The organism is Thermoanaerobacterium aotearoense (assembly GCF_009905255.1).
Classification (GTDB): domain Bacteria; phylum Bacillota; class Thermoanaerobacteria; order Thermoanaerobacterales; family Thermoanaerobacteraceae; genus Thermoanaerobacterium; species Thermoanaerobacterium aotearoense.
This window is the reverse complement of record NZ_CP047602.1, coordinates 1,998,874-2,114,216: the sequence shown is the minus strand read 5'-3', so window position 1 is coordinate 2,114,216 and position 115,343 is coordinate 1,998,874. Positions and strand designations below refer to the sequence as shown.

The 115,343-nt window shown below is 36.4% G+C and carries 101 protein-coding genes, 1 tRNA gene and 1 riboswitch (2 of these 103 only partly in view); of the genes, 76 read left to right on the top strand and 26 right to left on the bottom strand.

From position 1 onward, the window contains the following. The 15 genes from GSH73_RS10475 to hisIE all read left to right on the top strand — a co-directional run. On the top strand, positions 1–96 hold the end of the coding sequence (locus GSH73_RS10475; RefSeq protein ID WP_038070048.1) for an RsmF rRNA methyltransferase first C-terminal domain-containing protein. Its footprint begins 1,266 nt before the window's first position; the window shows 96 of its 1,362 coding nt (coding positions 1,267–1,362); the start codon falls outside the window, past its left edge; the stop codon is at positions 94–96. Positions 97–284: 188 nt separating this feature from the next. After that, on the top strand, positions 285–8,885 hold the full coding sequence (locus tag GSH73_RS10470; RefSeq protein WP_432416195.1) for a glycoside hydrolase family 94 protein: 8,601 nt from the start codon (positions 285–287) through the stop codon (positions 8,883–8,885). A gap of 123 nt (positions 8,886–9,008) precedes the next feature. Next, on the top strand, positions 9,009–9,389 hold the full coding sequence (locus GSH73_RS10465) for a GntR family transcriptional regulator (RefSeq protein ID WP_014758064.1): 381 nt from the start codon (positions 9,009–9,011) through the stop codon (positions 9,387–9,389). A 12-nt stretch (positions 9,390–9,401) separates the two neighbouring features. After that, positions 9,402–10,490 (top strand): DUF1648 domain-containing protein, encoded by a 1,089-nt coding sequence (locus GSH73_RS10460; protein WP_014758065.1) that lies wholly within the window; start codon positions 9,402–9,404, stop codon positions 10,488–10,490. A 138-nt stretch (positions 10,491–10,628) separates the two neighbouring features. Further along, the gene (locus GSH73_RS10455) at positions 10,629–11,588 is read left to right on the top strand and encodes a slipin family protein (protein ID WP_014758066.1); all 960 of its coding nucleotides are present in this window, start codon (positions 10,629–10,631) and stop codon (positions 11,586–11,588) included. Between the two features lie 99 nt (positions 11,589–11,687). Continuing rightward, positions 11,688–12,383: an endonuclease/exonuclease/phosphatase family protein gene (locus tag GSH73_RS10450; protein WP_014758067.1), complete on the top strand. Its 696-nt coding sequence runs from the start codon at positions 11,688–11,690 to the stop codon at positions 12,381–12,383. 103 nt (positions 12,384–12,486) lie between these two features. After that, a complete protein-coding gene (hisZ, locus tag GSH73_RS10445) occupies positions 12,487–13,647 on the top strand; it encodes an ATP phosphoribosyltransferase regulatory subunit (protein ID WP_014758068.1) in 1,161 nt (386 codons plus the stop codon). After that, entirely contained in the window at positions 13,640–14,284 is a 645-nt protein-coding gene (hisG, locus tag GSH73_RS10440) for an ATP phosphoribosyltransferase (RefSeq protein WP_038070044.1), read from the top strand. Before hisZ ends, hisG begins: the two co-directional genes overlap by 8 nt. Positions 14,285–14,309: 25 nt before the next feature. Beyond that, on the top strand, positions 14,310–15,593 hold the full coding sequence (gene hisD, locus GSH73_RS10435) for a histidinol dehydrogenase (protein ID WP_014758069.1): 1,284 nt from the start codon (positions 14,310–14,312) through the stop codon (positions 15,591–15,593). Continuing rightward, positions 15,593–16,648: a histidinol-phosphate transaminase gene (gene hisC / locus GSH73_RS10430; protein ID WP_014758070.1), complete on the top strand. Its 1,056-nt coding sequence runs from the start codon at positions 15,593–15,595 to the stop codon at positions 16,646–16,648. The genes hisD and hisC overlap by 1 nt, the downstream gene beginning before the upstream one ends. After that, positions 16,645–17,229: an imidazoleglycerol-phosphate dehydratase HisB gene (hisB, locus tag GSH73_RS10425; RefSeq protein ID WP_014758071.1), complete on the top strand. Its 585-nt coding sequence runs from the start codon at positions 16,645–16,647 to the stop codon at positions 17,227–17,229. The genes hisC and hisB overlap by 4 nt, the downstream gene beginning before the upstream one ends. A 16-nt stretch (positions 17,230–17,245) precedes the next feature. Beyond that, entirely contained in the window at positions 17,246–17,848 is a 603-nt protein-coding gene (gene hisH / locus GSH73_RS10420) for an imidazole glycerol phosphate synthase subunit HisH (protein ID WP_014758072.1), read from the top strand. Between the two features lie 23 nt (positions 17,849–17,871). Continuing rightward, positions 17,872–18,579 (top strand): 1-(5-phosphoribosyl)-5-[(5-phosphoribosylamino)methylideneamino]imidazole-4-carboxamide isomerase, encoded by a 708-nt coding sequence (hisA, locus tag GSH73_RS10415; RefSeq protein ID WP_014758073.1) that lies wholly within the window; start codon positions 17,872–17,874, stop codon positions 18,577–18,579. After that, complete coding sequence (hisF, locus tag GSH73_RS10410; RefSeq protein WP_014758074.1) at positions 18,579–19,343, top strand: imidazole glycerol phosphate synthase subunit HisF; 765 nt, start codon at positions 18,579–18,581, stop codon at positions 19,341–19,343. Before hisA ends, hisF begins: the two co-directional genes overlap by 1 nt. Continuing rightward, positions 19,343–20,023 (top strand): bifunctional phosphoribosyl-AMP cyclohydrolase/phosphoribosyl-ATP diphosphatase HisIE, encoded by a 681-nt coding sequence (gene hisIE / locus GSH73_RS10405; protein ID WP_014758075.1) that lies wholly within the window; start codon positions 19,343–19,345, stop codon positions 20,021–20,023. The genes hisF and hisIE overlap by 1 nt, the downstream gene beginning before the upstream one ends. Before the next feature lie 20 nt (positions 20,024–20,043). On the opposite strand, the gene GSH73_RS10400 is transcribed toward hisIE, so the two are convergent. Continuing rightward, the gene (locus tag GSH73_RS10400; RefSeq protein WP_014758076.1) at positions 20,044–21,468 is read right to left on the bottom strand and encodes a PIG-L deacetylase family protein; all 1,425 of its coding nucleotides are present in this window, start codon (positions 21,466–21,468) and stop codon (positions 20,044–20,046) included. Positions 21,469–21,617: 149 nt separating this feature from the next. On the opposite strand from GSH73_RS10400, the gene GSH73_RS10395 reads away from it, so the two are divergent. Both GSH73_RS10395 and glyA read left to right on the top strand, forming a co-directional pair. Beyond that, positions 21,618–22,553, top strand: a complete 936-nt coding sequence (locus GSH73_RS10395; protein WP_014758077.1) for a dipeptidase — start codon at positions 21,618–21,620, stop codon at positions 22,551–22,553. A 292-nt stretch (positions 22,554–22,845) separates the two neighbouring features. Beyond that, positions 22,846–24,078 (top strand): serine hydroxymethyltransferase, encoded by a 1,233-nt coding sequence (glyA, locus tag GSH73_RS10390; RefSeq protein ID WP_014758078.1) that lies wholly within the window; start codon positions 22,846–22,848, stop codon positions 24,076–24,078. A gap of 14 nt (positions 24,079–24,092) precedes the next feature. Here glyA and GSH73_RS10385 read toward each other — a convergent pair whose 3' ends face one another. Together GSH73_RS10385 and GSH73_RS10380 are read right to left on the bottom strand one after the other, a co-directional pair. Beyond that, the gene (locus tag GSH73_RS10385; RefSeq protein ID WP_014758079.1) at positions 24,093–25,187 is read right to left on the bottom strand and encodes a GerAB/ArcD/ProY family transporter; all 1,095 of its coding nucleotides are present in this window, start codon (positions 25,185–25,187) and stop codon (positions 24,093–24,095) included. 62 nt (positions 25,188–25,249) lie between these two features. Then, the gene (locus GSH73_RS10380; protein ID WP_014758080.1) at positions 25,250–26,182 is read right to left on the bottom strand and encodes a Na/Pi cotransporter family protein; all 933 of its coding nucleotides are present in this window, start codon (positions 26,180–26,182) and stop codon (positions 25,250–25,252) included. A gap of 129 nt (positions 26,183–26,311) precedes the next feature. Here GSH73_RS10380 and GSH73_RS10375 point away from each other — a divergent pair, with 129 nt between their 5' ends. The 10 genes from GSH73_RS10375 (at position 26,312) to GSH73_RS10330 (ending at position 35,028) form a co-directional block, all read left to right on the top strand. Then, the gene (locus tag GSH73_RS10375; protein WP_014758081.1) at positions 26,312–28,657 is read left to right on the top strand and encodes a sugar phosphate nucleotidyltransferase; all 2,346 of its coding nucleotides are present in this window, start codon (positions 26,312–26,314) and stop codon (positions 28,655–28,657) included. Between the two features lie 104 nt (positions 28,658–28,761). Then, complete coding sequence (locus tag GSH73_RS10370; protein WP_160175248.1) at positions 28,762–29,031, top strand: hypothetical protein; 270 nt, start codon at positions 28,762–28,764, stop codon at positions 29,029–29,031. Further along, positions 29,028–29,600 (top strand): CRISPR-associated protein Cas4, encoded by a 573-nt coding sequence (gene cas4 / locus GSH73_RS10365; RefSeq protein WP_014758083.1) that lies wholly within the window; start codon positions 29,028–29,030, stop codon positions 29,598–29,600. Before GSH73_RS10370 ends, cas4 begins: the two co-directional genes overlap by 4 nt. Before the next feature lie 66 nt (positions 29,601–29,666). Beyond that, positions 29,667–30,629, top strand: coding sequence for a delta-lactam-biosynthetic de-N-acetylase (gene pdaA, locus GSH73_RS10360; RefSeq protein WP_014758084.1), 963 nt, complete (start codon positions 29,667–29,669; stop codon positions 30,627–30,629). Positions 30,630–30,644: 15 nt separating this feature from the next. Further along, a complete protein-coding gene (locus GSH73_RS10355) occupies positions 30,645–31,679 on the top strand; it encodes a lysylphosphatidylglycerol synthase transmembrane domain-containing protein (protein WP_014758085.1) in 1,035 nt (344 codons plus the stop codon). A 92-nt stretch (positions 31,680–31,771) separates the two neighbouring features. Continuing rightward, positions 31,772–32,056: an ArsR/SmtB family transcription factor gene (locus GSH73_RS10350; protein ID WP_038070059.1), complete on the top strand. Its 285-nt coding sequence runs from the start codon at positions 31,772–31,774 to the stop codon at positions 32,054–32,056. 283 nt (positions 32,057–32,339) lie between these two features. After that, the gene (locus GSH73_RS10345) at positions 32,340–32,546 is read left to right on the top strand and encodes a 4Fe-4S dicluster domain-containing protein (RefSeq protein WP_014758088.1); all 207 of its coding nucleotides are present in this window, start codon (positions 32,340–32,342) and stop codon (positions 32,544–32,546) included. Positions 32,547–32,612: 66 nt separating this feature from the next. Beyond that, positions 32,613–32,984 carry a hypothetical protein gene (locus GSH73_RS10340; protein WP_014758089.1) on the top strand — a complete coding sequence of 124 codons (372 nt, stop codon included), beginning with the start codon at positions 32,613–32,615 and terminating at the stop codon, positions 32,982–32,984. A gap of 309 nt (positions 32,985–33,293) precedes the next feature. After that, a complete protein-coding gene (locus GSH73_RS10335) occupies positions 33,294–34,379 on the top strand; it encodes a glycosyltransferase family 2 protein (RefSeq protein ID WP_014758090.1) in 1,086 nt (361 codons plus the stop codon). A 19-nt stretch (positions 34,380–34,398) separates the two neighbouring features. Continuing rightward, positions 34,399–35,028 carry a glycerol-3-phosphate acyltransferase gene (locus tag GSH73_RS10330; protein WP_432416194.1) on the top strand — a complete coding sequence of 210 codons (630 nt, stop codon included), beginning with the start codon at positions 34,399–34,401 and terminating at the stop codon, positions 35,026–35,028. Positions 35,029–35,077: 49 nt separating this feature from the next. Here GSH73_RS10330 and GSH73_RS10325 read toward each other — a convergent pair whose 3' ends face one another. The 3 genes from GSH73_RS10325 to GSH73_RS10315 are packed head-to-tail and all read right to left on the bottom strand — an operon-like array spanning position 35,078 to position 36,943. Further along, positions 35,078–35,488 (bottom strand): arsenate reductase ArsC, encoded by a 411-nt coding sequence (locus tag GSH73_RS10325; protein WP_014758092.1) that lies wholly within the window; start codon positions 35,486–35,488, stop codon positions 35,078–35,080. 16 nt (positions 35,489–35,504) lie between these two features. After that, positions 35,505–36,581, bottom strand: a complete 1,077-nt coding sequence (arsB, locus tag GSH73_RS10320) for an ACR3 family arsenite efflux transporter (protein ID WP_014758093.1) — start codon at positions 36,579–36,581, stop codon at positions 35,505–35,507. Then, a complete protein-coding gene (locus GSH73_RS10315) occupies positions 36,578–36,943 on the bottom strand; it encodes an ArsR/SmtB family transcription factor (protein ID WP_014758094.1) in 366 nt (121 codons plus the stop codon). The genes arsB and GSH73_RS10315 overlap by 4 nt, the downstream gene beginning before the upstream one ends. Positions 36,944–37,141: 198 nt before the next feature. Between GSH73_RS10315 and GSH73_RS10310 the strand changes: the two genes are divergently transcribed. The 16 genes from GSH73_RS10310 to GSH73_RS10235 all read left to right on the top strand — a co-directional run bounded on the left by GSH73_RS10310 (position 37,142) and on the right by GSH73_RS10235 (position 55,671). Next, positions 37,142–37,711 carry a glycerol-3-phosphate responsive antiterminator gene (locus GSH73_RS10310; protein ID WP_014758095.1) on the top strand — a complete coding sequence of 190 codons (570 nt, stop codon included), beginning with the start codon at positions 37,142–37,144 and terminating at the stop codon, positions 37,709–37,711. A 73-nt stretch (positions 37,712–37,784) separates the two neighbouring features. Further along, a complete protein-coding gene (locus GSH73_RS10305) occupies positions 37,785–38,519 on the top strand; it encodes an MIP/aquaporin family protein (RefSeq protein WP_014758096.1) in 735 nt (244 codons plus the stop codon). Between the two features lie 46 nt (positions 38,520–38,565). After that, entirely contained in the window at positions 38,566–40,056 is a 1,491-nt protein-coding gene (gene glpK / locus GSH73_RS10300; protein ID WP_014758097.1) for a glycerol kinase GlpK, read from the top strand. Positions 40,057–40,201: 145 nt separating this feature from the next. Beyond that, entirely contained in the window at positions 40,202–41,683 is a 1,482-nt protein-coding gene (locus GSH73_RS10295) for an NAD(P)/FAD-dependent oxidoreductase (RefSeq protein ID WP_014758098.1), read from the top strand. Between the two features lie 3 nt (positions 41,684–41,686). Next, a complete protein-coding gene (locus tag GSH73_RS10290) occupies positions 41,687–42,952 on the top strand; it encodes an NAD(P)/FAD-dependent oxidoreductase (protein WP_014758099.1) in 1,266 nt (421 codons plus the stop codon). A 1-nt stretch (position 42,953) separates the two neighbouring features. After that, positions 42,954–43,319, top strand: a complete 366-nt coding sequence (locus tag GSH73_RS10285) for a DUF1667 domain-containing protein (protein WP_014758100.1) — start codon at positions 42,954–42,956, stop codon at positions 43,317–43,319. 53 nt (positions 43,320–43,372) lie between these two features. After that, positions 43,373–45,004, top strand: coding sequence for a sigma 54-interacting transcriptional regulator (locus tag GSH73_RS10280; RefSeq protein WP_014758101.1), 1,632 nt, complete (start codon positions 43,373–43,375; stop codon positions 45,002–45,004). A 160-nt stretch (positions 45,005–45,164) separates the two neighbouring features. Next, entirely contained in the window at positions 45,165–46,163 is a 999-nt protein-coding gene (gene dhaK, locus GSH73_RS10275) for a dihydroxyacetone kinase subunit DhaK (RefSeq protein WP_014758102.1), read from the top strand. A gap of 26 nt (positions 46,164–46,189) precedes the next feature. Continuing rightward, a complete protein-coding gene (dhaL, locus tag GSH73_RS10270) occupies positions 46,190–46,831 on the top strand; it encodes a dihydroxyacetone kinase subunit DhaL (RefSeq protein WP_038070019.1) in 642 nt (213 codons plus the stop codon). A gap of 17 nt (positions 46,832–46,848) precedes the next feature. Next, positions 46,849–47,241 carry a dihydroxyacetone kinase phosphoryl donor subunit DhaM gene (dhaM, locus tag GSH73_RS10265; RefSeq protein WP_014758104.1) on the top strand — a complete coding sequence of 131 codons (393 nt, stop codon included), beginning with the start codon at positions 46,849–46,851 and terminating at the stop codon, positions 47,239–47,241. 80 nt (positions 47,242–47,321) lie between these two features. Next, positions 47,322–49,265, top strand: a complete 1,944-nt coding sequence (locus GSH73_RS10260) for an MBL fold metallo-hydrolase (protein WP_014758105.1) — start codon at positions 47,322–47,324, stop codon at positions 49,263–49,265. Positions 49,266–49,308: 43 nt separating this feature from the next. After that, entirely contained in the window at positions 49,309–50,928 is a 1,620-nt protein-coding gene (locus tag GSH73_RS10255) for an Hsp70 family protein (RefSeq protein ID WP_014758106.1), read from the top strand. Then, positions 50,915–52,495, top strand: coding sequence for a HEAT repeat domain-containing protein (locus GSH73_RS10250; RefSeq protein WP_038069982.1), 1,581 nt, complete (start codon positions 50,915–50,917; stop codon positions 52,493–52,495). The genes GSH73_RS10255 and GSH73_RS10250 overlap by 14 nt, the downstream gene beginning before the upstream one ends. A gap of 14 nt (positions 52,496–52,509) precedes the next feature. Further along, positions 52,510–53,481, top strand: coding sequence for a coiled-coil domain-containing protein (locus GSH73_RS10245; protein ID WP_233432538.1), 972 nt, complete (start codon positions 52,510–52,512; stop codon positions 53,479–53,481). A 15-nt stretch (positions 53,482–53,496) separates the two neighbouring features. After that, positions 53,497–54,987: a hypothetical protein gene (locus GSH73_RS10240; protein ID WP_014758109.1), complete on the top strand. Its 1,491-nt coding sequence runs from the start codon at positions 53,497–53,499 to the stop codon at positions 54,985–54,987. Between the two features lie 3 nt (positions 54,988–54,990). Further along, complete coding sequence (locus GSH73_RS10235; protein WP_014758110.1) at positions 54,991–55,671, top strand: TIGR01906 family membrane protein; 681 nt, start codon at positions 54,991–54,993, stop codon at positions 55,669–55,671. A 12-nt stretch (positions 55,672–55,683) separates the two neighbouring features. Here the strand turns inward: GSH73_RS10235 and GSH73_RS10230 are convergent, their stop codons facing one another. After that, positions 55,684–57,204 carry an ATP-dependent metallopeptidase FtsH/Yme1/Tma family protein gene (locus GSH73_RS10230; RefSeq protein WP_014758111.1) on the bottom strand — a complete coding sequence of 507 codons (1,521 nt, stop codon included), beginning with the start codon at positions 57,202–57,204 and terminating at the stop codon, positions 55,684–55,686. Positions 57,205–57,333: 129 nt separating this feature from the next. Here GSH73_RS10230 and GSH73_RS10225 point away from each other — a divergent pair, with 129 nt between their 5' ends. Next, a complete protein-coding gene (locus GSH73_RS10225) occupies positions 57,334–58,320 on the top strand; it encodes an acyl-CoA dehydratase activase (RefSeq protein WP_014758112.1) in 987 nt (328 codons plus the stop codon). A 36-nt stretch (positions 58,321–58,356) separates the two neighbouring features. Here GSH73_RS10225 and GSH73_RS10220 read toward each other — a convergent pair whose 3' ends face one another. The 8 genes from GSH73_RS10220 to GSH73_RS10185 all read right to left on the bottom strand — a co-directional run bounded on the left by GSH73_RS10220 (position 58,357) and on the right by GSH73_RS10185 (position 65,464). Beyond that, complete coding sequence (locus GSH73_RS10220) at positions 58,357–60,108, bottom strand: cell division FtsA domain-containing protein (RefSeq protein WP_014758113.1); 1,752 nt, start codon at positions 60,106–60,108, stop codon at positions 58,357–58,359. Between the two features lie 194 nt (positions 60,109–60,302). Beyond that, complete coding sequence (locus GSH73_RS10215; RefSeq protein ID WP_014758114.1) at positions 60,303–61,196, bottom strand: DUF4340 domain-containing protein; 894 nt, start codon at positions 61,194–61,196, stop codon at positions 60,303–60,305. Beyond that, positions 61,193–62,575, bottom strand: a complete 1,383-nt coding sequence (locus GSH73_RS10210; protein ID WP_014758115.1) for a GldG family protein — start codon at positions 62,573–62,575, stop codon at positions 61,193–61,195. Before GSH73_RS10210 ends, GSH73_RS10215 begins: the two co-directional genes overlap by 4 nt. A gap of 12 nt (positions 62,576–62,587) precedes the next feature. Beyond that, positions 62,588–63,295, bottom strand: coding sequence for an ABC transporter permease (locus tag GSH73_RS10205; RefSeq protein ID WP_014758116.1), 708 nt, complete (start codon positions 63,293–63,295; stop codon positions 62,588–62,590). Then, positions 63,261–64,244 (bottom strand): ABC transporter ATP-binding protein, encoded by a 984-nt coding sequence (locus tag GSH73_RS10200; protein WP_014758117.1) that lies wholly within the window; start codon positions 64,242–64,244, stop codon positions 63,261–63,263. The genes GSH73_RS10205 and GSH73_RS10200 overlap by 35 nt, the downstream gene beginning before the upstream one ends. A 118-nt stretch (positions 64,245–64,362) precedes the next feature. After that, entirely contained in the window at positions 64,363–64,719 is a 357-nt protein-coding gene (locus GSH73_RS10195; RefSeq protein WP_014758118.1) for a hypothetical protein, read from the bottom strand. Positions 64,720–64,815: 96 nt separating this feature from the next. Further along, positions 64,816–65,205: a YmaF family protein gene (locus GSH73_RS10190; RefSeq protein ID WP_014758119.1), complete on the bottom strand. Its 390-nt coding sequence runs from the start codon at positions 65,203–65,205 to the stop codon at positions 64,816–64,818. Between the two features lie 183 nt (positions 65,206–65,388). Then, positions 65,389–65,464: transfer RNA gene (locus GSH73_RS10185), tRNA-Arg, on the bottom strand. Positions 65,465–65,601: 137 nt separating this feature from the next. Between GSH73_RS10185 and GSH73_RS10180 the strand changes: the two genes are divergently transcribed. Further along, a complete protein-coding gene (locus tag GSH73_RS10180; RefSeq protein ID WP_014758120.1) occupies positions 65,602–66,201 on the top strand; it encodes a 50S ribosomal protein L25/general stress protein Ctc in 600 nt (199 codons plus the stop codon). A 47-nt stretch (positions 66,202–66,248) separates the two neighbouring features. On the opposite strand, the gene lysA is transcribed toward GSH73_RS10180, so the two are convergent. Further along, positions 66,249–67,571 (bottom strand): diaminopimelate decarboxylase, encoded by a 1,323-nt coding sequence (lysA, locus tag GSH73_RS10175; RefSeq protein WP_200866696.1) that lies wholly within the window; start codon positions 67,569–67,571, stop codon positions 66,249–66,251. Positions 67,572–67,702: 131 nt separating this feature from the next. Continuing rightward, positions 67,703–67,895: riboswitch (Lysine riboswitch) on the bottom strand. 123 nt (positions 67,896–68,018) lie between these two features. Between lysA and GSH73_RS10170 the strand changes: the two genes are divergently transcribed. Together GSH73_RS10170 and GSH73_RS10165 are read left to right on the top strand one after the other, a co-directional pair. Beyond that, entirely contained in the window at positions 68,019–68,474 is a 456-nt protein-coding gene (locus GSH73_RS10170) for a CBO0543 family protein (protein WP_014758122.1), read from the top strand. A 224-nt stretch (positions 68,475–68,698) separates the two neighbouring features. Then, positions 68,699–69,814, top strand: coding sequence for an ABC transporter ATP-binding protein (locus GSH73_RS10165; protein WP_013787311.1), 1,116 nt, complete (start codon positions 68,699–68,701; stop codon positions 69,812–69,814). A gap of 45 nt (positions 69,815–69,859) precedes the next feature. On the opposite strand, the gene GSH73_RS10160 is transcribed toward GSH73_RS10165, so the two are convergent. The 5 genes from GSH73_RS10160 to GSH73_RS10140 form a co-directional block, all read right to left on the bottom strand. After that, positions 69,860–70,591, bottom strand: a complete 732-nt coding sequence (locus GSH73_RS10160; RefSeq protein WP_014758123.1) for a GltB/FmdC/FwdC-like GXGXG domain-containing protein — start codon at positions 70,589–70,591, stop codon at positions 69,860–69,862. Between the two features lies 1 nt (position 70,592). After that, on the bottom strand, positions 70,593–71,858 hold the full coding sequence (locus tag GSH73_RS10155) for an NAD(P)/FAD-dependent oxidoreductase (RefSeq protein ID WP_014758124.1): 1,266 nt from the start codon (positions 71,856–71,858) through the stop codon (positions 70,593–70,595). Next, complete coding sequence (locus GSH73_RS10150) at positions 71,859–72,299, bottom strand: 4Fe-4S dicluster domain-containing protein (protein ID WP_014758125.1); 441 nt, start codon at positions 72,297–72,299, stop codon at positions 71,859–71,861. It lies immediately after the preceding gene. A gap of 63 nt (positions 72,300–72,362) precedes the next feature. Further along, positions 72,363–73,868 (bottom strand): glutamate synthase-related protein, encoded by a 1,506-nt coding sequence (locus tag GSH73_RS10145; protein WP_014758126.1) that lies wholly within the window; start codon positions 73,866–73,868, stop codon positions 72,363–72,365. Next, positions 73,865–74,989 carry a class II glutamine amidotransferase gene (locus GSH73_RS10140; RefSeq protein ID WP_014758127.1) on the bottom strand — a complete coding sequence of 375 codons (1,125 nt, stop codon included), beginning with the start codon at positions 74,987–74,989 and terminating at the stop codon, positions 73,865–73,867. The genes GSH73_RS10145 and GSH73_RS10140 overlap by 4 nt, the downstream gene beginning before the upstream one ends. Before the next feature lie 312 nt (positions 74,990–75,301). Here GSH73_RS10140 and GSH73_RS10135 point away from each other — a divergent pair, with 312 nt between their 5' ends. The 13 genes from GSH73_RS10135 to uvrC all read left to right on the top strand — a co-directional run bounded on the left by GSH73_RS10135 (position 75,302) and on the right by uvrC (position 92,257). Beyond that, the gene (locus GSH73_RS10135) at positions 75,302–76,351 is read left to right on the top strand and encodes a PucR family transcriptional regulator (RefSeq protein ID WP_014758128.1); all 1,050 of its coding nucleotides are present in this window, start codon (positions 75,302–75,304) and stop codon (positions 76,349–76,351) included. Between the two features lie 32 nt (positions 76,352–76,383). Beyond that, entirely contained in the window at positions 76,384–77,070 is a 687-nt protein-coding gene (gene ftsE, locus GSH73_RS10130) for a cell division ATP-binding protein FtsE (RefSeq protein ID WP_013787318.1), read from the top strand. Then, positions 77,060–77,947 (top strand): permease-like cell division protein FtsX, encoded by an 888-nt coding sequence (ftsX, locus tag GSH73_RS10125; protein ID WP_014758129.1) that lies wholly within the window; start codon positions 77,060–77,062, stop codon positions 77,945–77,947. The genes ftsE and ftsX overlap by 11 nt, the downstream gene beginning before the upstream one ends. Positions 77,948–77,959: 12 nt before the next feature. Then, positions 77,960–79,099: a murein hydrolase activator EnvC family protein gene (locus GSH73_RS10120; protein ID WP_014758130.1), complete on the top strand. Its 1,140-nt coding sequence runs from the start codon at positions 77,960–77,962 to the stop codon at positions 79,097–79,099. A gap of 123 nt (positions 79,100–79,222) precedes the next feature. Then, positions 79,223–80,422, top strand: a complete 1,200-nt coding sequence (locus GSH73_RS10115) for a S41 family peptidase (protein ID WP_014758131.1) — start codon at positions 79,223–79,225, stop codon at positions 80,420–80,422. Positions 80,423–80,431: 9 nt separating this feature from the next. Beyond that, the gene (locus tag GSH73_RS10110; RefSeq protein WP_014758132.1) at positions 80,432–81,664 is read left to right on the top strand and encodes a PDZ domain-containing protein; all 1,233 of its coding nucleotides are present in this window, start codon (positions 80,432–80,434) and stop codon (positions 81,662–81,664) included. Positions 81,665–81,676: 12 nt separating this feature from the next. Further along, positions 81,677–82,393 (top strand): 2-phosphosulfolactate phosphatase family protein, encoded by a 717-nt coding sequence (locus GSH73_RS10105; protein WP_014758133.1) that lies wholly within the window; start codon positions 81,677–81,679, stop codon positions 82,391–82,393. Positions 82,394–82,493: 100 nt separating this feature from the next. Then, positions 82,494–84,479 (top strand): excinuclease ABC subunit UvrB, encoded by a 1,986-nt coding sequence (gene uvrB, locus GSH73_RS10100; protein ID WP_014758134.1) that lies wholly within the window; start codon positions 82,494–82,496, stop codon positions 84,477–84,479. A gap of 42 nt (positions 84,480–84,521) precedes the next feature. Beyond that, positions 84,522–87,302, top strand: a complete 2,781-nt coding sequence (uvrA, locus tag GSH73_RS10095) for an excinuclease ABC subunit UvrA (protein WP_014758135.1) — start codon at positions 84,522–84,524, stop codon at positions 87,300–87,302. A 12-nt stretch (positions 87,303–87,314) separates the two neighbouring features. Then, positions 87,315–87,716 (top strand): FHA domain-containing protein, encoded by a 402-nt coding sequence (locus tag GSH73_RS10090; protein ID WP_014758136.1) that lies wholly within the window; start codon positions 87,315–87,317, stop codon positions 87,714–87,716. Positions 87,717–87,727: 11 nt separating this feature from the next. Next, complete coding sequence (locus tag GSH73_RS10085) at positions 87,728–88,972, top strand: FtsW/RodA/SpoVE family cell cycle protein (protein ID WP_014758137.1); 1,245 nt, start codon at positions 87,728–87,730, stop codon at positions 88,970–88,972. Further along, the gene (locus GSH73_RS10080; RefSeq protein WP_014758138.1) at positions 88,944–90,371 is read left to right on the top strand and encodes a peptidoglycan D,D-transpeptidase FtsI family protein; all 1,428 of its coding nucleotides are present in this window, start codon (positions 88,944–88,946) and stop codon (positions 90,369–90,371) included. The genes GSH73_RS10085 and GSH73_RS10080 overlap by 29 nt, the downstream gene beginning before the upstream one ends. Positions 90,372–90,406: 35 nt before the next feature. Continuing rightward, positions 90,407–92,257 carry an excinuclease ABC subunit UvrC gene (gene uvrC, locus GSH73_RS10075; protein WP_038070010.1) on the top strand — a complete coding sequence of 617 codons (1,851 nt, stop codon included), beginning with the start codon at positions 90,407–90,409 and terminating at the stop codon, positions 92,255–92,257. A 39-nt stretch (positions 92,258–92,296) separates the two neighbouring features. Here uvrC and GSH73_RS10070 read toward each other — a convergent pair whose 3' ends face one another. The 4 genes from GSH73_RS10070 to GSH73_RS10055 form a co-directional block, all read right to left on the bottom strand. Continuing rightward, complete coding sequence (locus GSH73_RS10070; protein WP_014758140.1) at positions 92,297–93,067, bottom strand: ABC transporter ATP-binding protein; 771 nt, start codon at positions 93,065–93,067, stop codon at positions 92,297–92,299. 37 nt (positions 93,068–93,104) lie between these two features. Then, on the bottom strand, positions 93,105–93,947 hold the full coding sequence (locus GSH73_RS10065; RefSeq protein ID WP_235062589.1) for an ABC transporter permease: 843 nt from the start codon (positions 93,945–93,947) through the stop codon (positions 93,105–93,107). A gap of 13 nt (positions 93,948–93,960) precedes the next feature. Then, the gene (locus GSH73_RS10060; RefSeq protein WP_014758142.1) at positions 93,961–94,998 is read right to left on the bottom strand and encodes an ABC transporter substrate-binding protein; all 1,038 of its coding nucleotides are present in this window, start codon (positions 94,996–94,998) and stop codon (positions 93,961–93,963) included. Positions 94,999–95,140: 142 nt separating this feature from the next. Continuing rightward, positions 95,141–96,121, bottom strand: a complete 981-nt coding sequence (locus GSH73_RS10055; protein WP_038070008.1) for a biotin--[acetyl-CoA-carboxylase] ligase — start codon at positions 96,119–96,121, stop codon at positions 95,141–95,143. A 154-nt stretch (positions 96,122–96,275) separates the two neighbouring features. Between GSH73_RS10055 and hprK the strand changes: the two genes are divergently transcribed. From hprK to GSH73_RS10005, 10 genes are all read left to right on the top strand, one after another. Beyond that, positions 96,276–97,190, top strand: a complete 915-nt coding sequence (hprK, locus tag GSH73_RS10050; protein WP_014758144.1) for an HPr(Ser) kinase/phosphatase — start codon at positions 96,276–96,278, stop codon at positions 97,188–97,190. 59 nt (positions 97,191–97,249) lie between these two features. Beyond that, positions 97,250–97,972: a phosphatase gene (locus GSH73_RS10045; protein ID WP_014758145.1), complete on the top strand. Its 723-nt coding sequence runs from the start codon at positions 97,250–97,252 to the stop codon at positions 97,970–97,972. 21 nt (positions 97,973–97,993) lie between these two features. Beyond that, positions 97,994–98,929, top strand: coding sequence for an ROK family protein (locus tag GSH73_RS10040; RefSeq protein WP_038069971.1), 936 nt, complete (start codon positions 97,994–97,996; stop codon positions 98,927–98,929). Between the two features lie 16 nt (positions 98,930–98,945). Next, a complete protein-coding gene (locus tag GSH73_RS10035) occupies positions 98,946–100,418 on the top strand; it encodes a long-chain-fatty-acid--CoA ligase (RefSeq protein ID WP_038069968.1) in 1,473 nt (490 codons plus the stop codon). 267 nt (positions 100,419–100,685) lie between these two features. After that, a complete protein-coding gene (locus tag GSH73_RS10030) occupies positions 100,686–101,678 on the top strand; it encodes a LacI family DNA-binding transcriptional regulator (protein ID WP_014758148.1) in 993 nt (330 codons plus the stop codon). Between the two features lie 14 nt (positions 101,679–101,692). Continuing rightward, positions 101,693–102,784 (top strand): Gfo/Idh/MocA family protein, encoded by a 1,092-nt coding sequence (locus GSH73_RS10025; RefSeq protein ID WP_014758149.1) that lies wholly within the window; start codon positions 101,693–101,695, stop codon positions 102,782–102,784. Positions 102,785–102,789: 5 nt separating this feature from the next. After that, entirely contained in the window at positions 102,790–103,524 is a 735-nt protein-coding gene (locus GSH73_RS10020) for a sugar phosphate isomerase/epimerase family protein (RefSeq protein WP_038069964.1), read from the top strand. A 13-nt stretch (positions 103,525–103,537) separates the two neighbouring features. After that, entirely contained in the window at positions 103,538–104,458 is a 921-nt protein-coding gene (locus tag GSH73_RS10015) for a sugar phosphate isomerase/epimerase family protein (protein WP_014758151.1), read from the top strand. A gap of 76 nt (positions 104,459–104,534) precedes the next feature. Continuing rightward, positions 104,535–105,578, top strand: coding sequence for a Gfo/Idh/MocA family protein (locus GSH73_RS10010; protein ID WP_014758152.1), 1,044 nt, complete (start codon positions 104,535–104,537; stop codon positions 105,576–105,578). 75 nt (positions 105,579–105,653) lie between these two features. Continuing rightward, entirely contained in the window at positions 105,654–108,119 is a 2,466-nt protein-coding gene (locus GSH73_RS10005) for a beta-mannosidase (RefSeq protein WP_014758153.1), read from the top strand. A gap of 50 nt (positions 108,120–108,169) precedes the next feature. Here the strand turns inward: GSH73_RS10005 and GSH73_RS10000 are convergent, their stop codons facing one another. Next, positions 108,170–110,869 carry a sigma-54-dependent transcriptional regulator gene (locus tag GSH73_RS10000; RefSeq protein ID WP_038069957.1) on the bottom strand — a complete coding sequence of 900 codons (2,700 nt, stop codon included), beginning with the start codon at positions 110,867–110,869 and terminating at the stop codon, positions 108,170–108,172. A gap of 299 nt (positions 110,870–111,168) precedes the next feature. Here GSH73_RS10000 and GSH73_RS09995 point away from each other — a divergent pair, with 299 nt between their 5' ends. The 6 genes from GSH73_RS09995 to GSH73_RS09970 form a co-directional block, all read left to right on the top strand. After that, positions 111,169–111,501, top strand: coding sequence for a PTS lactose/cellobiose transporter subunit IIA (locus GSH73_RS09995; protein ID WP_013787345.1), 333 nt, complete (start codon positions 111,169–111,171; stop codon positions 111,499–111,501). 28 nt (positions 111,502–111,529) lie between these two features. Beyond that, positions 111,530–112,060 (top strand): glycine/betaine/sarcosine/D-proline family reductase selenoprotein B, encoded by a 531-nt coding sequence (locus tag GSH73_RS09990; RefSeq protein ID WP_014758155.1) that lies wholly within the window; start codon positions 111,530–111,532, stop codon positions 112,058–112,060. Positions 112,061–112,228: 168 nt separating this feature from the next. Then, a complete protein-coding gene (locus tag GSH73_RS09985) occupies positions 112,229–112,537 on the top strand; it encodes a PTS sugar transporter subunit IIB (protein WP_014758156.1) in 309 nt (102 codons plus the stop codon). A gap of 59 nt (positions 112,538–112,596) precedes the next feature. Beyond that, entirely contained in the window at positions 112,597–113,922 is a 1,326-nt protein-coding gene (gene celB / locus GSH73_RS09980) for a PTS cellobiose transporter subunit IIC (RefSeq protein WP_014758157.1), read from the top strand. Positions 113,923–114,001: 79 nt separating this feature from the next. Further along, the gene (locus tag GSH73_RS09975) at positions 114,002–114,511 is read left to right on the top strand and encodes a hypothetical protein (protein ID WP_014758158.1); all 510 of its coding nucleotides are present in this window, start codon (positions 114,002–114,004) and stop codon (positions 114,509–114,511) included. Further along, positions 114,495–115,343: the 5' portion of a glycoside hydrolase family 1 protein gene (locus tag GSH73_RS09970; RefSeq protein WP_014758159.1), read on the top strand. The gene runs 546 nt beyond the window's last position; 849 of the gene's 1,395 nt are visible here — the first part of the coding sequence; the start codon lies at positions 114,495–114,497; its stop codon lies beyond the right edge, outside the window. Before GSH73_RS09975 ends, GSH73_RS09970 begins: the two co-directional genes overlap by 17 nt.

Here is a 115,343-nt window from a genome sequence, read left to right as displayed (position 1 = left end):
TGGGTACTTTTAACGATAGATGGTTATTCGATAGGCTGGGGAAAAGCTGTAAAAGGAGTGATAAAGAATTTTTATCCCAAATCTTTAAGAAAATAAAAAAATTATTTTGGTATAAGGTGATGCATATAACTTTGCATCATCTTTTTTTGTGAATATGATTGTCTGTGATTTTGAGTTTTTTATTTTTGATGAGAAAAAATAATGCGAAATTGGGAATAATAATTTTGTAAGTATTTTGGGATAAAGGAGATGTGTTTTTCTTGGAGTTGACTACTTTTTTACACATGCTAATTGGAGCATTGTTTACGCTTTTCCTGCTTATGATTTATGATAAATTAAAAAGTAAAAATAATTATTATGAAGAAGCTAATTTACATGATATTTTATTAAACCACGATGAGCTCAAAAAACACGCCCAAGAATTAGCACAAAACCACTATATAATAAAAGACACTAAGCTAAATTACATGCTTATACCTCGCATGAATAAAAGCTATAGTTACATAAAATCAGTTTACAAAAATATCAACATGGCAGAAAGGACGCAGTCGATATCGCAAGATGCAGAATGGCTTTTAGACAATTTTTACATAATCGAAGAACAAGTTAAAGAAATCAGGAAGAGCCTATCAAAAGGTTATTATTCGGGGCTTCCTGGACTTAAAAATAGCATATTGAAAGGCTATCCGAGAGTATATGCTATTGCCATGGAGTTAGTATCACATACGGATGGCAGAATTGATGAAGACACAATTATAGATTTCATCAATGCATATCAATCGAAGTCACTTCTGTCAAGTGGGGAATTATGGGCGCTTGGGTTAATGATAAGAATTGCTTTAATAGAAAATATAAAAAGGAGTTCTGAAAAAATAACTATAACGCAGAAGCAGTGGAGCAAAGCAGATGAGGTCGCAAATATAATATTTTCAAACAAAAATATGACATTTGATGATATTAAAAAATTAATACATGACAAAGTTTTGACTGTTGGGAAGATTCCTACGTCTTTTTTTGAAAGGTTGCTTCAAAGGATAAGGATGGAAGGCGATGACACAACAGTAATTGTGCAGTACATTGATAGAATCCTCCAAGAATACGATACTAATATTGCAGATATTGTTGAACTAGATCATCAGATATTAGCTGCGAGACAAGTTTCAATTGGTAACGCAATAACAAGCCTTAAATATGTCTCAACGTTAGATTGGTCGCAAGTTTTTGAGAAGCTTAGCAATGTAGAACAGATTTTGCGGCAGGATCCTGATGGTACGTATGAAATGATGGATTTTGAATCTAGAGATTATTACAGACATCAAATTGAGGAAATAGCCAAAAGGTATAAAACATCGGAGACGTTTGTTGCAAGAAAGGCCTTGGAGTGTGCAAGGGAAGTTTTAAATGATAATAATAAACCGGAATACATAAATCATGTAGGATTTTATATAATAGGCAAAGGCAGAAGCATACTGGAAAGCAAGATAGGGCATAAGAAAAATTCTGTAAAAGTAAGTCGTGTTGTAAAAAGACACATGGCAATCTTTTATATAACATCTATTGTGGCCTTGACGTTTTTTGCGTCCGCTGCTTTATGGGCTTTGCTAATACTAAATGGCTTGATGATTGTATACGCATTTATCTTGGCAGCTATTTCGATAATTCCTATAAGTGAGTTTGTTGTTCAGGCAGTAAATTGGACTATAATACATGTAAAGAAGCCTACGGTAATACCAAAAATTGAGTTAAAAAATGGTATACCTAAAGAAGCTGCTACAATGGTTATAGTTCCTGTACTTTTGACAAGTGTAAAAAGAGTTAAGGAACTTTTAGCGCAATTAGAAGTAACATATATTTCAAATAAAGAGGACAATCTTTATTTTGCTATTGTAGGAGATTTTAAAGATACAAACAAAGAAAAATTGGAAGATGACGAAGAAATAGTGAATACTGCTCTTCGTGGTATAAGAGAACTTAATGAAAAATATGGTGGAGGAAAAGACATATTTTTCTACTTTCACAGAAAACGCGTGTATTGTCAGACACAAAATGCTTATATGGGCTGGGAGAGAAAAAGAGGTGCTATAGTAGAGCTTAATGAACTATTAATGGGTTCAAAAGATACCAGCTTCTACATAAAAAGTGCCAATATTGAGGACCTGCCAACAATCAAATACGTTATAACACTTGATGCAGACACGAATTTGATAATGGATACTGCAAAACGGCTTATCGGAACAATGATGCATCCATTAAACAAAGCAGTTGTCGATGGTGAGAAAAATGTGGTAGTTGAAGGATATGGGCTTTTGCAACCGAGAATAGGAGTGGATATTTTGTCTTCGTCATCCACCGTATTTTCTTCTGTTTTTGCAGGCAATGGTGGCATTGACCCATACACAACTGCTGTATCTGATGTTTACCAAGATCTATTTGGGGAAGGTATTTTTACTGGAAAAGGTATTTACGATGTAGAAGTATTTAGAACTATACTTAAAGATTTAATACCTGATAATTCTGTCTTAAGCCATGACCTTTTAGAAGGTTCTTTCGTCAGGACAGGACTTGTGACGGACATACTGCTTATCGACGGTTTTCCGTCAAAGTACAATTCATATATGATGAGGATGCACAGGTGGGTTAGAGGTGATTGGCAGCTTTTGCCGTATCTTTCAAGAAAAATTAAGACGAGACAAGGCAACTATGTTGAAAATCCTCTTTCAACCATCTCCAAGTGGAAGATAATAGATAATTTAAGGAGGAGCCTTGTTGCTCCATTTGCTTTGGTTTTGCTACTTGCAAGCAACCTTATGCCTTCTAAAAGCATCATCATGTACGGGGTGGTGATTTTAGCCTTATTTGAACCATTTATAGCGGCGGCAATTGATGCAATGCTGGGCAAAGCGAAAGAAATGAATAGCCGCAGCAGTTCGTTTGCAAACAGCTTAAAAACCACATTTTACGCAAGTTTATTGCAGTTTGCGTTTTTGCCTTATCAAGGCTATTTAATGGTAGATGCAGTAGTTAGGACTGTTTATAGAGTTTATGTATCAAGGAAAAATCTATTAGAATGGGTTACTGCAGCTGACATGGAAAGGCAGCTTAAAAATGATTTTACCAGTTTCTTAAAAAGAATGTGGGTATCTATTCCTGTTGGTGCCATTTTAATTTTGATGAGTCTGTACTTTAAACTGGATATGTTGCCTTACTCCATTTTAATTTCTCTAATATGGTTTGCATCACCGTACATTGCTTATCGAATAAGCAGTCCTATCGTTGAGCATGAATTTGTTATGGAAGAAAATGATGTTAAAGAGTTAAGGAAACTGTCCAGAAAAATTTGGAGGTATTTTGAGGATTTTGTGACAGAAAATGATAATTATCTGCCTCCTGATAATTTTCAGATAGATCCGTATGCAGGTATTGCCAGAAGGACTTCGCCTACTAACATAGGCTTATACTTGGCTTCGACAATATCAGCGAGAGACTTTGGGTATATCACTACTACAGAAATGGTTGATAGAATCGGAAATACGGTTAGCACTATTGAAAAAATGGAGAAGTGGCACGGTCATCTTTACAACTGGTACAAGACAGACGATTTAGAGCCATTAAAGCCGTACTATATCTCTACGGTGGATAGCGGAAATCTTGTTGGATACATGATAGCACTTAAAGAAGGGCTTAAAAAAGTGCCGGATATGCCATTGATTGAAAAATTGTCATCAGGTTTGTCAGATTTAATTGAGATCGTAAATGATGAATTAAAAAGTAAAAAGATAAAATATGAGATGATTGAAGGAGATTACACCATTAAAGACTGGCATAGAAGCTTGGACCAACTTAGAGATAGTTTAAGCAATATCAAATTTAATGATGATGATGGATGGTATATGAAAATTGTTGAAACCATTGATTCGTTTATAAAAGAATTGGATGAGCTTGTGCCAATTTATGATTACGACGAATATGAACAAATATTTAAATCAAACAAAGATATTACGCTAGATAATTTGAAGGCAATGTATGAAAAAATCTTAGAAATGCCGTCATCTAATAGAGAAAAGTTTATAAAGCCTTATGAAAATGTCAAGCATTTGATAGGAAAAGTAGAGAATTTGATAAATAGATTAAATAGTCTCATAGAGAAAACAGAGTTTAGACCGTTATTTGATGAGAAAAGACAGCTTTTTTCAATAGGTTACAATATTGAAGATGAAAAATTGACCAAATCATATTACGATTTATTTGCTTCTGAAGCAAGACAAGCTAGTTTTATAGCCATAGCAAAGAAGGAAGTTGATGCAAAGCATTGGTTTAGAATGGGAAGGATGGTGACAGGGGAAAATGCCCACAGAGGGTTAATTTCGTGGTCCGGTACAATGTTTGAATATTTTATGCCGCTTTTGGTAATGAAAAATTTCAAAAATACTATTTTGGACCAAACATACAAGTTTGTTGTAATGATGCAAAAAAAGTATGCAAAGAAATACGATATTCCATGGGGAATATCTGAGTCAGGTTTTTACTCATTTGATATTAAACTTAATTATCAGTACAAAGCCTTTGGTGTTCCTTGGCTTGGACTTAAGAGAGGATTGTCCCGGGATGTTGTCATAGCGCCTTATGGTACGATTCTGGCTCTTAGGATAGATCCGAAATCTGTTGTTGAAAATATTAAAAGGTTGAAAGAGCTTGGCGTGGAAGGTAAGTATGGGCTTTATGAGGCTGTTGACTTTACTCCAGAGAGAATTCCTTACGGGAAAAAATATGCTATAGTCAAAAGCTTTATGTCTCACCATTTAGGCATGAGCATGCTTGCTCTAAACAATTTTATGAATAAGAATGTGATGCAAGAAAGATTTCATTCAGATCCATATATAAAATCTGTTGAAATATTGTTGCAGGAGAAAGTACCGAACGGTCCAATGCTTCTTAAGGAAGAAGTAGAAGCTCAAAAGGAATTTGATGAGCAGAAGAAAGAAGAAGTTAAGGCTGTAAGGGTTATAGAAAAGATAGATGGTATCCTTCCTCAGGTGCATATTTTATCAAACGGAGATTATTCTGTTGTTTTGACAGATAGAGGGACAGGCTACAGCAAAAAAGAAGGAATAAACATAACCAGGTGGAAAAACATCTTAGATGAAATTCATGGGACATTTATATTTATCCAAAATGTAAACTCTAATACCACTTGGTCTACAACTTATGCTCCGTTTTTTACAAAAGATGAAAAATATAGGGTTGTGTTTAAGCAGGATATGGCTAAATTTATTAAGAAAGTTGGGAACATAGATACAGAAACGGAGGTCATTGTATCACCTGAAGATGATGTTGAGATAAGGCGCGTGACATTAAAAAATCACAGTGAGCATCATAGGGTGTTAGAAGTTACAAGCTATTTTGAGCCGGTCTTAAGTGACATTAATGCAGATATTGCACATCCTGCTTTTAACAAACTATTTATTAAAACGGAGATTTTATTTGACAGCGATATGATAATTGCTAATAGAAGGCCTAGAGATTTAAAGAAGCCGTATTTATGGGTTGCTCATGCTGTATACGTCGATGGCGGTGAGATAGTAGGCGACACCCAATTTGAGACAGACAGGGCTAAATTCATTGGCAGAGGACGGACATTGAGGAATCCTGCCGCTTTAGAGACAGATAGACCATTGTCAAATTCAGATGGTTCTGTTCTGGATCCTATCATGTCATTGCGAAAAAGGATTAAGTTAGACCCAAATCAGGCTGCGAAAGTTGTATACATCACGGCTGTAGCAGAGTCAAAGGCAGAAGCTGTGAAATTGGCAAACAAGTACAAAAATGCCGGTGCAACGGAAAGAGCATTTGAAATGTCAGTATCCAGAGGCAAAGTTGAATTAGATTACTTGAACCTTAAATCAGACGAGTTAGGGCTTTTCCAAAAGATGCTTCCGCATATATTGTTTTCAAGTCCGGTAAGGATGGTAAAAAAAGATACAATATTGAAAAACCAAAAAGGACAATCTGGGCTGTGGGCATACGGAATATCCGGAGATATACCGATAGTCCTTTTAGAAATATGCAAAAAAGAGGAATTGCCCGTATTAAAGCAGCTTCTTAAGGCGCATGAGTATTGGAGGATGAAAGGATTATATGTAGATTTAGTGATTTTAAATAATGACAAAGGTGGATATATTGATGCATTAGGGGACAAAATCAAAGACGTAATAAATGGAAGTTTTGCATACAACATAATGGGGCAGTTCGGCGGAGTATTTTTAGTTAACAGAGGTAATTTAAAGGAAGAAGATTACATCTTGTTAAATACAGTTGCAAAATTATCTCTTACTGCTGATATGCCTATTGAAAAGCAACTTGAATATGATGAGGTGGAGAACAATAAAAAAGCCAAATTGCCACATATAGATAAAAACAATATGAAAAAAGCATATCCGGTTCCACTTAGAGAGAATCTGCAATTGCATTACAGCAATGGATATGGTGGATTTTCTTTAGATGGACATAAATACGTTATAAATTTAGATGACGACAAGGTGACCCCTATGCCTTGGATAAATGTTGTATCTAACTATAAATTTGGATTTCAAGTTTCAGAATCAGGAAGTGGTTTTACATGGGCAGAGAACAGCAGAGAATATAAAATTACGCCATGGTCAAACGACCCTGTTCTGGACGAAGGTGGGGAAATTCTGTACTTAAGAGATGATTTAACAGGTGAATATTGGACAATAACACCAAAGCCATTAAGAGACAAAGGGCAATATATAGTTGAGCATGGATTTGGATATTCTTTGTTTAAACATGGATGTTCAGGGATTAACCATGAAATGTTAGAGTTTGTGCCTATGAACGATACCGTTAAGATATCGCTTGTAAAATTAAAAAACATAAGTGGCGAGAAAAGAAGGTTAAGTTTGTATTACTTTATAAAACCTGTATTAGGCGTTTCAGAAAGCATAACATCCCCTTATGTGGTTACAGAGATGAATGAAGAAATCGATGGGCTCTTAATAAAAAATGTGTACAACGAAGATTTTAAGGACAGGATTTCATTTGTAAGCTCATCTGTCAGAGTTCAATCGTACACTGGGAACTTGTCGGAATTTCTGGGACTGGATTTTGACACTAAACGACCTGAAGCATTAAAAATGGAATCGCTATCGAATAATGTAGGAATTAGTTTAAGCCCATGTGCTACAATTCAAGTCATTGTCGAATTAGAAGAAAATGAGGAAAAAGAGCTGGCATTTTTACTGGGAACTGGCGTGTCTGTAGATGATGTCAGACGCATTGTAAGTTATTACAAAAATATTAATAATGTGAAGGAAGCACTAAGTTACGTCGATACATTCTGGAATAACTTCGTCGGAACAATAAATGTAATGACACCTGACAAATCTTTAGATTTGCTTTTGAATGGTTGGCTATTGTATCAGACTATATCATGCAGAATATGGGCCAGATCCGCATTTTATCAGTCAGGTGGTGCATACGGATTTAGAGACCAACTACAAGATACGATGAATGTGGTGTACGTTGCGCCAGAGCTTACGAGAGCTCAAATATTAAACGCCTGCGCACATCAGTTTAAAGAAGGAGACGTACTTCACTGGTGGCATCCCGTGACTGACAAAGGAATACGTACGAAATACTCAGATGACCTTTTATGGTTGCCGTACGCTGTAGCGGATTATGTTACTGTAACGGGTGATACAAAAATACTAGATATACAAATTCCGTTTTTAAATGAAGAACCATTAAAAGACGACGAAGATGAAAGGTATGGCAAACCCGAAGTATCAGACGAAACTGCCACAGTTTATGAACACTGTATAAGAGCCATAGAACATTCACTGAAATTTGGACAACATGGAATACCGCTAATGGGGTCAGGTGATTGGAATGATGGCATGAATATGGTAGGCAACAAAGGAAAAGGTGAAAGCGTGTGGCTTGGTTGGTTTATGCATGTCACACTAAAGAAATTTTCTAAGATATGCATTGAGAAAAATGACTATGAAAGAAGTGAAAATTATGAAAGGGTTGCCAGTGATATAATAAAATCGATTGAAGAGTACGGATGGGATGGAAGCTGGTATAGAAGGGCATATTTTGATAATGGCATCCCACTTGGGTCAAGCCAGAATAACGAGTGCAAGATAGATTCGATAGCACAATCATGGGCTGCAATTTCGGGAGCAGCCAAATGGGATAGAGTGAGAGAAGCACTTGATGCCCTTGAAAATTACTTGATTGACTATGATAATGCCATAATTAAGCTTCTATCACCGCCATTTGATAAAGGGGATTTGAATCCAGGTTATATCAAAGGGTATGTGCCTGGAGTAAGAGAAAATGGAGGGCAGTACACACATGCAGCGATATGGGCTATAATGGCCTATGCAATGATTGGCGATGGCGACAAGGCTTATAGGCTTTACTCTATGATAAATCCTATAAACCATACAAGGACGCCTATAGAAAACTCCAAGTACAAAGTAGAGCCATATGTAATGGCAGCCGATGTATATGCTGTAGAGCCAAATACAGGACGAGGAGGCTGGACTTGGTATACAGGTTCGTCAGGATGGATGTACAGAGTTGGCATCGAGCATATTTTAGGGTTTAGGAAAGAAGGGGATGAGATTATCATCAATCCATGCGTTCCAAAAGATTGGGCAAAATACAAGATAGAGTACACGTACAAAAATAGCACGAAATATGTAATTGAAGTAGAAAATCCCGAAAGAGTCAACAGAGGCGTACGTGAAATCTCTATTGATGGGAATACAATTGGTGATAACAAAATCATCTTAAAAGATGACGGGCAAATCCATCATGTTCTTGTGGTTATGGGAACAAAAGTATCTGTCAAAGCATAAAGAAATCAGCAGATGAAGTCTATCTGCTGATTTTTCTTCGTATTAGGTAAATATGATTGACTTTTTGTAATACTTGTTATATTATATATATAACAGATATTACAGTGGAGGTGAAGGCAGACATTGCTGTTAAAGATAGAATTTGAGTCAGATGTTCCTATATATACTCAGATTAAAAATCAAATAATAGAAGGAATAGCTTTAGGCATACTCAAAGAAGGCGATGAGATGCCATCAATACGGCAGTTGGCAAGTGATTTTGGCATAAACTTTCATACAGTGAAAAAGGCTTACGATCTTTTGAAAGATGAAGGATTTTTAAATGTTCACAGAAGGAAAGGTTACGTCGTAACTAAAAACGCTTTTGCCGATGATAATTTTATAGAGAAATTGGAGAAAGATCTTCAGCCAATATTAGCAAATGCGTATTCCAGAGGAATGATGCAAGATGAAATATTGAAGATATGTGAAAATATATTGCATAAATTCAAAAACAAAGAATAGGAGGTCTTTTAAGTGAAGGGATTGTATTTTATCAATCTTTTGATGCCATATTTCATATTAATCATAATGGGCGTCATTACGCCGTTTATTACTCGAAAAACTATTGTATTTGGAGTGCATGTTCCTAAAGATTTTTTGAAGGATAAGGAAATTCAGAGGATTAAAACCGTATATATAATAAATTTTTTAACTGTAAGCTTAATCTTTTTGATTCTTGTCGTCATCAAGATGAGAAATATAAATTTTGCTGTTGGCGGTATTTTTGTTGAAGTAATCATAATGTTTGCAATGTATATGAAAGCCCACCATGAAATAGCTGCATTGAAATCTAAAAGAGAGTGGAGCAAGGGGAAAAAAGAAGTAGCAGTTGTAGACATAGATTTTAGAAAGGAAAAGATAGTTGTATCGCCTTTATGGTTTTTATTGCCTGCAGCAATAGTAATTTTAACATTAGCTGTGGGCATCTATATGTATCCAAAGATACCGCAAAGAATACCTGTGCATTTTAATTTTCGCGGTGAAGCCGATTCGTTTGCAGACAAGTCAATTTTGTCAGTATTTTCAGTATGCATAGTACAGACAGTTATGACAGCTTTGATGTTTTTTTCATATAAAATGATTGAATTAGCTAAACAGCAGATAGATCCTTCAGATCCAGAAATTTCGAAGGAAAAGAACTTAAGGTTTAGGAGAATATGGTCAGGCTTCGTTGTGTTTACATCTATCTTAATTAACACTATGTTGATGGTAACAGCATTTATTATGTACGGAGTAGGTAAGAGTTGGCAAAATATTATGGCTGTGTCTTCACTGGTACTGTCATTGATCATATTGATTATTGTAATAGTCTTATCTATAAAGACGGGTCAGGGAGGTGAAAGAATAAAAATAGGCAAAGAAAATGATAAGTTGACATCAGTTGACAGAGATGATGATAAATATTGGAAGGGAGGTCTTATTTATTACAATCCAGATGATCCAGCATTGTTTGTGGAAAAGCGGTTTGGCGTAGGTTGGACATTCAATTTTGCAAGGCCAACAGCGTGGTTATTTATATTATTTGTTATATTGATAATTTTAGTGATAGCATTAATAAAATGATTTACAATTTGTTCCATATGAAACAATTTATAGATTATGCTTAAAATTAATAAAAAATTTATGTTATGATTCTTGAAAATAACAAATATTAGGTTAATATTAGAATTGAAGATATGTAAAGAAAGGGGATGCAATAATATGGATGCATCGGCAATTTCAATTCTAAGCACAGTTTTTATGGTTGTGTTTGCCATTGAAGCTATCTGGTGGATTGTATGGATGGCGATAGCAGCATCAAGAAAGATCATGGCAAATTTCTACTTCATGCTTGTGACATTCATAATTTGGTGTGCAATTGATGTATATACAGTCATAAATATTAACGCTAATTTTGCGGTAATTGGTGTTGTATTGGTCATTGTACCTTTTATCATACTGCCTGGCATGGTGAAAATAATTACGGAGTACCAAAGGGGAGTTCTGTTTCGATTTGGAAAATTGTCTGGACTTTTAGGACCTGGGTTTAATGTTATATTTCCATTTGGGATAGATAGAGTAATAAAAGTAGATTTAAGGACTTTTACAATTGATGTTGCAAAGCAGGAAGTCATTACAAAAGACAATGTTCCTGTAAATGTTGATGCTGTTGTTTACTTTAATGTGTTTGATCCTATATTAGCTATCACGAAAGTTGCAAATTACACTCAAAGCACTACACTCCTTGGGCAAACAATATTGCGCTCAATACTTGGTCAGCATGAACTTGATGAAATGCTGGCAAAGAGAGCAGAGCTTAACGAAAAGCTTAGAGAATTGTTGGATGAAGCTACGGATCCTTGGGGAATCAAGGTTACGGCAGTTGAAATAAAGAGCATTGAGCTTCCTGACACAATGAAAAGAGCTATGGCAAAACAGGCGGAGGCAGAAAGGGAGAGACGGGCGAAAGTCATTTTTGCGGATGGCGAGTTTCAAGCATCTCAAAAACTTAAAGAAGCTGCCGCTGTCATATCCACAGAGCCTGCGGCATTGCAGTTGAGATACCTTCAGACACTTCCTGAAATAGCTGCTGAAAAAAATTCTACTATATTGTTCCCTATACCAATAGAGCTTTTTAATGTTTTTACGAAACTTGTTGAGGATAAGAAGGAAAAGCAATAAATATGATGATAAAGCGGAATCTCGAGAGAGGTTCTGCTTTGTTTATTTATTAAAGCATATAATATTATTGGAACTAATTTAGTGAAACGAAGGGATATTATGGTCATTAACGTTATGACATACAATATTCATGGTGGAAAGGATATAGAAGGAAATTTGACATTGTACGGGATTTCTAATTTGATAAAAGAAGCAGGTGTTGACGTTATCGGCTTGCAGGAGATTGACGTGTTTTTAAAGCGTTCATATTTTTTAAATGAGATTAAGTATCTGGCAAACAGACTTAAGATGCATTATGTTTTTGGACCGAATTTAAGAATGGGGTTTGGATCGTTTGGCAATGGAATACTTTCCAGGTACCCTATTGTAAAGAAAAAGAATTATCACATTTACTCAATGGGTGAAAGAAGGGGTGTATTGACAGCACTGATACAGCTAAACGAAAACAAAAAAATATGGTTTTTGACTACTCACTTAGGACTTAATCGTAAAGAGAGATTGACGCAGTCACAGGAAATATTGAAGATCGTTTCGAATTTGGAATATCCGGTAATTATGACTGGGGATTTTAATGAGACACCTGGAGAAGAAGCTTATTCCACCATAAGCAGAGTGCTTAAAGATGCTGCAAATGCTCAAAATTCCGCTTTTCACACTTATGTAGATGGTTGTGAAAATGTCAGAATAGATTATATAATGCATTCAAAAGGTGTGTGGGCTGAATCAATAAAGGCCATTGACTCTACTTTATCAGATCATTTACCGGTAGTAGCTTCTTTAAGGTGTGATTTTTGAAAATGTACTTGACACATAGACAAAAATAAATTATTATTTAAATAACAAGTTATTACTTTATCACTTTACAAAGATAAAGTAAAGTAATAGAAGAGGTGCTTTGATGAAGAATCTACCTGATGGAGTACAGGATTTTTTGCCTGATGAGTTGAGGTTCAAGCGAAATATAGAAAATATATTGAGAAATACATTTGAATTATCCGGGTATGAAGAGATAATGCCGCCTACATTTGAGTACATTGACAACTTTTCCGTCACATCGGGAATTTTTTTCGACGAAAACAATATTTACAGGTTTTTTGATAAAAAGGGAGATCTTCTGGCATTAAGGCCTGATGTTACGACACAAGTGGCGAGAATAGCATCTACAAAGTACCATGAATATCCGCTTAAATTTTCCTACATTGCTAATGTTTTTAGATATGATAATCCACAAGTAGGCAGGATGAGGGAATTTACGCAGGCAGGGATAGAGCTTATAGGGAGAAATCATGAGTATTCTGACGCAGAGTGTATATCTGTTGCGGTTGAAGCTCTTAAAAACATTGGGATAAAAGATTTTAAAGTAGATATTGGTCAAGCAGAATTCTTTAAATCGATACTTTGTGAGTTGAGGCTAACTAAGGAGGAAGAAGACATTCTAAAAGGGCTTCTTAAAGACAAGAATCAGTCAGAGATCGAATATTTTTTAAAATACAATAATATTACAGGGCGTAACTATGAATTGGTAGTTAATTTGCCACTTTTCTTTGGGGGCATAGATGTCGTAGAAGACGCTAAGCGCGTATATGGATTTGAAAGTGCCATGAAAGCTTTAAGCTATCTTGAGAGAGTTTATGATATTTTGAAAGATTTTGGCATGGATAGTTACATTACATTTGATTTAGGCATGGTTCAAAGTATCGATTACTACACTGGGCTAATATTTAGAGTATTTGTAAAAGACCTTGGTTATGCAATTTGCGCAGGCGGCAGATATGACAACTTGTTGAAAAATTACGGCAAAGATTTGCCGGCTACTGGTTTTGCCATAAGCGTTGAAAGAGCCATGTTAGCAGTTCAAAGCCAAAGCGGCATAACCACTAAAAGGCCTAAGAGGGTGGCAGTGGTTTTTGATGAAAGAAACAGAAAAGCTGCATATGATATTGCAGGGAGATTGAGGAAGCAAGGAAATATAGCTGAACTTGTAAATATTGACAACAGTGAATATGCTAACAGAGAGAAATTTGATGAGATTATCAAGGCAGGTGTGCAAGATGGATAGCATAACAGTAGCGCTGCCTAAAGGGAGATTGGCAGAAAAATCTTTTGAAGTATTTGCATCATGTGGCATAACTACAAACATTCAAAATGAAATATCGAGAAAACTATTTATATACGATAATGAAAATAATCTTAATTTTATACTTGTAAAGCCATCTGATGTGCCAACTTATGTAGAACATGGTGCTGCAGATCTGGGCGTTTGCGGAAAAGATGTGCTTTTGGAATTGAAAAGAGACTGTTACGAGGTTCTTGATTTAGGATTTGGCAGATGCAAAATGGTCGTTGCAGGCCCTTTAAATAAGAAAGATAATTTTTTAAGCAACAAGAGGGTTGCGACGAAATTCCCAGCTATAGCTGAAGAATTTTACAAAAAAAAAGGAGAAAATGTGGAGATCATAAAATTAAATGGTTCTGTAGAATTGGCTCCATTAGTAGGGCTATCTGAAGTTATAGTGGATATTGTAGAGACTGGCACAACTTTAAAGGAAAATGGCCTTACAGTGTATGAAGAGATATTTTCTTCCAGTGCAAGGCTTATCGTAAATAAAGCCAGCATGAAGACAAAAAGTGAAAGGGTAAAGGAAATAATATACAAATTAAAAAGCGCTGTAGAAAGCGATATGTTTAAGGCTTAGTATTGATTTAAAGGAGCTGGTGATAGTGATAGAAATTTACGATTTTAGAAGCTCAATTGATTACAAAGTCATAGAAAAGTTGACTAATAGATCAAAATTAGAAGATAAAAGGATAGATGACATAGTCTATGAAATAATTCAAAATGTTAAGATGAATAAAGATAAGGCTTTATTTGACTACACATTGAAATACGATGGCGTTGAAATAGATGAGAGCACCATAATGGTATCACAAGAAGAAATAGATGATGCTTACAGCAAAGTAGATGGCGATTTTTTATCGTCTTTGAGGAAAGCCATAAAAAATATTGAAGATTATCACAAAAATCAAAAGCAAAAGACGTGGATGGATTTTAAAGATGGTATAGTGTACGGTCAGAAAATCAGACCTTTAGAAAGAGTAGGTATTTATGTGCCTGGTGGAACTGCTTCTTATCCATCTTCTGTCATTATGAACAGCATTCCGGCAAAAATTGCTGGAGTCGAGGAGATTATTATGGTTACACCCATAAAGGTGGGGATAAGTCCATTTGTGTTGGTTGCTGCTAATGAAGTGGGAATTAAAAAAATATATAAAATCGGTGGAGCTCAGGCAATTGCTGCATTGGCATTTGGAACAAAATCTGTGCCAAAGGTGGATAAAATAGTCGGACCAGGAAATATATTTGTTGCGATAGCTAAGAAAGCCGTTTATGGATTTGTAGACATCGACATGGTGGCAGGACCAAGTGAAGTCTTAATATTGGCAGATGAAAGTGGTAATCCTTGTTATCTTGCGGCAGATCTTTTGTCTCAAGCAGAGCACGATGTTATGGCATCTGCGGTTTTAATCACTACTTCGATTGAGGTTGCAGAAGGTGTAAAGATGGAGATAGAAAGGCAAATTCAGTACCTTGAAAGAAAGGAAATAATAGAAAAATCGATAAATGATTATGGAGCTATAATCGTCGTTAATGACTTAGATGTGGCATTAAGCATAGCAAATGAAATAGCACCTGAGCACTTAGAACTTGTTTTAGAAAATTCATTTGAAATGATAGGAAAAGTAAAAAATGCAGGGGCGGTTTTCTTGGGAGAAAATTCGCCAGAACCTTTAGGAGACTATATGGCAGGTCCTAACCATGTGTTGCCTACCAGTGGAACATCAAAGTTTTTTTCGCCGCTTTCCGTTGACGATTTCGTTAAAAAGATGAGCATTCTCTACTACGATAGAAAATCGCTGATGAAGGTAGCAGATGACATAGTAAGGCTTGCAGAATCAGAAGGTCTTACTGCCCATGCTAATTCTATAAAAGTGAGGTACAAATAATGATATACGATTTGATTAGGGATGAGATAAAGAATTTTAAGAATTACGAAGTCACCACAATAGAATGTATGTATAAAATGGACGCAAATGAGACTCCTTTTGGCCTTCCTGAAGCTACTATGAATAATCTCCAGGAAATAGTAAAAAATGCGAATGTCAATAGGTATCCAGACCCTGTAAGTTTAAAATTGAGGGATAAATTAGCGGAATACTGTGGCACATCCAGAGAAAACATCTTTGTAGGAAATGGGTCTGATGAGATAATTCACATTTTGATGAATGCATTTGTCTCAAAGAATGATTGTGTCGTATACCCAGTACCATCTTTTAGCATGTACAAAGTGTATTCTCAAATAGCTGGTGCAAGAAATGTAGAAGTGGCTTTGAAAGATGATTACAGTTACAATGTCGATGAAATCATAAATGCAATAAATAGATTTAAGCCCAAGATGGTCATTCTATGCAATCCCAACAATCCCACAGGCACTACATTGGATAGAGACGACATAGTAAAAATACTGGAAGTCAATGATGGAATTACAGTTGTTGATGAGGCTTACTATGAGTTTTTTGGAGAGACAGTGGTTGATTTGATCGGGAAATATGAAAGGCTTACTGTTTTAAGAACCCTTTCAAAGGCGTATGGCCTTGCAGGGCTGAGAGTTGGATATGCGGTATCAAATTCTGATATGGTTAGTTGCCTTAATATGGTCAAATCGCCCTACAATGTAAACAGCATATCGCAAGCAATTGCATTAAGTGTGCTAGAAGAAGTACGAGTTGATGAAAAAGTTGATTACATCAAAAATGAAAGAAAGTTTTTACAAGACGGATTGAAGGAAATAGGCGATCTAAAAGTGTACGATTCGAAAGCTAATTTTCTGCTTATAGAATTTGACGATGCTGATTATGTTTATAATAAACTATTAGAAAAAGGTATACTTGTTAGAAATTTTTCGGGAGACAAAAATCTCTCTAATACACTTCGCGTGACGATTGGAACGAGAGAGGCAAATAGCTATTTTTTAAAATGCCTTAAGGAGATATTAATATGAGAGAAGCAGAAATTAGAAGAAAAACAAATGAAACAGATGTATATGTGAAAATAAACATTGATGGGAAAGGAATTTCATCAATTGATACTGGAATAGGCTTTTTAGATCATATGTTAACCCTCTTTTCAAAACATGGCCTTTTCGATTTGCAAGTTGTTGCAAAAGGGGATTTGCAAGTTGATACGCATCATACTGTTGAAGATGTAGGCATAACGCTGGGACAGGCTCTCTTAAAAGCTTTAAGCGACAAGACGTCGATTAAGCGTTATGGTGTTTCATACGTTCCTATGGACGAGGCACTTTTAAGAACGGTGGTTGACATAAGTGGAAGGCCATATCTTTACTACAAATTGAGGATTGACTCCACCTCGCTTGGGAACTTTGAAACAGAAACCGTAGAAGATTTTTTTAGAGCATTTGCATTTAATTCTTTGATTACGCTTCATGTAGAAATGCTGCATGGCAGAAACACACATCATATAATAGAAGGTGCTTTCAAATCGTTAGGACGTGCATTAGATGAAGCAACGAAAATAGATGATAGAGTGGATGGAGTACCATCAACGAAAGGTTCATTATAATTAAGGCGGTGTTTAAATGATAGGCATTGTAGATTATGGAATGGGGAATTTAAGAAGTGTAGAAAAAGCATTCCAATTTATGGGATATAATGCAAAAATCATTGATGATTTAAAAGACATCAAAGATGCTGCAGCACTGGTATTGCCTGGGGTAGGAGCTTTTCCTGATGCTATGGAGATATTGAATAAAAGAGGAATTTCGAATGCAATTAAAAAAGAAGTGCAAAAAGGAAAGATGCTATTAGGTATATGCCTTGGCATGCAACTTTTGTTTGATAGAAGCTTTGAGGTTAGAGAGACTGAAGGATTGCACATTTTAAAAGGTGAAATAGATGTGATTAAGACAGATTTAAAAGTTCCACATATAGGTTGGAATTCTCTTATCATAAAAAAGGATAATCAGCTTTTAAATGGGGTAAGGGATGGAGACAGTGTATACTTTGTTCATTCATATTATCTTTCAAATGGGGATTCAAATGATATATGCGCTACAGTTGATTATGGAATTTCAATACCTGCCGTTGTATGTAAAGACAATGTATTTTCTTGCCAATTTCATCCTGAAAAAAGCGGTGATGTTGGACTTAGAATATTAAAGAATTTTGCTGAAATGATATGATTTTGTGTTTTTGGAGGGATTTGATGCTTATTATACCTGCTATAGATATAATAGATGGTAAATGTGTGAGACTTACAATGGGCGATTATGAGAAAAGCACAGTGTACTATGAAAAGCCTGATGATGCAGCAAAGGCTTGGAGGGATCATGGTGCTAAAAGAATTCATGTGGTGGATTTAGAAGGGGCGAAGGAAGGACGCCTTGTAAATTTGCCGTCTATAGAGAAAATAAGAAAAGTATTTGACAAAGAAATAGAAGTCGGTGGCGGAATAAGAAACATTGAAACTGTTTCAGAACTTTTTAATGTAGGTGTTGATTACATTATTTTAGGTAGTGTAGCAGTACATGATAGGCGATTGCTTTTAGAGATTACTAAAAAATATAAAGATAAAATCATTGTAGGAATTGATGCAAAAGACGGATATGTTGCTACGAAGGGATGGCTTGAAAAAAGCCACATAAAAGACGATGAACTCGCAAAAGAGATTAAAGATATGGGTCTTAGTACAGTCATATACACAGACATTAAGAAAGACGGAATGATGAAGGGGCCTAATTTTGGTGCAATAAGAAATATTGTCAATACACAGTTAAATGTCATTGCTTCTGGAGGCATTGCCACTTTAGATGACATACAGAGACTAAAAGACATTGGAGTATTTGGGGCTATAATAGGCAAAGCTCTTTATACAGGCAGAATAAGTTTAAAGGACGCATTGGAGGTCTTATAATGATTTCAAAGAGGATTATACCTTGTCTTGATGTAAAAGATGGGCGAGTCGTTAAAGGTGTGAATTTTGTAAATTTAAAAGATGCCGGAGATCCTGTAGATATAGCGGAGGAATACAATAAGGCTGGTGCTGATGAGTTAGTCTTTTTAGATATTACAGCGTCTTATGAAAAGCGAGATATAATGATAGATGTTGTTAAGAGAACATCGGAGAAAGTATTCATACCCCTTACTGTAGGTGGAGGAATAAGGACTGTAGATGATTTCAGGCGGATACTGAAGGCAGGCGCTGATAAAATTTCAATAAATTCTGAGGCAGTTAAGAATCCAGATCTTATAAAAGATGCTGCAAAGAAGTTTGGCAGCCAATGCGTCGTTGTTGCAATAGATGCCAAGAGAAAAAGTGATGGCAAAGGCTTTGATGTGTATATAAATGGAGGACGTGTCAATACAGGGTACGATGTATTAGAATGGGCTAAAAAGGTAGAAAGCTTGGGAGCTGGTGAGATTTTGCTTACAAGCATGGATGCAGATGGGACGAAAAACGGCTATGACATTGAATTGACGCGAATGGTGGCTGAAAATGTAAGGATACCTGTTATAGCATCAGGCGGTGCAGGTTGCAAAGAACACTTTAAAGAAGTTTTTTTAGAGGCAAAAGCCGATGCGGCATTGGCAGCTTCCCTATTTCACTATGGAGAGCTTGAGATAAATAGCCTTAAAAGCTATCTTAAAGATAATAGTATACCAGTCAGGATGATTTGATGGAAAGGATCGTGCTTATGTACATTGATGAATTGAAATTTGATGACAATGGGTTGATACCTGCCATTGTTCAAGACTACAAGACAAAAGAAATTCTTATGATGGCTTACATGAACAGAGAAAGCCTTGAGAAAAGTTTAGAAACTAAGGAGACGTATTTTTTCTCAAGAAGCAGGCAGTGCTTATGGCATAAAGGCGAGACATCCGGCAATATTCAACATATCAAGTCTATCAAATACGATTGCGATGGTGATACGATACTCATAGAAGTTGAAGCAGATGGACCTGCTTGCCATACAGGCAATAGAAGCTGCTTTTACAGAAGCATTTTAGATCTTTCAGAGGATGAAAATAAATCAATTTTAGATAATCTCTACAGAAGGATCGAAGTTAGAAAAGAAAAACCTGTAGATGGGTCTTATACAAATTACCTTTTTTCCAAAGGATTGAATAAGATTTTGAAAAAGATCGGAGAGGAAAATGCGGAGATATTGATCGCATCAAAAGAAGGTGACAAGGAAGAGATAATATACGAAATAGCTGATTATGTTTATCACCTATTGGTTTTAATGGTGGAAAAAGAAATAAGCCTTGAAGATGTGTATGATGAACTTTCAAGAAGGTATTACAAAACAAATGAATTTAAAGAACAACACAAAGTGAGAAAAGAGACAAAATAAAAGAGGCACGCAAACTTCAATTAAGTAGCTTGCGGTGCCTCTTTATTTTCGATTTTGTACACATTCCAAGGAATCTTGTCTATCAGTTTGTTTTTGTATATTGAATCAGCGCCCATAAATATATAATTCAAATTTTGCGTATTTGAAATGTTAATTTTAATCCAAATTACATTTTTGCCGAAGATCGGATTTGAAATTGGAACATTGTAGAGGGAATTTTTAGCCTTTTTGTATTCGTAAAGTTTTCCACCTACCAGTCCTATATCTATTCTTTTGATATCGTCTTTGTAAAATAGCCTCATTTCCAGGTGATAAGCCACTTTTTTTGATATAGGTGCCAATGACTTCATTCCTACGTATAGGCCATTTCCTTTATAGTAGAATGATGCCATCTCAGTGAGATCTGCACTTCTGTATATCTCTTGGTTTAATACGCCTCCTGCAGGAACTTTAAACAATGTATATGGCATTTCCGGCTGATTTAAGTTTGGCAACGTGCTGACATCCTTTATATTTATTACAGGTTTTGTGCCAAAAAGCTCGTTTTGCCTTACAAACCCCATTAAAAATGGCTCCATCACAGCAATTTGCGACTTGTATTTCTTAAGTGCGATTTCCTTCTTCTGGATTTCGCTTTGCGTCAATTTGAATACTTGCCATTTTGTATTGCTGTCAGCCATATCAACAGGTGGAAGAAGCGGTTTGTTTGGCTCTAAAAGCCATGGGACGGGCCATTGTGGATGATGAATCAGAAACATATGCTCTCGTACATTTAAGTTCATGGCTACTATGGCATATCTTACAAAATTGCTTACAGCCCAATGATCAGGGTGCACGTCATCTGCCATTGGATAATAAATATCTGTAGGATTGAAAGATTTTATGATTTCTTGTATGCAATTTTCAAGATTGTTTCCTGTATAGGCTATGCCCGGTTTATACACATTTTTATACGGAGAAAATGCAGATTTTGTACCGCCACTGATTCTTGGAATGTTATTGTCCCAAAAATCGCTCCACAAAAAACGGGTGCTGCCATCAGCAAAGCCAAGAAATACCACATCGCTTTTTGGAAGGCCAAGTTCTGACATTGCGGCTATGCTTTCACTTTGCCTTTGAAGGCCAAGCTTATAAAAATCTGATGGTGATGGATTTACATGACCAGTAAGTACAGCAGCAGCCTTCTTGTAGCTATCCCCATTTGTAACTATTACCACTTTTACTGGAATGTTTTGGCTTACTGCTCGCTGTATGACTCCTGCCATTCCTAAAGATTCATCATCAGGGTGTGGTACAATTACAAGTATCCGCTGTCCGGGATTTTTAAATTCCGGCTCCGGTTTTTTTTCCGTAAGATTTGCGAAGGTGGTCTTTAAATTCATAACATATGATACCAATAGCAATAATACAATTATAGTAATTATTATATATTTCTTCATCTTCATCGCTGCACACCTCCAATTATGTCATAATTGTAGCATATATTTATTAATAATTTGTTAAAAAATTGAGATTTTATGTGATAATTTTTTTTGTAATGTATAACCATAAGCGTAAAATATTATTTGAGAAAAAATTTTTAGGAGGCATTGGCATGATAGTTGATTTTCATTGTGACACGCTGTACTTAGCTGAAAAATACGGAAGAGATATGACGATAAAAAATACTGAGGGGCATATTGATTTGATTAGATTAGAAAAAGGATTGGTACATTTTCAGGTTTTTGCCACTTTTGTCGAACCAGAGTTTATGAAAAAAGATGCTGCAGCAAAAACGTTAAAGATGATTGATAAATTGTATCAAGCCATAGAAAAAAGCGATAAAATCAGATTGATTTTAAATGGTGATGATATTGATAAAGCAAAAGATGAAGGCAAAATAGCAGCATTACTGTCAATAGAAGGTGGCGAAGCCATAGAAGGAGATTTGTCACTTTTAAGGATGTTTTACAGGTTGGGCGTGAGAGCCATGACGCTTACTTGGAGCCTTAGAAATGACATAGGTGATGGCGTATTAGGATGCAAAGATTGCGGCATTACGCAATTCGGCGAAAGTGTCGTAAAAGAAATGAACAGATTAGGCATGATTGTAGATGTATCGCATCTAAATGAAAGAGGTTTTTGGGATGTTGTAGATTTGTGTGATAAGCCATTTATAGCATCCCATTCTGACTGTAAAGTTCTTTGCAATCATCCGAGAAATCTAAGTGATAAGCAGATAAAGGCTATTGCTGATAAAAATGGCGTCATAGGGATTAATTTTTGCCCTGATTTCTTGAAAGAAGATGGCAATGCCACGATAGAAGATGTGCTTGACCATGTGGAATATATAGCGAAATTGGTAGGTGCAGAGTATGTAGGATTTGGCTCAGATTTTGACGGCATAGAAAAAACACCTGTTGGGCTTCATGATGCATCGTGTTTTCCGCAGTTGATTCAAGGACTTAAAAAAAGAGGCTTTAATGACGATGAAATAGATTTGATCTCACATGGCAATTTTGAAAGAATAATAAAAGAAATCTTACATTGATTATTTTTCTAATAAAAAATAGCCCCGATGATTTAATTGGGGCTTGCATATGTTAAAGGGGGAGTCATTGTTTTGACCAAGAATACATTATACATATAATTCAAATAAAAATCAAGAGGCTATTAAAAAATTATTTGCACCATCAAATTAATACAGATAAGTAAATTTTCTGAAGATTATATTTTAGTGTCAACTTTTATACTTTTTTGTTGAACAATTTAGTTTCAATAATTATAATAAAAATATAGCACTTTATTGTTGTATAGTGAAAATAAAAGTTGGAGGTAAGGCAATGAATATCGATGTTATAAGAGAAGTTGACCCTGAAGTAGCTGATGCAATTTCTAATGAGATTAAAAGGCAGAAAAATAAAATTGAACTGATCGCATCGGAGAATTTTGTAAGCCCTGCGGTCATGGAAGCGATGGGTTCACCGCTGACAAACAAGTATGCTGAAGGGTATCCCGGAAAGCGTTATTATGGCGGTTGTGAGTACGTGGATGTGGTTGAGGAATTGGCAAGAGAGAGGCTTAAAAAGCTTTTTGGAGCAGAGCATGCAAATGTGCAACCTCATTCAGGCGCTCAAGCCAACATGGCGGCTTATTTTGCATTGATAAATCCAGGTGATACAGTATTGGGCATGAATTTGGCACATGGTGGGCATTTAACACATGGCAGCAAAGTAAATTTCTCTGGCAAGTTGTACAACATCATACCTTATGGAGTAAGGGAAGATACCGGTTTTATAGACTACGATGAGCTTGAAAGATTAGCAAAAGAGTACAAGCCAAAGCTTATTGTGGCCGGTGCAAGCGCGTATCCTAGGATAATAGATTTTAAAAGATTTAGAGAAATTGCAGATTCAATTGGAGCATATTTAATGGTAGATATGGCGCACATTGCAGGACTTGTAGCAGCAGGACTTCATCCTAATCCTGTGGAGTATTCAGACGTTGTAACGTCTACGACACATAAGACTTTAAGAGGACCAAGAGGTGGCATAATCTTATCTAAAGAGATTCACGCAAAGGCCATCGATAAATCTGTCTTTCCAGGAGTACAAGGTGGTCCACTGATGCACGTCATTGCAGCAAAGGCTGTATGCTTTAATGAGGCATTGAAACCAGAGTTTAAAGAATATCAGAAGAAGATCGTGAGAAATGCAAAAGCTTTGGCAGATGGCCTTATGGACAGAAAAGTGAACTTAGTCTCAGGTGGTACAGACAATCATCTGATGTTATTGGACTTAAGAGGGACTGGTGTCACAGGCAAGGAATTAGAAAAAAGGCTTGACTATGTAGGAATAACAGCAAATAAAAATGCCATACCAAATGATCCATTAGGTCCTAATGTCACTTCTGGATTAAGGCTTGGCACACCAGCAGTTACTACAAGAGGAATGAATGAAGATGACATGGATGTGATTGCTGATATAATCTATAATGTTTTAAAAGATGAAAATTACGTTGATGTAGCCAAAAAGAGGGTAAGTGAACTTCTCAACAAATATCCACTTTATGAATAAGCCTGCAGTTAGGCTTATTTATTTTTACGTGTTTTAGGATTTCTTATGAATGACAGTATCAATGCTATAAGCGGTATGATTATTTGCAGCGGCACATGAATATAAAGCGTCGTCAATTTAAGGCCAATCAGAATGTGAAGTGGGTACGAATCGGCAATCAATAACGACAGCGCAAATATTATAGTGCCTACTGGTATAAGCAGAAATTTATATTCTTTTAAGTTAAAGATCGTCTGTATCGTCTTTATGGCAGCATACGCAAAGACAGTTATTTTTATGACACCACCTATGACGGTTTCTATGGCGTAAAATGGGTCAAGATTTCTAAAAGTTCCAAATTTCATTATAAGTGCCAACTCATAAAATGGGAAATTTGCCCTTGTCGCTTCTGCAACTCCAATGACTGAAAATATTTCTACTGTGTTTAATGCAAGCCAAAGACCTGTTGCTATAACCAATGTAAAGCAGTATTTAGCCAATTTGTTTGTGTTAAACTTGAATTCAGGGAATACCATCATAAATGTGATAAGCTCCCCGTATGGGAATGTAAGTATATTTGGGAAAGCAGCCTTTACAACAGGCATAAATCCATTTCCTAAAATAGGAAAAATTTTTTTTATACTTTCACCATTTACGCTGAATGCGCCGATAAACTGAAAAAAAGCCATGATAATAAAAGTAGGCAAAAGGACATGTGATGACTTTATCATAACGCTTATGTCGAACATGAGGTAGTAGATAACTACAACTAAAATTGCTATCGAAAAAGCTGACACAGGTGCTTGCTTGTATATGGTACCTATATTAAGCTCGGCAAAATCTCTTGTGACACGGGCGGCTATGTACAAGAAGTAAAAGGCGTAAATGGCAGAAAGAACTTTGCCAAATGCCTTTCCAAATGTGGCTTCTAAAATTTGAGGAAGATTTCCATCGTGCATTTTATAAAGGGTTACGTATAAGTAGATCAGTGGCAGTGCGGCGACAGTTGCCAGCAATATAGACATCCATGCGTCTTGTTTTGCAGATGCACCCAACACAAATAATACTGCACTTCCCAATTCAAAAGCTAACATTGCGGAAAAAAGCTCTTTGTACGTTATTTTATTCATTAGTTTCACATCCTAATCTGCTATTCTTATATTATTATATTGTGAATATTTTGTGTTTTTACTCATTTAGAACCATTTTCAAACATAATTTCTATAAAAGAAAACAGGTATTTCATTATAGGTATTACCAAAAGTGTTGAAGCGATGTTAAAAAACATATGGCTATTTGAAATTTGCAATGATTCATTGTTTGGGGTTATAAATTTCAAAAATTTATAGTAATGATGTGTAAAAGGAAGGAACACGATTGTTCCTATTAAATTAAAAAGTACGTTAAAAACAGCTATTTTTTTCCCTTCTTTGTTTGTGGCTATGCTCATTAATAAAGCTTCAGAGCACGTACCTATATTAAGTCCATACACGATGTAGATGGCATTGTACACAGGCATTATTTTAACATTTGCAAGAACTTGAAGCATTGCAATGCAAAATGTGCTGGACTGCATAATAAGTGCCATAACAATTCCAGTTGCTATGCCATAAAATGGATTTTCTGTCATAGCGACAAAATTTTTTATAGCAGAAAAATTTCTAAGTGGTGAAACAGCTATGTCAATTATTTTTAGTCCTGCAAAGATAATTCCAAAGCCTAAAAGTATATTGCCTATGAACTTAAGTGTCTTTTGCTTTTGGAATCTAAAAATGGAGCCTAAAAATATCAAGTAAGGTACGGCACTGTAAAGGTCAAATGCGTAAAGTTGGACGGCAATCGTTGTCCCGATATTTGCCCCCATTATTATACCTGCTGCGCTGTACAAGTTTAAAAGTCCTGCATCAGCCATACTGACAGATAGTATTGTAATCATGCTGCTGCTTTGCATCATTATAGCCAGAATGAATCCAATAAATATTGATACATATATATTCCCTGTGTATTTTTCAATAAGTGTCTTAACTCTGTGCCTTGAAATAATTTTTAACGATGAAGTTAAGAATAAAAGTCCAAGGAGAAAAACTGCTATGCCTAAAACTATAAGAAAGATCGTGCTTATCATTTTAACCTCCAGCGTTTTTTTAATACATATTTACTTTGATTTTGAAATATTACTACCAAATATGGCATTGTATAAAATGATTATTTTTCTGGATACTAAATAGTAGTAATAATCATAGAAGGTGATGATATGAAGGCGATAATCATGGCTGGTGGTGAGGGCAGCAGGTTAAGGCCATTGACGTGCGGAATTCCTAAGCCTATGGTACCTATGGCTGGGAAGCCAGCTATTTGGCATATTATAAACCATGTGCAAAAGCATGGCATAAATGATGTGGGTGTAACCCTTTTTTATTTGCCTCACAAGATAAAAGATTATTTGTATGAGCAATACGGTGACGTGATAAAGTATTATGTGGAAGATAAACCACTTGGAACAGCAGGCAGCGTGAAGAATGCTGCTGATTTTCTTGATGATACATTTGTCGTAATAAGCGGTGATGTGATAACAGATATAGATCTAAAAAAAGCTTATGAGTTTCATAAAAATAAAGGTTCAAAAGTAACATTGGTGCTTACAAGAGTAGATATTCCATTAGAGTATGGTGTCGTAATAACAGATGATGAGGGAAAAATCGTAAAGTTTTTAGAAAAGCCATCATGGGGAGAGGTGTTTAGCGATACTGTAAATACAGGAATTTACATCATAGAGCCAGAGATTTTAAATTTCATACCTGAAAACAGACAATTTGACTTTAGCAAAGATTTATTTCCAATGCTGCTTGAAAAAAAGGTTCCTGTTTACGGGTATGTCAGCAATGATTACTGGTGCGACATAGGGAATGGAGTTCAATACCTTAAAAGTCATCTGGATCTTTTAAGTGGGTATATCGATCTTGGCTTCAAAGAGAAGATAAGCAAAGATGGAATGATTTTTGGTAAAAATGTATTTGTATCACGAAATGCCAAGCTTGTTCCGCCTTTAATAATAGGCGATAATTCAGTAATAGATGATGGTGCAGTAATTGGGCCGAATGTAATTATTGGAAGTGGAAGCTATGTAGGACATATGTCAACATTAAAAAACAGTGTGCTTTGGGATAATATAAAGATCGGTAGAAACAACGAAATCAGAGGAACGGTATTTTGCAGCGGAGCAATTACCGAAAATAACGTCAGGACATTTGATAATTCAATAATAGGTGAAAAATCTAAGCTTCAATCTTTTTGTGAGATTAAACCAAACGCGAAAATATGGCCCAATAGAATCATATCAACAGGGAATATAGTAGAAAGAGATGTTGTGTGGGGAAATAACAATGAAGCGTCGCTATTTGGAGATAGAGGGATAAAGGGGAATTTGCATGATAATCTTACACCTGACAATTTGGTAAGATTAGGTGAAGTAATAGGCAGCGTATTTGATGGAGATATACTTGTGGGATGTGTTGATGATTCTTATGCAAGATTAGCCTTAAATTTATTAAAAGATGGGATAATTTCAGCGGGTAAAAAGGTGTACAATGCTCATTCTACCATACTGCCTGCTATGAGGTATTCTATTAGAAAAAACGGATATAAAGCAGGTGTATTTGTGAAAAAATTAGATGAAAAAACGATAAACATTATTTTAATAGATGAGAAGGGGTGTGATGTAGACAGAAATGTAGAAAAAAAGGTATTGAATAAATACAAGATCAACGATTATAATATAGCCTATGCTATAAATGATGAAGTCATAGTAGATGTAAACAAAGAGTATGCTGAAAGTTTATCTTTAAACGGTGATTCCATTGGAAATTTAAACGTAAAATTTATTGGTAAAGCCACAAAAAGTTTATTGAGTGTGTTGAATCAAAATCGCGATTATAAAAAATCTGTGGCAAATTACGATATGGGCATTAAGATTTCAGATGATGGAGAAAATGTTGAAATTTATGATGACGAGGGACATTTGCTTGATGAAGATGAATTGGATTATTTGAGAATGCTTGTTGTAAAGGAAAATGGGAAAAGTAAGTTTATAATACCATTCAATAGTTCCCAATTTTTAAGTGAAATGTCGAAAGAGCTTGGCATCGAGACGAGGTTTAGTAAAATCTCTCAGCTTGAGAAGATGAAGAAAATGTTTGAAATTGAAAGTAATAATGGTGATGGGAATTCTCAGTTTAGCCTTAGCTTTGACGGCATAAATTTCACATTAAGGCTAATTGAATATTTAAGCAAAAAAAAGCTTAAATTATCTGATTTAAAGAAATCTATACCGCAGAGGGTGAAATTGAACAAAGTGATAAATTGTGATTGGAAGGATAAGGGATTAATAATAAGAAAGTTTTACGAAAAAAAGGACGAAAAATCAATGTTTTTAGATGGGATAAGGTTTAATTACGGTGACGCTTGGGTTTTGTTAGTTCCAGATTCAGAGCTGCCTGCATGTAAAATATACTCAGAGGCCCCCACAAAGGAAAAAGCAGAATCACTGTTAAACGAGTATGTAGAATATGTATATGAAATAATAAAGTCTAAAGACAGTTAATAAAAAATTAATGTATAAAACATTGCAGATGAACCTAAAAATTGATATAGTTAATATTGTGGAGTGATCTGCAATGTTTTTATTTTGCTTAGAATGGTGATAATATGTCAAACAAGTACATATCAGCTTCCGAGATAAATCAATACTTGTATTGCCCATATCAGTGGTACTATGAAAAAAAGTACGGACATAAATATATAAATGAATTGAGAAAAAAAAACGGAAAAAATTATGAGTTTAGCAACTTTAAAAAAGGCATTGAGTATCATGAGAAATACTATAGAGACATTGTAAGGCTAAAATACAAGAAAATAGCTATAGCCATATTGATTGTTACGGCTTTGATAGCTATGATTATAGGGCTTTTAAAATGATAGTGTTAAATTTTGCCTTTACGCTTTTAATACTTTACGTCATCTTGAAGGAGATAGCAGAAAAAAGACCTCCTTATAAAGAGATGAAAAGGACAATCGGTTTTAAAAGGGGAAAGCTTATATACATAGATAAGCAAGAAGAAGTAAAAAAGGACGGCGTTATGTACAGCAAGCTTTTAAAATCTTCAAAGTATGGAATAAGTGGAAAGCCAGATTATATTTACGATGTTGGAAATGAATTGATACCGTTGGAGCTAAAAAGTTCAAAAGCCGAAAGACATTCCCCGCTTTTAAAAGATGTGATGCAATTGACTGCTTATTTTTTAATAATAGAAGAAGAATTTGGTAAAAAAGTAAGACGAGGGAGAATCGTCTATCAGAATACGATGTTTGAAGTGTACAATACAAAAGGTCTTAGGAGAGAACTTGTTAAAATTATAAAAGAGATGAGACTTTTAGAAGAAGGGAAATTCTTTCCTGATGTAGAAGGGGATTTTCTAAAGTGCAGGTTTTGTCCATGTAGAGACACTGTGTGCGAGATATATAAAGGAAGCAAAGTAAAAATCTGATAAGAATACAAAACATCTGATTGCAAAAAATACATAAGAAGATATTTTTGAAATGAGGATGATAAAATGCTAAAGAAGTTAGGTATTTTATTTTTTGTCTTAGTCATGGCTTTATCAACAGTGTCTTGCAGCTTTTTTAAAACCAAAAATCCAGCAAGCGTGGAAAAGAAGTCTGTTCAAAAGCCAAGTGTGAATGTAAAGACAGACAGTAGTGCAGCAAGCAATGATGGGAAAGATAATTCAGCTAAAAATGCATCTAACGATGTTAGTGATGCTAAGACTGCGGAAAGCAACACAGTGAATAACGATGTGTACAGTTCTACCATAAATACAGAAGGTCTTGATAATACTTTGTACGGATGGGGTATGAGGGTACTTCCTGATCACAAAACGCCTGAGATCACATCAAAAGCCATGAGTCTTATAAAAAAATACGATGGAATATTTACAGGAGACACAACAAAAAAATACGTATACCTGACATTTGATGAAGGGTATGAAAACGGATATACACCTAAAATCTTAGACATATTGAAGGCAAATGATGTAAAAGCGGCTTTTTTTGTGACAGGTCCATATGTCAAAGAACATGGTGATCTTGTAAAGAGAATGGTGGCTGAGGGGCATATAGTAGGCAACCATACAGTAAATCACCCCAGCCTTCCTAAGCTTACAGATGATAAAGTTAAAAGCGAGATAACTGGTCTTGCTGGAATGTTTAAAGAGCTTACAGGCAAGGATATGCATTATTTAAGACCACCTATGGGTGAGTACAGCGAAAGAACATTGTATATAGCGAAGTCTTTGGGGTATAAGACGGTATTTTGGAGTCTTGCTCTTGCTGATTGGCAGCCACTGCCGGGAGGTCCTGATGAAAGTTACAATACTGTTATGTCCAGGATTCATCCAGGAGCAGTCATACTGCTGCATGCCGTTTCAAAAGATGATACGATGGCTCTTGATAGAATATTAAAAGATATAAAAGCGCAGGGATATGTATTTAAGACTTTGGATGATATAAGCCAATAAAGCGAGGGGATAATTTTGAACCATATATTAGAGAGGAAGAATTTTTACATGATGGCTGTTGCGTTCATTTTAAGCTTTGGCGCCATAGCCATCATAATGAAACTTTCAGGGTATCAAGGATTAAAAGATGTTATGAATATAAATCCCATATACATCGGAATCATGCTTCTTTTTATTTTTTTAAGCTTGATGGTGGATACTTATAGGATTAGAGATTTGCTTTTAGCCTTAGGAGAAGATCTAAGCGTTGGATATCTATTTAAGTTCAATTTGGCTACTTTTTTCTTCAGCTACATAACTCCATTTGGCTCAGGTGCCCTTCCAATAACCATTTACCTTTTAAACAAGAAAAAAATACCCCCAAATAAAAGCCTTATGATTTTTACGGCTAAAATTTTGTTTTCAGGTATTTTTTTTGGTACGATACCGCCTATTTTACTGATTTTTTTTAGAAAGCAGTTGGAGCTTACACATGCTTTGTCGATATTTGCTATATTGGTATCATTTATACTTTTGCTTTTATTGATAGCTCTTGTCTACATAATATTGAGGCCGGCTTTTTTAATCTCTGTAATAAATTTAATTGCTGGCATAAGATTTTTTTCGGGCGAAAAGTATAAAAAGTTTTTTGAGAATACAAAAACTGAAATTATTGAATACAATCACAGATTTAATGAACTTTTTATGGTAAGCTCTGGAGGAAAGCTTCTAATATCACAGCTTTTATACGCTATGCTTTTTTGGACTTTGTTTTACAGCATTGCGCCAATTCTGATGATAGCGATGAACATAAAGTTTAACATTTTAGCAGTCATATCGAGGCAATTAATTTTTTATGATATTCTTGCTTACAATGTGATACCCAGTGGTGCAGGATTTGTTGAAGTTGGCTTTGCTAGCATATTTTCAAATATAGTTCCACATCATCTATTAGGTGTTTTCATAGGTATATGGAGATTTTTCACATACTATGTTTATTTGATTGCATCAGGAATAGGTTTTTTCTTGATGATGAAAAGCGATACAGATAAATCATTAAGCGCTGAATGATGATTGTTTTTAAATTATTGCCATGTTTAAAAATTGCTTTTTCTTGACTTTATTCGAAAAATCGAATATAATTAGATAGGAAGGGTGATATGATGGTAACAATTGATTTGTACGACAAGTCGGCTGAGTACTTTAAAGCATTGTCACATCCGACTAGAATTAAGATAATTGAGCTTCTAAGTAGAAATGAGATGTGTGTCTGTGAAATGATGGCTGTTTTGAATCTTGACCAATCACATATTTCAAGGCACCTTATGGTGTTAAGGGCAAATGGGATAGTAAAAGATTCAAGGGAAGGAACGAAGATTTATTATACTTTGACAAATAAGGACATCGTTAAAATAATAGAGGAAGTTAAAAATATAGTTGGTAATTAAGCGTTAAGTTTTATTTTAAACATTCGAATAATCGAATAAAGCAATATATTCTCTAATATATTTATATTTTTATAGTTAGTGTAGTTATTTTTTTGGCTATTTGATTCGAAAAACCGAATAAAGAAATAAAAGGAGGTGAGATGATGATCTTAGCTTTTGCATCAAAAAACCATCTAGGACTTAATAGCGATATAGGAAGCGATATTGTAAATTCTGAATATATTACAGTCGCAGAGGTAGAGGATGGCAAGTCATTTTAAACATTGAAAAGGGGGTGAAAGACATGGCTAAAAATTGGTATCCAATTATTGACCACGATAAATGCATACAGTGCTATCAGTGTGTTAATTTCTGCAAACACGATGTTTATACAATAGGTGATGATGGTTTTCCGCTTGTAATAAATCCGGATAACTGTGTAGAATTCTGCAGAGGTTGTCAGAAGATATGCGATAACGATGCTATATCGTACTTTGGTGACAACAAGTAGATGGAATTTATGATGTTATTTAAGAATTTTAGAAAAAATTATAAATTTAATTGGAGGGGAGTTAAAATGAGTAAAAAGGGATTACTTTTATGTGTGTGTCAAGGTACATGTCCTTCATTTCAGGATATGGACACATTTGAAGTTTTAAACACCTTGAGAAGAGAAAATATATTTGAATGGGTAGGACTTCATCCGCAGCTTTGTGCAGAAGATGGCGACAGGTATTTGCGTGAACTTTTAAAAGGTGCAGACATAGATGAGTTATATGTTGCTGCATGCGATCCAGTAATGCAGAGAAAAATGTACAGGGACGCTTTTGACGCAGTAGGATTCGACAGAGAAAAGCATATCGGTATAGAAATAAGAAATATGAATACTGAGCAAGTAATAAATGAGATTAAGAAAGCTGTCAACGAAAGAGAAGACTCAGAAGAATAATTTTTTATAATCCAGTGATAATAACTTATTATTTTAACAAGAAGATTTAACAAAAACTTGAAAGAAGTCTCCCATCCTTTATAGATGGGGGATTAATTTCTATTGTTTGTTATATAATTATATGTCATAATAGTAATATGAAAAAAAGCATTATTTTTGTTTTGTTTACTGAATAAAAATTATTATGAAGGGTGTTTTTAAGACATAGGCTTGGTACAAAAGAGTGGTGGAATTATTAGTTAACGATTTATATGTGATGCATTTTCTTAAATATTTTGCTGATGAATTGGGAGAGGAATGTGATGCAGAATGATAGTCAGTGCTTTATTGCTTTTAGGCATTATTTCTGGTTTTATTTTATTTAGAAATTTGAAGGTGCCGCATGACAATCAGCCTATTGAAAAGCAGTATAAAATTTCTGTCATAATCCCTGCAAGAAATGAAGAGAAAAATCTCCCGTATATACTTGAATCTCTAAGAAAGCAGACGTATATGCCTTATGAAGTAATCGTAGTTGATGATTTTTCTTCAGATAGGACTTTTGAGATTGCAGAAAGTTATGGAATTAAAGTTATAAGAAATACAGAAATGCCAGATGGTTGGACGGGGAAAACGTGGGCTTTGTGGAATGGATACAAAAATTCTACAGGTGATGTACTTGCATTCATTGATGCTGATGTTAGACTATCTCCACGTGCTTTAGAATCATTGGCGAAAGCGAGGGAAAAAGTAAATGGAGCTATATCTGTTGTACCATATCATCGCCCTGAAAAATTTTATGAAAAGCTTTCATTGATACCATATATTTTGGGGATTTTTGCATTTACATCACCGTTTGAAAAGTATAATCCACAAAAAGGAATGTATGGCTCTTGCATTGTCGTATCCCGCGATGATTATGAAAAGGTAAGTGGACATTACAGCATAAAAGGAGAACTTTTAGATGATTTAAAATTAGGAGAGAAATTTACGTCAAATGGTATAAATGTTCAGAATTTCATAGGATATGATCTTGTTTTTTTTAGGATGTACCCATATGGTATAAAAAGTGAAATAGAAGGCTTTGGAAAAGGAACAATATTAAGTACGTCCAGATTAGAAATTACGACGACGATTTTTATTGCATTATGGCTTATTGGATTGTTGGCGGTTGAAATTATTACTCCATTTCTCACATTTTATAAAAATTATTTGTTTAGTTCGTTTTTAGTATTTTATATTGTTTATACATTGCAGATAATTTATATAAACAATTGGACAGGGCGTTATGGCATCATAGTCCCGTTATTTCATATACTTTCATCGCTATTTTTTATATACATTATGGTTTATTCATTGTATCAAGTTTTCTTTTTAGGATACGTCACATGGAAGGGGAGAAAAATTAAAATATAAGGAGGGGATTACATTGATAGTGCTTTTTGCCTTAATAGGATTCTTAAGCGGTTCAATGATGTTTTCATACTGGTTAGGTTTATTGGCTTCAAAAAACATACGACATTATGGAGACGGAAATCCTGGTGCGTTTAACTTGTGGCATGTGGCTGGATATAAACATGGTATTTTAGGAGTTATTCTTGACTTTTTAAAGGGATATATTCCCATATCATTCATGATGTCAAAAGGATATGTTAGCGGCACCGGAATAGTTCCTGTGGCTGTTGCCACGATATTAGGTCATGTATTTTCTCCTTTTTTAAAATGGCGTGGTGGCAAGGGAATAGCTGTCACATTTGGTGTTTGGAGCGCTTTAACATCGTTTAGAGTATCTATTGCATACGCTGTTATATTGGCGATGCTGTATGTCATAGCTGTCATTTTAAACAAAGGAAAAGCTACATCATCTGAAGTAGATGGATTGATGGTTGTGGTTGGAATGTTGACTTTGGTATTATTTCTTTATTATAAATCGTATCAAATGTATATTTATGATATATGGTTTGCTAATCTTCTCATCATTACATATACAAATAGGGAAAAGCTTTATAAGCTTTATAAAGATGTTTACGAGAAACGTCATGAAAAAAATGCTGTTACGAGATAAGCCAGCAAGAAAACTTGCTGGCTTAAATAAAGGGTATTGTGGAAATGCGTTAATCTAGGTTTATTTCATTGTTTTTAATTCTTTTAATAAGTTCTTTAACCTTTGATTCAATTATGTCTCTTGTCCTTCTAAACTCTTCTATCGGCTTTCCATCAGGATCATCTAAACCCCAGTCTTCTTTTAACTTGCATGGTATATACGGGCATTCTACATTACATCCCATGGTAATCAAGATGTCTACTTTTGGTGGTATCTCATCTAAAAGCTTTGGCTTGTGACTGCTTATGTCGATGCCTACTTCTTTCATGACTTCCACTGCATTCGGATTTACCCTTTCAGCAAGTTTTGTGCCAGCGCTGTATGCTTCAAATATATCTGACCCTAAATACTTCGCAAAACCTTCTGCCATCTGACTTCTGCATGAATTTGCCACACAGATAAATGCTACTTTTACTTTCATACTAAATTCTCCTCTCTTATATTTCTGTATTTGACTCTTTATTTGCATTCCAGTTGAGTCTTTTCCTAAAATACAATGCTACATTGACTAACATAAGCATCACGGGAACTTCTATTAATGGGCCAATTACACTTGCAAAAGCCTCATTTGAACTAAGTCCAAAGATCGCGACTGCAACTGCTATTGCCAATTCGAAGTCATTACTTGCTGCATTTAGGCCAACAGTTGTACTTTCTGAATATCCGTATTTAAATTTGTACGACGTGAAAAATCCCAGTAGAAACATTATAATGAAATATAGCGTTAATGGTATGGCTACCATTAAAACTTGCAATGGCAATGTCACGATATATTTTCCCTGTAGGGAAAACATAACAATAATCGTAAATAAAAGAGCTATAAGAGTAATAGGGCTTATTTTAGGTATAAAATTTTTTTCGTACCATGTGTTTCCTTTAGCTTTAACAAGCAACAATCTTGATAGAACCCCTGCAACAAATGGAATGCCAAGATATATAAGAACAGATGTAGCAATATCTTTTATAGAGATATTTAAATTAATTGCTTTAGTACTAATACCGAAAATCGGAGGAAGTATTTTTATAAATACATAGGCAAATATGGAATAAGTGATTACCTGCCAGATAGCGTTAAAAGCTACCAAAAGAGCAACAAAATCTCTATCTCCATCTGCTAAATCGTTCCAGACCAATACCATTGCAATGCATCTTGCAAGTCCTACTAGTATTACACCTATCATTAGATGTGGGTAATTGTGAAGAAATATAATGGCAAGAAGAAACATTACTAATGGTCCTATAAACCAGTTGTATAAAATTGCAATTTTAAAAGGTTTTTTTGAAGTTTTGCTTTTCCCGATTTCCTCGTATTTCACTTTTGCTAAGGGTGGATACATCATCAAAATGAGTCCAATCGCAATTGGTATTGATGTTGTTCCAATGCTTAATTTATTGAGCACATTCGAAAAATTAGGGAAAATATATCCTATTAAGATACCGATGATCATTGCTAATAAAATCCATACGGTTAAAAACCTGTCTAAAAAAGATAGACTTTTTTTGCTTTCTCTCATTGTTGATTTCCTTCCTTTGTAAAATATTCGCAAGATATATTACTTTCTCTATGCTTTTTGTAATTTTCATTGTCTACTATAAATTGTGGATAATTTCTTAATGTGCTTATAAGGTAATCATACAATAATTTATTTTCTTTTATAAAATTATCATCGATTTTGTAATAAGCCCACTGTGCTTTTTTTTCATATGTTATGATTCCTTCACTTTTTAGCTTATTTAGATGGCGAGAAACGTTCGATTGAGTCATATTCAATATAGTTTCAATATCACATACACATAATGTGTCCTGTGATAAAAGATTAAATATTCTCAATCTGTTTTCATCACATAATGCCTTGAATATACCGGTAATGTTCAATAGCTACCCTCCTTATGATTATATTCAATTATATTCATATTATAGCTTAATAAAATAAAACTGTCAAATTGATATTAAATACCATGTAAAAGCATAAAATTGATAATATATATCAACTTATTAATTTCGTATATGCTAAAATAAATAAAGATGTGTTGGTATACAATTTGCATTTATAAAATAATAGGAGGAATTGAATTGGATAATTTCATTGTTGAAAGGATTAAAAATTTTCCTATTATCGCAGCTATAAGAAATTTAGAAGATATAAAAGATGCTTACGTGTCTAACTGCGAAGTAATATTTTTATTGACAAGTAATATATTGGTATTAAAAGATGCGATTGATGAAATTAAATTACACGGGAAAACAGCATTCGTTCATTTTGATTTAGTAGAAGGGCTTGGGAAGGATTATAAGGCGGTGGAGTATCTTAAGGAAGTAGTAAAACCAGATGGCATAATTTCTACACGTGCTAATATACTTACATACGCCAAGGAGCTGGGTATTCCTTGCATTGAGCGTATTTTTCTTCTCGACACGCAAGCTCTAAAAACCGGTTTAAATTCAATTAAGCAGATTGAACCAACTGCAATAGAGGTTATGCCGGGTGTTGCACATGATGTGACGAAAAAACTTACTACGGAAGTGTATCAACCTATAATTGCAGGCGGTTTGGTCAAAACAAAAGAAGACGTTATAAATGCTCTTTCTTCTGGCGCAGTAGCAGTTTCTACAAGTGAAAAAAGTCTTTGGTTTATTGACTGACAAGGAGGTGGGGTGTATTGAGAGTATAGCTTCAGATTTTAGAAAAATTCAAAAAATTAATGGAGGGGTTTTTATGGAAATATCGTTGTTTGGAAAGATTTTGTCTGAGTTTTTTGGTACCATGATACTCATTCTCCTTGGTGACGGCGTTGTTGCAAACGTTGTACTGAATAAGACCAAAGGTCAAAACAGCGGATGGATAGTCATAACAGCAGGATGGGCTTTTGCAGTTGCTGTACCCGTGTATATTACAGGATGGATAGGAGGGGCTCATTTTAATCCAGCAGTGACAATATCATTGGCAGTTATAGGGAAATTCCCGTGGTCACAAGTTCCGGGATATATTGTGGCTCAATTTTTAGGGGCATTTGTAGGAGCTTTGCTTGTATATGTGGCATACAGAGATCACTTTCATGCCACAGAAGACAAGAATTCAAAACTTGGTGTATTTTGCACAATTCCAGCTATCAGAAATCTGTTTTACAATTTCTTGACAGAGGTTATTGGAACTGCAATGCTATTAGTTGGAATACTGGGTATAACAAATGAGCACAATCAAGTTGGGGCATTAGGTGCATTCTTAGTAGGTATTTTAATTTGGGTTATTGGCCTTACACTTGGTGGTCCAACAGGTTATGCTATAAATCCAGCGAGAGATTTAGGACCAAGGCTTGCACACTCGGTATTGCCAATACCAGGTAAAAGAGATTCCGATTGGGGATATGGACTTATTGTTCCGTTATTTGGACCTATAGTAGGAGGTATTTTGGGAGCTTTAATATATCAGGCATTTATAAATATGTTGTAAAATTTATAAAGGATGAAATTATAAAATAATATAGGGGGAACATAACATGTCAAAGTATATAATGGCATTAGATCAAGGTACCACAAGTTCAAGAGCAATAATCTTTGATCACAGTGGTAACATAGTTGCATCATTAAACAAGGAATTTACGCAGATTTACCCTAATCCAGGATGGGTAGAACACGACCCTATGGAGATTTTGGATTCTCAGATAGAAGTAGCTAAGGCGGTGCTTGAGAAAACTGGAATTAAGGCAGAAGAGATTGCAGCAATTGGTATCACAAATCAAAGAGAGACGACCGTAGTTTGGGATAAAAACACAGGCAAGCCAGTGTACAATGCGATAGTTTGGCAGTGTAGGAGGACTGCACCTATCTGCGATGAAATCAAAAGCAACGGATTTGATAAGGAAATTCTAAAAAAGACTGGTCTTGTAGTTGATGCTTATTTTTCAGGTACGAAGATAAAATGGATACTTGACAATGTGGAAGGTGCAAGGGAAAAAGCGGAAAATGGAGATCTTTACTTTGGAAATATTGATAGCTGGTTAATCTGGAATTTGACTGGTGGGAAAGCACATGTGACAGACTATTCTAATGCTTCGCGTACGATGCTTTTCAACATATATGAATTGAAATGGGATAAAGACATATTAGAATATCTTGACATTCCAGAATCGATGCTTCCTGATGTTAAACCGTCCAGCTATGTATACGGATACACAGATAAAAGCATATTTGGAGTTGAAATACCTATAGCAGGTGACGCAGGTGACCAACAAGCAGCGCTATTTGGTCAGACTTGCTATGACAAAGGAATGGCTAAAAACACTTATGGAACGGGATGCTTTATGCTTATGAATACAGGTGAAAAGGCGGTACCATCCAAGAATGGTTTGCTTACCACAATTGCATGGGGCATCGATGATAAAGTTGAATATGCATTAGAAGGAAGCATATTTATAGCTGGTGCTGCTATACAGTGGTTAAGAGATGAGCTTAAAATAATTGACAATTCACCACAAAGTGAAGAATACGCTCAAAAAGTCAGCGACACAAATGGAGTATACGTAGTGCCGGCATTTGTAGGATTAGGTGCACCTTATTGGGATATGTATGCAAGGGGTGCGATTTTAGGATTAACAAGAGGTGTGAAAAGAGAGCATATAATAAGGGCTACTTTAGAATCTTTGGCCTATCAGACAAGAGACGTCTTAGAGGCTATGCAGGATGATTCTGGCATCAAGTTAAGTGCATTAAAGGTTGATGGTGGAGCATCTGCGAATAACTTCTTGATGCAGTTCCAGGCAGACATACTTGGTGTGCCTGTAGACAGACCTACTGTCATAGAGACGACTGCATTAGGTGCATCATACCTTGCAGGTATTGCTACAGGCTTCTGGAGCGGCAGAGAAGAAGTAGCAAAGAATTGGGGAGTTGATAGGCATTTCGAGCCTAACATGGATATAGAGACAAGAGAAAAACTTTATGCAGGATGGAAAAAAGCTGTAGAAAGGTCTATGAATTGGGCTGATTAAGTGGTATAATTAAATTGACAAACAAAAGATACAATTGAATATTAGGATGGCGGAGAATAGGAGAGCCATATATAACCGGAGAGCCGGCTATATATGGCTTTGTCTTTTTTTAAGATTAATTTTGGTAGCTGAAAGGGATGGTAAAATGTACGACGTCATAATAATCGGTGGCGGTGTAGTAGGTTCATCAATTGCCAGAGAATTATCTAAATACGACATTAAAGTTCTACTTATAGAAAAAGAAGATGATGTAGCATCAGGTGGTGCATCAAAAGCCAATAGTGCTATACTTCATGCCGGATACGACCCAGTGCCTGGCACATTGAAAGCCAAACTAAATGTAAGAGGAAACGAAATGTTTGATGAGCTTTGCAAAGATTTAGATGTTCCAATGAAAAGAGTTGGTTCACTTGTTGCCGCATTTTCGCAAGATGAAGTAGAAAGCCTCTATAAATTGTATGATAGAGGGTTAAAGAATGGCGTCAAGAATATATCTATTATATCTGCAGATATGGTTAAGGAAATTGAGCCAAACATAAACGATACAATTGTTGCTGCTTTATATGCAAAGACAGCGGGTATTATATGCCCATACGGCTTCGTAATAGCTTTGGCTGAAAACGCTGCACAAAACGGCGTTGAATTTGTATTTAATCAAGAAGTCATATCTATAGACAAAGAAGACGATGTTTTTACAGTAAAAACACAAGACAAAGAGTATTTTGGCAAATACATTGTGAATGCAGCGGGACTTTATGCAGATGTGATAAATAACATGGTAAATGATAAACGTTTTTCAATTCATCCAAGGAAAGGCGAATATTTGATTTTGGATAAAGAGGAAGGCTATTTAGCAAATACAGTTATATTTCAAGTACCTACTAAGATGGGAAAAGGAATACTGGTGTCGCCAACTGTTGATGGCAACTTGCTTATAGGGCCTACGTCTGAGGATATATACAATAAGGAATTTCGAAAGACTACTTACAAAGGATTGGAGAAGGCCATAAAAGGCGCCAAAAAGAGCGTTGAAAAATTTAACGAAAGGAAGACGATAACACAATTTACCGGTGTAAGGGCTGTACCAGATGTAGATGGTGAAGATTTTATTATAGGCGAATCAGATGTTAAAGGATTTATAAATGTGGCAGGCATTGAATCACCTGGTTTCACATCATCACCAGCAATTGCAGAGATGGTAGGAGAAATACTAAAAGATGCAGGACTTAATATGGTTGAAAAAGATAATTTTAATCCCAAGAGAAAGCCCGTCATACGCTTTAATGAATTGACAGATGAAGAAAGAAATGAATTGATAAAAAAGAATCCGGCATACGGAAAAATTATTTGCAGGTGCGAAACAGTAACAGAAGGTGAGATAATTGATGCCATAAGAAGGCCTGTTGGAGCTAAAAGCATTGACGGCGTAAAGAGGCGGGTCAGAGCTGGCATGGGAAGATGTCAGGGAGGATTTTGCAGTCCAAGAGTGTTAGAGATTTTGTCAAGAGAGCTTAATGCAGATCCGCTTAATGTTACAAAATTTGGCGGAAGGTCAAATGTTTTGACAGCTAAAGCGAAAGAATACCTCATAAATTCGTACAAGGAACTATTAAAAAGCGGGGTGTAGACGATGGAATACGATATAGTAATAATTGGCGCAGGTCCTGCAGGACTTGGAGCAGCAGTTGAAGCGTATGAAAAAGGAGTAAGAAATATTTTGATAATCGAAAGGGATAGTTATCCCGGAGGAATACTTCAGCAGTGCATACACAATGGATTTGGGCTTATCGAGTTTAAAGAGGAATTATCCGGGCCAGAATACGCAGAAAGATTTATAGAGAAAGTAAGAAAATATGGGATAAATATGATGCTTAATACAATGGTATTAAACATATCAAGCGATAAAATAGTTAAAGCAGTGAACCAAGAAAATGGCGTAATGGAGATCAAAGCGAAAGCGATAATACTTGCGATGGGATGTAGAGAAAGACCAAGAGGTGCAATAAGCATACCTGGCACAAGGCCTGCAGGAATATTTACGGCTGGGACGGCACAAAGATATGTAAATATGGAAGGATACATGCCTGGCAAAGAGATCGTAATATTGGGTTCTGGCGATATTGGTCTTATAATGGCCAGAAGATTTACGCTTGAAGGTGCTACAGTAAAAGCTGTTGTTGAACTTATGCCTTATTCCAGTGGACTTACCAGAAACATTGTTCAGTGTTTAGATGATTTTGGTATACCGCTTCTCTTAAGCCACACTGTGATCGAAATACGCGGTAAAGAAAGGGTTGAAGGCGTGACGATAGCGCAGGTAGACGAAAACAAGAAGCCAATATTAAGCACGGCTAAATATATAAGCTGCGATACTTTAATATTATCTGTAGGTTTGATTCCTGAGAATGAACTGTCAAAAAGCGCAGGCATAATGTTAGATCCCGTTACTGGAGGACCGCTTGTGAATGAAAGCATGGAGACGAATGTGGAAGGAATATTTGCGTGTGGCAATGTCTTGCAAGTGCATGACCTTGTGGACAATGTGACAAAAGAAGCAAGGCTTGCGGCTGATTCTGCAGTAAAGTACATTAATAAGATGCTAATAAAAGAAGGCCGACACATTGACGTGAAAGCTGGTTCAGGCATTAGATATGTGGTGCCGCAAATGGTAAATTATGAGAATATAGATGACAAAGTTAAATTTCACATGAGGCCTACTGATGTGTACAAAAATGCTTATATTACTGTAAAATCAGGCGACAAACAGATAATCAGGAAAAAAATGCAGAGGCTGACACCAGGAGAGATGATTTTAATAGATGTACCAAAGGACAAATTTTTAAGCGATGACCTATCGCCTGTAGGTGAAATTACATTTGAAGTAGAGGTGGTATAAGATGGTGAAAAGAGAATTAACTTGTATTGTCTGTCCGAATGGTTGTCGCTTGGTTGTAGAAATGGAAGGAAAGGAAATTGTAAATATTACAGGATATGAGTGCAAAAGAGGATTAAAGTATGCTGAAGATGAGATAATTGCTCCCAAAAGGACTCTGACTACAATAGTAAAAGCTGAAATGGGACATCTTCCAGTCGTTTCTGTCAGGACTAAAGAGCCAATTCCAAAAGAGCTTATTGGTAAAGCTGTGCTGGAACTATCTAAAATTACTTTAAAGCCGCCAATTAATGTGGGAGATATCGTTGTCAAAAACATATTAGATACAGGTGTGGATGTTATTGCAACGAGAAATTTGTACAGCAAATAAGCGTTTAGCGATTTCTTAATTATTATACATTTTAAAAGGAAGGAATGCAAAGTATGGAGAAGATTTGTGAGAAAATAAAGTCTCCAATTAATATACATTCGCAAATATCAGCAATGATAGTCAGAAAAGTAAATGATGTATGCAAAAAGGACAATGTCAAAGTGATGCTAAGAAAGTCAGGAAGTGTAAGGCTTGTACCTGCAAACAGCATGCTTTCCATGATAACATTTTTTGCATCTGAAGGCGATGATATTGATATAATTGTAGAAGGAGATAACTGCATTTCTTCAATTGAAGAGATTAAAAAGATTTTTTTAGTTGATTTGAAAAAAGTAAATGATGAAAGTGGAACATATGAGCTTTTAAAGAATACGTCTATTGCGTACGAAGAAATATTTAATTCTATTGCGGTTGGAATAATCGCGACGGACGATAATGGAATCATAATCATATTTAATAAGGCATCTGAAAAAATAACAGGATTTAGCCTCGATAAGGCAATCGGCAAAAATATAAGTGAAGTTATGGCAGACATAGATGTAAGCCAAGTCTTAAAATATGGCAGTGAATTTTTAAATAAAAAATACGTCATAGATGAAAAGACACTTTTTTTGAATATAACTCCGATTTATGCTGGAGGCAATATTACTGGATCATTGGTGGTATTTCAAGATTTTCCTCAGATTGAGTACCTTGAGGGAGAACTTAAAAGAAGCAGAAAGCTTGATAAAGCCTTTGACATAATAGTAGGCAACAGCGGAAAATTGAAAGACGCATTGACTGTGGCATCCAAAGCGGCAGAAACGGATTCTAATGTAATAATACGAGGCGAAAGTGGTACGGGGAAAGAGTTAGTTGCTAATGCAATACATTATTCAAGCAAAAGACATGATAAACCATTTATAAGGGTAAATTGTGCTGCGATACCAAGCACACTTTTAGAAAGTGAGCTTTTTGGTCACGAAAAAGGAGCGTTTACCGGTGCAATAATGCAGAAAATAGGAAAATTTGAACTTGCCGATGGAGGAACTATCTTCCTTGATGAAATAGGAGATATCCCAATAGAAATTCAAGCCAAACTTTTGAGGGTTCTTCAAGACAAGGAATTTGAAAGAGTTGGTGGAATAAGGACTATAAAAGTAGATGTAAGAATAATTGCGGCAACAAACAAAAATCTTGAAGAAGCCATGAAAAATGGCACATTTAGAGAAGATCTCTACTACAGGTTAAATGTTATACCTGTATTTTTGCCAGCTTTAAGAGATAGAAAAGAGGACATTCCTGTTTTGGTAGAGCATTTTATAAAGAAGATGAATAAAAAGCTGGGAAGAAATGTTCAGTTTGTTACTAATACAGCCATAAAAGCTTTGATAAAGTATGATTGGCCGGGAAATATAAGAGAGCTTGAAAATCTAATTGAAAGGTGCATAACATTAAGCGATAAAGAGTACATTGACTTCGATGATCTTCCATCGTATATAAAAAATGTAAAAGACAGCAAAGACGATGAAGTAATATACTTAGGCGACAATTACGATATTGAAAAAATGGAAAATTATGAGTATAAAATAATTAAAGCCGCATTATCGAGGTATAAAAGTTTTAACAAAGCCGGAAAAGCTTTAGGATTGACACATAAAACTGTAGCTGCAAAGGCAAGGAAATTTCATCTGGTTGAAAATTAATATCAGGATGCATTTGGGATTGATACTTTTTACCAAGAAAAAATAAAAATCTTTTCATTGAAGTCGCGATATGTGGATATTTTCATCTGCATATCAATTTTTTTATTGGCATAGAATTTGCAATAGATATAAAAAAATAAAAAATATGGGGGTTAATATTATGAAAAAACTTATCAACAATCCTGAAGAAGTCGTAAAGGAAATGGTGACAGGACTTCTTTACGCATATCCAACTTACTTGAAAAAGCTTGATAATGTGGATGTTGTGGTAAGAAAAACATCTCCTGTAGAGGGAAAGGTTGGGCTTGTAAGCGGTGGTGGCAGTGGTCATGAGCCTGCACATGCAGGGTATGTAGGCAAAGGCATGTTGGATGCGGCCTGCTTAGGTGCTGTTTTTACGTCGCCAACGCCTGATCAAATCTATGAAGCTATAAAAGCTGTAGATGGCGGAAAAGGTGTTTTGCTTATAATCAAAAACTATACAGGCGATGTAATGAATTTTGAGATGGCAAAAGAGATGGCTGAAATGGATGGTATAAAGGTTTCAGAAGTGATTGTGAATGATGATGTGGCTGTTGAAAACAGCACATATACGCAGGGTAGAAGAGGTATTGCAGGTACTGTTTTCGTCCATAAAATAGCTGGAGCTAAAGCTGAAGAGGGGGCTGAGCTTGAAGAAGTTAAAGAAGTTGCGGAAAAGGTCATAAAGAATTTAAGGTCTATGGGAATGGCATTTACACCATGTACTGTGCCTGCAGCCGGAAAACCTAGTTTTACACTTGATGAAGATGAAATTGAGATAGGAATTGGAATACATGGTGAACCTGGTACACATAGGGAGAAGATAAAAAGTGCAAAAGAGATAGTCGCAGAGCTTATGGACAAAATTGTTGCCGATTTGCCATTTAACGACGCTGATGAAGTGGCATTGATGGTAAATGGACTTGGTGCTACACCTCTTTCAGAGCTTTTCATAGCAAACAAAGAAGTAAATGAATACCTTGTGGGAAAAAATATCAATGTTTATAAAACTTTCGTGGGCGAATACATGACATCGCTTGAAATGAGCGGATTTTCAATAACACTTTTAAAACTCGACGAAGAACTTAAAGCGCTTTTAGACGCATCAGCCGATACACCTGCATTTAAACAATTATAGGATATGAGCCGAAAGGGATGATGATATTGATGTTGACAAAAAGTGACGTGACAAACATTTTAGATGTGATAATAAAGATAATTGAAGATAATAGGCAATACCTTACAGATTTGGATGCGGCAATAGGTGATGCTGATCACGGCATAAATCTTGATAGGGGTTTTAAAGCAGTGAGAGATAAAATGACACAATTTTTAGATAAAGACATAGGTACAATACTTAAAAATGTTGGCATGGTTTTAGTTTCTACTGTCGGTGGAGCATCTGGACCACTTTATGGAACATTTTTCATGAGAATGGGAAATGCAGTATCTGGCAAAAGTGTATTAGATGAAAATGACATTGTTGCTATGTTTGAGGCTGGACTTTCAGGGATAAAAGAAAGAGGAAAAGCGCAATTTGGCGATAAAACAATGATAGATGCGATGGAACCTGCGCTAAATGAATTAAAAAAAGCATTAAGCGAGGGGCGCAATTTGAAAGAGGCCATAGGAGCGGCGGCAAATGCTGCATACAATGGTGTCCTAATGACTAAAGACATTGCAGCAAAAAAAGGCAGAGCCAGCTATCTTGGCGAGAGAAGCATCGGACATCAGGATCCTGGAGCGACGTCAGCTTATTTGATGATAAAAACTGTTGCTGACTATGTAGATAAGTTGCAACAATGAAGAAAGGATTGGATCTAATGGTAGGTATAGTTATTGTATCTCATTCAAAGAAGGTGGCGGATGGATTGTACGAGTTGGCTGACCAGATGACAGGAGGGAAAATAAGAATAGGCAAGTCTGGCGGCACCAAAGACGGGCGATTGGGTACAAATGTAGACGAAATTGTAGAAGAAATAAAAAAGTGCGAAAGCGGTGATGGCGTTTTAGTATTAGTCGATTTAGGAAGTTCTGTCATGAGTGCTCAAATGGCGTTAGAATTTCTTGATGGAGAATACGCGGGAAAAGTTGAGATAGCAGATGCGCCTCTTGTTGAAGGAACAATTGCTGCAAGTGTAGAGGCTTCCATAGGCAGCGACATATTAAAAGTTAAAGCTGTGGCAGAAGCGGCTAAAAATCTTGTTAAGATTTAATTGCCTGGATGATACCAGGCTTTATTTTTTTGTAGAAATTTTTATAAAAAAATATTAAAATATATAATATACAGAGGGGGGTGAAGCAGATTTACGACCATATAGTTTCTGAATACGATATCAAGCTTAAAAAATACGTAGAAGAAAGGAGATACATGGATGCGTATAAATACATTTTCAGACAAAAGAATCTTGTCAGCGGTCTTGATAGAAATATTTACTTATACTTAATTTTATGGCAAGTTAAAGTTGAAATTTATCTCGGTATTATTGAAGATGCGAAAGAGCACTTTTTGAACATTTTTGATAATATTATTTTATCTAAGAATAACATACCATTATTTATTGAATGCGTGTTATTGCTGGACATGTTTGAATTGTCGCTAAAGAAAGATGGCATATATGATCAATTGATGAACTACGATGAAGAAAATAATTGGATAAATTTATATATTTTTATATTAAGTTTTAAAAATAAAAGCAGGAATTATTCAATTGAGGACGAACTACTATATATGGCAGAAAAAAATACTGACAGATTTTTTCAGTCGTTAATACATACCGTATTAGCGGAGGCATATAAAGATGAGGATGATGTAAGATGGCATATTGAATTGAGGAAGGCTTATGAGCTTAATCACGATAATTTGAGAATGATTAGGCTTATGATACAATGGGGCGTTAAAGGAGATGATGAGCTTAGAAAGGCTAAATATTTCAGGTATTTCCCTGAAAATGAATTTATTTTAAAAAAGTATTACCAGCTTTACAGCGACGTAGCTCGTGAAGGGCGCGATTTTAATCTGTTTAAATTTAATTTATTAGAAGGTGGTGGTACAGGTGGCAGTAGTTACTTGATAACTTACGATGGTGTCAATGTATTATTAGATTGTGGCATTAACTTTAAAGATGATAACGTATATTACGATAATTTAAAAAAAATTGGCATTGATATTAAAGATATTGATTTACTCGTTATTACCCATTGCCATCTTGATCATTGTGGAGGCATTGTAAACCTTATAAAAAGTGGATTAAGTTGCCCTGTGATTATGTCTTATGAGACAAAGTATATATTGAACGGATTTTTTTCTAAAAACAGCAATATGCAGGATTTAAACCTAAATGATGCTGACTATAAGTTGCTGAGCAAAATAAACAGCATGACATTGACTGATTGCCTTTTTGACGAATCTGTGAAAGGCAGAAAAGTCTTAGTGAAGCTTATGCCGTCTGGGCATATATTGGGAGCTTGCGGAGTTTATGTAGAAATCGATGGCTTTTCGGTGTTTTATACAGGTGATTTTACTGTAAAAGATGTTGAGACAAACAGTGGACTTACAATTCCGGACGGAATGCACGCCGATGTGCTGATTACTGAGGCTACGTTTGGATATACGTCCAGCTTTAGTGTATACGATAAGGCAATTCAAGATAAGTTTATTTTGGAAGTGATAGGAGAATTAGCTAATCGCGGCATTGGCTTTATACCTGCATTCGCTGTTGGAAAAGCTCAAGATCTATTGATTCTTATGAAGAAAAACTTTGAATACATGCCGTACAATGTGTATGTCGATGGAGCATTATCGTATATAACCATGTTATATGAAAAGGTAATGGGCCCCATTTACGGAAATGGCGTGTTAAATGCAAACGACATAAAACTGTATGATAGCAAAAGGGAATTCATAAGAAAGGAAATATCGTTGGGAAATTGTCTTGTAATGACAAGCTCGGACAATCTCGCCGAAGGCAGCACTTCTTTTGTGTACGGGCGGGAGTTGATATCATTTGACAATGCGATTTTGCTTAACATAAGCAACAACATAAAGAAACCTATATCTATGTTGCAGGAGAATATTCCTATTATCAATCATGGAATATTGCAGGATATTTTAGAAGTGTTTTTGAAATTGACGCCTAAAAAGGTTTATATTGTTCACAGAGGAGCAAAGACAAATAATACATTTAATATCGAGGAGATTTTAAATTGGTTTGATGATGTAGACGTTATGGCTCCGTAGTGCGTCTAAATTTATTTTACGATGAGGGAGTAAAGGAGGAAAAATGAAACCATATATTGGCATTGACCTTGGTACTACTAATACAGTTGTAGCGTGTGCTGATTATACAGAAGGTGGCAACGTGAAGATTGATATTTTGGACATAGAACAGATTTCAGATAGATGTGGCAGTGTAACAGCGAAAAAAACGTTGCCATCCTGCATTTATGTGGATGATATGGGGTATGAATTTATAGGCCAATTGGCTAAGAATATGAAAAACATTGAATATGATCGTGTAATATACAATAGCAAAAATTACATTGGGAATAAAAACCATGTATGGCAAATTGGTAACAAAAAATACACTCCAGAAGATGTGGCAGAAAGAATTTTGTCTGTTGCTAAAGCGAACGTTGAAAGATTTTATGGTGAAAAAGTAGATGGTGCTGTTATAACTGTTCCAGCGTCTTTTAACCATGACCAAATTGAATCTACTAAAAATGCAGCTAAATCGGCAGGTTTTTTAGAGGATCGGCTTATCTTTATATCAGAGCCTACAGCGGCATTGTTGGATCTAATTTATGAAGAAAAGTTAAGCGATAAAAGACATGCTATCCACGATTTTAGCAAGCCAAAAAAGGTTTTGGTATTTGATTTAGGCGGAGGTACTTGTGATGTATCCATAATGAATGTGGAAATAAACGGTGATGACTATAAAGTTGAAGAATTGGCAATATCTCCACATACACAGCTTGGGGGTGTTGACTTTGATATATGTGGTGTTTTGTATCTATTGCACAAGTATTCTATTTTAAACGATATTGACCATAAGCGAATGCCGCATCATGTTGATGTAAAGAGATATATATTTAGCGTATTATCTCTGGAGATTGAGAAGGCAAGAATCATGTTTTCGTCTTTAAGCAGTGGGTTAACAGGTGAAGAATACGGTGATGTAGTGTATAGAAATAGCTTAGAAAATTTCTATACTGGGCAGTCATTTGAATTTGAAATAAGTAAAAAAGAATACGATGAGTGCATAAAGCCTTTGCTTACAAAAGGCGGCAATTTAGGATTCAATATAATAGATCCAATAATTGATACTCTAAATAAAGCCAATTTAGGAAAAGAAGATATTGACGAAGTCTTTTTAGTAGGAGGCATGACAGCTTACAGCACTGTTAGGGAAGCGATAGAGAACTTTTTTGGCAAAAAAACTATAAGTTATTTAGATCCTATGTATTCAGTGGCAAAAGGTGCTGCATTGTATAATTATTACAATGAAAACAAAAAGAAAATTGAAAAAGGGAAAATCATCATATATCCTGTAGTTGCCGAGAATATTTACCTTGATGTGAAAAATAATTTGCCGGTTCTATTAGTAAGTCAAGGGACGAAAGCACCCTATGAAAAAGTACATGAAGGCATTGTGAAAGTAGACAATGCTACAGGCATAAAGCTTGACATTTTATCAGGAAAAAGCATTTACGATCCAAAGATGAAAAGGCTTAAATCAGTGCAATTGACGTTTACGGACATTATAAAGCCTGGTACGCCTATTTCTATAAAAGTGACTTTTGACAAAAACAGGATATTGCATTTGGAGGCATGGGTTACCGGAAATTTTAAGCAGAAGATAGATGTCACATTTGATAAAGAGGTGTTGTATGATGGCTGTTAATTGGAGAGCTTTGCTTCAAGAAAACAGAGATTTGTTTTTTAATATACACAATGAAGAAATTAGGGAAGGCAAAGGATATTTAGGAGCGGCTGCAAATGCTGAAAAAATAGAATTGGCTAAAGAACAAGTTTTTGAATACTATATATCTGATGTAAATGCGCGGCTTGTCTATGAAAAGACGCTTAAATTAGGCGCAATAAATGAAAAAGATGCGAATTTAATAGAGGTTGAAATCATAGATCTTTTTAAAAGCATATTAGAAGAAGGGCAGAACCCTATAGAAATGTTTTTGTACTGTACGAAAGCATTGAATTTAAACAATAGAAATATTTACCAATCTATATTAAGGATCTTAGTATCGGTGTGCAATTTAAGCAAGGCAGGGAGAGATGCTCTTATCAGCGTGCTTAAGAATTGGTCATGGGATCTTCAGATGAAAATAGCAATAGAAGTCATCAGGACTATTAAAGAAAAGTCTGCTTTTGACACGCTTTTACTTCTATTTGACAATGAAAGTTTGAAAATCGAAGCTGCGGAATGCCTTTTAGATATGGGTGACGAAAGGTGTATAAGGCCTATTTTAAATATGGTGAACAAGTTCAACGGTTTTAGTGTGAATGAGAGAAACGTGGCATTTAGGCTTATAGATAGGCTTTCTCGATTTGGAGAAGCTGCTCTGTCTGAAATTTTGAAGTGCTACATGAACAATGAGAATAAAAGCCTCAATACAGTCTACTCAAATGTCATATCCCGATCAAAGGAGATGACAGTAGAAAGCTTGTCGAAGATGCTTTACAATGATGAGTACAATCAAAAAGCTGCTATAACATTAGGAAAGATGAGGATTGAAAGTGCGACAGATAGACTCATCGAGGCGTTGGAATCTCCTTTGATAGAAGATAAAATGAACATCATCATAGGTTTAGGATACACAAAGGATAAAAAGGCTGTAAAGTATTTGATGAATATGCTGGGGAATGAAAACTTAAAAAGCGATGTTAAGGCTTGCATCATAACATCGCTGGCCAATTTAGAGGCTTTTGAGGCAAAAGATATAATAAAAAAGTACATGAACGATAAAGAGCTTAGAATAAATACTATGTCTGCATTAGTGCAGTTAGGAGAGTTAAAATACTTGGGAGGATTATTTGAGTATTTAATATCTTCAAGTAATTCTTACAACGATATATCATGCGCAATCAAAGAGCTTAAAAGGCTTAAAGGATTTAAGGACAGCAAGATAAGCAAGGAAATAACCAATGGAGTTAAGTATTTAATAAGAAATAATGATGGATTTGCATGTTTAAACGCATTAAGGATTTTGGACACCAACATTGATGACAGCATGGCTGAAGAATTGATTTTAAAACTTAAGACAACTAAGAAAGAAGAGATTCAATACACTATTTACAAAATTTTAGGCAAGAATACAGGTTTATTAAGCAACATCATAAATGAAAGAATTTTTATTGATGCGTCGTTTAACGATAGCACCAGAATCAGATATCTTGCGCAAAAGATTATTGAGAGGAATTACAAAGGAAAAGATAAACTTATAAAAGCATGAAGGGAAGATGTGTCTTGTTAGACAAAAATGGAATAGATACTGCCAAATGTTTAGATATATTTCTATACTCTTTACCGTACAGCGTATTAATAAAGCCTTTTAATAAGGACAAAAGTCTTCAGAAGAAACTTGCCGGATTTAGACTAAACGAAAAATCCAGTCCTCCATCAAAAGTCGTTCCTATACTAAGGCAGGAAATATTAAAAGGAAACTTTGATTATGCTGATTTAATAGATGCATGGAAGGTTTTAAAAAAAGACCTTTATGAAAAGATAAGCGCTATGAATGCTAAAGAAATAGAAGAAAATATAGGTGAGTTATGCCGCAATTATGGACGCGAAAATGTCGTTTCTGCACTTTTTATTGACAATAGGCAGGAACTTGGTGATATAATTAATAAAGCCATAGAATTAAAGGTGGATGTGGCTGTGGATGTTGTTAATGAAACATCGGCAGTAGATGATGAAATAATGAATCAAAAAGATAGCGTAGACTTACTCAAAAAGGTCAAAAAACTTGAAAGAGAAGTAGAAAAATTGCAGGACAAATTGATAAAAGAAGAAAAAAAGAATATAATTGAGGTGGACAATTTAAAAAAGGCGTTGGAAAATAAGGACAAGGAAATAGCGTCTTTAAGTAAAAGATTGGAGGACTTAAGACAGGAAAAAAGGCATTTGGAAATGATTCTGGAGCATATAGGTGTAGAATTTGACAAACACGTGGTAAAGCTCATAAATGAAAGCATGGCTAAAGAGAAAAAAAGTGAAAATTTAAAGTTTTCTTTAAATAAAATATTGATGGATTTGCAGCAAGATAATCAAGAAATAAAGAAAAACTTCTCTGAAATCAAGGAATTGATATTTAACCTTGAGAAGAAAATTGCATCTAATTATGAAGGAGCTGCCCACTTGCAATCGGCAGTAAGTTTAGAAGACGATGATTACTCTTTGTTGGATGATCTGTCAAAAATGCTTAAAAATTCATAATTGCGAGGTGTAACAATGCATCATGATGAGATTCAAAAACTTAAAAAGATACTAATTGAAGACAATAATGATGAAACTAATATTTCGAGGGCACTTAAAGAAGTATTTAAAAAACAAAAAAGCATAATCATGACCATTTGCGTCTTAGAACTTATATATGAATCTGTATATCTATATGACATCATTTTAAAAAGAAGTGGTGTTTTGAAATTTATAAAAAATGTAGATAACCAACTGTACGTTACTGTTGAAAGTTACAGAGATGTTGTCAGCAGGATCAGGCATTATAGGCAGATAGACATGAAGATTAGAGATAACATCATAAAAACGCTTCAAGAGGAAAAGGATAAATTAGAAGCAGATCTTGAAGTGCTATTTGGGTACTTTGTGGAAGCAAGGTATTGCAGCGATGTGTTTAATGATAAATTAAAGATTTTTAATCAGAATGAAATTAATATAAGCATTGAGGAGTTTTACGATAAAATTAAAGAGTTTGTATTTGAAAATGAAGATGAAAAATTTGAGAGGATTCAGGAAGTCATATCAGCTATACCTTTTGCCCTTTCCAGAAAGAGATTTTTTGATTACATGAAAAGCGGATTGATCCATGAGTACGCTGGCTACGAGAAACTTTTAGAGAGCATTTTTGAGATAGAGGAAAATTTTTATGGAAAATTGGTAGAAGGTTATGGGGATAAATTTGCAGAGATAGCCAACAAAATAGATGAGCTTCAGACATTGGACTTAAAGAATGCTGCAAAAGATGATTTAGATATGTATTTAAAAGAGACAATCTTGCTTTTAAGCAAGATACAGGATGTAAGAGAAATAGTTTATTCCCTCATCAGGATCGTAAACAGACTTTTGATATTTTATAAATCAGACAAAAAGATAGAAGATATTATGCATGAGGAACCTAAAATAAAAATCTTTTTTGACATTTACAGCAGTATATACGAGGAAAGATATACTAAGAAGAAAGTCAAAGACTTTTTAAAGATGTTGAATGAAAATATTTCTAATTGGTATTTTGAGCTTTACAATTACAACAGATTGTTGAGCGATGTGAATTATCTTGAAAATGAGATAGATACATTGATAGATGAAGATATACTGAACGATATAGAAGTTTTAGCTGAGTACGAAAATCTGATGAATGATGATAGCGACGAATTTGACGACATCACAGGCGACATAATAGAAGGAAGCATTGTTGAAGACGAAATAAATAACCTTGTTTCAATGATAGATGATATAACGAAGTTTATGAATCCTGACTACAGAAAGGTACGAATGAGGCGGCTTTTAGGAATTATACCTGTTCCTGGGAATTTTGAAAATGAGTTTTTAAACTATTTAAAAAGCTCTTTGGAGTTTGAGACGACATCAAATGTTAAAGCTGCCATAATGGAAAGTGTTGACAAAAGGATAAAGCTGTACAAGGACATGAAAAACAGCAAGCTTTTGTATGAAGCTCTTTTAAAAAACGTCAAGGAAGGATTGTAGTGAATGAAAGTTACAAATAAAACTGTATCTATAATTATGACTGTACTTTTATTTTTGATTGTCTTACTTTCAAATTTGCAGTACTTGGCGTTTAATTTGAATTTCTACATCAATGAATTTGACAAATACGGTGTTAAGTACGTTACAGGCATGGATAAATCGCAATTAAGCAAAGTTGCATTAAGAATTCAAGATTATCTTTATGGAAAATCTGAAAGCCTTCAAATAGACGCTGTAATAGATGGACGAAATCAGAAAGTATTTGACGAGAGAGAATTAGAACACATGAAGGATGTCAGAAATCTTTTTAAGAATGGCTTTTTGTTGAGAAACTTAATGATTATCATTTATATTTTGGCTTTTTTGTTTTTGTATTTTAGAAAAGAGGATGTATTTTATCATACATACCGAGGTATGCTTTTTGTGATATTGTTTTTACTTGTTACAGGGGCTATAGTTTCATTAGATTTTAATAAATGGTTTATATATTTTCACCACATTTTTTTTGACAATAATTTATGGCAATTAGATGTTGCTCGAGATAGGTTAATTCAGATGTTGCCAGAAGGCTTTTTCAGTGACATATCTTACTTGACTTTCCGGAATTCAATCATTACATACATTATCATTGGATTTGTATCTTTTCTATTAAAAGGGAAGAAAGACAGTAAAATAGGCCTCTAATGAAGGCCTATTTTATATGCACATTTGCTTTTCGTCTTTCATCAATTCGTCAATTTCTTCCCTCGTTATCGTCTCGTTAGTCAATAATCTTTCCGCTATTAAGATTATCTTGTCTTTTTTCTCTAAGAGAATTTTCTTTGCATTAGTGTAGCAGCTATTGATTATTTTATTTACTTCAGCGTCAATTTTATCGGTTGTTTTTGTCATTCTAATGTCATATATCCTGTGGCCTAATTCGCTCATGCCGTAATTGCAAACCATTTGATATGAAATATTCGTAGCTTCTTTTAGGTCGTTTTCTGCACCGGTTGATACTTCATTAAACATTATCTCCTCAGCGGCACGACCACCTAATAACATGGTTATCTTGTTTTTTAAATCTGTCTTTGTCATCAAGAAAGCATCGTCCTTTGGAAAGTTTAAGACATATCCTAAGGCTTCCCCTCGTGGCACGATGGATATTTTCTCTACTGTGCTGGAGTTTAATATTTTTCCGATTATGGCATGACCAGCTTCATGGTGTGCCGCAATTTTGCGCTCTTTCTCCAATACTTCTGGATTTTTCTTTTGAAGGCCTGCGACGACCCTTTCTATCGCTTCATCAAATTCTTCTCTTCCTATTCTCTGCTTGTGCCTTATTACAGCGAGGATGGCAGCTTCATTGCATATAGACGATAAGTGTGCTCCTGTCATACCGTGGGTTTTTTTAGCAATTTCATCTAACGATATGTCACTGTCTAAAGGCTTATTCCTCGTATGTACTTTTAATATTTCTAATCTGGCTTTTACGTTTGGATTTCCTATGTGAATAGTCCTGTCAAACCTTCCAGGCCTTAAAAGAGCTTCATCCAACATATCCAGCCTGTTTGTAGCACCTATTACAATTATCCCGTCATTGCTGTTGAACCCATCCATTTCCACCAATAGCTGATTCAATGTTTGATCTTTTTCAGAATTGTTGTCGTTATTTCGCTTGCTTCCAACTGCATCGATCTCGTCTATGAAGATAATGCTTGGTGTTGATTTTTTAGCTCTTGCAAATAGCGCTCTGATGCGGCTGGCTCCGACGCCTACGTATTTTTCAACAAATTCTGAACCTGATGCAGATATGAATGTGGAATTTGTTTCACCTGCTAAAGCGGTTGCCAGCAAGGTTTTGCCTGTACCTGGTGGACCATAAAAAAGTATTCCCTTTGGTATTTTAGCACCCATCCTGTCGTACTTTTCAGTGTTGTTTATAAAATCGATGATGATTTTAAGCTCGTCAATTACTTCGTCAAGTCCTGCTACATCTCTGAACGTAATGTTGACCTTTTTGCTGGATTCCTTCTCTTTAGGTGGGAATTCATTTTTTAGGTTTACAGGCAGCATTTCAGATGCTTTGTTTTTGTATAGCATGTACCCTATAAGCAAGAGAGTCAACATGGAAATTATTATAAGCGCTGAATTTCCATTTTTGCTATGCAATATGCCTAAAATAATGTTTATTAACAGTGATAGTGTCAATAATATTATATATAAGTTTTTTTTCATAGCCATCGCCCCCAGTGATTTACTAACAATAGTTTTTGCCCACAATTGTAAATTATGCGTAGATAATAAACATAAAAATTGAGGGTAATTTTGGATGTAGAGTAAATTGTTGCAAAGGAGGCAATTTGAATGGATGCATACATGGGAATTGACGTCGGATCTGTCAGTACAGATGTGGCTCTGATTGACGCAAACAATGAGGTGATTGATTATGTTTATATTAGGACACAAGGACAGCCGATTAAAGCGGTTCAAAAGGCTTTGATGGAACTTAGAGACAGGCTTGATGGCGATGTAAATGTAAAAGGAGTAGGCACGACTGGAAGTGGAAGACAATTGACAGGTCTCATGGTAGGTGCAGATATCGTCAAGAATGAGATTACTGCACATGCAATTGCATCATCCAGCTTGATACCTGATGTCCATACGATTTTTGAGATAGGTGGTCAAGATTCTAAGATAATTATTTTAAGGGATGGGATTGTAGTTGATTTTGCCATGAATACTGTTTGTGCTGCAGGGACAGGTTCGTTTCTGGATCAGCAGGCGTACAGGCTTAACATACCGATAGAAAGATTTGGAGATTTGGCGTTGGAGTCAAAAAATCCTGTAAGGATAGCAGGCAGATGTGGAGTGTTTGCGGAGTCTGATATGATACATAAGCAACAGATGGGATATCCCCTTAACGATATAATAAACGGTTTGTGTGAAGCGTTGGTTAGAAATTATTTAAACAATGTAGGGAAAGGCAAGGACATAAAAGAGCCGATTGTATTTCAAGGAGGTGTAGCGGCCAATAAAGGCATAAAGGCTGCATTTGAAAAAGCCTTAGGTATGAAAGTATACGTACCAAAGTATTATGGAGTGATGGGCGCAATAGGTGCTGCGATACTTGCTAAAGAAGCTGTAAAGAAAAAAGGATATACGCAGTTTAATGGGTTTGAAATTGCCGATTTTGAATATAAAGCACAAGGATTTATATGCTCTGGCTGCTCAAACAATTGTGAAGTTGTGGAGTTTATAAAAAGCGAAGAAGTCGTATCACGTTGGGGAGACAGGTGTGGCAAATGGTCAAATTCAACAAACAAAAATATCTTTTCACAAAGTGTATCATGATGCTTATAATATAAGGGCCCGATTTGGCCCTTATTATCAAACAAGTATTTCTATTTTGTCTCCCTTTTTTAAGATGTCCGTGTACGATGCTTTCTTGCCGTTTAGGGTCATCTCAGGAATTTTGTTTTTAGGCATGTCAAAGTCTACAGTGTTAAATATATCCACAAATATATACTGTTGTTTACCTGTGAGAATTTTTTTATTGCCGTTTATGTATACATAAAAGTCTTCTTCATCGGCGACCGTTTTAATTTCGTCGCCGTCTTTTACCATATAATCATCATCTACAATCACATTATTAACAGTGACTTTAGATGATTTGTATTTTTCTTTTATTTCTCGAATCGAGATAGATGCGTCACTTCCATTTATGCCACTTTCAACGACTATTTTGTCTCCGTTTTCAACTTTAGATTTAAGATTTGCGACTTTGCCATTTTTTAAAATTTTAGCGGGTATTCCTATTTGACCTTTTATGATTATATTTTCACCGTTAAGCGAAAATGACAGATTTTTACCTGGCTTTGCTATTAGCCTTTTGGAATCAAAGTTGGTTTTTAAAAGTACGTCCATTATTGTCATCTCTTTCAGGTTTAATAATTCCAATTTTTCGTCATTGAAATAAATTGTTATGAAATCTTTTTTTCTGTCCATCATGGTGGAGTACGCGATGCCTATAGGCGTTATGTACTCTGGACCTTTTAATTTTTTGCATTTATAATCTACGACGGCAATAGTGCTGGCATCTCTTACCGAAACTCTCTCTATCGGTATAGATAGATTTTTTGCTATTTCCTCCGCTATGTTGGGGAGATTGCTGCTGCCTCCAACTAAAAATACAGCAGATGGACTTTTCCCATTGTACTTTACTATTTCATCGCAGATCTTTTTTGCGAGATTTTTGACAACAGGCGATATTAAGTCTAAAACGTCTAAGCGAGATATTTGATGCTGTAGTCCTATAACGTCTTTAAACTTTATGTCTTTTTTAGAGGTGGTTTTGATTTTTTCTGCTGTATTAAAATCAGTAAGGTAATGCTGTTGTATGGTTTCAGTTACTTCATCGCCTGCAAATGGAACCATTGAGTATGATATAATATTTCCGTCCTTTGAAATGGCTATGTCAGAGGTACCTGCTCCAATATCTACAAGTGCTATATTAAGCATTCTAATTTGTGGCATTATTGCAACGCCGATTGCAGCAATTGGCTCCAATGTAAGATACGCCACTTCCAAGCCTGCTTTTTTTGCCACTGAGTATAAGCTTTCTACTACATCATACGGTAAGAATGTAGCTATTATCTCTACAGAGATTTCCTTACCTGTATGGTCTTTTAAGTTTGTTATAGGCAGACCGTCTAAATAAAAGCTTTTTATGGAGTATCCTACCATATGGTACTTTAAAGTGTGGTTTTCCTGAGATATTTCTTCTTTTGCTGCATTTAATGCAGACAGTATAAGGTTATCTATGTCGCTGTCTTTTACTATGTAATTTTCTTCAATGTTTTTTTCGACTCTTGCTATTTTAGTTTTCAGCGATCTTCCTGCTGCAGCAAGACTAACGTTTTTAAGCGTTATTCCAAGCTTTTTCTCCAGTTTTTCCTTTATCTTGGTTGCAACAGATGCCACTTTGTCTATGTCGTGAACTTGTCCGTCAAACATAACTCTATCTGTATGCTCCATTTGTTCGACAGCCAAGACTTTCAGCTTATCATTTTCTGGCACGCCTACTATGCCTACTACAATTCGTGTACCTATATCAAGTGAAAAAATCAAATTATCGTTCATCAAAATTCCCCCGACAAATATATCGTAAAACAAAAATATATTTTAAATAATTTTTAGATAAATGCATTATTTTATATTATACATTATACAATTTTTTTATTTAGCTTAAAAGTAATTTTTATAGAGAATGAGATAGGATATGATTAAAGAAGATGTCATTAAAGCGACAAAGAAATAAGGAGTACAACGACTCCTTATTTTATCACTTTCTTTATATCGCTTAATAAACTGCTTAATTGGTCTTTTGATATATACAATCCAATCTGAGTTGTATTCATTTGCAAATAGTATGTGGCATTGTCATCAGTCAAAAATTTGACTTCTTCATTTTTATTTCCGTCAGATATTGTCAGTGTAAAACTTGAATTGTTTCCAACAATTTTTTTGTTTGGGTCGATGCCTGTCGGATTCAACAAAACAATGTCATTAAGAAGAGCTTCTGAATTATCGCTGCTTATTTCTTTGCCATTGTACATCCATTTTCCACTTTTGTTTTTTTCTATATTGTAAGTCCCAGTGGAATCTGTGTATGTTATCTTTGAAATCTTATCCTTTGACATTGTGTACACGTCTTTGTCCAAGTAATTAAACAAAGTATCGTTGCTGGTTATCTGCAAATTTTCTATTGAGCTGGCATCTACAACGTATATATAATTAGAATTCTTAAGCTTTGCATAGTACGAATCTCCAACAGGCGATTTGTTTCCTACAATCAAGTCTTCTTTTTTTCCATCATTAGATGATACAGATATTGTAAAATCAGATTTATCTAAACCGTATTTTTTTACATCAGTATCAGTAAATTTTCTGCTGTATTTAAGACCTGAAATCGAATTAAACAGATCATCTGTGCTGGTACTATCTGCTTTATAACTGACGGGCTTTATGACGTTGTAGGTGTTGCCACTCTTTTCAATAGCCAATTCATTGCCTGCATCTTTTATGTCTACAGAGGATATTTTGCTTTTGCTTATGCTTATTATATTTGTAGACGGCGCAGGCTTTTTCGTCGCTTTCGCGTAGTAATAGTATCCTGCAAGTACGCCGAGAATGACCAGCATTATTATAGTGTTTCTAAAAGTCTTCATAAAGCTCTCCTCCTGAAGAAGACATAGCCGCCTATGATCCAGATAATCAAAGGTATAATTATAACTGTGACTATGAACATGTAGTCAGCTTGTTTTCCTGTCATGAATAATGTTGCGTAGTCGAGAGATTTAGGACTTATGGAAATCTGCACTGTTTTGTTTGTAAGCCAGTTTGCGCTATTCATAAGGAGATCTCTATTTCCTTCTAAACCTATAACTCTATCTGTAGCCATAAGGTCGTTGCCCAGCACCACTATCTTCATGCCTGTTTTGCTGTCAGTTATGGTAATGCCTAATGTCAAAGGTCCTTTTATGTCGTTTTTGTCGTGAGATGCTTGCTTGCTGTTGAAATTCGTCTCTCCCCATGCTTTATCGCTGGTGGTCAAGAAAGATTGAATCGAGATGTTGCTGCTACTTGATGCCTTGTAAGTTATACTTCTGGAGCTTGGAGCAACTGTGGCCAAATTGGCTGATTCCAATTTGTCAGTGATGTCATGGTATCCATACTCTGGTACGGGCGATAAAGCGTCCATGAAGTAGTTTCTTGAAGGATCAACAACTATGTCGTTGTCGATTTTTACATTCCAATTTGACAAAATATCATTGATTGACTTTTCAGTAAGAGGGCCATTTTCAGCTCCCATCATGATGAAGGCCTTTCCGCCTTTTTTCAGATAATCCATTATAGCATTCATTTCTTGTTGGGTGTAATCTGACTTTGGATTGGCAATGATTATAAGCCCAGCATCTTTTGGTATGCCACCAGCTTGACCAATATTAAGGTCGTTTACGCTGTAACCTTCACCTTGCAAAGCCGACTTAAACGTAGTAAGTGAATCTGTGCTGTTTACTTCATTATGGCCTTGGATGATGTAGGCATTTGTCTTGTTGACTTCGGTGACATTTATTATGGCCTGTGTAAATTGTTGCTCACCGCTAAAGATATTCTGGCCAGTTTCTTGGGACTGTGTGAAAATGTCGTATGAATTTACGATCTGCCTCTTGCTGTCGTCTTTGCTGTTTAAAAACAACGTTGTATCGTAATCTGTAATTCCGTACTTTTGCGCGAGCGATGGATTTTTGTCAGGATCAATGAATTGCACTTTTATCCTTTTTGACAATGCTGTGTATTCATCTAAAAGATTTTGGACTTGCGTCTTTGCACTGTCATTTTGGAAAAAAGCGTAGACTGTCACATCTGTCTTCAGATTTTTCAATACTTGTTTCGTCTTATCAGAAAGGGTATACTGTTTTGACTTAGTGAGATCCCATTTTACAGGTTTTTGAGCTAATACTAAATTGCCAAAGATCAATATGCCAAGTAAAATAGCGATAGATAAAACCATGTTGCTTCCGTATTTTAATCTGAGTTTGTTCAATAGAATTACCTCCTAACTCCAGCGTCTTTTGTCAACTACCATTATGGTGACAAAGACAAAGAAGATTATCACGCTCAAGTAGAAGACAACGTCATTTAAGCTTAAAACACCGTTTTGAAAGTTAGTGAACCTTTGTAAAAGTGAAATGTTGTCTACAATATTTTTTGCTGTTCCTTGGAAAACATCTCCAAGCCAGCTAACTATCCAAAAAAGCAGTAATATTGAAAAACCTATGACGCCTGCAATTAGCTGGTTTTCAGTTAAAGATGAAGCAAAAATGCCTATTGCAATAAATGCTGCACCCATCAAAAATGTCCCAATATATCCTGTCAGGATTGGGCCAAAATCGGGAGTGCTGTATATTTTAAGGTACAAAGGATATATTAAAGAAACCACCAAAGATAATGTATAAACAGTCAATGCAGCAAAGTATTTTCCCAAAACCATGTCGGTTATTCTAAGAGGTGATGTCATAAGCAATTGGTCTGTACCATTTTTCATTTCTTCTGATATTAGCTTCATGGTCAAAATAGGGCTTATAAACATGAATACAAACACCATATTTCCAAAAACTGGTGACATCAAGGCGTACTGTGTCGAAAGGACAAATGTCGCAAAGAAATATCCAGATATAAGCAGCAAAAAGCCTACCAACACATACGCAAGAGGCGAAAGAAAGTAGGATTTAAGCTCCCTTTTGTATATTGTCAGCATTTTCATTATCATTTACCTCCTCATCTGTTGTAAGCTGTAGGAAGACTTCTTCTAAGCTGTAGTTTACCGGCCTAAATTCAATGATAGGCAAACTTTGATTTGCAAAGGAAAAGAAAATCTCTTTTCTTAGGTCATGGTCTACATCTGTTTCAACATCTACATCGATACAATTTTCTTTTGAATTTGCTTTTGATTTAAAGTTTTTGATTCCATTTATTCCTCTTAAAGTAGTTGATATTTTTTCTACAGAACCTATTACTTTTAGGAAATATCTTTTTGATTTTCCTATGGTGTCTGTCAAGTTTTCAGTGGAATCTATCGCTACAATCTTGCCTTTGTTTATGATTATAACTCTATCGCATATCATGCTTACTTCCGGCAAAATATGCGTACTTAGAATTATTGTATGTTTTTTTCCTAATTCCTTTATGATGTCTCTTATCTCTTTGATTTGCTTTGGATCTAAGCCTACTGTCGGCTCGTCCAGCACCAATACATCCGGATCTCCTACTATCGCTTGTGCCAGACCTACTCTTTGTTTGTAACCTTTTGAAAGGTTTTTAATGATTCTTTTCCTTACGTCTGCTAAACCAACCTCACCTATGACTTTATCTACTGTGGCTTTTTTCTTGTCATTGGGGACTTCTTTCAATTCGCAGACAAAAGCCAGATATGCTTCAACAGTCATATCCAAATACAATGGTGGAACTTCCGGAAGATATCCAATATGTTTTTTTGCTTTTATAGAATCTTCTATAATATCGTATCCGGCAATTTTTATTGTGCCTGATGTTGGTGGCATAAAACCAGTTATCATTTTCATTGTCGAGCTTTTTCCAGCTCCATTTGGGCCTAAGAACCCTACGATTTCTCCGCTGTCAACAGAAAAGCTTATGTTGTCGACGGCTTTGCGGCTTCCGTAAACTTTGGTAACGTTGTTTACTTCAATCATCATACGCGGCTAAACCTCCTTTTTGTGTATACTACTTAATTATAACCAACTTTTATTAACAAATTGTTAATAAAATGTAAGAGAATTTTAAAATAAAAAAAGCATAGAGCTTTAAAAAGCCCTATGTTATGCCGCCAAAAGAGCTGATAACTTTTACTACATCGTTTATCTTATCGTCACTGACTTCTACGTTAAGCTGTATATTAGCATCAGCGGTTTCATCGTAATAGCCCATTCCGCTTATCATGGGATCTGACATCAACAGAGGACTTTTTCTTATGTCGAAAGTGTATCCGGATTTTAAGACAAGCGATGCCAGCGTAGGCCCTGTTTCTGTGCCGGCTATGTTTTGCTTGTCGTTATAAGTATCTGCGTATTTATCGATAATGTCGATGTACGATTTATATCCCATGCTTTTTAAATAGGCAGAAGCTTTATTGGCACTTTCTAAACTGTAAAAATATCCATTTATTTTCATAAAATCACCCAAATATATTTTGGGCTTAATTAAGATAAATATGTATTATGAAAAATACCCGGTTTTACCGGGTACATTAGAATTTCGATTCAAAACTTAGCAATGTTTATGCTTTGAAATAGGATCTTCTATCAAGGTTGCAAAGACGAATTTATGATAGTGGTCGTCATCAACAGTAGTCTTGCCTTCTACAAAATGGACATGCTTGCCGTCACCCACTTCAATAGCCGGCCCAGTTATTACACCAATTTCATGATGATGATCTTCATAAAAATCTGTACTTACTAATATTGCATGGACATGACTATCGCCATCTTTTATTACTTGGCTTGTGACACCAGCAAATCTGTGATTGTGCTCCTCTTCTTCGTGTTCACCTGCTAACATGGTGCTTCCTAAAAATTCGTGGTTATGAGTTTGACCTTCATCTTTTTTATTGTTGTAAAGATCAAAATAGTTTTTAATTTCTTCAATTGATAATTCCATAAATTCAACCTCCAAAAATTATTGAGTAATGACAATGATATAATATGCTTGTGGTATAAAATGTGTGATATTAAAATTAAAGCCTATAAAGAGACTTTTATGAATTCTTTAGAAGTTTATGTTAACGAAATGGTCAATAATGGTAGAAATAATATATTCTAAATTTGCTATTTTCAAGCATTCTGGTGCGCCTGACAGGAATCGAACCTGCGACCTCCCGGTTCGGAGCCGAACGCTCTATCCACTGAGCTACAGGCGCACAAACTTCATATTACATTATATCCTTTTTAAAAGGCATAAGTCAACCGTATTAGCCGACATAAATTTGATATTTCTGCTGCATAGTGCTATAATTAATTAAAAATTGAACAAAATAAATACGAAGGAGGAGAGACAATGCAAAATGTCGAACTTGAAGCTGTATTGAGAACACCGGGTAAGAATGCGGCCCGCAAGCTGAAGGAAAAAGGCTACATTCCTGCCATACTATACGGGAAAGGCATGGAGAGCATTCCACTAGCTGTTGAAACCGGTAAGCTTCGCACAATAGTACAAAAACACGGCAGGAATGTCCTCCTCAATTTGATAGTTAACGGTGCTACACATCAAGCAATACTGAAAGATGAACAAAAGGATGAATTGACTGGAAAGCTGATACATATAGATTTTCAGCGAGTATCTATGAATGAGAAGGTTGAAGCAGCAGTACCGCTTAAATTTGAAGGTGTAGGCGTTATTGAAAGCAAAGGTCTTTTAGTGCAGCATCAGAAGTGGGAGCTTAATGTTGAGGCTCTGCCAACGGTTATTCCAGAAGAGATTGTAGTAGATGTATCTAATTTAGGAATAGGAGATACGATACTTGTAAAAGATGTAGTTGTCCCTGAAGGTGTTGAGAAGGTAGATGATTCTGACGAAGTCATATTGACAATAGTAGCGCCAAAGAATGCTGATGTGGAAATAGAAGAGTCTACGGAAACGGCTTCTGAAAATGAATAAGAATATTTGATAAAAATTAAAAGGAGCATTTTGCTCCTTTTAATTTTTCAATAGTTTATGATCTTTTTCTTTTCACTTAAAAGTCTTTCTGGTATTACATCATTTTTGATTAAGTCATCATATGTTTCTCTAGCTACTATTAAATCTGATTCACCATTATTTAGAAGTACAGCAGCAGGGCGGGGAAGGCGATTGTAATTGCTTGCCATTGAATAATTGTAAGCGCCTGTACATGTGACAGCTATTATATCGCCACTTTCAAGTTGTGGCAAATCTATGTCCCATATAAGCATGTCACCAGATTCACAACATTTTCCTGCAATAGAAACTTTCTCAAGATTTATTTTGCGAGCTTTATTAGCCACAATTGCATTGTATTTAGCACCGTACAAAGCTGTGCGTATATTGTCAGCCATACCGCCGTCAACTGATACGTATTTCCTTACGCCAGGGATGTTTTTTATTGCTCCAACAGTGTAAAGCGTAGTGCCTGCATTGCCAATTATAGAGCGACCTGGCTCTACGATTATGTTAGGCCTTTTTATATTTAATTCTTTTGAGAATTCTTCAACTGTCTTCATTATCTCGCTTGCTATTAACTCTATAGGTTGTGGGTCATCTTCTTCAACGTAAGCTATTCCAAATCCGCCACCTAAATCCAGATTTTCGACTTCCCAATCTGTAGTATCTTTTACTTTTTTGAGGAAGTTCATCATTATATCTATTTCTGCCTTATACGAATCATAGCTAAAAATCTGTGAACCTATATGGCAGTGTAAACCAGTTAGATTTACATTATCCAGCGTCAAAGCGTACTTTATGGCGTCGAGAGCATCCCCGTTAAAAAGAGGGAATCCAAACTTAGAGTCTATTTGACCAGTTTTAATGTATTCGTGGGTATGAGCTTCTACACCGGGTGAAATTCTCAAGTATATATTGGGCTTCTTGCCCATCTTTAAAGCCAATTCGTTTAGCATATTGAGTTCAAACCAATTGTCGACTATGATGCAGCCTATGTTGTATTCCAATGCCATTGTTAGCTCATCCATTGATTTGTTGTTACCGTGGAAATATATATTTTGAACAGGGAAATCGGCTTTTAGCGCTGTATAGAGTTCACCACCGGATACTACGTCTAATCCTAAATTTTCTTCTTCTATGATTTTACATATAGCTGTTGTCATAAATGCCTTGCTGGCATAAATCACTTCATTTCCTGGATAATTTTTCTTAAAACCGTTGTAGAAGGAACGGCAATTTTCTCTTAGTAGTTCTTCATCTATGACGTAAAGGGGAGTACCGTATTGCTTTGCTATCTTTACAGTATCACACCCAGCAATTTCTAAATGACCTTTTGAATTTATACGCATGTTCTTTTGAAACACAAAACCATCTCCATCACTTTATTAATTTAAAATATCAAAATCAATGTATAAATAAAAACAGCTAAGGTATTTTCTTTAGCTGTGTATCAATAGACATAGAAATACCTCCTTTCCCTTAGCGAGATAGCTCATCACAAATAGTCCGGGTTAACTACTTGTGACAGTCCTATACATCTTATGCATAGGCCCAGCTATGTAGATATTAAGGTATCTACACGCTTCGGCGGATTTATCCCTTTCACATGCAATCATCGGTTCCTTAAAACCTATTGCATGTTACTCTTGATGCTCCGCTCCTCTACCTCACCTTCAAGGAAGATGAGGTACATAGTATTTATTTTTTAATATGATATCATTAAAAACTGAATGTGTCAACATATTTATAAATCATTGAGGGAATAATCAATAATGAGACTTTGAAGGGGTGATGTTATGCAGTGGTTGATGACTTTTATAGCATCTTGGTTAATTTTCATCTTGCTTATTGATTTTAAACAGATAAAATATACGATATGGGCAGGAGTCATGGCTTCTATTTGTCAGTTAATAATTGACAATATGGCATTTCACTTAGAATTATACGATTTTAGGCACGATATTTTAAAAATTTTCAATTCATCATTCTTTTTTACATTTGGTGCGCCATTTACGATAGGCATATTATACGCACAGACTTATCCGGAGAATAGAATATTGAGGCTTATAAATGTTTTTGTGTCTACTGCTTTGTTTTTTGGATTAGAGTACGCATTAAAATTGTCTGGTGCTCTTAAATACGTGCATTGGCATTACTTTTACAGCATTACGATAGACGTCTTGGCGTTGATGTCTTTAGGCAATCTGATTACAATATTTAGATTAGCACCGTGGATGAGAAATGAAAGATAATTGAATGGAGGATAAGCGTGCTTAAATTTATCTTGATTGTTTCTATAGATTCAATACTTGTTTACATGTGGTTTAGATACTTAGACGGCTTGAGAAAAAACAGATGATTAATAATGTACAAAAAAAAGATGTAAATATCATAGGTATTGTATATTTGAAATACTGAAAAATAATATTATAATATAAGTATCAAACGTTTACCATTTTAAGGGGGATATCGAAAGATGGCTGATGTTATTCTTAAGCATGTATACAAAACATATCAGGGTGGAGTGACGGCTGTTAAAGATTTCAACTTGGAGATTAAAGACAAAGAATTTATAGTCTTAGTTGGACCATCTGGATGCGGAAAATCTACTACATTGAGGATGGTTGCTGGTCTTGAGGAGATAAGTCAAGGAGAGTTATATATTGACGGAAAATTAGTAAATGATGTGCCACCAAAGGACAGGGATATAGCGATGGTATTCCAGAACTATGCTCTGTACCCACACATGACAGTCTATGACAACATGGCTTTCGGCTTAAAGCTTAGAAAAGTGCCAAGGGCAGAGATAGACCAAAAAGTAAAGGAAGCAGCCAGGATACTTGGCATAGAAGATTATTTAAAGAGAAAGCCAAAGGCATTGTCAGGAGGACAAAGGCAGAGGGTTGCTTTAGGGCGTGCTATAGTTCGTAATCCTAAGGTGTTCCTCATGGATGAGCCTCTTTCAAACTTGGATGCAAAGCTTAGGGTTCAGATGAGGACAGAGATTGCAAAGCTTCATGACAGATTGCAGACGACATTTATATACGTAACACACGATCAGACAGAGGCTATGACGATGGGATCAAGAATAGTCGTCATGAAAGATGGCGTTATACAGCAGGTAGATAAGCCGCAAGTAATATATGAGCATCCTGATAATTTGTTTGTTGCAGGTTTTATTGGAAGTCCACAGATGAATTTCATAGATGCAAGACTTGAAAGTGAAAACGGAAAAGTTTATGCATCTTTCAAAGGCTTTAAAGTTGTGGTTCCAGATGGAATCGTAAAGAGGTTAAAAGATGAAAGCTATATAGGCAAAGAAGTTGTATTGGGCATAAGGCCAGAAGATCTGCATGACGAGGAAGTTTTCCTTGAAGCATATCCAGATAGCGTTATTGAGACTAAAGTAGATGTTACAGAGCTTATGGGTTCTGAAACATATCTCTACCTTGATTTGCAAGGACAGCCGCTTACAGCGAGAGTTGATCCAAGATCGACAGCAAAGGCTGGCGATATAATCAAAATCGGTCTTGATACAAATAAACTCCATCTGTTTGACAAGCAGACAGAGCAGACGATATTAAATAGATAAAGCAATAAAACCCATAGGAGAGATTATTCTTCCTATGGGTTTTATTTATGCATACAGTTTTCCGTACGGTCTATGACCTGCAGGATGCAACTTTATAAACTTGTGGTTCATGATTTTATCGTAGTCGTACTTGAAATACGATGAAAAATTTTTGATGTATTTGCTTATTTCCTTTAAATCTTCTTCTGTCGCTTCTTCCTTTATGACTTCTTTTCCAAGCTTGTAATCTTCTACGTCGTTGCACCTTAAATATATGACACCGCCGTGCATTCCTGTTCCGCAATATTCACCCACGATATCTTTCTTGTTGCTTAAATTTAACACTATCATACAACCGCCTGCCATGTATTCACCAAAGAAGTCTCCTGGCGTTCCACCTATTACGACTACTGGAACTTTGTCTTTGTACTGCTTCATGTGGATACCTACTCTGTATCCGGCATCGTTTTTTATATACATGGAACCGCCTCTCATGCCGTATCCAACAACATCTCCAACATGACCGTGGACTATTATGCTTCCGTCGTTCATGGTGTTTCCGATGGCGTCTTGGCCATTGCCAAACACTTCAATCGTCAATCCGTCCATAAATGCGGCTAAGTCATTTCCTGGCGTACCTTCTATGTTTATTTTTGTACTGCCATTTAAGTTATCTCCTATATACCTTTGTCCGTTTACGTTTTTTAAGTTTATTACATCTTCTCCTGCATTGACTAATTCTTTTATCATTTCGTTTAAGTCTTTGTAATGCATATCTTTTGCATCGATTGTCCTCACATTAATGCACCTCCAGATCCAACATTTTTGACTTTCTTAAGTCTTTAGGGAAATACACGTATCCGAAATCATCTTTCATAAGATGATCTTTAAATGGCGAAACGTCGATTCTATCTCTTATTAGTCCGGTGTATATTCCTGCTCTATCAACATCGTTTATCAGTATGAAGCCTACAATATTGTTACCTTTAAGCACAATTTTTTTATAAGAGTTTTTGTCATAATCTGCTTTTGTAATCACATCATAAGAGCTATCTGGAGGATTTATGATTCCGGCTGTAATGATGTAGGTATCTTTGTATCCTATGGAATTCATGGGGAATGTACCTTTTGTGGTACTTTCAACGCCTACCATGTTTAGACCAGCTATCTCTCCTTGCATGTATGCACTGGGCCATATGGGCACGACTCTATTTGAATCGATAAGCATATCGTATCCTTCAGCGACATCTCCAGCAGCGTATACATCGTCAAGATTAGTCTTCGTATTTTTGTCTACCAATATACCACGGTTGACTTTTATAGCTGTTCCTTTTACGATGTCTGCATTTGGAGTTACGCCTATTGCAAATATGAGATGGTCGGCAGGCAATGTTTCACCATTTTTTAGATGGACTTCTTTTACATAGTCGTCACCTATGATTTCATCTACTGTTGTGTTTAACTTGATCTTTATACCGTCGCCTGTAAGCCTCTTTGTTACTATAGACGCAGATTCATTGTCAAGGATAGTGCTTAAAATTCTGTCAGCAAGCTCGACGATAGTGACGTCTGCTCCTAATTCATGAAGTCCTTCTGCAGCCTTGAATCCTATAAGTCCGCCTCCGACGATGACCACTTTTGAGTTTGGTTTGACGCTGGATTTTAAGTTTTTTGCTTCGTCAAGTTTTATAAATGTCTGGATGTTTTTCTTTTCAAGGCCGTTTATCGGAGGGACGAAAGGCTTGCCACCTGTTGCTATAAGCAATTTATCGTACGATACAAAATCGCCATTTTCAAGCATGACATTTTTTTTATTCTCATCAATAGATACTGCTTTTACACCAAGAATGGCTTTCACATTGTTTTTTTGGTAAAAATCCTTGTCTCTGTAAGCCATTTTTTCTTCTGTAACTGTTCCTGCAAGGTAATACGATATTAAAGGTCTGGAATACACGTGGTATTTTTCATCAGATATGACGATTATATTTGACGTTTTGTCGTATTTTCTGATGGCTTCCACTGCCCCAACCATTGCAGCGGAGTTTCCGATTATTACTATATTCATCTAAATACCTCCTTCATAGACAAGAGCTTCGTTAGGACAGTTTTTTACACAGGCAGGTTCACCAGCTTCTGCACATAGATCGCACTTTGAAGCGATTTTATTGTTTGTATCTCTTACGATTGCCCCAAATCCACAGACGAGGACGCATGTCCAGCATCCTACGCATTTATCGGTGTCACAAGTTACAACACCTGTTACAGGATCTTTTTGCATTGCGCCTGTTATACAAGCTTTTACACATGGAGCATCATCACAGTGTCTGCATTGCAGCGAGAAGGATAATGGACGATTTTCTTCCACGACAATTCTTGGCGCTGGACGATTGCTGTCGAGTTTATAAGCTTTTAAAACATCTTTATACTTGGAGTGGGATGTTATACAGTATACCTCGCAAAGTTTGCATCCGACGCAAACTTCTTCCTTGGCATAAACCTTCTTCATATATTTCAATCCTTTCATTCAATATGATAGATTAATAGTTGATAAATGCAATATTAAAAGATTTTATTCTCCGGCTGCCAGTATGCCTAATACATCCAGTTCTTTTTGAGTCATGCCTATTCCTCTTAGCATAAGCCTGTTGCCTTTTAGGCTTTCAATGTCGTTTATACCCATACCGCCAAGCATCTCCTGTATCTCATGGCCCCAAGCTGTAATGAGATTTACAAGCCTTTTGTATCCTATTTCAGGGTTTAATCTTTTTACGAGATTAGGATCTTGAGTGGCTATTCCCCAATTGCATTTTCCGGTGTAACACTGTTGGCACATATGGCAACCAAGTGCAATAAGTGCTGCAGAACCTATATAAACGGCATCAGCGCCTAACGCAATTGCCTTTACTATGTCAGCACTGCTTCTTATGCTGCCTGCTGCGATGAGGGAGATGGTGTGCCTTATACCTTCTGAGCGAAGCCTTGAATCTACTGATGCGATGGCAAACTCAATTGGAATTCCTACATTATCCCTTATGCGCTTTGGAGCCGCACCTGTACCACCTCTAAAGCCATCTATAGCGATGTAGTCAGCACCGGCTCTTGCAATGCCAGATGCTATGGCTGCCACATTGTTGACTGCAGCTATCTTTACACCGACAGGTTTTTTGTAGTCTGTTGCTTCTTTTAGCGAATATATCAACTGACTTAAATCTTCAATTGAATAGATGTCATGGTGTGGCGCAGGCGATATGGCGTCGCTGCCTACAGGTATCATTCTTGTTTCAGAAATGTCCTCGCTTACTTTTTCACCAGGCAAATGGCCACCAATTCCAGGTTTTGCCCCTTGACCAATCTTTATCTCAACTGCTGCAGCAGTTTTTAAGTATTCCCTATCAACTCCAAATCTACCTGATGCTACTTGAACAATTGTATTTGGACCGTATTTTCTAAAATCCTTATGAAGACCGCCTTCACCAGTGTTGTAGTATATGCCTAATTCTTTTGCTGCTCTTGCCAGTGATGCGTGAGCATTGTAGCTTATTGAACCATACGACATGGCAGAAAACATTATAGGGTAATTTAATGTTAGCTGTGGAGGCATTTTTGTCTTTACGTTTAAATTTTCGTCCAATTCTATCTTATCTGGCTTTCTACCTATGAAAATTTTTAACTCCATTGGCTCCCTTAATGGGTCTATAGAAGGGTTTGTAACCTGACTTGCGTTAATCACCATCTTATCCCAGTAAATAGGATATGGTCTGTCGTTGCCCATGGCCGATAGAAGAACGCCCCCTGTTTCTGCTTGTCTGTATATATCTCTTATGGCATCGTAAGTCCAGTTGGCGTTTTCTCTGAAAACTTGAGGATGTTTTACTATCGTTAAAGCGTGCGTAGGGCACATTACGACACATCTTTGGCAATTTACGCATTTATAATCGTCAGCTACCATTTTGCCTAAGTCTTCATCATAGCTGTGTACTTCATTTGCACATTGTCTCATGCAGACTTTGCAGTTTATGCATTTATCGTAATCTCTTATTACTTTAAATTCTGGCGTAAGGTAATTAAGGCTCATGCAGTAACCTCCTTTTTATTGAAAATCTCAGATACGTTTTGCTGGTCGATCTCTGCAATTACAGGCTCTCCACCTTTAGGTATCCATACTCTATCAGGATTTTTGCAGACTTGCCTTATAGCTGATTCTTCGCTTGCGACGTAAATTACATCGCCGTGGCTTGCGGCTGTTAATGGTCTTAATTTTATCCTGTCATTGATGGCGATGAAACCATTATCGTATGTTACGATCAATGAGAAAGGACCATTTAATAAAGCCTTGCTGTATATTATTTTGAGACTGTGATAAAGCTCTTTTTCTTTTAAAGACATGCGTTCTACCTGATTCCACAGAGGTGACGCTACGACTTTTGCTGCCAAAGACACTGGGAGATTGTGCTTTCTCAACAGTAGATCGAAGATGTACGCAGCGACTTCGGTATCTGTCTGGAGTGTGCAAGAATATCCGAATTCTTCTAAGTACTTTCTGTTCGTGTCATAGGAAGAAAGCTCGCCGTTGTGCACTACTGAAATGTTTAAAAGATTGAAAGGATGTGCACCGCCCCACCATCCAGGAGTGTTAGTAGGAAATCTGCCATGAGCTGTCCACATGTAGCCATTGTAAGTTTCCAATTTGTAAAACTCGGCTACATCTTCTGGATATCCAACTGCTTTAAAGACACCCATGTTTTTGCCGCTGGAGAATATATACGCTCCATCCACATTTTTATTTACATTGAAGATAAACTTAACGACGAAATCTTCATCGGTAATTTCATTGGCATTTAATACTTCAAGTTTAGGCAATGCAAAGTATCTGTAGATAAGAGGAGCATTTTTTATGCTTTCTGTTTTTCTGGTAGGTATTTTTTCCTCGTAAGCTATGACGAAATTTGCTTTAAGGAGCTCTTCCGTTTCCTGTTTTGCCTTTGTGTTGTCGTAAAACATGTGGAATGCGTAATGCTCTTTAAACTCAGGATAAATGCCGTAGGCAGCAAAACCACCACCGAGACCGTTTGATCTATCATGCATCGTTGCAATCGAATCGGCAATTATCTGGCCAGAAAAAACTGCTCCAGATCTATCTATTATGCCGCTAATAGCGCATCCAGAAGGTATCCTTATATTTCCTTCTTTCAACATTTTATAACCCCCTTAAAATTTTTTATGTGCAATATTTTTTTTGTAAACTGCAATTTTTAGAAAAAGTTTACTGCAGCATATTCTTACAGTAAACCGTTTGAAGCCAAATTTTTAGCTTGATAAGAGTGTTATCAATATTATATTACATTTTTTGAAAATTGCAATACAAAAATGTAGAAATTCATGAAGTTGTTTTGATAAAAAACGCTTGTGACATTTTACGGCAAAATTTTGTTAATTTCTACAATGCCTATTTTTTCTACTACAAAATATTGTATAATTATTATATACTTTATATTAAGGTGGTATTGTATGAGTATTTACGATAATATTAAAAAAGCCGTTAGAGATTTTCAAAGATATGTAGATGTTCCAATATATCTCATTGATAAAGATGGCAAATTGATTTTTTCAGGTGAAGAAAATTCTTTAAAAAAAGAAGGAATTTTTGTCGTAAACAGAGAATTTATAGACAAAAAGGATGTATACGAATGTCAAGCCATGACTTTCTACAACATATTTGTAAACGGATGGCGTTTTTTGACTGTCGGTGTTAAAGGTACTGGTGAGAAGGCGAGAAACATTGTCATGCTGTTGTCAATGAGCTTTGAACACATGGCAAATCAGTTGTCGAAAGAGGACTTGCTTTTAAAGCTTCTCTTAGGTGATTTAAAAGACGATGAGATGGAATATTACTTTCAAAAATTTAAAATCGAGGAAAAAGAGCTTTACAGAGTTATAATAATCGAGTCAAGTGAGCAGATTTATGATGCCTATAAAATGGTGGGACACATATTTGAAAAGAATAGCTATCAAACAATCATTCTAAGTGAAAATAGATTTGCTGTTTTGCTTGTAGAGACAGCTTTAACGGACGTTGATATGGCTGCAAAGACTTTAAAGGATACGATAGAATCCGAAATATATATTAGGATAGATATGGGTGTTTCAAACAAAGCCTACAATTTTAAAGAGATAAGCAAAGGCTATGATGAAGCATCTACAGCATTGAAATTTGGGAAAAAAATTGATAACAACGAGAAAGGAATTTACTTTTACAGAAGCTATGCTTTAGAGGAGCTGTTATTGAAGCTTTCAGATGATGATATTAAGAGGTTTCTTATGGCTTTTACAGACGGCAATTTAGATTATTTCAATGACGATGAACTTGTTACGACTCTCAATGCTTTTTTCAGGAACAGTTTGAATTTGAGCGAGACATCAAGAGATTTGTACATCCATAGAAACACTTTAGTTTATAGATTGGATAAGATACATAAGTTGACAGGATTTGATCCTAAACAGTTTAATGATGCCGTAATACTTAAAGTTTTAATGACGTTTGCGAAATTTTTGCCATAGTAAAAACAATTTCGAAAGGAATGTTGCAGGAAATGATTAAATTTGTTGGGGTTTCAAAGAAGTACAAAAATGACATTATCGCCGTTTCAAATATCAATTTTACGATTGACAACGGTGAGTTTGTCTTTTTGGTGGGGCCAAGTGGTGCTGGGAAATCTACGATATTAAAGCTTCTTTTGAGAGAAGAAATTCCTACTACAGGAAGTATCTTTGTAGATAAAAAAGATATAACAAAGTTGAAAAGAAAAGAAGTACCGTATTTAAGAAGAAACATCGGAGTAGTGTTTCAGGATTTTAAACTTTTGCCGAATAAAACAGTGTATGAGAATATAGCATTTGCACTGCAGATTGTGGAAGCCGAGCCTAAGTATATAAGAAGAAGGGTACCGATGGTTTTGTCTTTAGTTGGATTAAGCGAAAGAGCTAATTCGTATCCGCAGCAATTGTCTGGTGGCGAACAGCAAAGGGTGTCAATTGCAAGGGCGATTGTAAATGAGCCTTCGATTCTTGTGGCTGATGAACCTACGGGAAATTTAGATCCTGATACGTCTTGGGAGATAGTAAAGTTGCTGTCTGAAATCAATAAAAGGGGAACAACTGTAATAATGTCTACACATGCGAAAGATATTGTTGATTCGATGAAGAAAAGGGTCATTGCTCTTGAAAAGGGAAATATAGTAAGAGACGAAATGAGAGGTGTTTACGGATATGAAGCTTAATACTGCAGCATATTACATAAGAGAAGGTCTTACAAATGTCAGAAGGAATAGAGCGATGACAGTTGCGTCAATTACTTCTGTTACGGCAGCACTGCTGATATTAGGGCTGTTTTTGATAATCATACTTAATGTGGATTCTATGGCGAATCAAGTTGAATCGCAATTGGAGCTTAAGGCATTCATAAATGATAATTATGATGCGACTAAAGTGGCAAAAGTCGGTGAAGAGATAAAGGCAATAAGCGGCGTAAAGTCTATAACATTTGAGTCTAAAAAAGATGCTCTCAACAATTTTAAAAAGCAATTGGGAGACAAAAGTTACTTAGTAAATGGTTTGGAAAATGACAACCCGATGCCACAGTCTTTTATTGTCAAAGTGACAGACGCAAACATGATGAAGCAAGTGTCAGAAGAGATAAAAAAGATTGATGGTGTAACTCAGGTAAGTTATGGACAAGATGTGGTAGATAAACTGCTGGGAATTATAAAGATAATAAGAATAGTTGGCCTCTTTGTAATACTTATTCTCTTTATAATTTCAGTTGTAATAATTTCAAACACAATTAAATTAGGAGTGTTTGCACGACGCAGGGAGATTAACATCATGAAGTATATTGGCGCTACAGATTGGTTTATCCGGTGGCCATTCCTTGTAGAAGGCATTGTGTTAGGGCTTGTCGGTTCAGTGCTGGCTATAGCTATATTGGGCTTTATATACGGATATGCTTCAGACCTTGTGAACAACAAATTGATTATATTTACACTTCTTCCTGCAGGTGTCGTGATAAAGCAATCACTTGTGTACTTTTTGGCTATGGGTTCCTTAATAGGCGCCATTGGCAGTGGCATATCTATAAAGAGATTTTTAAATGTCTGAGGAGGTATATTATTGAGGGAAGGAAAATGGAGGAAGATAATTTTTACATTATTAATTTCAGTGATGCTTCTTACGACATCATTTCCCAGAGCTGACCAACTGCAAGACGCAAAAAACAAATTAAACAATGTTCAAAGCGCTATAAATCAAAACAAGGCTAAGCAGAACCAGATTGCAAGTCAAAAGCAGGATATACAAAAGGAAATACAAGATCTCGACATGAAGTTGAATGATACCACAAAACAGCTTAATGATGCAGAGGCGAAATTAAACGATGCGATAGCGAAATTAAATATAGCACAGCAAGAGCTTGATACGGCCAAAAAGACGGAAGAAAGTCAAAGGGATATATTGAAAGAAAGAGTAAGGGCCATGTACATAAGCGGTGGAGAAACAGGTTATCTTGATGTGCTTTTAAGTGCAAAAAGCTTTGCTGACTTTGTAACAAGGCTTGATTTAGTAGAAAGGCTTGTTGGGTTTGATGTCAATCTCCTAAATTCGTATCAGCAGCAGAGAAAGACTGTTGAAGAAAAAACGAAACAGTTAGCTGTGGCAAAGCAGGATGCAGAAAATTACAAAAATCAGGTAGAGGCCAGAAAAAGAGATATTCAAGTTGCCTTGTCATCAAGGGAAGGATTCATGAGAGACTTAGAGAGGCAACAAGAGCTATATGAGGAGCAAGAAAAGGCTCTTTTAGAGCAGTCAAAGCAATTGGAGAGCACCATAGCCAAATTGCAGTCCTCTAACACAGTTTATACAGGAGGAAAGCTTGGATGGCCTGTTCCCAGCAGTTCAACAATAACATCGCCGTTTGGCACAAGGTATCACCCTATTTTGCATGAATATATAATGCATACAGGAATTGATATAGCCGCATCATATGGAGCAGCTATAGTTGCTGCAGCAGATGGCAAAGTCATATACGCAGGATATTATGGTGGATACGGAAACGCGGTAATAATCGATCATGGCGGTGGCATAACTACTTTATACGGTCATAACTCTGAACTTTTAGTTACAGTCGGTGAAACGGTGAAGAGAGGCCAACAAATAGCAAAAGCTGGCAGCACTGGATTGTCGACAGGACCTCACTGCCATTTTGAAGTAAGAAAAAATGGAGTACCTGTAAATCCTATGGACTGGTTAAAATAACCGGTCTATTTTTTTTGTCACCATATTATTGTATAATAAGATGTAACATCATATAATTTAGAGAACTGTTTTGATATTTGGCAGTTTAATATTTTGGCTTTAAAGAAAGGAATGGATAAATATATGAATAAAAAAAGAATGGTTGCTGGTGCGGTTTTACTTGTATTTGTAAGCAGCATAATGACTTTTTACCTCACAAGGCTTGTACCACTTGCATACGGTGGTTCGGTGATTGTGCCGAGAGAAGAGTACAACCTTATTAAGCAGTACAGCAAGCTTTTTCAAGTTGAGAACATACTGACAAATGATTATGTCGATAAGATAGATCAATCTAAACTTGTGGATGGATCGATAAAGGGGCTTGCCAGTTCCCTTGGAGATCCATATACAGTTTACATGGATAAGAAAGATTACCAAGATTTCACGACACAGACGACAGGTTCTTATGCAGGCGTTGGTATCGTGGTTTCAGTTGACAAAGATGGGCATATTGTAGTTGTTTCACCGATGAAAGGGACGCCGGGAGAGAAAGCTGGAATAAAATCTGGTGATATAATAGTATCTGTAGACAATGTTAAGGTTAATGGAAATAATTTAGATAAAGCTGTTTCTTTGATGAAAGGCCCTCAAGGCACGAAGGTTTCACTTGTTTTGATGAGAGACAATAAGCTTATTACTAAGACTTTGACGCGAGAAATAATCAAATTGCAGACGGTAAGCAGCACTATGCTGCCAGGCAACATAGGCTATATCAAGATGACGATGTTTGATGAAAACACATCTGCTGATTTTACAAAGGCTCTTGATAGTCTTAAATCGCAGGGATTAAAAGGACTTATCATAGATTTAAGAGATAATCCAGGCGGCATATTGGAGCAATGTGTCAATATCGCTAATGAACTGTTGCCAAAGGGCCTTATAGTATCTACAAAAGGCAGACAAAGCAAGGACAACCAAGTGATATATGCAAAAGGGCCAGGATTGCAAAAGCCAATAGCTGTCCTTGTTAATGGTGGAAGTGCCAGCGCTTCTGAAATACTGTCAGGTGCAATAAAAGACAGAAAAGTTGGAGTGCTTGTGGGCACAAAGACATTTGGCAAAGGTTTGGTACAATCTGTCATAGATTTTGGCGATGGTACTGCTCTTAAGTATACATCTGCAAGATACTATACTCCAAGCGGTGTAAACATCCAAGGGAAGGGCATTGAGCCAAACTACGTTGTTGAGCTTCCAAAAAACTATGTCGTGACGGATACACCAGATTTGAAAGGCGATACACAGCTTATAAAAGCATACGACATAGTAAAATCAGAGATCAAATAAGGTGTTTATATGATATACATTAATTTAATATGGCTTATAATTAAATCTATTGCGTTGATGATCTTAAACCCTTTCATGTGGCTTGTCGTCGCTTTTATCTACTTTCAGTACAAGAGGAATGTAGAGATTGAAAGGCAGATGGTGGGAAAAGAGCAAACATCCCTTAAAGATCAGGTTTTGGATTCTGTCATATATGGCTTTTTGATAGGCATTTTGGGTAGCATAGTGATAGTTTTTTTAGGAATAACAATAGATAATATTGGCATAGAGTACGTATTTCCGCTTGCAATACTGCTTATGCTGATAAATCCGAGGTATATATGCTTTTCTTACGCTGGTGGGATTGTATCACTTATTAGCTTGATGATTGGATATCCAAACGTAAATGTATCGGGGCTTATGGCTATAGTGGGCATTCTCCATCTCATGGAAAGCATACTCATTTACCTGGATGGTTCAGCAAACAGCATACCTGTGTTTGTAAGGCTAAAAAACGGCAATGTTGCCGGTGGATATACGATGCAGAAATTTTGGCCTATACCTTTTATTGCCTTGTCAACGACGACAGCCATATTAGGTGGTGCATCATCCATAAACATGCCTGATTGGTGGCCTCTATTAGGGCCTTCTTCGAATCTGAAAAATATTGTATTTATAATGATGCCTGTAGTTGCTGCACTCGGATATGGAGATATAGCTCTTACAGAGATGCCTAAGAAAAGAGCCCATAGATCGTCCATAAGGCTTCTGGGCTTTAGCTTAATATTGATAGGCTTATCTCTTTTAAGCATTAAAATATATATTTTCAAATGGATTGCGGCTATCTTTGGACCATTGGCGCACGAGTTAATCATTATAATTGGGCAGAGGGAAGAAAAGACGAAAAAACCGCTTTTTGAATACCAAGATACTGGTTTGATGGTGCTGTCTGTAGTAAAAAATTCTCCTGCTGAACAAATTGGGATAAAGCCAGGCGATGTAGTTTTAAAGATAAATGATATTCAGATTAACAGTGAAGATGACATTAAAAGACTGCTTTCAACAAATCCAACCATATTGTTTATTACAGTAAGAGAGACTGATGGCAGTTTTGTCAGATATGAATACAGAAATTGCAAGGGGATAAATTGGCTTGGACTTCTTATCGTACCGCAGTATCCGGATAATTTATACAGCATAAGTGAGATGGAAAATGGAGGTTTGATAAAAAGCTTGTTGCGAAAGTTTACGAAAAAGCATTAGGAGGTAAAGCGGATGTTTGTAGAAACTTATGAAACATACAATGCGGTTTCTGATAAAACATTGAAAGGTAAATTGGTGGTTGTGATAGATACGCTTAGGGCTACCAGTGTCATAACGACAGCCCTTGTCAATGGTTCAAAAGAGGTTATACCAGTAGCCGATATTGAAGAGGCTGTAAACCTGTCTTGCAATTTTGACAAAGACGAAATATTATTAGGTGGGGAGAGAAATGCCGTCAAAATCGATGGGTTTGATCTTTCCAACTCGCCTTTGGAATATTCAAAAGATGTTGTAGAAGGAAAAACTATCATATTGACGACTACTAATGGTACGAGGGCTTTAAAAAAAGCTTCTTCATCAGATGATGTCGTTGTTGGGTGCCTTTTAAATGTTTCATCTATTGCAGAATACATCCAAAGAGAAGATAAAGATGTAGTAATCATCTGCGCTGGCACCGAGGGAAAATTCTCTATCGATGATATTATAACTGCTGGCGCTATTTTGCATAAGCTTAAAGAACTAAAGCCGTATGAAAGTGATGATTTGTCAAAGGCGTCATATTTTCTATATGAATCTTTTAAAGACAATGTTTTAGACATAATGAAATACGGTTATCATTTAAACAGGATAGAAAAATTAGGTTATCACGATGATGTGAAGTTTTGCACAACAATAGATATGTTTTCAATTGTTCCCAAATACATAAATGGTGTAGTAAAGATATGTTGAAAGCCGGCCTGTGCCGGCTAAAAACATATGTTTGTGTTGATTTTTTATATATGGTATAATATTATAAAATGCTTGGGAATGTTTATAGAAGGTGTTTGTAATGAGTGAGTTCAAACTTGTATCAGATTATAAGCCTACAGGTGATCAGCCGGAGGCAATAAGAAAATTGACAGAAGGCGTAAACATGGGCCTTAAGTGTCAGACGCTATTGGGGGTCACCGGTTCTGGCAAGACATACACTATGGCAAATATCATAAAGAATGTCAATAAACCTACACTTGTAATTGCACATAATAAGACGTTAGCGGCTCAACTTTGCGCAGAGTTTAAAGAATTCTTTCCAGAGAACGCTGTAGAATATTTTGTAAGTTACTATGACTACTATCAACCAGAGGCTTATGTTCCACAGACAGATACTTACATTGAAAAAGATGCGTCCATAAATGAAGAAATTGATAAACTGAGGCATTCAGCTACTGCAGCGCTTTTTGAGAGAAGAGATGTTATTATTGTTGCCAGCGTTTCATGTATATACGGATTGGGTGATCCGGAGGATTATGAGGAGCTTATGCTTTCTTTAAGGCCTGGCATGATAAAAGATAGAGATGAAATTTTGAAGAAACTTGTTGACATCCAATATGAACGAAATGACATCAATTTTGTGAGAGGCAAGTTTAGAGTAAGAGGTGATGTGATAGAGGTTTTCCCAGCATCATCATCTGACAAAGCAATAAGGATCGAGCTTTTTGGCGATGAGATCGATAGAATCACAGAAATAGATGTATTGACTGGAGAGATAATCGGCGAAAGAAGCCATGTGGCTATCTTTCCAGCATCACACTATGCTACATCGAAAGAAAAGTTGAAAAAAGCCATAGAAAGCATAGAAAAAGAGCTGGAAGAAAGGTATAAAGAGCTTAAAGATCAAGGGAAAATTTTAGAAGCTGAAAGGCTTAAACAGAGGACTAATTACGACATCGAGATGCTTCAAGAAGTTGGCTATTGTTCCGGTATAGAGAATTATTCGAGGCACATATCAGGCAGGGCTGCTGGAAGCCCACCTTATACGCTATTAGATTATTTCCCTGATGATTTTTTGATGTTCATCGATGAATCCCATGTTACAATACCGCAGATTAGAGGCATGTACAATGGTGATAGAGCAAGAAAAGAGTCTTTAGTAGATTTTGGATTTAGGCTTCCGTCTGCATTTGACAATAGGCCTCTGAAATTTGAGGAATTTGAAGAAAGGATAAATCAGCTTATATGTGTTTCTGCTACGCCAGGGCCATATGAATTAGAGCACTCTGAGAGGGTTGTTGAGCAAATAATAAGGCCAACAGGGCTTGTAGACCCAGAAGTAGTTGTTAAACCTGTTAAAGGGCAAGTAGATGATCTGCTAAGCGAGATAAAAATGACTGTTGAAAAAGGATACAGGGTATTAGTCACGACTTTGACGAAAAAGATGGCTGAAGACTTGACAGATTATTTTAGGGACATGGGCGTAAAAGTGAAATACCTCCATTCGGATATTGAGACGATAGAGAGAATGGAGATAATAAGGGATTTGAGGCTTGGCAAGTTTGACGTCTTAATCGGAATAAATCTATTGAGAGAAGGCTTGGATTTGCCTGAAGTGGCTTTGGTTGCCATTCTTGATGCAGATAAAGAAGGCTTTTTGCGATCTGAAACTTCACTTATACAGACTATAGGCCGTGCTGCGAGAAATGCCGATGGTAGAGTCATCATGTATGCGGACACTGTAACAGAATCTATGAAAAACGCCATAAATGAAACCAACAGAAGAAGAGCCATACAGATGGAATACAACAAAAAGCACGGCATTACGCCAAAGACGATTGTAAAAGGCATAAGAGATGTGATAGAGGCTACAAAGGTAGCTGAAGATAATGGCACTTATAAAGTGAAGAAGGCAGAAGTAATAGACAAGGTGTCTATTGAGAAAATGATAAATGAGCTTGAAAAAGAGATGAAAAAAGCTGCAAGAGACCTTGAATTTGAAAAAGCTGCAAAACTCAGAGATAAGATATTTGAACTTCAAAAGATGATGAAAAATGCTATATGATTGCTATTGCAATTTTTCACACACATGAAAGGAAGAAGCAAATTGGCAATAGATAAAATCGTAATTAAAGGTGCAAAAGTCCACAATTTAAAAAATATAGATGTTGAAATACCGCGTGACAAGTTTGTCGTCATAACAGGGCTTTCTGGTTCAGGGAAATCGTCGCTGGCATTTGACACGATATATGCGGAAGGACAGCGTAGATATGTAGAGTCTTTGTCAGCCTACGCGAGACAATTTTTAGGCCAGATGGACAAACCAGATGTGGAGTACATCGAAGGTTTATCGCCTGCAATATCAATAGATCAGAAGACTACCAACAGAAATCCTCGCTCTACAGTAGGGACGGTTACAGAAATATACGATTATTTGAGGCTATTGTACGCAAGGATAGGTATACCACATTGCCCTAAATGCGGCAGAGAGATCTCCATGCAGACAGTTGATCAGATGGTAGACAGAATAATGAAGTTGGATGAAGGCACCAGGATACAAGTCCTTTCGCCTATCATAAGAGGACGTAAAGGCGAGTACCAGAAGCTCATGGAAGATATTAAAAAAAGTGGATACGTCAGAGTGAGAATAGATGGAATAATGTACGATTTAAGCGAAGACATAAAATTAGAAAAAAACAAAAAACACACCATAGAGGTTGTTGTAGATAGAATAATTGTAAAGCCACATATCGAGTCAAGGCTTACAGATTCAATAGAATCTGCACTAAAGCTGTCAGATGGAATCGTCACAATTGACGTCATAGGTCAAGAAAGCTTTACAATGTCTGAGAAGTATTCATGCCCTGACTGCAACATAAGCATTGAAGAACTTTCTCCAAGGATGTTTTCTTTTAATAGTCCTTACGGTGCTTGCCCTACGTGTGCCGGTTTAGGAGAATTTATGAGAATCGATCCAGAGTTACTTATAAGGGATAGAAGCAAGTCGTTAAAAGATGGAGTATTTTCTGGATTTATCGTATCACAGGAAAGTTACACGTATCAAAATATTTTAAACCTTGTAGAAAGCTATGGATATAGTGAGAATACTCCATTAGAAGAGTACAGCGACGATTTGATAAATGTGCTGCTGTATGGGAAAGATAAAAACGGCAAGAAGCATGGATTCGAGGGAATAGTAAATAATTTGGAGAGACGGTATAATTCCACTAATTCAAGCTTTATGCGGGAAGAAATAGAAAAGTACATGAGGCCAATCGTATGTCCTGACTGCCACGGTGCTCGCCTAAAACCCGAAGTGTTGGCTGTCACTGTAGGCGGCATACCTATAAACAAGATGACAGATTTTTCTGTGACAGAACTTCTCCAATTTATGGATGAGCTTAAATTGACAGAAAGGGAGGAGTTTATTGCACATCAAATAATTAAAGAGATTAAAGCAAGGCTTAATTTCTTAAAAGACGTAGGGCTTGATTACCTTACTCTTTCAAGAAATGCAGGCACATTATCAGGCGGAGAGTCTCAGAGGATAAGGCTTGCCAGCCAGATAGGCTCAGGGTTAGTAGGTGTCACTTATATACTTGATGAACCCAGCATAGGGCTTCATCAAAGGGATAATGAACGGCTTTTAAATTCCCTTAAAAAGTTGAAAGACCAAGGGAATACGTTGATTGTGGTTGAGCACGACGAGGATACCATGTTTGCTGCAGATTACATCGTCGATGTAGGTCCAGGTCCCGGAGAGCACGGCGGTAAAATTGTTGCTGCGGGAACAGTGGAAGACATCATGGCATGTGAAGAATCTCTTACTGGTCAATACTTGAGTGGGAAGAAAAAAATCGATGTTCCTAAGACGAGGAGAAAGCCCAATGGCAACTACTTGACAATTCGCGGTGCGGCTGAAAACAACTTGAAAAATATAGACGTCACGTTTCCGCTTGGTATACTTATATGTATAACGGGTGTGTCTGGATCAGGCAAAAGTACCCTTATAAACGAAATTCTCTATAAAGCGTTGGCGCAAAAATTGTACAAAGCAAAAGACTTGCCTGGGAAATATGATGCATTAGAAGGAATCGAGAATATAGACAAAGTCATAAACATTGATCAGTCACCTATAGGAAGAACCCCCAGATCAAATCCAGCTACGTATACTGGTGTATTTGATCCTATTAGAGAGCTGTTTTCAAATACGCCAGATGCCAAGATCAGAGGTTATAAACCTGGTCGCTTTAGCTTCAACGTCAAAGGTGGAAGGTGCGAGGCTTGCAGTGGTGATGGCATAATAAAGATTGAGATGAATTTCCTCCCGGATGTATATGTGCCATGTGAAGTATGCAAAGGCAACAGGTATAATAGAGAAACTTTGGATATAAAATACAAAGGTAAGAATATATCTGATGTTTTAAATATGACAGTGGAAGAAGCATTGGAGTTTTTTGCCAATATACCCAGGATAAAAAGTAAGTTAGAGACATTGAATGATGTCGGATTAGGTTATATTAAGTTAGGGCAGCCTTCTACGCAGCTTTCTGGTGGGGAAGCCCAAAGGGTAAAACTGGCGACTGAATTATCAAGGCGTTCTACAGGCAAGACGGTGTATATACTTGATGAGCCTACTACAGGTCTTCACTTTGCAGATGTCGATAGGCTTTTGGACGTGCTAAACAGACTTGTAGATGGCGGCAATACCGTAATTGTGATAGAGCACAATCTTGACGTCATTAAATCTGCTGATTACATCATCGACATGGGACCTGAAGGCGGAGACAGAGGAGGAACTATTGTGGCTACTGGAACACCAGAGGAAGTGGCTGAAAACAGCCTGTCGTATACAGGGCAATTTTTGAAAAAAATTCTTGCCAGATAATGAGGTGTTTTTATGTATCAACTGGCAGCAAACATATTAAAATATGTATTATTACTGCTTATATATCTTTTTTTGTACAGAGTTTTTAAGATTATTTACCTTGACATTAAGGGTGTAAGAAAAGAAAGAGAGATTACAAAGGCAAAGTTGGTTTCTCTTTCAGGCATGGGCAGTTTTAACCTTTTTGAAGTGACGACAATAGGCAGAGCCGATGATTGTGATATAGTCGTTGATAATCCTTATGTATCCAGCAAACATGCCATGATCAGAAAAAAAGGCAAAAAATACATCATACAAGATCTAAATAGCACAAACGGGACATTTGTAAATGGTAGGCGCGTAAAAAACATCGCCAGATTGAAAAATGAAGATGTAATAAAATTGGGGAATGAAGAGTACAGATTTTTGATTTAAGGTGGTATTTGATGGAAGAGTATGTTAAGACTGGCTCTAAGGCTATGAAAGATATTTTTTTGATATTTGTAATTGCGTTTATGTTGCTTTTTATATATCATAAACCTAAAGGGTTTGACACGATTTACTTCACGTTAGCCTTTTTGCCGCTTATTTACATCGTTTATTATTTGCACGTGAGGCTTTTTCCGATGGGAGAAATCCAACTTATCATATTAAGCTCTTTTTTGGCAGAGATGGGCCTCATAATGATATACAGAGTAGCCCCTGATTTGATATTGAAGCAAATTGCCTGGATATTTATAGGCTTTATTTTGTACTTCGCCTCATCATACGCTTCTCTGCATTATGATTTTTTTTACAAAGTTAAGTACGGCGACTACGTGTATTTGGCAATATCCTTTATTTTGCTTTTTTCTACGTTTATATTTGGAAAGGAAATAGGTGGCTCTAAAAACTGGCTTACGTTTGGTTCTGTTTCAGTACAGCCCTCTGAAGTGGTAAAGATAATTTATATCATATACCTTGCAAGGTATTTAAAAGACCATAAGACTACAAATGACGTAATAAAAATAGGCGCAATAACAATTTTAATTGTAGGAGTTTTAGTGATTGAAAAAGACCTTGGCACTGCGCTATTATTTTACCTTACAACGATGTTTATGATATTTGTGGCAACTTCAAGCGTGCTTTACACAGGCGTGGGGACAGCTTTTTTAGGAATTGGAGGCGTCATTTCATATTTTCTTTTTAACCATGTTCGAGTAAGGATACAGGCATGGCTAAATCCGTGGATGGATGTTCCTGGAAAGACATACCAAATCGCCCAGTCTCTCTTTGCAATAGGTGCAGGTGGCTTTTTTGGTACGGGCCTTGGCATGGGGCATCCCGAATATATTCCGGTTGTGGCCAGCGATTTTATTTTTTCAGCCATCAGTGAAGAGTTTGGAATGTTGGGAGCTGTCGCTATAATCTTGGTCTACTTTGTGATAATGTATAGAGGCATAAAAGTCGCTCTCGATGCCAAAGATGAATTTGGTGCTTTGATCGCGATAGGACTTATCAGTATATTCAGTTTACAGGTTTTTACAATAATAGGCGGCGTCATAAAATTCATACCACTGACAGGCGTAACACTTCCTTTTGTAAGCTACGGCGGAAGTTCAATGGTAATGAGCTTTATAACATTGGGCATGTTAAACGGCATCGCAGTAAGAGAGGATGAGGATGTTGAACAGTATGAACCGCAACATTAAAATACTTTTTGCCGTCTTTTCAATTCTTTTTTTTAGCCTCATAGCGTACCTTTCGTACTTTCAATTGTATGAAAAGAATAAACTTATTACAAGCTCATACAGCGTCTATAACAAAAGGCTGATTGAACAGGAAAAAAAGATTTTAAGGGGAAGCATTTATGATAGAAATGGCAATGTCTTGGCAAAAAGCACTATCGTGAATGGTGAACAAATTAGGCAGTATCTCGATGGCGTGCCTTTTGCAGATATAATCGGCTACAGCAGGAGGATATATCAACAAGGTAGTACAGGCATAGAAAACACGTACGACAGAGAACTGTTGGGGATGATCAATACAGATCCTATGACTTTTTTAAGAGAGACTGTCTTAGGCAAAAGTCAGGTTGGGGATGATGTGGTACTGACTGTAGATAAAAGACTGCAGGATTTGGCGTATGGCCTTTTAGGTGGAAGAAAAGGTGCTGTGGTGGCTTTAGATCCAAAGACAGGCGCGGTGCTGGCGTTAGCATCGTCCCCATCCTACGACCCAAATACTTTAGGCGAAAACTGGAGCAGCGTGATGAACAGCCCTGACCACGTCGTTTTAAACAGAGCCACGCAGGGATTGTACCCTCCAGGTTCAATATTTAAAATTATAACGGCCTCTGCTGCTTTGACGTACAAACCTGACATTTACAATCAAACATTTAATGATATAGGGTATGTAACAGTTGATGGGAATAAGATCACAAACTATGACAACATAGCCTATGGGACTATAGGGTTTCAAAAGGCATTTTACGTTTCTTCCAATACCTCTTTTGTAAAGATAGGACTTCAACTGGGGCGTTCGAATTTAGAAGCGATGGCCAACAAGTATGGACTGAATGACAGCGTTCCATTTGACATACCTGTTGAAAAAAATCAGTTTCCATCAATTCCGCTGATAAACGGCAAGGTTCAATTAGCAGAAAGTTCCATTGGTCAAGGCAAGATTTTAGTTACGCCATTGACGATGGCTTTGATGGCTTCGGCGCCTGCGAATGGCGGGGTTATCATGAAACCATATCTTATGGATTACGTCAAAAATCCAGTCACTGGTGAGATATTAGAAAAGACGACACCCGAAAAATATCTAAATCCGATAACAAAAGATGTAGCTGATAAGATAAAACAGCTTATGATAGGTGTTGTGCAGCAAGGTACAGGTACGGCGGCGCAGATACCAGGCATTACTGTCGCAGGCAAAACAGGTACTGCAGAAAATCCACATGGGCAAGCACATGCTTGGTTTGTAGGATTTGCACCTGCTGACGATCCAAAGATCGTCGTCTCAGTAATCATAGAAAATGGCGGCGCTGGTGGAGCTACTGCTGCGCCTATTGCCAGAGAAATCATGAAGGCGTATTTAGGCTATTGATATAGTGTAAATATACCATTTAAGGTGATGATATGATAAACATTGAAGAAAAATTAAAATTGTTGCCTGACAAACCAGGTGTCTATATAATGAAAGATTCAAGCGGCAAGATTATTTACGTTGGAAAGGCTGTCATCTTAAAAAATCGCGTAAGGCAGTATTTTCAAAATCAGTCAAATCAGCTTCCAAAAGTCAGAACAATGGTAAAGCATGTTGCAGATTTTGAGTACATTGTGACAGATACAGAATTGGAGGCTCTAATATTAGAATGCAACTTAATAAAAAAGCATAAGCCTAAGTACAACATATTGCTTAAAGACGATAAAAACTACCCATATATAAAGATAACTGTAAATGAAGACTATCCAAGAATTGTATTCACCAGAAGAGTTGAAATGGACGGTGCTAAATATTTTGGACCTTACAGCAGCGCATTTGCGGTAAGGGAGACGATAAAACTTTTAAGACATATGTTTCCTTTAAGGTCATGCAACAGAAACATAGAGAGAGATATGGGCAAAGGCAGAGAATGTCTGTATTATCACATTGGATTGTGCTCAGCACCGTGTGCAGGCCGTATAACAAAAGAGGAATACAGAAAACTGACAGATGATGCATTGATGTTTTTAGAAGGCAAGCGGGATGTGCTGCTTAAAAAGCTAAAGGAAGAGATGGAAAAGGCAGCGGAAAACATGGAATTTGAGAAGGCTGCAAAATTAAGAGATCAAATATACGGAATCGAGAAGACATCAGAGAAGCAGAAAATAGTTTCTGCATCTTTAGAAGATCAAGATGTAATATCTATGGCAAGAAGCGCAGAGGATGCTTGTATTCAAGTGTTTTTTATAAGAGATGGAAAAGTAAGCGGAAGAGAACATTATTTTATGAAAAATACTGATGACATGGATAGAAGCGATATTATGGCGTCTTTTATAAAGCAATTTTACGACAGTGCACCGTATGTGCCAAAAGAGATTATATTGGATGTGGAGATGGAAGAAAAGGATGTTTTGATGGAATGGCTTTCTGAAAAGCGTGGAAATAAGGTGTCTATCGTCGTTCCATCAAGGGGTAAGAAGAAAGAGCTGGTAGATATGGTATATGAGAACGCCCTTGAAGCTTTGAAAAATGACGTAAACTTAAAGATGGAGAGGCATAAAAACGATGCTGTATCAGAGCTATCTAACCTTGTAGGAATTGACTATGCCGAGAGAATTGAGGCTTTTGACATATCAAACATAAGGGGAACCGATAATGTAGCATCGATGGTCGTATTTGTAGATGGAAAACCTCATAAATCGTCGTACAGAAAGTTCATCATAAAGACGGTTGAGGGGCAAGATGATTACGGCAGCATGAGAGAAGTCATCTCAAGAAGAATATCTCACGGGCTTAAGGAACAAAAGCAGATTGAGACTGGTGAGCTTAAAGAGGAGAAAGCTAAGTTTCACATTATGCCAGATCTCATTCTTGTTGACGGTGGACTGGGTCATGTCAAGACAGCAATAGAAGCGTTGCAGCAATTAAATGTTGACATTCCTGTGTATGGGATGGTAAAGGATTCAAAGCACAGGACGAGAGGATTAGTTTCGCCTGATGGAGAAATAGATATGCCTATGACTGGTAGGGCTTTTAGGCTTGTGGCTGAAATTCAAGATGAAGCCCACAGATTTGCTATCACATTTCACAAAGATACAAAAAGCAAGAAGCTAAGAAGCGATCTTTTAAATATACCAGGCATTGGCGAGAAGCGGATGAAAGCGCTGTATGAGGCTTTTAAAACAATCGACGGTATTAAAAATGCTACAGTCGATGAGCTTAAAAAAGTTGAAGGAATGAATGAGAAAGCTGCTAATGCCGTATATGATTATTTTAGAGGTCATTGATAAACGGAATTAAAGAATACTACAACAAAAGAAGCATCATTAAGAATATGATACCTCTTGGCGCAAGCTTAGCCAGATATCCTGAAATATATCTGCATACTGCGGCGACGATCTTATTTCTTCGATTATCCTTGGCCTTTTTATGTTTATATCGTAGATGTTTTTTATTTTGCCAGGATGTCTGGTCATAAGCATTATTTTATCTGATAGGAATATGGCTTCGTCTATGCTGTGGGTGACGAATATGACTGTTTTTCCGCTTTTTTCCCATATTTTTAGAAGTTCCTGCTGGAGGAGAACTCTGTTTTGCTCATCTAAGTTTGCAAAAGGTTCGTCCATAAGCAATATTTCTGGGTCATTGGCAAATGCCCTGGCGATGGAAACTCTCTGCTTCATGCCACCTGATAATTGATGTGGATAAGCGTGTTTGAAAGGAGTAAGACCCATCTTATCGATATAGAAATCTACTATATCATCTATTTGATTAGGCTTCAGCTTTCTCATTTTAAGCCCATAAGCTATGTTGTTTTTTACATCCATCCATGGAAATATGGCGTGTTCTTGAAAGACCATGGAGTTAAGAGGCTTGCTGTCATCTACATGCTTAATGCAAATTGTCCCGTCTGTGGGAGTTTCAAGTCCTGCTAATACGCGCAATAGTGTCGTTTTTCCGCATCCGCTGGGACCTACGAAGCACCAAAATTCACCTTCCTTGATTTGCAAAGAAATGTCTTCAAAAGCAGTTACGATATTTTTCTTGATCTTAAACTTTTTTGTCAGATTTTTCAGTTCGACTTTAATATCTTTCATAAAACATCACCGTCTTTATTGAGATTGGTTTGATATGTTAACTGTGCTTCCAAGGAATTATCAATTTTTCTATTAAATCCAAAATAATTGTAAATACGTATCCTAATATTGACATGATTATGAAGGAAACGAACATGGCAGGTATGTCAAATATATTGTAAGATTCCCATATCCTATACCCTATGCCTGAGCTTGCACCGTTCATTTCTGCAGCTACTATGAGCAAAAGAGCCATTCCCATGCCGAGTTTCAAGCCGGTAAATATCATCGGCAGTGCTCCAGGAAGGGCGACTGTCAAGTAGTAGTCTTTTTTCGATGCTCCATAGTTTCTTGCCACATCCATGTATATTTTATCTAAATTTATTACACCTGCTGCTGTATTCATAAGGACGATGAAAAAAGTGCCTATGGCGATGACGACTATTTTTTCCAAGTCGTTAAGCCCAAATATTATCATGATAAGTGGCATTAAGGCTAATTTTGGTATAGGATATGTGGCGGCTACGATGGGGTCTAATATATTTCTGATTATAGGGAAAAGCCCCATTGTAAGCCCTATTATAAGCCCAGGTACAGCTCCTACTATAAATCCGCCAATGATTCTAAATAGACTTACAGACAAATCGTTTAAGAGTATGCCTGTTGTTAAAAGATTTATAAACGAGTGAAATATCATGGATGGAGCAGGGAAAAATCTGGTGTCAATCAACTTCAAATCAGCCAGTATTTCCCATATGATTAAAATGGCTATAGGCGATACTATTTGCTGTATAAACTTGTTGGATTTTGCCTCGTCTTTGAGTTTTTTATCTTTTTTGCTTTTAACATTTGTATTTGCATTGCTTTTTTTTAATACGTTGGTGCTGTTCAAGCGAATCACTCCTTATGCCAGATTATGGGCTTTTATAAGTCCCTAAAACTTTTAACGCATTTTCAACGTACGAGTCGTCTACAAATTTATTGACGTCAGGTGCTTTTTTTACCATTCCCTTGCTCATGTACCAATTGAGATCATTTAAAACACCTTGCTTTAAGACGTGACCATTTGGATCAAGTCCTGGTGGCTTCATCTTTTTAAATGTCTCTGGTGTGTTTACAAATGTGTATTTTGTAAGTATGCTTATTATCTTGTCTTGGTCTTTGTTCCCTGTAATAAATGCATCGTTATAGGCTCTAACGCCTTGCAGATAAGCGATCATAAACCTGTTGCCTAAATCTTTATTTTTAGAAAAATTTGGGCTGTACATTAAAACGGATATTTCTTCGCCTTTAATGTACTCATCAGGGTCTTTCCACCATTCAAGGATGTTTTCTTCTACACCTTTAGTTATGAGAGGCTCTATTTCCATAGCTGCATCTGCGCTTCCGTTGGCGACAGCGGTCAGCATATCCGGAAAAGAGTCTACGACTACAAATGTTATATCTTTGTCAGTTAAACCGCCTTTTTCTAATGCCTTTTGAACAAACAGTTCGTTTATTGATCCTGTAGACGCTATGGCTATCCTTAAACCTTTCAAATCTTTAAAGTCTTTGACTTTCTGCCCTAATCCTTTTTTTAAGGCTATTTGAAAGTAACCTTTTCCTGGTATATTATGTCCTCCATCTGCTACAAGCTTAATATCTATGCCGCTATTCCAAGCGTTGAAAAGTCCTGCGTTTATTATCCCTCTGCTTACATCAACTTGATTTGATGCCATTGCTGAGAGCTCATCAGCGCCTGAATTAAATTTTACATATTCGATTTTTATACCTTGTTTTGCGAAAAAGCCTAATTTGTCAGCTAAGATTATGCCTGATTCAGACGGAGAATCATCAAATGCGACTTTTACGGTTTCTACTTTGTTTACGGCTGTGCTTTTTTGGTCTTTTCCACAGCCGCTTATAGAGATGATAAATATGAGAATGAAAAGAAGTGAAATGATTTTTTTCATATTGCGCCTCCTTTTATTTATTTGGAATAACTTTTACTTTATCTTATTCAACAAATAAATAAAAGGTTCTATCAAATGTTAATAAATTCGACTAAAAAAAATTGATTCTTCAGTGTGTAGTGCGTATATTTGAAAGTATATATTATACGTAATCAATTAGACCTCTTATCGACACTTCACCAGATGTTATCGCTTTTTTTTCGCCATTTTTGAATGCGACGATGAGACTGCCATCATCGCCTATGTCAACAGCTTGCCCTACATATTCTTTATTGTTCATGATGACTTTTACATCTTTCCCCAATGTCAATGAGTATTTTTTGCACAGATTTCTAATGCTGAAAAATCCCTTATCAAGGAATGTACGATAATACCTTTCAAAATTGTTTAACATAGACGCCGTTAAAAGCTTTCTATCTATTTTTTTCGAAGCCTCAATGGAAAGGGATGTGGCCTTATCCTGCAAATCAACTGGAAAACTGTCAACATTGACATTTACTCCTATGCCCACCACTATAAAATTTATCTTGTCTATTTCACCATTCATTTCTGTCAGGATTCCACAAGCTTTTTTGCCATTCACGATAATATCATTTGGCCATTTTATGTAAGACGTCAAATTTGTCGTTTCTCTTATTGCGTCTACCAATGATACTGCTGCGACTTGCGTCAGTTTAACTGCATCATTAGGTGCTATATTCGGTTTGAGTATAATGGACATCCATATGCCTTGTTTTTTGTAAGAAACCCACTGCCTTCCCATGCGACCTCTTCCAGATGTCTGTTCTTCTGCAACAATCGTCGTCCCGTCAGGAGAGTCTGAAGCTATTTCTTTTGCATAGTCATTTGTGGATGATATGCTGTCAAAGTACAGATAGTTTCTTCCTATAAAATTAGTTTTTAGATGTGGAGATATTTCGGTGTAGTTTATTACGTCAGGTTCTTCTATCAGAATATATCCTGATTTGTGCTTGGAGCCTATGATGTAACCATCTGACTTCAACTCATTTATGCATTTCCACACTGCTGTCCTTGAAACATTTAACTTGTCGCACAGCTCTTGACCTGATGTATATTTTCCTTTATTTGATTTCAAAATCAACAAAACATCATTTCTTAGCAACATTGCTCACCCTTAATTTTAGATTCAAGTCTATTATACAAGAAAAATAATTAGCGACAAATAGTTTATTAAATAAGGTAATTTATTTACATATTTGATATAAAATAATATAATTAATGTAAAGGTCAGCAGTGCCGGTTAGGAGGTAATAGATTTGTTAAGTGTTTCTGTTGAGGATTTAATTAAAGATCTGAACTTAGAAGTCATAGTAGAAGCTAAGGAAAAGATCGATATAACCACAAGTGATGTAAATAGACCGGGTCTTCAATTTTCGGGATTTTATGAGCATTTTGCTAAAGAGAGAGTTCAAGTCATAGGGATGGTGGAAACGGCTTTTATAGACGAAATGCCTCTCGATTTGTTAGCCGAAAGGGCTGATAAATTTTTTGAATACCCTGTGCCTTGCGTAATCGTCACAAGGGGATTGAATATTAAAAGAGAAATCGTAGATGCGGCACAAAAGCATGGCCGTTATCTGTTGAGGACAAAGGAATCATCTACAAAATTCATAAGCAGACTTATTAATTATTTGGAAGAAAAATTGGCACCGCAGATTACTATTCATGGAGATCTTGTAGATGTATATGGCGTTGGTGTGCTTTTATTGGGAGAAAGCGGCATAGGTAAAAGCGAGACAGCCCTTGAGCTTATAAAAAGAGGTCACAGGCTTGTGGCTGATGATGCAACAGAGATCAGGAAAATCAGTGATTACGTCTTGCAAGGAAGTTCACCCGATATAATACGACATTATATAGAGATAAGGGGAATAGGAATACTTGATATAAAAACGCTTTACGGTGTTGGCTCAGTCAGGGACAACATGAACATCGATTTAGTGATACAATTAGAGGAATGGGATGAAGACAAGTACTATGATAGGCTGGGACTTGATGACGATTACATAAAGTTTTTAGACATAAAAGTTCCAAAATTGACTATACCTGTAAGGCCAGGGCGAAATCTTGCCATAATAGTTGAAGTCGCGGCCATGAATCATAGGCAGAAACAAATGGGTTACAACGCTGCCCATGAGCTTAATAAAAAATTGTTGAAACAGATTTCCACATAAAATATAATTGTTGTAGTGATTGTTTTAAATTTTTATATTCGAAAGGGATGCAAAGTCTGATGAATCTTTTACTTGATACACATACACATACGGTAGCAAGTGGACATGCATACAGTACGATAATGGAAAATGCCAAAGCAGCATCTGAAAAAGGTCTTAAGCTTATCTGCATGACCGATCATGGACCAAAAATGCCTGGTGGGCCACACATCTTTCACTTTGGCAATTTAAAAGTCATGCCAAGAGAGATATATGGCGTTGAAATATTAAGAGGTGTTGAAGCAAATATAATGGATAGAGATGGAAGTCTCGATGTTCCAGATGAAATCTTAAAAAAGATGGATGTCGTCATTGCCAGCCTTCATGATGTGTGTTTTCCTTACAGGGATGTAGAATCAAATACTGAAGCCATCATTAATGCGATGAAAAATCCATATGTAGATATCATCGGTCATCCCGGCAATCCTTTGTTTGAGATCGATGTTGACAGAGTATTAGAAGCGGCATTGGAACATGATACGTGTATAGAGATAAACAACAGTTCTTTTGTATCTTCCAGAGTCGGAAGCTATGATAATTGCCTTTTGATAGCCAAAAAGGCTTCAATGAAAAATATAAAGATTTGTGTTGGAAGCGATGCGCATATATCGTTTGATGTAGGAAGATTTGACAAGGCTTTAGAAGTAATCGAAAGCGCAAATATTGAAGATGAATATATTTTGAATACAGATGTAGGCAAATTTAAAGATTATTTAAAATCAAAAGGGAAACTTAGATATTGAGTTAAAGAGGAGGAGTGTAATATGAGGATTGGTGTTGATATAGGAGGGACAAACATAGCTGTTGGATTAGTCGACAAAGACGGTAAGATAGTAGCCACAGGATCAAGGCCTACAGAGCCTAAGAGAGGATATGCCGCCATTGCTAAAGATATTGCTGAAATTTCATTGGAGCTTGTGAAAAGGTGTGGGCTTGATGTATCTCAAATTGAGGCTATGGGAATTGGTGTTCCAGGTGTTGCTGATAATGAAAAAGGCATTGTTTTAAGAGCTGTAAATCTCTATTGGACGAAGGTGCCGTTAGTAAAGGAAATACATAAATACATCGATGTGCCTATAAACATGGATAACGATGCAAATGTAGCTGAACTTGCAGAAGGCATATTTGGAGCTGGAAAAGGTACAAATTCGTCTGTCACCATAACTCTAGGCACAGGTGTAGGTTCTGGATATATATTAAATGGCAAGGTGTTTAACGGTTCGCACCATTTTGCCCCTGAGCTGGGTCACATTGTGATTGGCGACAATGGGGTTTTGTGCAATTGCGGCAAGGTTGGCTGTCTTGAGACTTTTGCTTCTGCGACGGCTTTAATCAGAGAAGGCAAAAAAGCCGTCATGGAAAACAGCGATTCGCTTATACTTAAATTGGCTGGCGGTGAGATTGAATCCATAACGGCTAAAAATGTAATTGATGCTGCAAGACAATTTGACGAAGCGGCAATGCTCATATTTGATGACTACGTAAAGCATCTTGCCATAGGAATCGTTAATATCATAAACATACTTGATCCAGAAGTTGTCATCATAGGAGGCGGCGTTGCCAATGCTGGTGATTTCCTTCTAAAGCCACTTAAAGAAGAAGTAAGCAAAAATATACTTTTCAAAGATCTGCCGTATGCTGACATCAGAAAGGCAGAGCTTGGAAATGATGCAGGAATAATAGGTGCGGCAATTCTCTAAGAAAAGGGGTTTTAATGTGAAGATTTATCAATTTTATGAAAAAAACGCAAATTTAAAGGATCACGTTGCCATAAAGTTTAAAGGTGAGACAATAACATACGGCGATTTGCCTAAATACGTAAATAGCTATGCATCCTATCTTCAATCTTTAGGTGTCAAAAAAGGCGATAGAGTCATACTCAGTATGCCAAACTGCCCTGAATTTGTTTTTGCGTATTTAGGTTCCGCTAAGGCTGGAGCTATTACAATTCCTTTAAACCTCATGTACACTATGGAAGAAATCCAGTACGTCGTCAAAGAGTCTGGAGCGGATACGATTATAGTGCATCCAGTTGTACTTAAAAATGTGGATGTATCAGCTTTCGGCAAGCTAAATTTAAAAAACATAGTAGTCTTAAATGATGAAACAAAGCAAAAGATAATGAAACATGACGATTTTAAGCAAGTTGAGATAAATGATGATGAGGTCTGCACATACCTATACACATCTGGGACAACTGGTAAGCCAAAAGGCGCTATGCTTACGCATAGAAATTTTGAAGCTGATGTGATAGCTATGGATGAAATATCTGATTTAGGTCCAGATGACAACTTTTTGTGTGTGCTGCCGCTTTTCCACAGCTTTTCATGGACGGTAAATGTGCTGCTGGCACTGTACCTTGGAAGCACAGTTACTATCAAAGACAGCTTCATGCCGAAGGATACGTTGGAGACGCTTTTAAATGAAGATATAACGGTATTTTGCGGTGTTCCATCTATTTTTGCATTTTTGATTAGAATGGTGGAAAAAGGGCAGTTTAAAGCATTAAGGCTTGCTATCTCAGGTGGTGCGCCGTTAGCGCCAGAAGTGCAAAGGGGTTTTGAGGAAAAGTTTAATTTCCCTTTGGTTGAAGGATACGGATTGTCAGAAGCTGCGCCGGTGGCTTTGCTGAATCCGCTTGGAGCTGATGAAATAAGAAAGCCAGGCTCCATAGGACTTCCCCTTCCATGCAATGAAGCTAAAATAGTAGATGAGGATGACAATGAAGTGCCAGTTGGTGAGGTGGGAGAGCTTATTTTAAAAGGTTCCAACATAATGGTGGGCTATCACAACATGCCTGATGAGACAGCGAAAACCTTGCGAAATGGATGGCTTCATACAGGTGATCTTGCAAAAAAAGACGAAGATGGCTATTATTACATTGTTGATAGATTGAAAGACATGATCATCTTGGGAGGATTTAATGTATATCCAAGAGAAGTAGAAGAAGCCATTATGGAGCACCCTGCAGTAAGAGAAGCTGCAGTCATTGGAGTCGGCGATAAATACAAAGGAGAGGAAGTAAAGGCGTTTATCGTGTTGGAGGATGGAAAGACTGCAGACAGAAAAGAGCTGCAAAGCTTCTTGCACGATAAATTGGCAAAATACAAAATTCCTAAGATATTTGAATTTGTCAATGAACTTCCTAAGAGCCCAACAGGTAAAGTGCTAAAGAAGTTGCTTAAATGATAAAAGCCACGTCATGAGCGTGGCTTTTTTTAGGACAAGTTTCAATTGCGCAAAAATGGAAGCAAATAAAAGTTATTTGAAGGTAGATACGTCAAATTGCTGGAAATATAAAACTGGAAGCAGCTATTGAAATTGACATGATGGAAAACTTGATTTATGATATTTATGTAATCCGTTACGTAAAATAGTTTTAGCAAGAGTTATTAATGAGTTAAAATCAAGGAAATTTCACCTAAAATTATAGTAATCAATTACGAAGGAGCTGCCATGATAACGATAAAAGATGTTGCCAAAGAAGCTGGTGTTTCAGTTGCTACAATATCTAGGGTTTTGAATAACAGTCCTGGCGTCTCGGATGAGACGAGAGAAAGAGTCTTATCTGTCATAAAAAGGCTAAACTACAATCCTAATCTTTTAGGCAGAAATCTCCGCAGGATGGAGACTAAGATGGTTCTGGTATTGCTTCCTACAATATCAAATCCATTTTACGCAAGAATAGTAAAAGGCATAGAGGATGTGGCGCAAAAGAATGGGTATGGTGTGATGCTTTGCAATACAGATTCCAACATTGAAAGAGAAAAGATGTACCTGGAGCTTTTAAAGAACAGGTTGTCTGACGGCGTAATCTTCATGGCGCCTGAGATGGATAAGGATGAGCTTAACGAGATAGGAGAAAGATACGCTGTTGTGCAGTGCTGCGAGTACAAAGAAGGTGCAAATGTCTCACACGTCTCTATAGATAACTACAAAGCATCGTACAAGGCGGTAAAGCATCTGATTGGATTAGGGCATAAGCACATCGGACTTATTAGCTGCAAAAATAATTTTTTGTCCACAAAACACAGAGAAGAAGGATATAAAAGTGCTTTAGAGGATTCAGGAATTCCTTTTAATCCCGACTACATAAGGTACGGCGATTATTCATTTAAAAGCGGCTTCAGGGCAGCACAAGGTCTCTTAAATGATCACAAAGAGATTACAGCAATATTTGCCATATCAGACATAATGGCTATTGGAGCAATTAAATCATGTTGTGAAAATGGTTTGAAGGTACCTGATGACATTGGCATTGTTGGATTTGACAATATAAGTTTTGCTCCCATGTACAATCCGTCTCTTACAACGGTGTCTCAGCCAAAGTACGATATAGGTTGTACTGCGATGGAGCTACTCATAAAGCAAATAGAAAATAAAGGAGGTAATAAAGAAAACATAGTTTTAGAACATGAATTGATAATAAGGCATTCTACTGTGAAATGAAGGAGGAAATTTTTATGGGAGAGAAGATAAGAGTTGGAATAATAGGTTGTGGAGGCATAGCAAATGGCAAGCACATGCCATCCCTGTCAAAGCTTTACAATGTAGAAATGGTTGCTTTTTGCGATGTAAAAGAGGAGAAAGCATTAAAGGCTGCAAAAGATTATGGTGTAGATGGTGCTAAAACGTATAATGACTACAGAAAGCTTTTAGAGGATAAAAGCATTGATGTGGTGCACGTGTGTACACCAAATAAATCACATTCAGATATAACAGTTGATGCATTAGAAGCTGGAAAGCACGTCATGTGTGAAAAACCTATGGCAAAGACTGCTAATGATGCTAAAAAGATGCTGGATGCTGCAAAAAGAACTGGAAAGAAGTTGACAATAGGGTATCAAAACCGCTTTAGACCGGACTCTCAGTATCTGCACAAATTATGCCAAGACGGCGTCTTAGGTGAGATATACTTTGCAAAGGCACATGCCATAAGGCGGCGTGCTGTTCCTACATGGGGAGTATTTTTAAACGAAGAAGAACAAGGCGGAGGACCTCTTATAGATATTGGCACACATGCACTTGATTTGACCCTTTGGATGATGAACAATTACAAGCCTAAATACGTTGTCGGAAATACATACCGTAAATTAGCTGAAAAAAGAAATGCAGCGAATGCTTGGGGACCATGGGATCCTGATAAATTTACGGTGGAAGATTCGGCCTTTGGCTTTATAACAATGGAAAATGGTGCAACGATCGTTTTAGAATCCAGTTGGGCCTTAAATTCTCTCGATGTGGATGAAGCCAAGACCACATTGTGTGGGACAGAAGGTGGAGCTGACATGAAAGATGGGCTTAGGATCAATGGAGAGATGAATGGGCGATTGTACACTACAAAAATCGATTTAAGTTCAGGCGGCGTAGCATTTTACGAAGGAAAGGCAGAAGATGCTGCTGACTTAGAGGCAAGGTTGTGGATAGAAAGCATTATAAACGATACGGAACCTGTTGTAAAGCCAGAGGAAGCATACGTAGTATCACAGATATTAGAGGCAATATATACATCTTCAAAAACTGGTAAGCCAGTATACTTTAATGAAATCGGGTGATTTATATGGATTTGCCGTTGTCATTACAGCTATACACTGTAAGAAATGAATTGAAAGACGATTTTGTAGGTACTTTAGAAAAAGTGGCTGAGATAGGGTACAAAGGCGTAGAATTTGCAGGATACGGTGGCTTAAAGGCAAATGAAATGAGAAGACATTTAGAACGGCTTGGATTGACTCCGACTGGAAGTCACATAAGTTTAGATGCGCTAAAAAGTAATCTCGACAAGGAAATAGAGTACAACCTTGAAATAGGAAACAAATACATTGTATGCCCTTGGAACAAATACGAGGCGAAAGAGGATTTCATTGAAACTGCAAAACTTTTTAATGAAATAGGAGAGAAGTGTGCAGAAAAAGGATTGATTTTTTGTTATCACAATCATAATCATGAATTCGTTAACTTTGACGGAAAATACGGGTTGGATCTGATCTATGAAAATTCAAATTCAAATTTTTTGAAGGCGGAGATAGACACGTATTGGGTCAAATATGCTGGAGAAGATCCTGCAAGTTACATTAAAAAGTACAGTGGTCGTGTGCCCTTGGTACATCTAAAGGACATGGATGGGGCAACAAAGGATTTTGCTGAGATTGGCGAAGGTATTATGAATATTAAGGATATTATAGACGCTTCACTCGAGGCAGGTGTCAAATGGTTTATAGTTGAACAAGATGTTTGCAAAAGACCGCCCCTTGAAAGTGCTAAGATAAGCTTTCATAATATAAACAAAATGTGAGGAGAGATAGATTATGCATCTTGGATTTTTAACAGTTTGTTTAGGAAATATGCCACTTTTGGATAAGGCAAAGTGGGCATCAGAGAATGGTTTTAAATCATTAGAGATCGCTTGCTGGCCACAGCTAAACGACAGAGACTATTCCAGTTGTGACATAGATGTAGAGACGCTGACAGAAGAAGAAGCTCAAAAGATAAAAGAATACATGAGCGATTTAGGTCTTTCTATATCATCTTTGGCATACTACGATAATAATTTACATCCTAATCCTGAAAAGAGGGCATTTATAAACAATCACACCAAAAAGTGCATAGATGCTGCAGCAATGTTAGGCACATCTATGGTTGGAACCTTTATAGGGAGAAATCCCGAGAAAAACTTAAAAGAAAATTTTGACGAATTTGAAGAAGTCTTTGGCGATATAGTAAGCTATGCGGAAAGCAAAGGAGTAAAAGTCATAATCGAAAATTGTCCAATGGAAGGTTGGCAGAGAGAAGGACTTCCTGGTACAATATCATTTACTCCAGAGCTTTGGGAGGAAATGTTTAGGCGAATACCGTCTATGAATTTTGGACTGAACTTAGATCCATCGCATCTTTTATTTCAGCTAATTGATTATGTAAAAGTTGTGCCAGCATTTAAGGATAGAATTTTCCACGTACATGCAAAAGACGCTGAAATCTTCAAAGATAAGCTTGAATGGTATGGCGTATTTAACAGGCAATTTCATAAAAAAGGCGAAACAGGCTATTGGAGGTTTAGGATGCCTGGCCTTGGCCAAGTTGATTGGAACAAGTTCATAAAAGCCTTAAAAGATGTAGGATACGATGGAGTTATAAGCATCGAGCATGAAGACCCACTGTATGAAGGCAGCGAGGAAAAAGTCAAAGAGGGATTGAAATTAGGGTATGATCATTTGAAACAATTCATATAAATACTTTACATAGGCAAGTAGTCGAGTCTACTTGTCTATAAAATGTTTTTATTTAATCACAATAGGAGGTAGAAAGATGCCAATAAAACTTGGAATAATAGGCTATGGTGGCATGGGAATGTGGCATCATAAAAACGCCCCAAAAGTTAAATGTGTAGATGTAGTAGCGGCGTACGATATTGATGCATATCAAGTCGATGTAGCGAAAAAGGCTGGACTTAGAGGATATGATAATTTGGATGAATTTTTGAAAGATGAGGAAGTAAATACTGTATTAATCGCAACTCCCAACGATGTGCATAAAGATCTTGCAGTGGCATCAGCCAATGCTGGAAAGAATGTCATAGTTGAAAAGCCTGTTGCAATGTCGATGAAAGAAATAGATGAAATAATAGAGGCTGCAGAAAAGAATAATGTAGTATTTACAGTACATCAAAACCGCAGATGGGATAAAGACTTTAATAAAGTGAAAAAAGCCGTAGAATTAGGCATGATTGGCGATGTCTATACAATCGAAAGCAGAGTACACGGTGCAGGTGGATTGATTTACGGTTGGAGGAATAAAAAAGAGTGCGGCGGTGGGATGCTTTTAGATTGGGGTGTCCACCTTATAGACCAAATTCTATATATGATTCCCAATAAAGTAGTTAGAGTATACGCTGAACTATTTAGCGTATTAAACAAAGATGTAGACGACTATTTCAAACTATTGATGAAATTTGACAATGGGTTATCTGCGCAGATAGAAGTTGGGACATTTTGTTTAAAGCCATTGCCGAGATGGTTTGTTGGAGGAGACAAAGGGACATTGGTAGTAGATGATTTTGAAGGGCATGGCGAAATTGTCAAGCTAAATAAGCTTGCAGACAAATTTGATGCGGAAATAGTAGAGACAACAGCAGGACCGACCCGCACATTTGCGCCGAGGCCGGAAGAAGTAAAAGATCATTTTGAGCTTCCAGATGTAGATACGGAGTGGATAGAGTTTTATGCAAATGTCCGCGATACGATCGAAGGAAAAGCGGAGCTTATAGTAAAACCAGATGAAGTAAAAAGAGTTTATTCGATAATAGAAGCTGCATTTAAATCAAGCGAAACAGGAAAAGCTGTTGAACTATAAAATAAAATATATAAATCATGAATAATATGTACAAATAACAAATACGAAAAATTTTGATGGGAAAGGAGGAGGCACATGGAAAATCGCATTTCATTAAATGGTACATGGCAATTTAGAGAAGCGACTTCATATGACTGGCTTGAAGGTAAAGTTCCTGGATGCATTCAGCTTGATTTAATGGCTCAAAACAAGATTGGCGATCCGTTTTATCGCATGAATGAAATTGAATGTCACAAGTTAGAGGATAAAGAATGGATTTACAGAAAAGAATTCGATTTTGAATTTCCTGATGAATTTGACGAAATCAAGTTGGTGTTTGAAGGCATCGACACGTTGGCGGACATTTACCTTAACGGAGATTATTTAGGCACTGCTGAAAACATGTTTATTTCCTATGAATATGATGTGACAGATTTGATAAAAGAGAAAAACAATGTTTTAGAAGTGTATTTTCAATCTATAACAAAGGCGATAAGAAGCATTGAAAGAGACAGTCCTCTGAAGCTGGAATCATCGTTTGAATCGGCCAGACCATACATTAGAAAAGCGCAGTATTCATTTGGATGGGATTGGGGCCCGAGATTGGTTCAAGTTGGGCTGTGGAGAGATGTATATATATCTGTCATAAAAGATGCGGCAATTGAAAAACCGTTCTTTTACACAGAAAAGTTGAAAGATGGCGCAGCTTATGTAAGGGTTTCTGCCTCTATATCGTATTTTGCTGATTTTGACCTAAAGGCGGAAGTCACTATTTCATATGATGGAGAAGTATGCGGTAGAAAAGTTGTCCCAATTACATACGGTGAAATTGATGCGGCGTTTAAGATAGATGAACCAAAGCTATGGTATCCAAATGGTGTAGGGTCACAAAATCTTTACGACATTTGCATAAAGCTTACGATGGCAGATGTGGTTGTTGATGAGCTAAATTTCAGATCAGGTATAAGAGTTGTAAAACTTCTTCGTGAGAAAGATGATATTGGCGAAAGCTTTATCTTTGAAATAAACGGAATAAAGATTTTTGCCAAAGGGGCTGATTGGATACCTGCAGATAGCTTTTTGCCACGAATAACCAAGGAGGATTATTACACATTTATAAAGCTTGCTAAAGATGCTAATATGAATATGTTAAGAGTCTGGGGTGGCGGTATTTACGAGGATGAGGCTTTCTATGATGCGTGTGATGAAATGGGCATAATGGTTTGGCAGGATTTTATGTATGCATGTGCACAGTACCCAGATCAATTGGAGTGGTTCCAGCAGTTGGCGGCCTCTGAGGCCAAGGAAGTTTTATTCAGGTTGAGAAACCATCCTTCTATTGTATTGTGGTGCGGAAACAATGAAAATAACATGGGATTTTATTCATGGTGGGGCAATGGCGATCCAAAATATTTAGGGAATTACGTGTACAAGGAAATACTTCCGCAAATATGCAAGAGATACGATCCTTCAAGACCTTATTGGGTATCAAGCCCATACGGTGGAGTAGATCCCAACAGTGAATCAGAAGGTGACAGACATCATTGGAACGTGTGGAGTGGATGGGCTGACATAAAAGAATATTTGTCCGATGAAAGCAGATTTTTAAGCGAGTTTGGATTTCAGTCTATGCCTGATTGGAAGACGATTTTGTCGTATACGAATGAAGAAGACAGGAGTATTTTAAGTCCTGTTGTTGTATCACACAATAAGCAGATAAGTGGCATGGAAAGGCTTATAAGGTACATGATAAGTGAGCTGGGCTTCCCAAAAGACTTCAAAAGTTTTGTGTATTTGACACAGTTTAATCAAGCTGAAGCCATAAAAAAAGGAGTGGAGCATTGGAGAAGCCGTAAATTTAAGACGGCAGGAACACTTTATTGGCAGTTTAATGATTGTTGGCCAGTAGCAAGCTGGTCTTGCATAGACTACTACAAAAGGAAAAAGGCTCTTTACTATTATTCTGGCAGGTTTTTTGCAAATGTTTTGCCATATATCGCAGGGGAAGACGGCGGAATAACGATTTACGGCATAAGCGATTTGCAGCAGGATGTAGAAGCATATGTGGAAGTATTGTGCTACAGCCTTGATGGTGAAAAGATGTGGGAGAAAAAGTTTAATACAAGATTGATTGCTAACGATGTTGTAAAAATAGCGCATTATGATGAGCGCCAGATTGCTGAAGAGCATGTGCCTCATGTGGTACCTGTTGATGCATCCCATTGTACACTTCCTGTTGAGAAAAATTGGAAACTATTAAACAGCGTCGTATACGTAAGGATGATTGTTGATGAAAAGATATATGAAAATTACTATGTTTTTGATAAATTTAGGAATCTTAAACTTACAGAACCTAACATTACGTACCATGTCGATGGAACTGACATAATTCTTTCAACTGATGTACCTGCATTTGGAGTGTTTGTCGACACAGAAAACGACGTTTCTCTAAGTGACAACTTTCTTAACATGATACCGGATGAAAAGTACACTTTAAAATGTTCAAAAGAGCCTGGGGATATAAAAATATTTGATATTTCGAATCTCATATTAAGGATGTAAATAGAAAAATTGAAATAAAAGTCCCCTATGCACAATGCACAGGGGATTTTTCATATCATATTGAAAAGAGCATCTTTTTCCTGGAAAAATCTCATTATATAGCATATTTCATCATCAGGTATTATTATAGAATATTTTGTGTTTAAATGCGTCAATGCTTTCTTTACTGCGTTGTACAATGATTTGTTGTTTTTAATATATTCTTCTTTTCCTATATACTCAATGCTTTTTTCTCCTTTTTTGATTCTGCTTACCATAAAAGCAAAGTGAAGTATTATGCCAAGCAGCATGTCATCATCAAAGCAAATCGACAGCGTGTCGCAAAGCTTCATTATAGTGTTTTGTATATCGATGTAGAGTTCCTCGCCATCGATGTTATGGATGTTTTCTTTCAATACATTGCCCATCTTGATAAGGGTTGTCTTAATATCTACTATCTCCTGCAATTCTTTCATGACTTTTAAGCTTAAGACGTCATTCATGCTGTACTGTTTAATATTAGTATCCAATGGGAAAGACGATACGATAAAAGCTATTTCCATGTTTTCCTGGATTTCGTTTATTTTCTTCATTGTCATGTGTTTATCAAGGCTGTCAATTGGTATTATCTCAAATAAATCTTTGTCGTACTTTAAGTTGTTTTTTAAGAAACTTTTGATTGCAACAGAGGCGCCTTCCCCAGTAAGACATGCTGTTATGATTGCGATTTTCTTTTTGTCGCTTATCAGTGGAGCAAAATCCATGTTGTTCTCCATGTACGAATTTATCGACTGTACGCTCATGTAAATATTGTTAAGAGGCATGCCTAACAGCGCTTTTCTGGTAGCTTCGATGACGTGAAGAGTGGAAATAAGCGGTATAACTTTTACTGGCACATTAAACTCTTTTTCAATCGTTTCGCCAAATGTTGTAAGGGAGCCCATGTCTACTAAGAGAAGGTATCCTGCCTGATTCATATCATGCCTCACGTAGTCTTTCAAACTTTCTAATACTTCAAGGGGACTTTTGTCAAGATGGGCATCTAAGCCTATTGCATAATTTTCACCCAACAATTTATTGGCCACATCTGCCATGGATGTGGCAGTAGAATTGCCATGGGCAATTATTATCACCTTGACTTTCTCACTTTGCTTATTGATGTATTCCTTATCGGACATGAGAAATATTGCGATAAATCCAGCCTCATCTTCTGGAATCGAAACATTCAAATATCTCTCTATGATTTTTTTGGCTTCAATAGCAACTTCAAATTCCCTTGGGTATAATTGTTTTATTTTTGATAGTTGAGGATTTACAATAGGCTTATTTTTGTTGACCCTTTCAATAAGCGTGTTTAAGTGCAAAGCAAGTGCAGTATAGCTGTTTTGACTGAGATCTTTTCCCAGTAGTTCGGATGCCAGTTCTGCAATCCTATCTGTAATGCTTATTATGTCTTCTCCTAAGATGTGAATCAAGTTTTGCTTGTTTTTCTCCTCAGTTATACCATATATCTGCTTGTGGAAGTACTTTGCTATGTCTTTCTCCAAAATTGATTCAATGTCTATATCAGATATACCTTTTGCTTTAAGCTGCTTTAGTCTATCATTTATTATCTCGTAAATGCTGTTATCGTTAGAGGCAGTTGGAATCTCCTCTATTTCATTTGTAGGAGAAAACTTAAAGAACTCTATATCATCGCCTATGACTTCATTCCACAGCATTCTATGCTGTTTATCTGTATATAATCCTTTCTTTATATAATCAGGCAAGTCTCTGCTGCAGATCCTTATGTCGCTTTTCTTGTTAGTCAGAAATTCTGAATAGACCTTTGCACATATAAGCTTGACATCGCTTTCTAATTGACCGATGTTGTTTGGACAGTCATATGAACAAAACGCCCTCATGGAATTAAGCGATACGAATATATCTCTGTTTAGCTTTATGCTTTCGTGTTTAAAGAATCTTTTTAAAAGATAAAACCTTTCTTCTAAAGTCCTTTCTCTAAGTGGTGGTATTTTAATTATCATCGGTATTCTTCTGGTGAATGTATTTAAAAGGGATGAAGAAGGATCCTCAGTTGTAGCCGATATGATTAGAACATCAGATGTCCTATTTTCTACATCGCCAACTCTTCTAAAATACCCAGTATCGAGGAAAGTGAATAGGATCTCCTGTCCTTCAGGCGGCAAGCGATGGACTTCATCAAGGAATAAGATTCCTCCATTTGCCTTTTCGATTAACCCTTCTTTGTCTGTATCGGCACCTGTGTAAGCGCCTTTTTTGACCCCAAATAGCTGTGCCGTCAAAAGCTGCGGATTGTTGCTGTAATCTGCGCAGTTAAATGCTATGAATGGAGCGTCAGGCTTTTTTACACCCATATCTATGGCATACTTGTGCATTATTCGCGCAAAAGTTGATTTTCCTACACCTGTTTCACCTAATATTAAGCAGTGGATTCCCTTAGGAGGATATAAAATAGCAGCTTTTGCCTGTTCACCGGCCTGTTTTAGGCTTATATTGTTTTTAATAAGCATGTCCAGCTCATACAATTTGCTGTCGCTGGAATTGCTTTTAGCACTTTCAAACACAGGTGAAAACATCACTGGCCTGCCATCTGACTTTACGACTTTTCCTTCCTTGCACAAAAGATTTAACTCGTGACTAACGTTTGCTCGCGACATATTTAGCTCATTTGCCAATGTCATGGCATCTACGCCGTTTCCTCTGTTTAGCTCTATCAACTTTTTTAAAATTAATTCTTTTCTTTTCAACTTAAAGATCCCCTTTACCACAATAACTTTCTCTACCTATATCTTATTATATATTTTGCAATAAGTTTTTCAATAGTGATTTACTGGATTAAACACTATTGAAACATTAAAACACTAATAAAAAACAATAAAACAATATGCAGATTTTTATTAAACACTAAGAAACACTGTTTGTTTTAAAGCGTCTGGATAGCATAAATCGCGGCTTTTTTATGTAGTTTAGTGTTTTGGCATGGTTTTTGCATATATTATTTAGTGAACCCCAAAATAGATAAAACCAATTCAAGGAGGAAAACAATATGGATTTGCAGCAAATAGTTATGGAAATCATTATACAATCAGGTGAAGCAAGGGCATATGCACACGAAGCGCTTAGAAAGGCGTATGACGGCGAATTTGAAGAAGCTGAAAAACTTATGTCCCAGGCTAATGAGGCTATAGAAAAAGCTCATAATGTTCAGACCAGCATGTTGCAAAAAGAAGCATCAGGTGAAAAATTAGATTTTTCTATATTATTTGTGCATTCACAAGATCATCTTATGACTGCTATATCAGAGAAAAATCTCATATCAGAGATTATTGAGCTTAGGAAGATGTTGGAACCAGTTCTTCATACATGTGTGACAAAATAAAAATTAAACACTGAATTAGGAGGATAAAATGATTAAAGCGGTACAATTTTTAAATCAAGTTCAAGCAGGATACGGAACAGATGAAAAAATGAATATGGAACCTCAATCTCAGTTTGGTGCTATAGGATTGGGCATGCTTTTGAAAAACACCATGATGAGAAACGGCGGTGACATAATTGGCACTGTAATTTGTGGTGATAACTATTTTCTTGAAAATAAGGATGAAGCTATTGAAAAATTATTAAGCATGATAAAGGCGTTTAATCCAGATGTTGTTATATGCGGCCCCGCATTAAACTACAAAAGATACGGTGATTGCTGTGGATATTTGACAGAAGCTGTCATAGAGAAATTAAATATTCCTGCGTTTGCGGCTATGTCAAAAGACAACACAGGCACAGAATTGTTCAGAAAAAAGATATACATCATAGAGACTCCAAACAGGGGTGGTATAGGCCTAAACGATTCATTAAGAAAGATATCAAAGTTTGCAGTAAAGTTGGCTCAAGGGCAGCCTATAGGATCTCCTGAAGAGGAAGGATATTTTCCGCAAGATTAAGGGGTGATGCCGATGTTTTTGGATTGATTACTTTTGCTTTCAAGGGATTTCCCTCTTTTTAAGATGTTTTAATAGTTCTTGTCTTGATATGTAGTAGGGAAATCCTTGAAGATAAAATGAAAAATTGCTTTTACAAACAAAGTTTTTTTGAAAGGAGGGAAAACGTTAATGCTTAAGATTATTCTATTTTGCTCTTCAGGTTCATCCACAAGCATGTTGATTGGAAAAATTGAAGAAGCAGCAAAAGCGAGAGGCATAGAAGTTGTTGTCGATGCATACCCTGAGGCACAGATGGAAAAATACGTAGAAGAAGCTGATGTGGTTCTCTTAGGCCCACAGGTAAAATTCATCTTGCCAAAAGCAAAGAAAATATGCAGCGAAAAAGGTGTGCCTGTAGATGTGATAAATCCAGTCGTCTACGGCATGATGGATGGGGAAAAAGTGTTAGACCAAGCTTTAAGCATGGCTAATAAATAGTTCTCATTTATAAGTTTTAAAACCAAAAATCTAAATTTAAGATAAGGAGTGTTATAAAAATGAGTAAGTTTACAGATTCGCTTGAAGAAAAATTGATGCCTATAGCAGGCAAAATCTCCGAAAATAGGTACTTGACATCAATTCGTGATGGCTTTATGCTTGCTGTTCCACTCATTACAATAGGTGCTGTTTTCTTGTTGCTGGCGTTTTTGCCCATACCTGGATACTCTGATTTTATGGCAAAGGCTTTTGGACCAAACTGGAATACATTCTTTATGAGGCCCTTTGAGGCTACAATGTCAATAATGAGTATATTTGTAGTATTTGGCATTGCGTATAGCCTCGCAGGGCATTATAAGATTGATGGTTTAAACACGGCTGCAACTGCACTCGTTGCATTTTTGATATTTACACCGTTTATAGTTAATTATACACCTGAAGGAGCTAAAAAAGCAATTCAAGTAAGTGGTGGCATACCAGTTGATTGGATGGGCTCAAAAGGTCTATTTGTAGGTATTTTGACGGCGATACTGTCAGTAGAAATCGTAAGATTTGTTATAAAAAGAGGCTGGGTAATTAAGATGCCAAAAGGTGTTCCACCTGCAGTTGAAAGAGCTTTCTCTGCATTGATACCTGCGGCTATAGTTGCTATCATCATCGATGTTATAAGAATGCTGTTTGCTATGACATCTTACGGTACAATACATCAATTTATCTACACAGTATTGCAGATACCTTTGACAAGACTTGGAGATACACTACCTGCTACATTGATTGCTAACTTCTTCGAAGGACTTTTCTGGTCATTTGGTATACACGGTGCAAATGTAGTTGGATCTGTTATGGGACCAATATGGCTGGCACTTGCAGCAGAGAACTTGCAGGCATTCCAAGCTGGTCATCCAGTTCCACACATCATAACACAGCAGTTCCACGACATGTACATGCTGGTAGGTGGCTCAGGCAGCACATTAGGACTTGTACTTGCTATGCTTTTCTTCTCGAAATCAAGACAGGTTAAGACTGTTGGAAAACTTGCTATAGTTCCTGGTTTATTCAATATCAATGAACCTGTAATATTCGGACTTCCAATTGTTTTAAACCCAATAATGGTAATACCATTCATATTGACACCGATGATTTTGGCTACTTTGACTTACATCGTCATGTCAATAGGTCTTGTTGGGCACCCAACAGGTGTTGTAATACCATGGACTACGCCACCTATTATCGGAGGACTTTTAGTATCAGGCTTTAGCGGTGCTGTATGGCAGATAATTGAATTAGTGATTTCGTTCTTCATATACTTGCCATTCTTAAGAGTCGTAGATAGACAGTACCTTGAGCAAGAGCAAGCGATGGCTGTTGAGAGCCAAAAAGGCTGATATAATTGCAATTAGGCGGTTACAGTCGTAATCGTCTAATTGCTTTAAACATTTTAAAAGGTGTAAGGAGATAAAATTTATGGGTGTTTTGGAAGAACTAAAAATAAGCCTGTTTATGCCTCAATACTACAAAAGATTAAAAGGCGAATCTATAGTTAAACTTCTCAGGTTTGACCTTATCTTGACGATTTTTGGCGTTGTCTATTTAACACTTATTAAACTTATAATATCACTATTTACAGGCAATTTTTCAGTGTTTTTAAATAGCTATTTAAAACTATCAATAAAAAATATTGCATCCTCATTACTATTTCTGTACATTGGTTTGATAGCGTCGTCGCTTGTGCTATCACTTGTCTTTTATGTTGTGGCACTTATAAAGAAGCAAAGAGAATTGAACTATTACGACTTGATAGTTTATGCGACGCATGCACTGGCGATATGTATTGTATTAGAAGAATTCTTCGGTCCATTAGTGATAATATTTTCCGTAGGATATTTTCTAATATCATTAGGTGGGGAAAAATTTATTGCAAGCTATGTGACTAACAAAACAAGAGGAGGAAAGAAAAATGGCAAAAGAGTATAAATTTCCAGAAGGTTTTTGGTGGGGTTCTGCCACATCTGCAACACAGATAGAAGGTGCTGCAAGCGAAGACGGGAAAGGAATGAATGTATGGGATTATTGGTACAAGCAAGTACCAAACCGCTTTTTTAATGGAGTAGGACCTGAAGTGACATCTGATTTTTACCATAGATATAAAGAAGACATAAAATTGATGAAAGAAATAGGACACAATTCGTTTAGATTTTCTATATCATGGTCAAGACTGATTCCGGGTGGAGTAGGTGAAGTAAACAAAAAAGCTGTAGATTTCTATAATAATGTCATAAATGAGCTTTTAGAAAATGGTATTATGCCTATAGCTACTTTGTTTCACTTCGATATGCCTATTGAAATGCAGCACATAGGAGGATTTGAAAGCCGTCAAGTCTTGGAGAATTACAAAAACTATGCTAAGACATGCTTTGAGCTTTTTGGAGATAGGGTAAAAAGATGGATTACTTTCAATGAACCTATAGTTCCAGCAGAGGGAGGATACCTTTATAACTTTCATTATCCTGATATCGTGGATTTTAAGAAAGCTATACAGGTATGTTTCAATACAGTTTTGGCAAGCGCAATGGCAATAAACGAGTTCAAAAAATCAAACATAAAAGATGGAAAAATCGGGATTGTATTAAACCTTACTCCATCATATCCTCGTAGCAATCATCCTGCAGATCTTAAGGCGGCAGAAATAGCTGATCTTCTTTTCAATAGAAGCTTTTTAGATCCATGTGTCAAAGGAGAGTATCCTGAGAAACTTGTAGAGCTTTTAAAGAGTTACAATCATTTACCGGTGTATACTGAGGATGAT

Bases quoted from the DNA above. Each gene is read 5' to 3' on its own strand.
- GSH73_RS10470 (WP_432416195.1), top strand. From the start codon at position 285: ATGCTAATTGGAGCATTGTTTACGCTTTTCCTGCTTATGATTTATGAT.
- GSH73_RS10455 (WP_014758066.1), top strand. From the start codon at position 10,629: ATGGATGCATCGGCAATTTCAATTCTAAGCACAGTTTTTATGGTTGTG.
- GSH73_RS10450 (WP_014758067.1), top strand. From the start codon at position 11,688: ATGGTCATTAACGTTATGACATACAATATTCATGGTGGAAAGGATATA.
- hisZ (WP_014758068.1), top strand. From the start codon at position 12,487: ATGAAGAATCTACCTGATGGAGTACAGGATTTTTTGCCTGATGAGTTG.
- hisG (WP_038070044.1), top strand. From the start codon at position 13,640: ATGGATAGCATAACAGTAGCGCTGCCTAAAGGGAGATTGGCAGAAAAA.
- hisC (WP_014758070.1), top strand. From the start codon at position 15,593: ATGATATACGATTTGATTAGGGATGAGATAAAGAATTTTAAGAATTAC.
- hisB (WP_014758071.1), top strand. From the start codon at position 16,645: ATGAGAGAAGCAGAAATTAGAAGAAAAACAAATGAAACAGATGTATAT.
- hisH (WP_014758072.1), top strand. From the start codon at position 17,246: ATGATAGGCATTGTAGATTATGGAATGGGGAATTTAAGAAGTGTAGAA.
- hisA (WP_014758073.1), top strand. From the start codon at position 17,872: ATGCTTATTATACCTGCTATAGATATAATAGATGGTAAATGTGTGAGA.
- hisF (WP_014758074.1), top strand. From the start codon at position 18,579: ATGATTTCAAAGAGGATTATACCTTGTCTTGATGTAAAAGATGGGCGA.
- hisIE (WP_014758075.1), top strand. From the start codon at position 19,343: ATGGAAAGGATCGTGCTTATGTACATTGATGAATTGAAATTTGATGAC.
- GSH73_RS10400 (WP_014758076.1), bottom strand. From the start codon at position 21,468: ATGAAGATGAAGAAATATATAATAATTACTATAATTGTATTATTGCTA.
- GSH73_RS10395 (WP_014758077.1), top strand. From the start codon at position 21,618: ATGATAGTTGATTTTCATTGTGACACGCTGTACTTAGCTGAAAAATAC.
- glyA (WP_014758078.1), top strand. From the start codon at position 22,846: ATGAATATCGATGTTATAAGAGAAGTTGACCCTGAAGTAGCTGATGCA.
- GSH73_RS10385 (WP_014758079.1), bottom strand. From the start codon at position 25,187: ATGAATAAAATAACGTACAAAGAGCTTTTTTCCGCAATGTTAGCTTTT.
- GSH73_RS10380 (WP_014758080.1), bottom strand. From the start codon at position 26,182: ATGATAAGCACGATCTTTCTTATAGTTTTAGGCATAGCAGTTTTTCTC.
- GSH73_RS10375 (WP_014758081.1), top strand. From the start codon at position 26,312: ATGAAGGCGATAATCATGGCTGGTGGTGAGGGCAGCAGGTTAAGGCCA.
- GSH73_RS10370 (WP_160175248.1), top strand. From the start codon at position 28,762: ATGTCAAACAAGTACATATCAGCTTCCGAGATAAATCAATACTTGTAT.
- cas4 (WP_014758083.1), top strand. From the start codon at position 29,028: ATGATAGTGTTAAATTTTGCCTTTACGCTTTTAATACTTTACGTCATC.
- pdaA (WP_014758084.1), top strand. From the start codon at position 29,667: ATGCTAAAGAAGTTAGGTATTTTATTTTTTGTCTTAGTCATGGCTTTA.
- GSH73_RS10350 (WP_038070059.1), top strand. From the start codon at position 31,772: ATGGTAACAATTGATTTGTACGACAAGTCGGCTGAGTACTTTAAAGCA.
- GSH73_RS10345 (WP_014758088.1), top strand. From the start codon at position 32,340: ATGGCTAAAAATTGGTATCCAATTATTGACCACGATAAATGCATACAG.
- GSH73_RS10340 (WP_014758089.1), top strand. From the start codon at position 32,613: ATGAGTAAAAAGGGATTACTTTTATGTGTGTGTCAAGGTACATGTCCT.
- GSH73_RS10335 (WP_014758090.1), top strand. From the start codon at position 33,294: ATGATAGTCAGTGCTTTATTGCTTTTAGGCATTATTTCTGGTTTTATT.
- GSH73_RS10325 (WP_014758092.1), bottom strand. From the start codon at position 35,488: ATGAAAGTAAAAGTAGCATTTATCTGTGTGGCAAATTCATGCAGAAGT.
- arsB (WP_014758093.1), bottom strand. From the start codon at position 36,581: ATGAGAGAAAGCAAAAAAAGTCTATCTTTTTTAGACAGGTTTTTAACC.
- GSH73_RS10305 (WP_014758096.1), top strand. From the start codon at position 37,785: ATGGAAATATCGTTGTTTGGAAAGATTTTGTCTGAGTTTTTTGGTACC.
- glpK (WP_014758097.1), top strand. From the start codon at position 38,566: ATGTCAAAGTATATAATGGCATTAGATCAAGGTACCACAAGTTCAAGA.
- GSH73_RS10295 (WP_014758098.1), top strand. From the start codon at position 40,202: ATGTACGACGTCATAATAATCGGTGGCGGTGTAGTAGGTTCATCAATT.
- GSH73_RS10290 (WP_014758099.1), top strand. From the start codon at position 41,687: ATGGAATACGATATAGTAATAATTGGCGCAGGTCCTGCAGGACTTGGA.
- GSH73_RS10285 (WP_014758100.1), top strand. From the start codon at position 42,954: ATGGTGAAAAGAGAATTAACTTGTATTGTCTGTCCGAATGGTTGTCGC.
- GSH73_RS10280 (WP_014758101.1), top strand. From the start codon at position 43,373: ATGGAGAAGATTTGTGAGAAAATAAAGTCTCCAATTAATATACATTCG.
- dhaK (WP_014758102.1), top strand. From the start codon at position 45,165: ATGAAAAAACTTATCAACAATCCTGAAGAAGTCGTAAAGGAAATGGTG.
- dhaM (WP_014758104.1), top strand. From the start codon at position 46,849: ATGGTAGGTATAGTTATTGTATCTCATTCAAAGAAGGTGGCGGATGGA.
- GSH73_RS10255 (WP_014758106.1), top strand. From the start codon at position 49,309: ATGAAACCATATATTGGCATTGACCTTGGTACTACTAATACAGTTGTA.
- GSH73_RS10250 (WP_038069982.1), top strand. From the start codon at position 50,915: ATGATGGCTGTTAATTGGAGAGCTTTGCTTCAAGAAAACAGAGATTTG.
- GSH73_RS10240 (WP_014758109.1), top strand. From the start codon at position 53,497: ATGCATCATGATGAGATTCAAAAACTTAAAAAGATACTAATTGAAGAC.
- GSH73_RS10235 (WP_014758110.1), top strand. From the start codon at position 54,991: ATGAAAGTTACAAATAAAACTGTATCTATAATTATGACTGTACTTTTA.
- GSH73_RS10230 (WP_014758111.1), bottom strand. From the start codon at position 57,204: ATGAAAAAAAACTTATATATAATATTATTGACACTATCACTGTTAATA.
- GSH73_RS10225 (WP_014758112.1), top strand. From the start codon at position 57,334: ATGGATGCATACATGGGAATTGACGTCGGATCTGTCAGTACAGATGTG.
- GSH73_RS10220 (WP_014758113.1), bottom strand. From the start codon at position 60,108: ATGAACGATAATTTGATTTTTTCACTTGATATAGGTACACGAATTGTA.
- GSH73_RS10215 (WP_014758114.1), bottom strand. From the start codon at position 61,196: ATGAAGACTTTTAGAAACACTATAATAATGCTGGTCATTCTCGGCGTA.
- GSH73_RS10205 (WP_014758116.1), bottom strand. From the start codon at position 63,295: ATGAAAATGCTGACAATATACAAAAGGGAGCTTAAATCCTACTTTCTT.
- GSH73_RS10200 (WP_014758117.1), bottom strand. From the start codon at position 64,244: ATGATGATTGAAGTAAACAACGTTACCAAAGTTTACGGAAGCCGCAAA.
- GSH73_RS10195 (WP_014758118.1), bottom strand. From the start codon at position 64,719: ATGAAAATAAATGGATATTTTTACAGTTTAGAAAGTGCCAATAAAGCT.
- GSH73_RS10190 (WP_014758119.1), bottom strand. From the start codon at position 65,205: ATGGAATTATCAATTGAAGAAATTAAAAACTATTTTGATCTTTACAAC.
- GSH73_RS10180 (WP_014758120.1), top strand. From the start codon at position 65,602: ATGCAAAATGTCGAACTTGAAGCTGTATTGAGAACACCGGGTAAGAAT.
- lysA (WP_200866696.1), bottom strand. From the start codon at position 67,571: ATGCGTATAAATTCAAAAGGTCATTTAGAAATTGCTGGGTGTGATACT.
- GSH73_RS10170 (WP_014758122.1), top strand. From the start codon at position 68,019: ATGCAGTGGTTGATGACTTTTATAGCATCTTGGTTAATTTTCATCTTG.
- GSH73_RS10165 (WP_013787311.1), top strand. From the start codon at position 68,699: ATGGCTGATGTTATTCTTAAGCATGTATACAAAACATATCAGGGTGGA.
- GSH73_RS10155 (WP_014758124.1), bottom strand. From the start codon at position 71,858: ATGAATATAGTAATAATCGGAAACTCCGCTGCAATGGTTGGGGCAGTG.
- GSH73_RS10150 (WP_014758125.1), bottom strand. From the start codon at position 72,299: ATGAAGAAGGTTTATGCCAAGGAAGAAGTTTGCGTCGGATGCAAACTT.
- GSH73_RS10145 (WP_014758126.1), bottom strand. From the start codon at position 73,868: ATGAGCCTTAATTACCTTACGCCAGAATTTAAAGTAATAAGAGATTAC.
- GSH73_RS10140 (WP_014758127.1), bottom strand. From the start codon at position 74,989: ATGTTGAAAGAAGGAAATATAAGGATACCTTCTGGATGCGCTATTAGC.
- GSH73_RS10135 (WP_014758128.1), top strand. From the start codon at position 75,302: ATGAGTATTTACGATAATATTAAAAAAGCCGTTAGAGATTTTCAAAGA.
- ftsE (WP_013787318.1), top strand. From the start codon at position 76,384: ATGATTAAATTTGTTGGGGTTTCAAAGAAGTACAAAAATGACATTATC.
- ftsX (WP_014758129.1), top strand. From the start codon at position 77,060: ATGAAGCTTAATACTGCAGCATATTACATAAGAGAAGGTCTTACAAAT.
- GSH73_RS10115 (WP_014758131.1), top strand. From the start codon at position 79,223: ATGAATAAAAAAAGAATGGTTGCTGGTGCGGTTTTACTTGTATTTGTA.
- GSH73_RS10110 (WP_014758132.1), top strand. From the start codon at position 80,432: ATGATATACATTAATTTAATATGGCTTATAATTAAATCTATTGCGTTG.
- GSH73_RS10105 (WP_014758133.1), top strand. From the start codon at position 81,677: ATGTTTGTAGAAACTTATGAAACATACAATGCGGTTTCTGATAAAACA.
- uvrB (WP_014758134.1), top strand. From the start codon at position 82,494: ATGAGTGAGTTCAAACTTGTATCAGATTATAAGCCTACAGGTGATCAG.
- GSH73_RS10090 (WP_014758136.1), top strand. From the start codon at position 87,315: ATGTATCAACTGGCAGCAAACATATTAAAATATGTATTATTACTGCTT.
- GSH73_RS10085 (WP_014758137.1), top strand. From the start codon at position 87,728: ATGGAAGAGTATGTTAAGACTGGCTCTAAGGCTATGAAAGATATTTTT.
- GSH73_RS10080 (WP_014758138.1), top strand. From the start codon at position 88,944: ATGTTGAACAGTATGAACCGCAACATTAAAATACTTTTTGCCGTCTTT.
- GSH73_RS10070 (WP_014758140.1), bottom strand. From the start codon at position 93,067: ATGAAAGATATTAAAGTCGAACTGAAAAATCTGACAAAAAAGTTTAAG.
- GSH73_RS10060 (WP_014758142.1), bottom strand. From the start codon at position 94,998: ATGAAAAAAATCATTTCACTTCTTTTCATTCTCATATTTATCATCTCT.
- GSH73_RS10045 (WP_014758145.1), top strand. From the start codon at position 97,250: ATGAATCTTTTACTTGATACACATACACATACGGTAGCAAGTGGACAT.
- GSH73_RS10040 (WP_038069971.1), top strand. From the start codon at position 97,994: ATGAGGATTGGTGTTGATATAGGAGGGACAAACATAGCTGTTGGATTA.
- GSH73_RS10030 (WP_014758148.1), top strand. From the start codon at position 100,686: ATGATAACGATAAAAGATGTTGCCAAAGAAGCTGGTGTTTCAGTTGCT.
- GSH73_RS10025 (WP_014758149.1), top strand. From the start codon at position 101,693: ATGGGAGAGAAGATAAGAGTTGGAATAATAGGTTGTGGAGGCATAGCA.
- GSH73_RS10020 (WP_038069964.1), top strand. From the start codon at position 102,790: ATGGATTTGCCGTTGTCATTACAGCTATACACTGTAAGAAATGAATTG.
- GSH73_RS10015 (WP_014758151.1), top strand. From the start codon at position 103,538: ATGCATCTTGGATTTTTAACAGTTTGTTTAGGAAATATGCCACTTTTG.
- GSH73_RS10010 (WP_014758152.1), top strand. From the start codon at position 104,535: ATGCCAATAAAACTTGGAATAATAGGCTATGGTGGCATGGGAATGTGG.
- GSH73_RS10005 (WP_014758153.1), top strand. From the start codon at position 105,654: ATGGAAAATCGCATTTCATTAAATGGTACATGGCAATTTAGAGAAGCG.
- GSH73_RS09995 (WP_013787345.1), top strand. From the start codon at position 111,169: ATGGATTTGCAGCAAATAGTTATGGAAATCATTATACAATCAGGTGAA.
- GSH73_RS09990 (WP_014758155.1), top strand. From the start codon at position 111,530: ATGATTAAAGCGGTACAATTTTTAAATCAAGTTCAAGCAGGATACGGA.
- GSH73_RS09985 (WP_014758156.1), top strand. From the start codon at position 112,229: ATGCTTAAGATTATTCTATTTTGCTCTTCAGGTTCATCCACAAGCATG.
- celB (WP_014758157.1), top strand. From the start codon at position 112,597: ATGAGTAAGTTTACAGATTCGCTTGAAGAAAAATTGATGCCTATAGCA.
- GSH73_RS09975 (WP_014758158.1), top strand. From the start codon at position 114,002: ATGGGTGTTTTGGAAGAACTAAAAATAAGCCTGTTTATGCCTCAATAC.